Below are 115,343 nucleotides of genomic sequence, written 5' to 3'. Positions count from 1 at the left end.
CAATCCGAGCAGCGCCCAGCCGCCAGCCGATCGAAGATGTACGCCAAGACCGACAAGCTGGTGCAGCGTTTTGCCAAGGCTGAAGACGCGGTGAAATCCCTCAGAGAAGACATGACCGGGGTGAGGCGGCCACTGCCGAGGTGACCCGGTGGAAGTTGATGGGCATCGGCGCATTGGGCTCACTGCATCGCAGCGGCGGCGCTCGCGTCGCTAGTTACGCCCTATTCGTCTATCTGGCGCGAGCTGCGTGGCGGATCACGAGTTCTATCCGTGCTGCTGAGTCAGCAGAATTCCACACCACCTCCGGATAGGCCGTCTAGATCCGGTAACCGCACATTCTTGAGCACATTGTACGATTGTTACGCAAAGCAGCGGCCGCATCGACTCTCATCATCTTGGAACTACATTGCCACAATGGCTCAGCTCTTTGAATCCGACCCAGTGAACGCTTCATATCAGCTGATCGTGGACCACTATGAGACAGCGGTTTCACTCCAGGAGCGCATTGTCACTCGCGTTCGACAATGCGGTTTGTCAACGAAAAGTGATGACGAATTCCTGGAGCATCTGAACGCCGTCTTAGCGCGGGCGCGCCAAAGGTTGGCTCGGGCCGATCAATGCAATTAAGAATGGGACATCCGCGGTCCGCAGGCATAGAGTGTGCCATCGACGGCAACTCCAAGGGCGTCCGTCGGCTGTGAGCGATCAACATGCTTCCGCCCCCAATAGGGAGAGGGAGCTATGACAGCCTCCAGTTCACAAACTCACACTGCCGCGCAACGCGACACCGGCCAAAATTCGATCTATCGCAATTCGCTGCTGCTTCGAATGTGCTCGGCAGACTTGGCATTGCTGCAACCTCATTTCGAAAGCGTCTCCCTTGGGCTGAAGACGCATCTCGAAGTGGCGGGGTCACCAATCAGCACCGTGTACTTCTTCGAGAGCGGTCTCGGGTCAGTGGTGGGCGAGCTGCGGCCTGGTATCGAAGCTGAGATCGGAATCATTGGTTGTGAGGGCATGACCGGCTCAGCGCTCGTCATGGGCGATGACCGATCAACGCACGATTGTTACGTGCAATTAGAAGCCCGAGCCTTTGGTATAGACGCGGGCCTCTTCAGCAAGGCGCTTTTGACAAGCCCAACCCTGCGAAGTTTTCTGCTCCGCTACGTTCACTACTTTCACCTCCAGGCAAGCTTCACCGCGCTCAGCAATGCCCGGATGAACATCGTCGACAGGCTCTCAAGATGGCTGGTGATGTGCGATGATCGCGTCGACGGGAACAGCTTTGCGATTACGCACGAGTTCTTGTCAGTTATGCTCGGTGTCAGGCGGCCCGGCGTCACCATAGCGCTGCAAACCTTGGAGGGCCAAGGTCTGATACGCTCAATGCGAGGAGAGGTAGTCATTCTTGATCGCGCGCGTCTAATTGCGCTGGCTGATGGGTCATATGGCAGGGCTGAAGCCGAATACGCTCGGCTAGTCGGCAAACTGCATTGACGGCAGACGCCGCGCCCGTGCACAGTGCCTGCAACAGAGCCCGCCGGCTGAGCCACGGGTGTTTTTGCGTCAGGCGGGAACATTCCCGCTCTGAGGCTGTTTGGCCACAATCGGCTCGTTCTTCAGCGGTCCGTGCCGGTGACCAAGATGCGTCCCTCACTCGTCATGGTCGGCCCGCGCAGCCTCGGAAGCAGGCGCGGGCCATCCCATCAAGCCCTAGCCCCACGGCAGGGGCTTTTTGCTGTGCGGATCTGATGCGTTCCTGGCGGGAGTAAACGCTGTCGCTCCGTACCGAGGTGAGTTCCTCCCGGAAATGATGCATGAGCGCTCGCTCTTCCGCCAGACATGATCGGAGCGACCGTGCCATTTCGATACAAAGTGATGATTCTATTGGGTAATCTTTGCTCATCGTCGCATTCAAACTCGCGCTGAGTCTGTTTGTTCCATGGGCAAGAGCGCCTAGCTATTGAAAACCGAGCGACTTCTTTCGTTTGCCGCTTTAGGTATTGCGCAAGAGCAACACCTAAACGTGAGTTATCGCGACCTCGGCGCCTCTGGTTGACAATCGTGGCGGCCTCACTGCATTTTCGCGTTGAGGGACAAACGTGGGGATCCTGCCTGAAGAAGCCTTATCAGAAGCCTGAATTGAAGAAGCGCGAGAAGCTCTCGGCCGTAACGGCTGTGTGCACGCTATCAACCTGCACCGATGAGTGAGAACCTTTAGGCCCAAGGCGTTTTGCCGAATTCACACTAGAGAGGGACTGCAGTGAAGAAAGAATACAGGAAGCCGGTACTGACCAAACGTGGGCGTCTCAGCGCGGTGACGGCGGGAGGGTTACCTAGTGTTATTGTCTTGCCGCCTGAGCCCCTATGACCCAACGAGTGCCCTGCAACACAAGCCCGCTGGCCTCGTCGGCGGGCTTTTCATTTGCTTTAGGAACAACGCGTAAATGGATAAGTTGGTCCACCGCAGCGCTCGGTGAGGATGCCTTACCACTGCCGACCGGCGGCAAAGGGTCCGGCCCGCGCTTTCCTTCCTAGTGTGACGTGGCCCTGAAGGCTGCCAAGTTCTTCCTGCCTCACTGATCCAGTTCAAGCGGATCGTGATCTGGTTGCTCGTGCCACATCACCTGGCGGAAATCGCGTTTCGACCTGCTGACCGCAGATCGGGCATGCGTGAGATCGATCGTCCCCGTCCTGCGGTTGGTGTGGCTTGCCGGGGATAGGCGGTCCAAGGTCGGCTATTCTAGTCATGCTCGACCGAACACGATGCTGCGCAAAGTTCCGTCAGTCTGCTCAGTTGGTGAAAGAAATCGCACCAAAAGCGGTAGTCATCTGGTCGACCGTCGAAATGAGCCTCCAAAGCGCAGTGCGCTACGGCGTTCGCCGCTTCCATCCATAGAGTTCGATCTCAGATTGATCTCGGTCGACGAGATCGGCAATCTTCAAAGCGGCAAAATCAGCGCTCCGCATCGCGAGCCTCCGTGGACCAAATATTCCCAACCCCTAAGGGGTGACTATATGATCTCCTCATGACAACTCTGCGGTACGATATAAGGCGAGAACCGGATCGGACGTGGACGGTGTTCGACGTGTTCACCGGGCTCCCGGCTATTGTAGCGGGCCACGCATCTGTCGACCTTCCCGACATGGAGTATGCCGAAGAGCTGGCCGCCATCCTGAATGCCGACGACCTGAAGCAGAGGCTATCTCACGGTAGGTTCCCCGGAGGGTTCGCCTGACTGAAGTGGCATTAGCCCCGTCGTATTGCCCATCCAGGATGGTTCGTCCGGTCCGAACAAGCAACTGTTATTGATCTACCGACTATGACGGTCTTAAGTCGACTTACCATTGCTTTTCGTAGGGTGGACGTGACGGGCAACGTGGTGCCAATGTGCAAGGACGCGCCTTGCCTAGAAGTGGTCGGAGCCAGTGGCGAATGGGTGGTCCGCATCATTGAAACTGACCAGGAAATTACACGATCATTCGGCCTGGAATCGTTCGCGCTGTCCTTCGCGGAAGGCCAGCGGATACGCCTGCATCTCGACAAGGTTGTGCGGCTTTAGGACCCTCCTGCGGCTGGGTAACCTCAGAGCCGCGACGGTGATGGCCGATGGATGTGCTTGAACAAGAAATTGCCGATCTCCTGCATTGCCGACATATGCTGGTAATCCGCTAAAACCAAAGAAGGAGGCGATCTAACCCGATCGCGCCAACCAAGGCCAACACATAGGCGATAGCAATTCCTACAATCGCTGGGAGAACGAAAATGGCCGACGCCATGGTTGGGGAACCCGGGTGGGTAGGCGCCGGCCACAAGCGGAACAGGCCCGCCGCGCCACACACATCGCTGATTTGTCATGAGGTGGTTATGGTGTGATCGCGTAAGAGCTTAGATGACCGGAACCTAATAAACGCAGCGCGCTTATCTGCTCATGAGCACGCGCGGCGCAAACTTTCTGCAGAAGTGGATTTCGAACAAGGTCCCCAATACCGTCGGTTCCGGTATAATCTCCGTTGCCGAGCTGACCCAAGAGCTTTTCGCCGATGCTAAAGCGCTCGGCATCAAAACCACAGAGATCGAGGAAGATAGCGGCAGCGCCTACGAAGCGGTCCTCAATGCGATCGTCCGTCGCAACGACCACCTGGCAAACTGACCATGTCACGCTGCTAAGGGCGAGATACAGCGATAGAACAGGTCTTCCTTTGTTTGGCAGCCCTGTATTCAGCTTCCCACGGCAACGCGTGGAAGTCGGGCTTGTGCCCCGCCTCACGGTAGTCAGCCTGAGTGAGGTAACTTGCTTTGTCCCGCTCCACAACGCAAACAAACGGCGGATTCCCCGGGCACCTATAAACGCCTACAGCTTTTTCCATGCGACAGGTGTGCTACGGGTGCTCGAAGATGTCGTCCTTCATTGCGATGACAGAACAACACAGAAGATCGGGTGGCCCGTATTGTCGGCCCGGAACCCTGTAGGCGGACTGTAGGTGGGGGGCGGACGCAAAGGCACTCCGTTGGTCTGCGCTAATCTCGCTGCGGACCGAAACGGTAGGGGGCGCGTGGTGAATCGGTAAACTGGCGGAAGATTGCGGCATCGCGAACTGCTGAAGCGCCTTCGTCAACGTTATCGCGACGACATGGCGGAAGGGTGGAGAGGATGCCGGCCCAATTCCTGTTGGCGTTTCGGCTTTTCAGGCCGACGTAAACACCCGGCAGAGTGTCCCCAAATCCGTGGCCGAGAGCGATATCGGGCCGTCGTCGTTCTCTTTCCCGTTTGTAGAGATCGGCCATTCTTAAGGGTGAGCGGTTTCTTCGCATCGTAGCAAGAAACGGTCAAGGATGAACCAGCCAAAGGCGGACCGGCTCGCCTGTCAGCCGCCGCGTCTACACAGCTGAGCTCAGGAGGGCGTCGGCCCGGCTACCCAACAGTGAGAATTCTTTCGATCGGCGTGGTTCCGGGTTAAGGTTCCTCTCCGAATTAGGGGGCAGGCCCATACGGAATTTGCCAATTCTGTTTCAAACAGTAACTTCTGCTTTGTGTCGCTTTTGGGAGGCGTCTAGATGGTCATTGACATTTTACTGGTTGCCCCGACCGATCTCCATCGGGTCCGGGACCTTGCCCTGGTCATCTGGCAGGCCCACTATACACCCCTGATCGGCGCAGACCTGGCGGCGGGCATCGTAGCCGATATCTATTCCATGCCCAGTCTCTACGCGGACATGCACGAGCGACGGCAAAGCTATTGGATTATTACGACAGACGGGAAGGATGCAGGTTATGCCTCCGCGTATGTCCAAGGCGGAACCCTGTGGATCAAGAAGCTGTATCTGCTGCCTGAAACCCGAGGGCTGGGATTGGGCAAACTCCTGATCGAGACAGTTCGCAACTACTTCGGCGTAGGGTATCCGCAAGCGCTCTTTGTCGCTGAAAAGAACCAATCCGCGATCGATTTCTACCGTTCCCAGGGGTTTTCGATCGAGCGTCTGGAGCCTGTAATGATGGGTCCACACCAATTCCACGACTACTTGATGACCAGAGCGGGTTTACCGGACGCAGCAGGAAAATAATGGCGCGTCACCCGGCTGGCGGCTATCGGCTCATTAATCCAAGATATCTGTGGGCAGGCTCGTGTCCTCCCCTGCCTTGTCCCAAGCCTGCGCCGCAATCTTCCAGTTGCCCTGATCCTTCACCAAAAGCATCATTTCAACCACTCGCTCCAAGTTGATCTCGTTTTCGACATTCTCACAGGCGATAACTGCCACTGCTACATTGCCAAACACCTGTATCTTGCTGCCGAGAACCCTTTCATCAAGCGACAACAGGTCGCTTCCTGCGAGAGAACTCATTCGCTTGATGAACGCGGGGATGGATTGGGGCCGGGCCGGCCGCGATGAAGGAAACATTTGCGCATCCGGAAAAAAATCGGATCGGAATTTCTCCCAGTCGGGCTCGCCCGCCGCCTTCCAACTCATGCTTGCAAACTGGCGCGAGATCAGAGCCCGTATGGCGTTACAGTCGCTCTCAACCGTTGTGTCCATTGCAGAAACCTCCTCAGATCATACTCAGGGGTTAGCAGAGGCTTCCCGGGCCGATTGGAAGGCTGCACCCTTTGCGATAGCTGCTCCAAACCTGGTCCAATAATATGCTTTCCGCAACATCATTGGCATGCCATCCGAAACAGAACCGCTTTCTCCTGTTCTAGAACAAAGGTTGCATTACAATTGATGCCGGTGGGGACAAACGCATCCGTGATTGGATCCCCGCAGGAGGGCAGCTTCGATCTGCCGCCAGCTAACAGTGGACGTTCAGCTCTCGGCCCCAAATCAGCATCGGCAAAGCTCGATTTGCACTATCCGGGCCCAATCCGGTCAAAATCGGTTTTTGTCACTGATCTATGCTACAGACGTGCTACCTTTGATAAAAATAAGCCAACGAAATCAACCGTTAAGGCGACGGGGCGTTGCGTCTCTTCGGGCGCGCCACTTTTCGCCACAAGTCGCTTGAGGCTTGCATCCCGGTACTCGGGCTTTCTCGTGAGAGAAACCCATGACGAAAGCTCGTCGCTCAGGCTCAGGTCGACGACCCGCATCGCCGGCGTGCACGATTTGACTGCTCGCGGCCGGGTAGTTCGCTTGGTCGTGGTGTAAAACAGCGGTTTAGAATGTTGGTGTTATTGTTGGTATCAAGCGCTACGGCGAGATATTAACTACAGGAAATCGCGAAACTAAATTGCGATAATGTGGGTTTCTCCGGGCCCACCAGTCGCCTTGGTGCACAAAGCTTTGCGTCGAGGGTAGACAACCTGGTTAGACAGTCGGTTAGACAAACCGCTTCAGAAGCTTCGCCATGCCATCCACGGCGAGCCGCTCCTGCTCCGTCCTTGCTGTAAAGCTCTACGTGGTCCAGGTCGTCGTGGCCGAGAATGCCTGCCGATTGTTTCGAGGTCGCGCCCTCCTTGGCCAGGTACTTCCCCAGCGTCTTCCGAAGTCCATGCAGCGTGCAGCCGGGCCCCATGCCCGCCATCTTGGTTCAGTGCGCCATCATGCCGGTCAGCGACCTCTCCGAGAAGGAATTGCCGTAGGCGTTCAAAATCACCGTGTCGGCCGAGCCCCAATGCTTCGGTGAGCACATAGGTGATCTTAGCGGACTTCAAATGCGATCCGCTGCTCACTAATTACTTGATCCCGTAAATTACATGATCACGTACCGACTTTTTTATTGAAATCCCGAATTCGGTGGCCTTATAAGACCGATGTTGCCATTGCTCGTAGGTCGGCTGTGATGGATAACGTGGTTCCATTCCGCAAGGCCGTGCCTTGCGTCGAAGTGACAGAAACCTGCGGCGAATGTTCGTCCGCGTGGTTGAGAAAGATCAGGAAATTGCCAGGTCATTCAATCAGGAATCGTTCGCGTTGTCCTTTGCAGAAGGCCAGCGGATACGCCTAGGGCTAGCGAAGGTCGTGCGCCTGTAGGGCGCTGTGGGGCGGCATTGTAGGCATTCAAGCATGAGCGGAACCTAATTTGCAGCCGCAAATTAATGTCCAATGAATGAACTCCCAAACCGGAAAAAACTCGTGCCTGACCCTCAACCTCGGCGGGGCTCCAACAAAGGTGTGTTGCTAGCGGCTGCAGCGCTGCTGTTTGCCTTTCTCGCTCTTATTCTGTTTGGTTTTTTTCAGTAAGTGCGCGCGGCGCCGGCTTCCCAGAGAGGGCAGAGCACCTGCCGACGTGATCTTCGATCCGCTCGCGTCCTTGCGGCGGGGCGACTATCCAAGCCGGCTCGGTTCGTCGCTCCTGACGGGTTCGGCGGTCCCACCACAGCAGGATGATCATTCGGCAATTCTTGGCAGCGCCGGTATTCAACTCACGCCCAAAGCGATTGAATTGAAGCTGGCCGTCGATGTCGTGACTGACGCAGCATGAGCCGAACAGGCGAGGCAAGCGCAAGCCTTGGGGCCCAACCTCAGACAGACGAAGCACGCTCGTGCAGTCTGGAGACAGCGCAACGAGTTATTCATTCGGGCGCCTTCGCATCACCAGCGGAACGAAAGAGTTAACTGGCGATTTACTAGGGAAGGATTGCAGGACGGAAAACATTGAGGATTGCTGCCATGACAATGTTGTTCGAACCACTCGACTCTGAAGGTTACAAGCGCAGTGTGGTCTACCATGCCGCACGCTTGTCCATGCTCCACAACCGAATGCTGAAGCGTTTCGAGAAGGTCGATAAAGCGGCTGAAAAGGTTGAAGCCGAGGTGGAGCTATTTGATGAAGCTGTTCGCACTCTTTACGAATGAGTGGCATGTTGACCGCCGGCGTTCCTGCTAGCGCGTATACGGGCGCGGGTCACCGTTGCCCACCAGGCGATGTCGCGCCGCGTATTTGGGCTTGATAAGCATGATCTAATGTATACGATTCACCCAGCCGGCCTGGCTCCCCCGCCATCGGGCCGGTCAGGCCCGACGGTTCAACGCACCACCCCAAACGACTGTCGGGCCGCCAGGACGCTCACTGCGCAGCCGGGTTCATGCTTTGCCTTTTTTTCTCGAAAAGCGCGAGCTTGGTCATATAACCAATTCTGATTTTTGCATGGCATTGGGTGCAGTTGAAGTTGGATATCACCTTCAACCACGATCCCTTTTTTATGATGACATGAGAACAGTTTGGACATTCCAGTTCCAGGTACTCGTCCCCCATATCGTTTGAAATCGGCACTACGACACTCCCCAACAGTTGCCCGTGAAACTTGCGCTTCGAGATCGGCCGGCACCTCCGTGCTCAAACCCCGAACGTGGGTCCTTGGCAGATGTTCCGCAATCCGACCTCTGGCGACCGGGATCGGACCTAAGTCCAAATCGCCGCCAACAGGCCGAGAAGTGGAACCCCGGCGGATGCTTTTTGAACGCTGAATTTCCGTCCTCGCCGGTCGTAGTCCGCCGTCCTCATGGCCAAAGCGCCAATGTTGCCCTTTGTGAGACTGACCTCGTCCGGCCTACCAGGTCGCCAGGGCGCAACTCCGGTAATAATGCGGCGGAGCGAATGTCAGCGCGAAGCTGTGCGCAGGGACGCCAACTCGCTGACAGCAGCAAGGATGACAGCATCGGTTGCCGGCTTCGGCAGGAATCTGCAGTCGCGGAAAGCCGCGGGAACGTCGGCGGGGCCAAATCCCGACAAGAAGGCAAAGGGGATGCCTCGCGCCTGCAATATCCTCGCCACCGGTAGACCCGTTTCACCGTTCAGCTGGATGTCTAGCAACGCCACGTCAATCTTGTCCGATTCGACAAGACGCAGAGCGGCGGATACCGACGGCACAGGTCCGACCACCTGATAACCGGCGCGACGCAGCCGCGCGGCAGTGTCCTGCGCGACTAGCCATTGATCCTCAACAATCAGAACACTCACGCTTTCGCTCACGGCCCCTCTCTGCGATTGACCGGAAATGAGATGTCGATCCGAGACCTTCGGACAGTTGTTTCGACATGTCCGCAAACCTATAGGTAACCTCTCCATGCAGCAAGGTGAGGCTGATGCTGGAGCGGAGGCGCTTCCACCGACCACTTGCTGAATTACCGGAGCCGAAGATTAGCGCGTCAATGGAACTGCGGTCCGCGCCTCCGCTCCATCAGAGTTGGATAGGCGTTTACCCCTCTCCACGATCCACAAAATCTAAAAGCCGCCGTACCGCGCCATTGGCTCTTCAAAGCATGAGCAGCACCTCTCTCTCCATCTTGGGCGACCTGAGATTGCAATCGGTCAATGAGCGTCAGAAGTGCGATGCACCGAGTTTGTGCCTGCAGTTTTTCGAAGGAAAGGCTTGAGAATTCATGATTTCGGAGCAGGTTTGGCTGGCGCATGAGCGCCGCAGATCTATACTGGGGAGATCAAGCGATGGGGTCGGCCATGAGCAAAGAGTTCAGTGTAGCTGATGCCTATGGCGCCGGCCGCGCCATGTTCATGGGACTTGAACTGCTGGTTTCGCCCGGTGCGCTCGTCCCCAGACCTGAGACCGAGTTGCTCGGCAAGACCGCGCTTGGTGTGTTGCATCAGATGAACCTGCCGGCTCCGCGCATAGTTGATATGTGCTGCGGCACTGGGAATCTGGCGTGCGCGATCGCCTACCATGTGCCCAGCGCCCTTGTCTGGGCAAGCGATCTCACCGATGAATGCGTCGAAACGGCACGCCGCAACACCTCACATCACGGCATGGCTGAGCGTCTTTCGGTGCTTCAGGGCGACTTGTTCGACTCTCTCATCGGCCTTGGGCTAGACGGAACTATCGACGTAATCGTCTGCAATCCGCCTTACATTTCTGAAAAGCGGCTCGAGGGCGACCGCGCCCATCTGATCGAGCTTGAGCCGCGCGAGGCGTTCGCAGCCGGCCCTTACGGCCTGAGCATTCATATGCGCGTACTGAAAGACGCACCGCGATACCTGCGGCGTGGCGGCATCCTGCTCTTCGAGGTCGGGCTTGGCCAAGACCGACAGGTAGCGGGTCTGCTGGAACGCAGCAAGGCATTCGAGAACATCCGTTCGGTCTCGAACGAAGCGGGCGAGGGCCGGGTGGTTCTGGGGCAAGTCAAGTCGCAGGCATGAATCCTGCGACAGTCAGACCAAATACGGGCTGCTCTGGGCGTAACGCTTACCCATCAGTTCATTTTGCGGATGATGTATTGCTCGATCCCCTGGATGGAATCGAGGTTTTCAGGCAGAAGTTCGCTATCCTCGACGGTAATGCCAAAGGTCTCCTCGATGAAGCCGATAATCTCAAGCACACCCGTCGAGTCGACAATGCCTTGATCGAGCAAGGATGCGTCATCCAGCAATGCCTTGACGTCGCTGACGTAGAAATTTGAAACCAAGAAACTACGAATCTGCTCGCTGTAGATTCCGGTGCGTTCCTTGATGGTCAACATGAATTCGTCCTCCCTAACGACAGCATTAACGCGACTTGGTTCTGGCCCCGCATCATGACAGCGCCGTTTTCTTGAGTTTTCCCGTGTCCGTCATCGGCAGGTTCGCCACAACGACGATGGATTTCGGAACCATGAAGTTTTCCAGACGCTTCTGGCACTCCTTCTGCAGTTCCCTTTCGCCAATGGCTCTTCCATGCTCCATCACCACAAAGGCTTTCACCGCTTGCCCGAGGAGCTCGTCGGGAACACCGATGACGGCCGCTTCCCGGACTCCTGGAATGTCCATGAGTACGTTTTCCACTTCCCTTGGCGCCACCTTCTCGCCTCGCGACTTTATGATCTCATCCCCACGGCCAACGAAGTAGAGGTAACCCTCCGTATCCATCCGGCAGTAGTCGCCGGTGTATAGGACTTGCTCGCCTGGCAGCGGGCCGGGTTTGAGTCTCCTGGCCGTTGCCTCGGGCTTGCCCCAATACCCGTTCATCACCGTTGCGCCGCGAATGACGAGTTGGCCGACAACGCCGGGGCCTATCCGCCTGTCATGCTCGTCAACGATCCACATCTCCGTATTCGGGATTGCGATCCCTACGCTCAATGGCTTTCGCTCGAGGTCCTCTGGCGGCAAATAGGTGCAACGTTTGCATTCGGTGAGACCGTACATCGAATAGATGCGTGCACCCGAAAACAGCTCGCGAAGCATGAAAATATGCTTGAGGGGTAGGGCTGCCGCAGTGTTTGTGACGTAGCGGATGCTCGAGAAATCCTGGTCTTTGAGGGACCTGAGTTCGGAGAGTGCGGCAAAGATTGTGGGCACGCCGGGAAAGCCCGTAACCCCCTCCTGCCTGATCAACCCGAGGATCTGTGCCGGGAAAGCGAACGAGCGTTCGAGCACCAGCCGGGCGCCGGTACGAAAAGCCATGATCATCTGGTACAGTCCATAGTCGAAGGCGAGGGGTAGGACATTGAGGATCACCTCGTCCTCGGCAATCGCCAGGTAGGAAGCGATAGACGCGCACGCGGTCATCATGTTTCTGTGCGTCAGCATCACGCCCTTGGGTTCGCCCGTCGACCCGGACGTGTAGATGATGGCTGCCAGATCAACATCGATGCACTGCCGTGCCGGCGGCGTATCCGCGCCATTGGCGAGGGCGGCGTCCCAGCGCACGGCAAACGGCAGCTGGGCGAGTTCGACATCGTCGATCGGTCCCGATACGATCACCCGCAGAAGTGACGGGCAGCCGCGCGCCGGTTCGCGGAAGATCGCGTGCAGATGGCCGTCCGTGATGAGCGCCGTCGGCCGGCAGTCGTTGAGCAGATAATGGAGCTTGTCGCTCTTGGTGAGCGGGTTGACGATGCACACCACCGCATTCGCCTTTAGCACCGCCCAGAAGCTAACCACCGTCTCGACGGTGTTGTCGGCGAAGATCATCACGCGATCACCGCGAACGACTCCGCATGCGGCCAGGTCCCGGGCGATCGCGTTGGCTCGCGTTTCGAGTTCGAGGTAAGTGACACGCTGCTTGTTGCACACCAGCGCCACCTTACTTCCGTGTCGGACGGCGGAATGGGCGAGGTAGTCATGCAGCAGTGGTACGGCATCATGCAACATACAGGCGCTCTTCCCGATGTTCGCAGTCGACGTCGACGCTGAGCGTGCATTCGAGCGTTGCACTGGGACAACCCGCGACGAACTGCTGATGAAGAAGTTGGGTCGACAACACGCCGACCAGCGCCATGTTGTCGGCATTGGACAGGTCGCCATCGCCAGTTCTGGCCTGGCATTTGGCAAGCAGGTGCGTGACCGCCTTTGGATCGAAGACATTCGCCTCGCGCAGGGCCGCCTGCGAAACCGCCTCGCGAGCGTAATCCGGAGCGTCTGCGCCGACGAAGCAAAGCGCGTTGGGCGCGCGGAAGGGCTGCTTCTTGCGGGCTACGATCTCGGAGGGCAGGATGGGTGCCGCCATGCGCTTCAGCACGTGCTTCTCATCGAGGCCGCGGAGTTTGAAGGAGGGCGGCAGCGAATTCGCGAGCCTCACAAGTTCATCGTCCAGGAACGGGAAGCGGCCCTCGACGGAGTGAGCCATCAGCATCCTGTCGCCTTGCGAGGAGAGCAGATAGCCCGACATCAGTGTTTGGACCTCGAGATACTGGTCCTGCGCAAGAGGGCCCCAACGGGCAAACTGCGCGGGCAGACGGGCGAGCAACTCGGACACGGCGTCGCGGCCCTGCGTTTGAGCGCGCATGTCGGTCGTAAACAAGCGCTTGATGGCCCTGGTGGTTTGCCAGCGCGTTTCATGAGCAAAGCCCGGCGCGTCGTAAGCCTGAATATTTCGCCCGAAGAACTGACGCGCCATCGCCTGCTGTTGCACCGGCGAGCGGGTGAGATAGGGGTAAAGGCGTTCCAGGAGCCGAGAGCGGCGTGTCGATGTCGGGTGGCGCCCCCAGAAGCGGCGGACCTTGCCTTCGCGGAACAGGTCGTAGCCGGCGAACATTTCGTCAGCGCCTTCGCCGGTCAGCACGACCTTGATGCCACGCTCGCGCACCAGGCGCGAGAGCAGGAAGAGCGGCGCCGGGGCAGTCCTCAGTATCGGGCGTTCGGTGTGTTGGATTACCTCCGGAAAGATTCCGGCGATATCTCTGCGCGAAACGACCACTTCATGGTGCTCACTGCCGATCGTCTCGGCAACCATTCGCTGGAAGCGGGTCTCGTCATATTCGGCGTCGGCAAAACGCAAGGAGAAGGTTTGGAAGCGATCGCCCGCGAAGCGCCTCGCGAGCGCGGCCACAAGCGAACTGTCCAGCCCTCCGGAGAGGTAGCACCCGACAGGCACGTCGGCCCGCACCATTCTGAGCGCCGTCGCGGCCTCAAGAGCGCTAGACACGCCGTCCACCGCGTCGTTGGAGGACCCGGGGAACTCGCCCTGCCGCGATCCGAAATTGTCGGGATAGGAAGGCTGCCAAAAAATCCGCTCACGAAAGGTGCCATCCTGATAGATGCGGACACGACCCGGCTCGAGTTCGTTGATTCCGTGGAAAACTCCTTGCGGCGGAACGACCGTCCAGAGCGTGAACGTCTGATCGATGCCGGCGGGATCAAAGGCGCGAGGGATGGTTCGATCGGCCGCGAAAATGGCTTTCACTTCGCTGGCGAAATAAAGCCGGTGCGCATGCTCGCTGAAATACAGCGGGCAAATGCCGAAGCGGTCGCGCGACAATACGAGACGATTGGCCACTGAATCCCAGATTGCAATTGCCCATTGGCCGTTCATCCGCTCGAAGGCCGTTTCTCCCCACTCACGATAGGCGTGCAGCGCGACCTCCGTGTCGCTGCGGGTTCGGAAGCGGTGGCCGAGCGCCGTGAGTTTTTCACGCAATTCGACGTAGTTGAATATCTCGCCGTTGAACACGATCCACGTCGTATCGCCTGTATCCGCCATCGGCTGCTGGCCACCGGAAAGATCGATGATGGACAGGCGCACATGCGCCAGCCCCGCGCGTCTGTCCCGGTAGAGACCGCGCCCGTCGGGCCCGCGATGCGCCAGCGCGCCCATCATCTGCATCAGCGCCTGCCGCGAAGGAGAAGCCGCTGTGGCATTCAGCGCCACGATTCCACCGATGCCGCACATGCTCGGTCAATCTCCGCCTTCCGCGGACAGCAAAGGCCGCGCGTGAAGATAGTGGGCCGCCCTTCGTTTCGCTTCGATGTCCTTGAACACTTTCTGAAGCTGGGGCTCGGTGAGGCCAGCAACCGCCGCGAGCTCATTGCTGGCGACCCCGTGGTTCAGGCCGTAGAGGCATAGATCCATCAGGTGATAGGGCAGCGCGAAATAGAATTCTTCCTGGCTTTGGGTCATGGAAAAGGTGTCGGTGGTCGGTGGCCGCTGCCGGATTTCATCATCCACCTCGAGATATTCCGCGAGTTGATAAACCTGGGTTTTGTAAAGGTGAACGATCGGCATCACGTCGGCGGCTCCGTCGCCCTGCTTGACGAAAAAGCCCTGGTCGTACTCGAGGCGATTTGGAGTGCCGACAACCGCGTATTTGAGGCGGTCGGCGTGATAGTATTCCGTCATCTTGCGCAGGCGCTGCTTGTAGTTTGTCGCAGCAACGATCTGCAGATAGGCAGCTGGCGGCAGACGCACGGTATCTACTTTACCCTGCGGATCCTGGACCGTGAGGCGGGTTATATTGAGCCCGCTGCTCTCCAGAACCGACGCGATCACCAGCTTGCATTTCCACCCTTCCCCATAGTCGGGAACGACGGTCTGGATCGCATCGATCTGCCGGCGGTAGGCCCCAATGGCCTCCAGTGCCGGTGCTATGTCCTCAAGGACGCTTTCAATGCCAAGCTGTGCCGCGACGCGGCGGCCAAGTCTCAGGGAGTCGCCGGAAGAATCCCGCTCCGGCATGAACAGTCCCAGGACCTTGTCTTTCCCGAACGCGCGCATGCACAAGGTCGCGACGACGGAGCTGTCGATACCGCCGGAAAGACCGACAACCACGCCGCGACGATGCAGGGTGCCGAGAACCTGAGTGCGCAAGGTGTCAACGATGCGATCGACCTCCGCGCGGGCATCGAGCGTCAGCATGTCCTTGCTGAATTCCGGAATTATGTCGATGACAAGTCCTCCCTTTTGCGAGATTCGGCGGGGGAATAGGTCTGCACGATGGCCGTCTCGATAAGCGGACGGTTGGTGGCAAGGTTTGGTTCGACGACAAGGTCGATGTGGCTGCCCGTGATCGAAATGACGTCCAGGTGTGCCAAGACGCTGTCCCAGCCCAAGGCCCGCGGCATTCCCTCCCTGCGACATCGGAACAAGGTACCGGAGAGGGGCAGAGCCGGTTTCGGTGCCTCAAGCCACTGGAAGAATGACTTCGCCCTTAAAACCTCCTGCAGTTCCAGTTTGGTCCTGAAGATCGTCGGGTTGAACTCTCCATTGGCAAATCTGTCCAGAATCCTGGCCAGACGCGCTTCGCCGCCCACGGCGACGGTGATCTTCGCAAGGGCTCTGCAAGCCATCCGGTGCGCGGATATGCGGTTGGTGCGAATACGATAGAACGTACGGGTAAGAGTCTCCCAATGGTTGCTCGGCTCGTCCAGAAGGCTCGTGTCGAGGATGCCCAGGAACCGCACCGTTCGCCCGGCCTTCATGAGCCGTGCGGCAACCTCGAATGCAACCGCGCCACCCAGAGAATGGCCGAGAAGTCGCACGGGGCCCGCAGGTTGGATGCGGCTTATCTGCTCGAGTGCGGCGCCAGCCATGGCGCTGAGGGTGTTGTGTCCGTCCAGTATCGCCGCAAGGCTCGGATATCGGATCGGGTTTACACGGGCGACTTTCCCCATGGCGGCTGCGAACGCAGCGAGGCTCGGACCATAGCCAACGGACCCTGGAAACAGGAAAAGAACCGGGGGGTGGTGCTTCTTTTCGCGCCCTTCGCCCGACCGTGCAGAGACGACCGCCTCAACCATCTCGTCCAAGCTCATGCCGACGGTGAATGCTTCGAGGCCCAGCTCTTGCCCGATGGCGTTTTCGATCGCCATGACGCAGTGCAGCAGCTGCAGCGAATCTCCTCCAGCATCATCCCAGTTTCCCGTGGCAGTGCCTGTGTTGAGAACCTGCGTCCACGCGTGCTGCACTATTTGACGCGTGTCCTTTGCTCCTCCGGCGGGCGGAGCATCGAGAGTGGACGACCGGGCGGCTCGCGCCCTCCTTCCGTGCGAACGATCTATCTCGGCCAGTGTTGCCAAATCGACCTTACCTCCCGACAGGCGTGGGATTGCGTCAACGGTGTGCAATCGCAAGGGACGCAATGGTGCCGGCAAGGTCATTCTGAGGAGCTGGCGAAGGTCGTCTGCAAAAGCGCCGCCTGCGAAGCGCTGGGGAACCGCGAAGGCGATGAGTTCCTGCGCGGCCGTTACCATCACCACGGCATCCGCCACCGAAGGCGCGCAACGCAAGACCCGTTCGAGTTCGGCGGGCTCGATGCGTCGACCATTGATCTTGATCTGGCGCCCTTTGCGGCCGACGATCCTCAAGATGCCATCATCGTCGAGCCGAACGAGGTCCCCGGTCGAAAAAAGCCGAGCCTCGGGATCGTCGGGGTCCGGCTGCGCGGGAACGACCACACCGTTCTCCCAATGACCAAGCAGGACATAGCGGCTTTTGATCAGAAGCTCTCCACTTTCGCCTGGCCCTACATTGCGCTCCGCTTCGTCGACGATAGCGAATGTCATACCAGGGAGCAGCCTGCCGACGGGAACCGACGCGTCTTGCTCGGGCCAGTCAGGCGGCAAGAACCATTGCGAACCGATGGTTTCAGTCGATGAGTAGCCGATCTGGATCAGGCACTGGTCCGAAACGGCTTTGCGCAGCAAAGCGATGTCCGTCCATGACACTTTCTCCCCACCGATCCGGGCCACTCTGAGCGGCCAGGAAGCGTCGGCGGGCGCCTCAGCCAGGAGGGCTCGAAGCAGTGCCGGCACAAGATAGGCGATCGTCACACCTTCGGACTGCAATCGAGCGCGCGTAGCGCGCAGGCCAACAGCCTCCACCTCGAGAAGATGCAATGTGGCGCCCGTCAGCAGCGCCGCAAAGATTTCCCGGCAACCGGCGATCGTGGCTGGCCCGGTCAGCGGCAGGAAAACGTCATCCGCACTGATATGGCACGCATCGACATATTGCCGGACCCGCCATAGCAGGCTGCGTTGGCTGTTGACGATTCCCTTGGGGCGCCCGGTGCTACCTGAAGTGTAAAGCACCAATGCAGGCGCATCGACCGAAACGATAGGGGGCTTATGCTGCTGTTCTGGGTGTTGATCGTTGGGCGCCACGGCGGCGGCAATATCGATCCAGACGATCTCCTGGGCCAATTCGACCGGGCGAACATTTTCGGCGCCTATAATCGCGCCGAGCCCCGCGGCACTGACTATATCGAAAATGCGAGAGGCGGGATCTCTTGTGTTGAGCGGAACCGAAGGCCGTCCCGCCGCCATGGTCGCCAACATCGCCACAGGATACCAAGCGGAGTTTGCTTGCAGGATGCCGATGGCCTGCCCTTCGGGGACGACGGCAGCGATATGAGTTGCCAGCGTCTCGACCGCCCGGAAAAGCTCAGAAAAAGTCAGGCGGTTCGCGCCGTCGCTGATTGCGAGCTTGTCAGGATACCGCCTGACGACATCTCCAAGGTGGTCGAAGATTGGAGTGTCCGCAAATTTGGCACCCATCTGTCGGTAACGGCGCCAGACTGGCCCCCCTTGGTCAAGATCATATTCGGGAACGACTGACCACTTTCGGGTGGGTCGCAGATCCACCTGTAGGTTTTGATTTGCCACTTCCGAATGCAAACACACTGAGGACATTCAGGGCCCCGCCAAGCTGACGGTCGAACATCGCTCGCCGCGGAGATCTTTTCATCAATCATTCGGATGATGCCTCGATCTTGCCTAGCCAGCGCTTCCCGAGCGTCCTTCAGAAGTTTTGCCATCTGTGTCCAGCACCGGTCGTTTTTCCTTGCAAGCTCCGTCGAGCGCAAGACGGCTTGCCCAGGCAAACGGAGCGATCGGCATCTCCGCTAGAATCCGGGCTCGGTGCCCAGATTCACTGACTGGAACAATCATTCAAATGAACGTTGGTGTGATCGGAAATCCGGCTAAGCTTGATCCGTAGGGGAATGACTGCTCGTTTCGGAGACGCTTGAGCATATGATCATCGAGTTGTTTGGGCCGCCTGGCGCGGGTAAAACCACGCTGCTTCGCGGCCTCTGCCAAGGGCTGGCGAGACACGGCATCAATGTGAAGACAGTAAATGGGTATCGCCTGATTGAACATGGATCGGCTCAGGATGACGCTCCGGAAATCCGCCACGGCATAGGGCGAATTGGCAAGAAGATTGCCACATCCGGTCCTATCTTGCTGTCGACCTTGCCAAAGGACAGTGTCGCGGCCCGGCTTCTGGCATCGATCCCTCTTCGAAGCCGCGTGTGGTCATGGCGCATGAAGGTCGACATCGCCCAACTGTGCCAGTCCTGGCTCCAAGCGCGGGAGTCGCCCGGATGCTTCATCTTCGAAGAGGGCATGATTCAGGCTTTGTGTGCGCTGGGTGTGCTGGCTAGAACCCCAAGCCTCGACGCGGTCCGCAAGTGCCTGGCGTTCCTGCCGCGGCCGGATCTCGTTGTGCAACTTGACGCGCCGCAGGAAACGTTACGCCGCCGTCTTGTGGATAGGCATGCGCAGCAACCGCTGCTCGAGGTTATGCTGTTCGAACTTGGCGTGGACAAAGGATTAAGGCAGGCCGAAATCTCAAGAGAGGTCGGCGAGTGCCTGCGCCAGGACCGATGGCCGTTGATACAAGTCAATGGTGCTGAACCTCACGACTTGGACGGGGTCGTCGCGCGCGTTCTGGGAGAGCATGTTGGTCATGCTACCCCCAGGCTGGCCCATGACCTATGATCCATGACACATTTATGCATTTGGCGCCAAGCCGGCAGCATCTGCCGCCAAGCGCGCAATCATGTCGAATCGTGCTGATCGAGCACTTCGAGCATGGTCGTCAACATGCTTCCGACTTCCTCAGAGATTTCCTCGGGGCGGATTCCCGCTCTGATGGCATCCGCCGTTGCTTGGTCCGCAAGTTTCGCCGCAAGAGCCGGATCGGCCTTGGTGTAGAGTGGGATCTTATCCTCTACCCATTTCTGCAGGAATTCGATGCCGCGCGCGCTCATACCAAGTACAAGCTCGGCGGGGCTTCTTGGTTCCGTCAGCCATATTCAAGAACGTCAGACCATCTTGCTCAGGCTGACGTTCCCACGGTCACGTCACGATGAACGAGGACGCCGTCAGAGCCAGATGTGGCGATAGAGTGGCAAATTGGATCTGATGTGCGCCGCCCGAGCCGTCGCTGTCAAAGGAAAGCGCGCCGGTCGTGCTGTTATAGACGATGTGATCGCCGCTGTCGTGCGCGGCCCTGCCGGCGTAGAACGCCGAAGAGGGAAGGGCGCCGGTATGCAGGCCGGCAAACACAGTGTGGTCGAGTTGGATCTTGTCGTGGCCCACTTTGAAATCGGTGACCTTGTCGATATTGCCGACCTTGAGAGCCGAATCGAAGACAAAGACGTCGTTGCCGCCATGTCCCGTCAGAACGTCTCTCCCGCCACCGCCGTTGATAGTGTTGCTCCCGGAATTGCCATCAATGGTTTGGGCGAATTCGTTTCCCGTGAGCTTGATGGCGGCAGTTCCCAATTTGCTGGTGGTCGCAAGATGCTCGACCTGCGAGCCGGCCGACAGCGCGTAGCTGACCGATGCCAGCACGCTATCGTTGCCGCTGTGCCGCAGTTCCACCACCTTGTCGCCGGCGTTGTTGACATAGTAGGTGTCGTTGTAGCCGCGGCCCATCATCGTGTCCGCGCCAGCGGTGCCGCGAAGCACATCCGCGCTACCCGTGCCGTAGAAAATGTGATCGCCGGTGCTGGTCGGAGGGATACTTGTGGGCGGAGGCGCTGTGCTGGTAGGCGGCGGGGTCGGTTCGCTGGCCGAAGGACCGCTTGCGGTGCCCTGGTTGTGTTGAAGGAACAGAGCCTGCAGCGTCGGCGAGCTCTCAAGCGCCGTGTCGCCCTGTTGAGAACCCCAAGCATAGGCATAGTCGAAGGCCGGCGAAGGCGCTACCTTGGCCCAGTGGTCCAACATGGTCTTTTCCTGAGCAACGCTGGGCAGGACATAGCGACCGCCCGTGTCGGTCGTCCAGTCGCCGCCGCCGAAGGTCTGATACACGGGAACGACCTGACTGAGCGGGATGCCCGAGGCGACGGCCGCCGCCACAGTCCTGTCGATCATGTTGTAGTCAATCGTGCTTGTTCCGGTCCGTACCGGGTAGGGATCCAAGCCGTAATAGTCGATATGCGTGTTGGCAGGATTGAAGGTGTTTGAAAAGTCGGGGTTAGCGGAAGACCCCATGTTCATCATTGTTATGAAGGTCTTGGCGCCGGGCAGGTGGCTGTGGATCCAGTCTGACTCCGCCTTCAGATCAGCGGCGGTGGCATAAGTTCCCCATTTGCCGGTCGGGTCCGGCTCATCGACGAGGAAGAAGCCAAACACTTTCGGATTGCCGATGAAGGGCGTGACCTTCTGGATAAAGGAGGAGGTTGCACCATCTGCTTCATTGAGCCACACTAGGCCTTTCTGGCCGGCCGGCAAGGCGTTGAGCTGGTCCAAGGAAGATACATCAACAAGATTGAATCCGGCTTTCGCGACCTCGGAGGCCGACCCGCCCGAGGCGTAATGGAGTGTTGTCATTGACATACCCTTCGTCCGATTCGGTAGGCGCCCCACACCTGCCTAGGGAAAGGATCCATTAGCGACAAATCAAATACCGGCGTCCTTTGATAGAATCTTTGATCATGGTCCGGAAAACACAACAGCCTCGATGCTACGCTTGCGTCAGAGGTTTGTAGATGATCCAAGTATGTCGGGCGCTCAAGCCTGCAACGAAAGCATTGCAGCGAAGTCTGCCGGAGCGCTTGCGCATTTGCAGTGGCGGCAATCGGCCAATGCGCGCTTCGGTTGCGCGAGCCACCGCCCAAATGCGCGCTTCCGCAGGATTTATTCGAGCTCAGACCGCAAAGGAACCGCGTCCTCGCGAAGCCTCCCATTGCAGCCGCTCGATGCTCCTCAACGCGGTCGCCTAGCCGCGGGAAGATGCGGCTGGTGGGTCCGACCATATCCAGAGACCGGGTGAAAGCCTGTTTCCAGACGAAGCGGTCGGGAGAACTGCCGGTGCGAGTTATCACACCATCTGGGCGCGATGTTGATCCGGCGTGAGAAGGCGGGCGGAGATTGCTTTGAACGCGAGCGCGCGGACCTTCGAACACAGCCCTCTTTTTCTAAATATCCGGCCCGCCGTGTCGTACGCGAACGTGTCGTCGTTGCACGGTCAGACCGGATGATCCAACGCACTGACCGAGGCGACAGCGATTGTGGCTGCATTGCCGCATCGTTGATCAGCTTGCTTCATGCAAACAGACGAGGACAGCACGAAAGCCTCCTCCTAGCGTGGGACTGGCTGTTGTGTGTTCAGGGGCGATGAAACCGGCCATGGAAACCGCGGATAGGATCAGCTGTTTTACGCGATTGGTATCGCATCCAGGAGCGACAGGATGAGTCCGCATCTGGTTTGCGTTGGAGGCGAGGATCATAGACTAAGAATCCCGTTTCTTTTGGCGCTTCGCGAAAGGGGTTTTCAAGTCACTGCCGTTTCGAGTGATCTCGGAGCCGCCTTCTCACCCCATGGCATTGCCCATCGCCGATTTGGGTTCGACCGCTTTGGCAGCGGCGGTGCAGAATGGGGTGCTGTAAGCGCGATCCGTGAACTGATGTCCGAACTGCGTCCGGACATCATTCAAAGTTTCGACACCAAGCCCAATATCCTAACTCCACTGGCGGTGCGCGGGCACGTTCCCGTCGTTCGCACCATCAACGGGCTTGGTTGGACATTCTCGTCGCGGGAGCCGCGGGCCCTGGCATTGCGTCCTTTCTTTTGCGGCCTTCAGGGGGTGGCGTCTCGTTGGACAGCCATGACCGTCTTCCAGAATAGTGATGATCAGGCCTTCTTCGAGCGCTATCGGCTGGTGGCTCGCGGCAAAGGGCGACTGATCCGGAGTTCTGGCATCGACCCCGATGCATTCTCGATGGCAAGGTATCGTGGTCCTTCGGCTGCCACGATGCGCGAGGAACTTGGCCTACAATCGGCCCAGGTCATAATATTTGTCGGTCGGCTCACGCGGCAGAAGGGGATTCCAACCCTCATCGAGGCGGTTCCTCGCGTTATCCGCGAGAGGCCCAACGCGCGTTTCGTACTTGTCGGCCCGCAAGACTCCGAAGGTCCGTTTGCCGTCAGCAGAGCCGATATCGAGCGCCATGTTCCCCACGTTGTCGCATTGGGGCCAAGGCGCGACATTCCAGCCCTCCTTGGCATGGCGGATATCTTTGCGTTTCCGACGCAATATCGCGAGGGAATTCCGCGTGTCCTGCTGGAGGCGGGATTGTCCGGATTGCCGATCGTCGCCTCGAATATGCCGGGCTGCAACGATGTGGTTGAGGATGGCTGGAACGGCTATCTCGTGGCGCCGCGCGATGCGGATGGCTTGGCCTCCCGGATAGTCGATCTTCTTTCCGACCCCGCCCGTGGCAAGACGATGGGCAGCCGTTCCGTCGGATTCGTGCGGGAGCGGTTCTCGCTGTCGTGGGTGATCGACCAGTATTGCGACCTGTACAAGACAATCCTGGGTGGCAGATATCGCAGCAGGCTTGTTCAAGCTGCGCAGGCGAATCCGAGGGAAGAGGCGGTGCCAAGCCCCCATCGACTGGGTGAGGCGCGGCAATGATGCGTGATGCGCTTCTGGCCTTCGGCGTCGCGATGTCCTACGCGGCGCAACTCAGCATCCCAGGGCTGCCCTTCGGCTACAGCGAACTGTGCCTCACGCTCTGGATAATGCTGTCGATGACGCGAATCCTTGCTGGCGGCCAACTGGAGGTTACGCCGGCCCTGGCCAAGCTTGGGCTTTTCTGGCTGATCCTGGCGCTTGCCATGGGCGTGGGTTACATCATCGGTTTTCTGACAACCACGTTGTTCCTGGATCCGTTGTTGCACGACACGCTGGCCTATGTGCTGTTGGCGTGCGTCACCTGTCTGGCCGCTGCGGAGCCCAACGCGTCTTTCCGTTTGCGTCGTATCGCCTGGTGGATGGTTGCTATCGCGAATGCGGGCTTCATCATTCAGGTAGGGCTTGGCTTCGGCTGGCTCCATCAGGCTGGGGTCGAGCCCTGGTACTGGGACCGCTTCTGCGGATGGTCCGACAATCCGAACCAGCTTGCGCTCTACTGCGCCCTGCTCGGTCCACTGGCCTTGCATCTTGCCACAACCACCAGCAATAAATGGGGAAGATGCCTTGCCCTATGCAGCCTCATATTCACCGTTTACGTCGGAAGGCTGACAAAAAGCGATACCTACCTTTATACCACGGTCCTGGCTTGTCTGATCCTTCTCGGGCTGCGGGTCCGGGCCTGGCTGACGAGCGACGGCAATAAGGCGAGCCTTTCAAGGCAGCTTGCCGTCTTGATGGCCGTTGGCTTCCTGCCGCTGGCCCTGTCTATAGCGCCCTATGCCCTCAGCGAGGCCTCCAGCGCCGAAGACTTCGCCAAGAGCCTGACCAAAGACAAGGGCGGGGAAGCGACTGCCCAAACCGCGGCGCTTCGCCTCTACCTCTGGAATGCAGCCTTGGAGAAGGGGGCACGATCGGGATCGCTTGGACTGGGTCCGGGCCCGCACCTAGATAGTCCGCCCGTGGTCAATCAACAGTTTTTGCCGCGGCCCTTCGAGGCGCACAGCACCATCCTGGATCTCTACACTCAGGGCGGCCTGATTTCAGTTCTAGCCCTGATGTGGATCTTCGGCTCGGCTGCGTTGTCCGCCTGGCGGGCGAAGCTGGACGCTCTGGTGGCGCTCGTGGCATCGATCGCCGTTTTCAGTGCTCCGCATTTGGTCATCCGCCATCCGATCGTGTGGTTCTGTCTGACCCTCTGCCTTGCCGCTGGGACGCCGGAAGCGATCCCTGCGATTGTTCGCCAGAGGAGATGCTAGAATGTGTGGGATCGCCGGAATTTTGTTGGCGCCCGATGCAGCCAACGCAAGTGCGCTCAGGGCCATCGGACCGATGGCGACGGCGCTTCGTCATCGCGGACCTGACGGTGAGGCCTTCTGGGTGAGCCGTGAAGGGGGGGTAGCCTTCGGCCACCGGCGACTGGCGATCGTCGACCTGTCCGAAGCGGGTCGCCAGCCAATGCTCTCCGCGAGCGGTCGGTATGTCATCACCTTCAATGGCGAGATATACAATTTTCGCGATCTGCGCCGTGAACTGGAAGGGGCGGGCCATCATTTCCGCGGCGCCAGTGACACGGAGGTCATGCTGTGCGCGATCGAAAGCTGGGGCCTTGATGCAGCCCTCGCGCGCTTCGCTGGCATGTTTGCTTTTGGGCTGTGGGACCTGAAGAACCGAACGCTTCAGCTTGCCCGCGACCGAATGGGGAAGAAGCCACTTTATGTCGCCCTGACACGTGATGCGCTCGTCTTCGCCTCGGAGTTGAAGGCGATCACTCGCTTCCCAGGCTTCACCCCGGAACTCGATGTCGATGCGGCGACGACAATGGTTTCCAAAGGCTGGGTGCCGGATGACCGTTGCATTTGGCAAGGCGTGTTCAAGCTGCCACCTGGATCAGTCCTGTCGGTCACTGCGGCGCAATTCGCCAACGCCCGAGGCACCGGTTCGCTTGCGCATCGCATTCACCCTTGGTGGTCGCTGGCCGATGTCGCCTGCAAGGGACAGCGCGATCCGATAGCTGCCAGCGACGAGGACCTCGCAACCGAGCTCGACAGCCTGCTCCGCCTGGCCGTCAAGGAACGAATGATTGCAGATGTGCCGCTGGGCGCCTTTCTGTCGGGCGGGATCGACAGCTCGACTGTCGTCGCCCTGATGCAGGCACAGTCCCGAAACCCCGTTCGGACGTTCACCATAGCGTTCGGGGAAGGTGGGTTTGATGAAGCTCCCCATGCGGCCGCGGTTGCTCGGCATCTGGGCACCGATCATACGGAACTTCATCTCTCGCCGGCTGCCGCGCTTGAGGTCATTCCGGAGCTGCCCCGGATTTGGGACGAGCCGTTTGCCGATGAATCGCAGATACCGACGCTGCTGGTGTCGCGCCTCGCGCGGCAACACGTAACCGTGGCGCTTTCAGGCGATGGCGGCGACGAGTGCTTCGCAGGCTATTCTCGACACTTCCTGGCAACCCGCCTCACAAAGCAGCATGAGCTGCCATTGTCATTTCGCCGGCTGTTGGCATCGGGGGCTGGGTTGCTGGCCCAAGCCTCTCAGAAAGATATCTTCGGCAATCTGCCGCTTTCGGCGAATATGCGGCATGGCTTGCGCGGTGACCGCCTGGCTCGCCTTGCCCGCCTGCTCGCGGCGCGAGATGAGGACGAACTCCTTCTGCAACTGACAAAATCTTCAGCCAACGACCTTGTTCATCGCAAGCCGTCGACAGCAGCTACCGACACGACAAAGCTCGACGGCCTGCTCTCGCGTCTCCTATTCGCCGACATGACAGGCTATCTACCGGGCGACATTTTGGTGAAGCTCGATCGAGCCACCATGGCCAACAGCCTCGAGGGGCGATGCCCGATCCTGGACCATCGCGTCGTTGAATTCGCCTGGCGCTTGCCAGCCCGTGCCAAAGTCCGAAACGGGAAGGGCAAATGGTTGCTTCGCCGACTGCTTGATCGTTATGTACCACGCCGACTGGTCGACCGGCCCAAGCAAGGTTTCGACGTTCCGGTCGGGACTTGGTTGAAAGGGCCCTTGCGCGGCTGGGCAACCGATATCATTGCCACGATCGGCCGCTCCGGGGACGGGATCATCGACCGTGAGAAGGTCGACGCATGCTGGCGCAATCATCTGCATGGAAGCCAAGATAATTTCCGCGACCTGTGGCCGGTGCTCATGTTTCAGGCGTGGCGCAACGAAGCCATGCGGCCATCGACGGTCGCCACGCACCCTTCTTACCATATCGAACTGACAGGGGATTGAGATGGAAGGTTCCATAGCCAACCGCGCCCGGCGTCCGCGCGCCAAGCAGATGGAAGTTGGGACACTTGAAACCAATCTGCGCTTGATGCGGCCGCCACGCGAGCCAACGCAATCGTCACCCTTACACCAGCTCGTCATCATCCTGACGACGCGAAAATGGTTCTTGCTTGCCATGGCCCTTCTGGGCGGCATCCTGGCCGGACTGGCAGGCTTCACCCGCCCGGTGCTGTTCGAGGCAACGACCCAGGTCATTATCGATGCCCCGAGCAGCAGTGCTTCGGGCGGCGTGGCATCCGCCCAGGACTCGCTGGAATCGAACATCGATGATCATCTGACGATGCTCTCCTCGCAAGGCCACCTGCGTCGGGTCCTGGCAGCACTGCGCAAAGCCCAACCAGTCGACGGTACCGGAAAGAGCGTCGTCAATGCCGTCCCGCCCGCGGCTGGCTCGTTCCTCATCGACCTCCTGAACAGGGCCTGGAGACAGGATAAAACAGTGGCGGAAAATCCGGACGCAGCGGACGCGCCCGAGTTGAAGGCGCTACGCAACGGAATGAGGGTCGGACAAGAGCTGCGATCGCGCGTCATCACCATCGGCTTCACCGATCCAACTCCGGCGCGTGCGGCACTTGTCGCGAACACGTTTGCCCAGGTCTACATTCAAGATCTGGTACAAAAAAGCCGGGCATCGGATCAGGTTCATCTGGATTCGATAGTCGCCAGCCTTCCGCAAGTACAAAGGGATCTTGTCGAAGCGACAGATCGGCTGGAGACATACCGGCTCACGCATGGCGCCGTCGATCAGACTGCGGCCAACAACGCAGCCAGTGAGACAGCGGAACTCGGCCGGCAGATATTCCTATCGAAAGCCAGTCTTTCCGCGTCGGAAGCGCGCCTTCGCCGTATTGAGGACCTGCGCAAGGCGGGCGCCCCGGTCACGGCCATCGCTGAAGAAATCGGGTCGCCCGTGTTGACGGACCTGGTGACACGCCAGTCGGGTGCCGACGGCGATCTGCGCAACGCGATCGCCCGCGAAATGGAGCAAAGCGTTGCCCGAATCGCTGCCGAGGCAAATGTCTACCGGTCCCAGGCTACGGCTCTTGAAAGTCGCAAAGCGATGCTCGACGCGGCCGTGGCCGACACGGCGAGCCAACTTTCGGGGCTGCGTTCCCTTGAGCCTCGGGTAGCCATCGTGACGCAGCATTACAACGAACTCCTGAGCCGGCAGCAGGACTTGACACGTCGCATCGCCGCTCCTTCCCCAGGCGTAGCGGTCCTTTCGACCGCCTGGCCGCCGTCGACCCCCATGACATTGTCGCCAATTTTCCTGATTCCCCCCGGCATGGTCGTCTTTGGTCTCATGGGGGCGGTCATTGTCCTGGTCCGCAACGGTTTCAACCAAACCTTGCGCAGTGAAGCCGAAGCCGAGGCCGAGCTTGGGGTCCCGTGCGTAGGACTGCTTCCCAGGGTTGCGGGACTTAACGCCAGAAAGCTACGGCATCTGGTTCTGAGCCAGCAGAACTTGCCGTTCAGCCGCGCCGTGACTTCGCTGCTCGTCACTGCGGCGCCAACTCAGGGGAAGGGGCAGCCGCCGCATATCATTCTCGTGACGTCCAGCATCCAGGACGATGCCAAGACCGAGTTGGCATGGAGCCTGGCGCTGGCGGCAACGCGGCTGGGAGGAAGAGTGCTTTTCCTCGATCTCGATCGCAAGGATGTACGGCTCACGAACGGGTTTCGTGGTGAATTCAGCACCGACAAGGCCCGGAACTCCTTCGGCGACTATGTGAATGAACGTTGCGTGCTGAAGGATGCAATCACGAGGATGCCGGAAATCGGTATCGACCTCATGGCCGCTCCAGCACCTTCCGATGATCTCCTGACGCTTCTGTCCACCGTCGACAAATGCCAGTTCACCGAGGAGCTGCGTTCGGCCTACGACGTGGTCATCATGAACGGTCCCCTGGGCCTCGGGGGGCCTGAAACCAGGCTGCTTAAGCGCTGGGCCGATTCGGTGCTTTTTGCCGTTCGCTGGGCAAGGACGAGGCGCAGCATTGCCCGTGGTGCTCTGGATGCAATAGGGGCCGGCGGATCCGCCACCGTTCCAGTAGGGAGTGTGCTCACCCGGGTGAACCTGAAGAGGCTAGCCGGCTCCAGGCTCGGAGACAACGCCGATCTTCTGTTGGAGAGGGTTTGAAGATGCGTCTGCGATCTTCAACAGAATCTCCAGGGAGCGATCGCGCCCCTAAATCGAGCCAGCTACACGATGATCATTGAATTTTTCGGACCTCCAGGATCCGGCAAAACAACCTTCGCACATGCGCTTGCGCAGCAGCTGCGCGGGAAAGGCTATCACGCCAAGGTCGCCCTCAGCTACAAGCCAAGCACCAGGGCCGCCAAATATGATCTCGGAGTCTTTCTGTTCATATCACGGATCGTATCGGCGATATTTTCAACAGCCAGAATATTGCTTTTTTCGGCAGGGCGAGCCGATGATATTTCCAATTCCTTTGCAATGGTGAGGATGATACCGCCAAAAAACCGAATATGGCGCGCGCGAATCTGGCGATACATCCTGCACCTTTCGCGTTGCTGGAAGTCTGCGGAGCAATCGCCCGAAATTACGATTTTCGATCAAGGATATGTTCAAGCGATTGGTTCGCTTGCGATGTTCAATGGGAGCACCAACCCCAGAACGCTGGAAAAGGCGCTCAGCCTCGCACCGGCGGCCGATCTCACCGTCAGGCTCTTGGTGCCAGCTGCGGTCGTGGAAAGTCGCCTTCGTCGGCGGATGGAGCTTGAGCCGCCGGCGGAACGGATTTTCGAGGCCGACTTGAACGTGAACATGCGCTCGTTCGCCGTTTTTGAAGCGATGCATGACCTCCTGACAACATCTGGCCGGGAAATCATCTCCGTCGAAAACACCGATGGTCCATCGACCTTTAAAAGTATTTGTCGGATTGAGAGACAAATACTTTCTGCATTGTCGCGCTTCGATAGGGCGGTCGGCGAAAAGCAAATTGAGTTGCCGGCTCATCGCGCAGATGTAACTGGTTCAGCAACCGCACCGCCGCGCAACAAGGACATGGGCTCGCGGCTCGCTTGGGCAAGCATATTCGCCTTGCTGATCTATATTGGTGGCGCTGGTTTGACCAGTCTTGCCCAGTTGGCAATTGCACGCCTTATCGGACCTCACAACTACGGCATCTATTCCTACGTTCAGGCTTGGACGTCAGTGCTCGCCTATCTGGCAACGCTTGGTTTTAATGTATCATTGTTGCGTTTCCTCCCGGCCTATAGGGCCAGTGGCAGGCTTGATCTGGCCCGCGGGGTGATAAGATTTGCGCTGCAGAGATCGCTGATAGCGGCAACCTTGTTCGGGATGATCGGCGCTGCGTCCGTCCTGTTCCTTTCAGATCCAACGGAAAGAGGGCTTGAGACAAGCATCGTGCTCGGCATGATGGCTGTGCCCTTGGTTACGGCCTATGCTCTCGGAGCCACGCTTGTGCGTGCTTTCGGCGGCGTTGTCTCGGCGTTGTTGCCGGAGCGCATCATGCGAGACGGGCTCCTGCTCGTGTTGGTAGCGCTCCTGGCATTGTCGGGATTTCGAACAGTGGATGCGCCCTCGGTGACGCTGGCGGTGCTTGTGAGTTCCGCTTTCACAGCGGCGCTGGTGTTCATCATCGCTAGGAGGTTTGAACCACCCGGCCTGGGACACGCCAAGCCAAGTTATGCCTCGAGGGAATGGTGGCTTGCCGTCCCCCCGCTCATGCTCATCACTGGGCTCGATGTTTTCGTCAGTCGGGCAGGAGTCCTGGTTTTGGGCTGGACAAGCCATATTGCTGAAGCGGGTATTTTCGCGCTGGCCTTGAATGTCGCGATGCTCGTGGGCCTGTCCCGTATCGCCGTGGCAACCATGTTTTCGCCAACAGCAGCCGATCTCTACGTCAGAGGCGATCGCAGAGGCCTACAACAGCTGTTCGCGCGCGCAACCCTGCTTTCTGCTGGCGGTGCCATCCTGGTGGCCGTCCCAATGATGGTGATAGTCGAGCCGTTCTTGAGCTATTTCGGTGAGGGTTATAGCGCGGGAGCGCCGATCGCACGGGTTCTGATTTTGGGATATGTCTTTGTCGCGCTGTGCGGGCCCCAACAGAATCTCCTGACCATGACTGGAAATGAATGGGCTGCGGCAACGACGATGGTAGCGGGTGCTGTGGCCAATATAATTGCCTGTGCAGCCGGAGTTGCGGTGTACGGCCTGCTTGGCGCTGCGGTGGGTGTGGCACTTGCACTGAGCATCTGGAGCATTGCCATGGCCGTTTATATCCGCAAGCGACTGAAAATCATGCCAGGCTTGGTTTTTGCCTTGCTGTCGATGAGGCCGAGCGCGGTCGATGCCCGTCAATGGCATTGGTTCTTGAGGGCGAGCAAATGAGACCACTGTTTTCGCTACGGTGATCGCCGTCGTTCGGGCAGGAAGTCACGAAGCCCGGATCGCACAAAGGCCATAGGGCTGCGCAGACGCTTCGGCGTATACCTGTTCCGGACACCCGCTCCCCGCGGGCAGCTGATACTTTGCGGGCGGTGTCCGTCATTTGAAGGATGCATCAGTTTCGGAGGTGCACCACGGTGTGCTCACAATCTGCGGAGCATCCATGGAACAAGCCCGAATGGCGAGCGCCTCGGCGCCTGCAGTGCGCCGTCGCTCGGAGAGATCGACGCCTGTCGAGCGCAGCCAACGCGAAACCCTCACCCAGGTCCAGGTCCTGCGCGCCCTCGCGGCTAGTTCGGTCGCGCTGCGACACGCCCAGCATGATGCGGCCACCCTGGAATTACAGGCCGGCCGCACCTTTCAGAGCTGGAATCCGATACCATGGAGCGCTGGAGTCGATATTTTCTTCGTGATTTCCGGCCTTATCATGGTGCATACGTCGCGACAGCTGTTCGCAAAGCCCGGGGGCGCGCGTCTCTTCATTTCCCGCCGGATCGCGCGAATTGTCCCGCTATATTGGGCGCTCACCTCGCTCTACATTGCGGTAGCGGTGGCCGCCCCAAATCTTCTCAACCAGAGCTACGTCGATTTCAGGTTTGTAGTCGAATCCTACTTATTCGTTCCGGCCAGTCGCCCTGACGGCGTCGTTCAGCCGGTCTACGAGTTGGGTTGGACGCTCAATTATGAGATGCTGTTTTACGTGCTGTTCACGGCGACGATCGTGCTGCCCATGCGGTGGGCAGTTACGGTCCTGCTCACGATCCTGGTTGGGATGGTGCTCTTGGGCGCTCTTGCGGCTCCTTTGCCAGAGCCTTGGGGTTTCTGGACCAATCCGATCATCCTCGAATTCGCTTTCGGCGCGATGATCGGGGTCATGTGCGCCTCGGGCCTGCGGCCTTCCGGCCCAATCAGGGCCTGTGTCGCCGCAACGGGACTGGGTGCCCTGATGCTTGCGGCGGCGTTTCCCGATATCTCGGCCGGCCTTGGTCGCCCTGTCGTGTATGGCATTCCGGCGTCTCTAATTGTTTGGAGTGCTGCCCTGGCAGAGCCGGGTAAACTGAGGCATGACAGCCTGGCGGCGAGGTGGGCCGCTGGCGTTGGCGATGCGTCATACGCTCTTTACCTCATGCATCCATTCGTGATCCGCGCCATGCGCATAATTTTCTGGCGTACAGGCTTGATCTTTGTGCTCGGCCCGTGGGCTTTCATCGGTTCGGCCTTGGCGATAACCCTGGGCGTGGCATTTATCACCCACCGTCTGTTCGAGAAGCCGCTCACCCGCTATGCGCGGCGCCTTTTGGGGGTCGGGCACAGCACAGGGCGGCAGCTTGGGTCCCTTCCATTGCCGGCGTATCCCAAGACAGATTGAAGGCGAGCCGCGACCCTGCCACACCAAGGAAATGCCGCTGTTGTGCTCACTATGCCGTTGCCGTAAGGCCGGCTGGTCGCACCTGTCCGACGGGGCATGCATGGAATTCCCGATACCATTCCACGAAACGTTGCACGCCGTCCTCCAGTGTTGTCGCCGGTGCGAAGCCAACGGCGCGGCGGAGGTCCCTGACATCGGCGCGGGTTTCCAGGACGTCACCTGGTGGTAAAGGTACGTTGACGCGAAGGGCGCGGCGGCCAAGGGCCGTCTCGATGAGCGCGATCAGATGGTTGATTTCTTCAGGCCGATCATTGCCGATATTGTAGAGCCGATACGGCGCCGAGCTGGTGGCAGGATCGGCAGCGCGACCGTCCCAATCGGGATCCTGACACGGTGGTTTGGCGAGCACGCGAACAACCCCCTCTACGATGTCGTCGATATAGGTGAAATCCCGCCATACGCGCCCGGCATTGGCGATTTCGATCGTTCGGCCCTCGGCGATGGCATGGGTGAAAGTATAGACAGCCATGTCGGGCCTGCCCCAGGGACCATAGACGGTGAAGAAGCGCAGTCCGGTTGCGGGCAAGCCGAACAGATGGCTGTAGGAATGCGCCATGCACTCGTTGGCGGCCTTGGTGGCGGCGTAGAAGCTCACCGGATGATTGGCACCATGATGCTCGGAAAAGGGTATGCGTCGATTGGCACCATATACGGAGCTCGACGAGGCATAAACGAGATGGCTGACGCCGGCGTGTCGGCAGCCCTCCAGAACGTTGAGAAACGCGACTATGTTTGACTCCACATAGGCATGCGGGTCCACGAGCGAATGACGTACCCCGGCCTGGGCGGCCAGATGCACGAAGTGCGATGGCTGGAATTCGCAGAACAGCGCTTTCACCAGCGACCGGTCCGCCAGGTCGAAGCGCATCGGCGTGAACCTCGGCTCGGCGCAGAGCCGTGTAAATCGCGCCTCCTTCAGCTTCAGGTCGTAGTAAGGCGTGAAGTTGTCGACGCCGATGACCTCGGCGCCGAGCCGCAAAAGGCGTAACGCAACATGAAATCCGATGAACCCAGCGGCGCCCGTGACGATGATCGGCCCCGTGTGCGTAAGGGTCGACGCAGCACCATCCTGCAGCCCGTGAACGATATCCGCCAGCTTGTTGACCTTCGAATCTGCTTCGGCCATGGCAAGTCACTCCCGTTTCCAGGTTCCGCGTTCCGCGCTATCTCGGCAGCGCTTGAACGATCGGAAATGGCGCCGCCGGCCTTGTGATCTACGCGACAGCGCGCTCAATGCGGGCCGCCGCTGTCTGAATCAAAGCGGATGCAGACAGCAGTCGATTTCTCATGGCAAAACCGAAATGCGCCCCAAAAGAGCCACTAGTTCCGCCTGACGCCTCGTGTCGGTCTTGGCGAACAGCGAGGCGAGCTGAGAGCGAATAGTCGTGCGACTGAGATGCCAGCTACGGGCGATCTCCAAGGGCGCGTCGCCATGGGCCAGGCGTAGCGCCAACTGCGTTTCCGCGCTGGTCAAACCGAACATCCTTTGCAACGTGCGAGGGTTGGCCGCCGATTTGTTATCCCGGTCCAGCAATGCGACGACGGTTGTCCCGTCCGGTGTAACGACGCCCGTCTCGTTCATGGTCACCGGCCTGTCGCCTCTGCTGTGGATCACTACCCATGAGAGTGAGCCCGGCTGGAGGTGGACCGGAACATTCGCGACCAGCCGCCTCAACCCGGCAGCAAGCTCGACGGCTGTATCAGTTGCTTCGCCCTGGCGTGCGAGGGTGTCCCGAGCGGCAGCGTTCCATTCTATTACTTTCTTGTCTCGGTCCAGGACGAGATAGCCGCAACCCATACGATCAAGCATGCCGGTGATGGATTCCAGGCTGCGTCGTCGAGATCCGCCGACCCTTGCGTCCGGCCGGTCCACAAGGCTTATCGGCCTTTCGTGGCGGGTATCGTTCAATACAATGTATTGCCTGCCTGCAAGCGCATCGTTTCGCGTTTCAATCAGTGTCATCGCTTCCACCCAACCCATTGCTACTGACGCAAATCAAATCTGATGAAGTTGCTGCTTCAACTTGAATTTCCACATACTGCGAGAAATCTGCGAATGGTTTTTCCGCAGCGTCTCTTGGATATATCTTTCTGAAGAGCGCTCCTGACACCATGATTTTATTGATTTTATTCGCCGGCAAAGTCATGGCAATCGGGCATTGGGATTAGGTGCCACCCCTTCGGCCTAGTCTCGACGGACTAGACCGAAAGTTGTAGTCTTTGCGCATGGGTTCGGACCTGCGCTGGCTCAAATCGAATGTGTCGAGCACTACGTGGGCTCATCTAGCTTCGCTTTTGGTGTTTGCAGCATCGATAGCATTCGAGGCGATAAGTACGGTATATGGCGGCCAGCCGTTGCCGCTTGTTGCGTTTATCCCCATAACCGTTGTCATCGTGTATCTTGAGGGCCGTTTTGTTGCCATCGCAGCAACGCTTCTGATGGCGGTCGCCGGCTTGTGGATGCGACACCTGTTGGACGGTCACCTCACTAGTGGAGACTGGACCGGGGCCGTCTTCCTTCTGGGTTCGGGTAGCCTGATCGCAGCTGTGTTCCACCGCCTGCGACAAGATCTGCATGGTGCGCTCAGGGTGGCAGAAGCGAGGCTCGGTGCCATCGACGCTGCCGCCTTGGGCTTTGCTAATACCAATCGCCATGGCGAACTGCTGCAGTCGAATAGACGGCTTTTGGAGATGACCGGCTACGCGCACAAGGAACTTGCCCAACTCAAGCTGGAGGAACTCATTGTCCCCGACGATCGAGGTACTGTGCGGAAACTTTTGGAAGATTTGGGCAATGGGACCGCGTCTGCTACGGATATCCGCGTTTTGCGCAAGGATGGCACGGCATTCTGGGCTCACCTGGCCCTGTCTTCGTCGCGGCCGGAAGAGGCGCCAAATGAGAGCGTATTCGCGGTGATTGACGATATTTCCGAGCGACAAGCGGCACGCGAGGCCCTTCGGGCTCAGAAGGAATGGCTCGATCTCGCCGTATCTGCCGGGCGCCTGGGCACATGGCAAATAGACATTGAGGATGGGACAGTCGCCGGCTCCGGCAAGTTCTGGGACATCCTTGGTCTGCCTCCGGCCCCAGTCCGCCGCTTGGAAGAACTCTCGGCCGTAATCCATCCCGTCGACTGGCCGAAGTTGTCCGCCTCGGCAAAGCCTTCATCGGCATTGAACTTTGACGTCGAGATTCGCGTCCGGCAAGTGGATGGTCACACACGCTGGATTGCATTGCGTGGACGGCAGGAAGAGCACGGCGACCGCAAAATGCGCATCGGGGTGGCGGCGGATCTGACCGAACGTCGACAAACAACTTTGCTTCGCGCCGCCGTAAAGAGACGCGAGCGCATAATGCGCGAAGAGCGCCATCGGTTCAGCAATGTGTTTCCAGTGATTAGAGCTCTGGTCAACATGATCGATATTCCTGACAATGATGTTGCCAAATACAAGGAGATGTTGATCGATTGGATTCGAACACTGGAGGCGACCCATCGCATCCTTTCTCGTCATGCCAACCTGTCAGGGATGCTCCATGAACTCGTGGACCGGGAATTGCAGCCCTTCAAGGAGACACGCGACATTACGATCAGTGGACCTTCCCTCACTGTGCCAAGCGGCGCCGCCGAGGGCTTGGCGATGATCCTTCACGAGTTGACGACAAACTCGGTGAAACATGGTGCGCTGGGTGACCCGAATGGCAAGGTCGAAGTTAAGTGGCGATTTGCATCCGAGGACGAAGGTGACGACCTCGTGTTCGATTGGGTGGAATCGGGCCGACGGAAGAGTTCAAAAGTCGTACGCCGCGGGTTCGGGTCACTGATAATCGGTGTGGACAGCACGCCGCTTGTCGGGCATTCCCCGAATATGGAAATAACCGAAGATGGCCTTCGATATTCGCTGCGTGTATCGCGCAAAGAAATTGAGGAATTTGGATTGCAATAGAGCCCCTCCAAGTCGAAGCCGAATTGGCCAATTAACCGATGGTATGGGCCCTTTGCTGCGATTTCCTGCAAGCAAACTCGGGCCGGTTCGAGGGGCATACGTCAACTCGCCTGTCTCGTCAGCCAGCTTTGGAGCAACACAGCTGCTTCGGTACGGTTTCTAACCCCAAGCTCACGCAGCACGGCTGCGGCATGGATTTTCGTTGTCGCCTCGGCAATGTCCAGATTACGGGCAATCTCCTTATTCGAGTACCCCTCTGCCATCAGCTTGAGGACGTCCTTCTGTCTAGACGTCAGCCTAGCGACGTCGCCCGAGCCCTCGTGCCGGCGGCTGGGATTTTGAACCGGAGGTGGGGGGGCATGCGATCTCTGGTCGGCAGACGTTCGAGATAGCAGAGATGGCACATAGATCCGGCCAGCGAGGATTTCGTTTACAGCCAGCACGACTTCTTCGTCGCTCTGCGATTTGACGATATACCCGTGAAGTCCGATCGAAAGCGCGGTCAGTATCTCCGAGCGGGAATCATCCCCGGAAACGATCGCAAAGCGAGTGTCAGGATAGGCAGCCATAAAGTCGCTGAGCACTTCCTGATGGAACAGCCCAGGCATGTTCAGATCGAGGATCGCAAGATCGATGGACGCCTGCTCCTCTAAAAGATTGACCGCGGCATCGAAACACGAAGCTTCGAATATTTCGGCGCTTGGAATTCCAGCCATGAGTGCCAGCCGGAGACCACGCCGATATAAGCCGTGATCGTCGGCAATGACGATCCGAGCCATGCAACTACCCCAACGCGTTACTCGGTTCCCGACGAGAAAACCCGCTGGAACCTCCCATTCGCCTATGATCGACAATCCGTGGTGGTCCTAAAATGGCGGCCATCCACTGGTCAACGCATCACAGTGATGTCCGCAGCGTCCCATCCACGCACATCCAGAACGTCTAATATAATACTAAATTGCGAAGCTCATCCATAGATTTTTAACCCTGGCGTGCGGTGCCTGTCCGCAAAACGATGCCGGTTTCCCATCTCTGGGTCCAAGCCAGCTGTTCAGGACCATCGTAATCATGTGGCGTCTGTTATGTCGCCACCCGCTGTCGCCGGACCTGTAGGCCGGTCCGGCCCTGGCGGATCGCAGCTTTCTTGAAAGCAACTGCTTTCGTTTTTATCGGCGTCATGATCAGTGCCCAATCGCGCTTCTATCGGCTGTTGATCTCGTGGCCATCTAATACCTTGAACGTTTTGAATCCCTACCATTCGAATGCACGACGACAGCCGCCCCGGCTGTCACATACCTTTTCGCATATGATGTTCGGATTGCCGCCGAGGTTTGGCCGGATTTGAGGGTGTGCCCTGGCCGGACAATGGAACACCGATCCCGAACAAAGCCAACTGCAGATCAGGAGGATCGAATGAAAGCGGTGATTCAATGTGGTGGGATGGGTACGCGCCTTCGACCGTTTACATCGGTCCTGCCGAAACCATTAATGCCGATAGGGGCCCGGCCTGTTCTTGAGTTGCTTTTGAAGTGGCTGCGGCGCAACGGCATTGAAGAGGTATATATTACGACAGGGTATCTAGGACATTTGATCCGTAGCGTCTGCGGCGACGGATCGCAATGGAACTTGAAGATCAAATATACCCAGGAAATGGAGCCACTCGGCACCGTCGGACCTCTCTCTCTGATTAGGGATGAACTGAACGAAACATTTGTCGTTCTGAACGGCGATGTCCTCACAGATCTAAGCCTGAGCCGGTTTGTAGCCGCGCACCGCTTGCATAGGGATCCCGTTACGATCGCCACGGCGTGCCGTCATATCAAGATGGACTTCGGGGTCATCGACGAGATCGACAATACCGTCCAGCTCTTCCGGGAAAAGCCGACGCTTTCCCATCTCGTCAGCATGGGGATTTACTGCATGAACCCAGATGTCCTGCGGTTCATTCCGTCCGGGATCCCATTTGGGTTCGATGACCTGATGCTGCAGATGATGCAGGGCGGCACGACCGTGCATGTTTACAAGCATGACGGTCTTTGGCTCGACATCGGTCGTGTCGATGACTTCCAGAATGCACAGGCAATTGCCTGGGAAGATCAGTCGTCCTCAATCGAGGTCGCGGCTGCCGCTGCAGCCGCATGAAAGTCTGATGCAGAGGTCTAGCCACTAACAAGGCTTTCAGGAGGTCAAGATGCTCTTGGTGAGCGCCCCGATCCTAGGCGTGCCAGAGAAGGCAGCCCTGTCGCAGGTGATTGATAGCGGCTGGCTTACGATGGGGGACAGGGTACGAGAGTTCGAACAGGCCTTTGCCAGCATGCATGGCGCGCGAGATTGCGTTGCGGTTGGTTCCTGCACCGCAGCGCTCCATCTTCTCCTCCATGCTTTGGGCATCGGCCCTGGCGACGAAGTACTGGTTCCTTCGCTGACGTTCGTGGCGACGGCGAATGCGGTGCTGTATGTAGGGGCGACGCCGGTCTTCGTCGATATCGAGTCCGTCGACGTGCCGTTGATCTCGGTTGCGGAAGCCGAAGCGCGGTGCACGACGCGCACGAAAGCGGTCATTCTCGTTCACTTCGCCGGGTATCTCCCCGATCGGGAACAATGGCAGCGGTTCGCCCGGCTTCGCGGGCTGCATATCATCGAGGACGCTGCGCACGCGCCCGGGCTTAGGGAAGTCGGGACCTTCGGCGCCGCGGCCGCGTTCAGCTTCTATGGCAACAAGAACATGACAACGGCCGAAGGGGGCGCCGTGATTGCACGTGACCCCGATCTGCTCGACAGGGTTCGCCTGGCCCGCGGGCACGGAATGACCACGGGGACGCATCAGCGGCTGAACAGTCGTACGCCGCAATATGATGTCACGATGCTCGGGTTCAACTACCGAATGGACGAGATGCGAGCGGCAATAGGGCTGGTTCAGTTGCAGAACCTGCAAGAGTGGAACGAAATCAGGCGTATCATAGCTGTCTTGTACCGACGCCTGATCGCGGACCGTTGCCCAGCCATTGTCATTCCATTTAGCGAACCCCGGACGTCGGCTTACCACATCATGCCGATCGTCCTGCCGCGCTACGCGAGCCGGCAGGATGTCATCGACGAGCTGCGGACACAGGGCATACAGACCACCATCCACTACCCGCCGGTGCACCAAATGACGTTCTACCGCGAGCGCCTTCCCGGCGTGAGTTTGCCCCGAACAGAGGATTTCGCTGAGCGAGAGCTCACAATTCCGCTGCACCCCCAGATCACTTCCGCCGCCGCCGAATCAGTCGTGGCTGCCCTGGCAGCCGCGCTCAAAACAGGCGCGCTCAAAGCAGGCGCCCAAAGAGGAACTGCTGCATGAATGCGTTAGACCCTGCCTTTCACCGGATGTTCGTTCCAAATCCTGATCACGGCTTTGCGAGACGCGCAATCGATCTTGCGGTGGCGGGCATCGCTACCGTCGCATTGGCGCCATTGATGCTGCTGATCGCCGGAGCGCTTCTGCTCGAGGGCGGTGGCTCGATCTTGTTCGCTCAGACCCGCATCGGGGCCGGCGGCCGAACCTTCCGCATGTACAAATTTCGCAAATTCGGTGTGAACTGCGGCTCTCAAGGCCTTGCGCTGACGGTCGTGGGCGATACACGCATGACCACCGTTGGCCGCTTTCTCGCAGCGACGAAGCTGGACGAATTACCGCAGCTGTGGAATGTCCTCAAAGGCGAAATGGCGATCGTCGGCCCACGGCCCGAGAGCCTGGCTTTCGCCGATTGTTTCCGGGGCGAGCTTAGGGCCGTGCTGCAATACAAGCCAGGCCTGCTGGGACCAGCCCAGGTCGTTTTTCGGCACGAAGCGCATTACTTCCCCCAATCCGTAGATCCGATCGTGTTCTACCGGGAGGTCATGTTCCCCGCCAAGGCAACACTGGACCTCTCATATTATCCGCGACGCACCATCGTCTCCGACCTCGCGTGGATGGTGCGGGGAGTGCTGGCAGTGGTCGGTTGGGTTCCGGTACCGCCGATCGACGTTTGAATATCCAAGGGAAGCGTTCCAAACAGCCAAGGGAATGCGCAGTGATGAGCTACAATGGAAAGAAAGTCCTGGTGACCGGCGCGGACGGATTCATCGGTTCGCATGTCACGGAGGCGCTTGTTCGCAACGGGGCAGATGTCACAGCCCTTGCCCTTTACAATTCCTTCGACAGCCATGGATGGCTAGACGATCTGCCGGACACCATCCGCAGCCAGTTGAGGCTCGTCCGTGGTGACGTCCGCGACAGTGCGTTCCTTAACCGGATCATGCGCGGCCAAGCCGCGGTTTTTCATCTGGCGGCGCTTATTGCGATTCCATACTCCTACGCCGCTGCCCAGTCCTATGTGGAAACCAACATCTTAGGCACGGTGAATGTCCTCGAAGCGGCGCGCCTGTGGGAGACGGAGCGGGTGATCCATACCTCGACGAGCGAGGTCTATGGAACTGCCCAAACCATGCCGATCGGCGAAACACACCCCCTGCAGGGACAGTCACCTTATTCGGCATCCAAAATCGGCGCTGACATGATGGCGGAGTCCTACGCCAGGTCGTTCGATGTCCCTGTGGTCATCATGCGACCCTTCAACACGTATGGCCCGCGCCAGAGTGAACGCGCCATCGTGCCGACCATTATCCGGCAGGTCCTCGACCCGAAATGTCCTGCAATCATGGTCGGCGATACCAGTCCGATCCGCGACCTGACCTATGTCGAAGATACCGCGACAGCGTTCCTGACCGCAGGTCTCGCCCAACTCGAGTTCGGCCACGCCTACAACGCTGGCAGCCAACGCGCCGCGACCGTCTCGGACGTATTGGCCATTGTTCTTGAGTTGACCGATTGCAAAAAGCCGGTCCGTCGTGATGAAAGGCGCCTGAGGCCGCAAAATTCCGAAGTTCGCGCCTTGCTCGCCGATTCCTCGCGCTTTGAACGTGAGACTGGATGGCGGACACAGACCAGCCTGCGCGATGGGCTGGAGCGAACAATCACGTGGTGGCGCGAGCGCCTTAGTGAAGGCCGGGTACGGCGCGAAGTGGGTTACATGACATGACCCTGGGCGGCCGTCATGCGTTGGCGCTGTTGCTGGCTGCCGGTGCCATATCTCCCAACATCTACGTTGCCGGCGGCCGTCAAAGCAAGGCAGCGGAGGTGGCGGCCACAGCGGTCGTGAACAACCTGCCGGGCTATGTGCGCCAAACAAGGGATCCTTGGTCTGGCATGGTTTTCGCACGGATCACCAGACCGGGCGTTCTCGGCCGGGCGGGTGTATGCGGGAAGAAGTACTGCACCCACCGTTACTCAAGCGCACAGGCTTGGAATGCCGACCAGAGCCTGCTCCTGATCGCCAATGGCTGCGGTGGCCTGTGCTTTCTCGACGGACAAACCTACTTGCCTTTGTTCCACCGCAACCGCGCGACCGAATGCGAATGGCATCCCACTGATCCCGAGTTGATGATCTGCGTCGGGGGCCGGCAGATTGCGACATGGGCCCCACGTACCGATCATGAGGACGTCGTGTTCGCCTCCGGAGCGTACTCCAACCTCAAATTTGGACCCAACAAAGGCAATCCGAGCCGCGACGGCAGCCGGATTGCGGTGCGTGCAACGAACAATGACGGCCGAGCGGTGGTTTTTGGCTACGATCTCAAGCAACGGCGGAAATTCCCGGATATCGATCTTGCCGAATTCCCGGGAACGACCGGCTCCTGCTCGATCTCACCACTCGGAATCAACATAGTGTGTTCCCAGCAATTACCGGACGGAATCGAAGCGAGTTTCGTCTTCTCCATCGACGGCATATTGCGCCAGAAGTGGATGGAGCACCATCGACCGGGCCATGGCGACATGACGGTCGATTCCGACGGAAGCGAAATCTATGTCGGGATCAGCAAATCGGATCCTGACAAATATCAGGTGATCAAGCGCCGCTTGGCTGATGGCAAGGCTACCTCGCTGATGAAATATGGCGAGGCCATGCATGCGTCACTCAGGTCGCTCGGCAGGCCCGGCTGGGTGTTTCTGAGTTATGGCGGCACGCCAGCCGAACTATCGCAGCACCCGGATTGGGCGCCTTACGCTCAGCAAGTCATTGCTCTGCGTCTAGACGGCAGTGGAGAGGTCCGCCGTGTCGCAGACACGCACAACGCGCCCTTCGACTACTGGAGCGAGACGCATGCCTCTCCCTCTCCGGACGGCTCCCAGGTGGTCTGGTCCAGCAACTGGGGCGTGCCCGGTGGCCCGGTATACGATTTCGTTAGTCGTGTTGAATGGCCTTTGAAGCCGGTGTTTGACCGGAAGGAGATTGTCGCAAATGACCTTCAGTAGACGATACGTTCTTGGCGCAGTCGTGATGATGTCGCTAACCTCGATGGCTTGCGCAGGCGAGGTCGAGCCCTATCAACTCTCACCTGGCGATACGGTCGAGATAGGAATAGCGCCGATCCCTGATCGGACGCAGCGCGCCGTAGTCCAGATGGATGGCAATATCGCCCTTCCGGAGGCTGGAATGATCATGGTCGCAGGCCTGACGGCGTCCCAACTGCAAAGGCGCATGCAAGAGGTCTTGCCAAGCAAGATTTTTCACGTGCGTCTGACTGATGGGCGGGAGCAGACAGTTACTGTCGAGCCCGACGATGTCACAGCGATCATAGCGGACTATCGCCCGATCTATGTAACGGGCGATGTGCTCACCCCGGGACAACAGGCCTACCGTCCGCTCATGACTGTACGGCAGGCGCTGGCCGTCTCCGGCGGCTTCAGTCTTTTGCGATCACGGGCAGGCCAGGCCGGGCCTGATCCGGTTGATCTCAAGCGCGACTACGAAATGCTCTGGGGAGATTACACGAAAGAATACCTTCACGCCGCCCGCATTCGCGCCGAGCTTCAGGGCCAGGCGGATTTCGACAAGAAGACACCACAGGGATCACCTCTTTCGCCGAGCGTTGTAGCCGCGATGGCACAGGCTGAAGCAGAGGCGCTGAAGGTTGCGCTGAGTGATTTCCGGCAAGAGCAGGATTTTCTGGAGAAGGGCCGGACGGACGCTGCCGAGCAAATTGGCGTTTTGCAGAAACGCGAACGAGTCGAGGGCGAGAGCGTGAAGGCGGATGAGCAAGATTTGGCGCGAGTGACGAAGGCATTCGATGCAGGCAATCTGACCAACACCCGGCTCGCGGATGTCAGGCGCGCGTTGCTTTTATCTTCAAGCGGCGCGCTTCAAACCTCGGTCGAACTGATGAGGGCGCGGCGCCAGCAGGAGGACTTTGTCAGACAGCACGAACGCAACGACAATCAAAGGAGGATTGGCCTGCTGACGGATCTGAAGGACACCAACGCCCGGCTGGCGGATGTCACCGCCAGGCTCCATGCCGCCAGCGAGAAGCTGCAGCCGACCGGAGCATCCACACAGCCATTGCCGATTGCCGGCGAAACGGTACGGGCCCAGGTGACCATCGTACGCAAGATCGGCAATGAATGGCGCAAGCTGTTGGTTGACGAAGATGCGATTGTGCTGCCGGGGGATACTGTCGAAGCCAGATTCAGCAGTGAACTGCAAAGTGTGGCGGTCCAATAGGGCGTCAGCCGCAGTCCGTGCGGAGCTTACTGTTCTATCGGGGGGCGAACCCAACTGAACGGAGATCCAAGGTGAGGCGCATTTTCAACCAGGGAGCGACCCTGACACCCTCAACGAACGCGGATCAGGTGACGCAGTCGTCAAGTTATGCTTTCCATATGCCGTCAGCGCGAATTGTGCGGTCCAGGTCGCGCGCCGGTGAGTCCGGAAATTGGCAGGAATTTACGTCTAGCAAGGAGAGCAATGCGCAGGGCGGCTTCGTGTCGGACGGCTACAGGACCAGCCATTGCGCGCCCGGCTACGGCCAACACTACAACAAAACACACAGGTCCGGCTATTATGGCGCGCTTTGGGAGAACATCGAAAAGCCGCTGATCCTCGACGTTCTTCGCCCCTTGAGCGGAGCTAGCCGAAACTGCCTCGATTTCGCATGCGGAACAGGCCGCATCGCCGAGGTAGCCGCCGGCCTCTTCAGCGAGGTGGTTGGCGCCGACGTTTCCAGAACTATGCTCGACAGCGCTCAAGTACCGCCCAATGTGAGTTTGCGTCACGTCGACCTGACAAGGGAGAATTTGGGTATGACGTTCGATGTGGTAACCGCATTTCGTTTTTTCCTGAACGCAGAGGATGAACTGAAATGGCATGCACTGAAAGCGATCAATGAGCACCTGAAAGATGGCGGGCGGCTTGTGTGCAACGTTCACATGAATGCGACGTCGCCCGTCGGCCTGGCGTGCCGGCTGCTCAATCGAGTGTCTGGACGCACAATTCGCCACACGCTGAGCGCGGCGAGGTTCAAGGCCCTCCTGACTGCCTCGGGATTCACCGTCGAGCAGACGATACCGTACGGTTACCTGCCTCGGCCGGGAAACCTGTTGCCAGGGTTCTGTGAAATGATGATGCAGCCTGTCGAGAAGGCCTGCAGAAGGCTTTGCGTTCCTGGCCAGCTGGCGCAACACTTCCTGGTTGTTGCGAGGAAGCGCTAAAGCGCGAAAATGTCCCGAAAAAGGGCAGGGGGTGGTTTTCTTGGGCCGCTCCGCCCGGCATGAAGCCCCGCCCAAATACCATGGAACGGCAGTTTTCCCCCGATTTGACATGTGGGTTCCGGGTTTCTGAGGGCAGCGCCACGATTTTGCTACATTTTGACTAAAGTCCAAGCATGTTAGTGGGGCGTAATATTAGAAGGCTAAGGGGATACGCTCCTGAACAGCAAGAGATTGTCGGTGCCCAGTGGGGCCAGTGAGCTTGCGCAACGATCACTCACGGGAGGTCGAAGCCTATGAACCCTGGTGGAAGGAGTTCGTCGGATCTGCGAGGCGCAATGCTTGGGACCGTGCCTGGCCTGGTAGGCGTCGGCATCTTCTCGGCAGTCATAAACCTTCTCGCCCTGACCGGCTCGGTCTATATGCTGCAAATTTACGATCGCGTTTTACCTTCGCAGAGCGTTCCGACGCTTGTCGGGTTCACCATCGGAATGCTGGGTCTTTACGCTGTCTACGGGCTGCTGGATTTCGTGCGGCTGCGCCTGCTGGTTCGAGTGGGCAATCGTGTCCATAGGAATTTGAAGCAGAGGGTGTTCGGCCTCTCGCTGTCCTTGCCGCTCATTGGCGGGCAGGATGCGAACCGGATACAGCCCCTCCGTGATCTCGATCAGTTACGCGGCTTCCTTTCCGGAATGGGGCCGACTGTTATATTCGACGCTCCGTGGATTCCATTTTACCTGCTGATCATCTATTTCCTGCATCCTGCGCTCGGTCTGTTGTCCACAAGCGGTGCGATCATTGTCGTGCTGCTCACGGTCATGGCGGAAGTTCTTGGCCGCACATCGGTGACACGCGCGTCCGAGACGCTGGTGTCGCAACGCAATCTCGCCGAATCCGGACGCCGCAACGCGGAAGTCGTACGCGCGATGGGCCTTTCCGCACGGCTTGCCCACCGCTGGGGCGAGATCAATAACGCATATCTGCGGCACCAAGAGAGGCTTTCCGACGTCGTCGGCGCCACCGGGGCACTCTCTAGGGCACTGCGTTTGGCCTTGCAGTCCTGCGTTCTTGGACTGGGTGCCTACCTGGTGATAGGAGGCGAAGCCTCGCCAGGTGTGATCATCGCATCCTCCATCTTGCTGGGTCGCTCATTGGCTCCTGTTGACGCCGCTATCGCGAACTGGCGAGGCTTCGCCGCGTTCCGGCAAAGCTATTCGCAACTGGCAACGGCGCTGGCCGCTTTTCCTGACCGGGACGAACATATGGAACTTCCGCGCCCCCAAGCGGAGCTTGCGGTCGAGGACCTGACCATAGCGCCACCGGGCCAGCAAAAACCGACGGTAGCCAATGTCAACTTCCGCCTGGCTGCAGGGACGGGAATGGCCGTTGTCGGCCCGAGCGGCTCTGGCAAAAGCACGCTTGTGCGCGCGCTGGTGGGCGTCTGGCAGCCACTTCGCGGCACGGTGAGGCTGGACGACGCCTCGCTTGACCAATGGGACCAAGAACACCTTGGAGCACATATTGGCTACCTGCCCCAGGACGTCGAACTGTTTGATGGAACGGTTGCCGATAACATTTCGCGATTTGGCGGGAAGGGCGACGCCAAGGGCGTGCTGGCAGCTGCCAAGGCAGCGGGCGTCGACAAAATGATAATGCGATTGCCGAACGGTTTTCAAACTCGCATGGGCGAGGGAGGAACAGCGTTGTCGGCTGGACAGCGGCAACTCGTAGGGCTTGCCAGGGCACTTTACGGCGATCCGTTTCTCGTCGTTCTGGACGAGCCGAATTCAAATCTGGACGTCGATGGCGATACCGCCTTGGCCGGCGCGATCCTGGCAGTGCGCAGACGTGGAGGCATCGTCATCGTAGTTGCGCACCGTCCTTCTGCCCTTACCAACATCGACAGGGTACTCGTAATGTCCAATGGGATGCTTCACGCCTTCGGCTCACGCGAGGAGGTCCTGGCCAACGTCATCCGCCCCTTTGCTGCGCCGGTTGAACGCCCGGCAGCGGCCGTCGCGATGCACAAAGGGGTGAGCGGTCACGCATGAGGGATATTTTTTTGTCTGAGGCGACGATGGCTCCATCGGCCCCGATCGGCAATGGGAGCCGGCGCAACGCGATTTCGGGCACGCGCGATGGAATCGGGGCCAACCTGATCCTGGGTGCGGCGGTCACGGTTATGTTGCTTGCCGGCGGCGGGCTCTGGCTCGGTCTGACCAAGATTGCTGGCGCGGTAATTGCGCCGGCGACCGTGGTGGTCGAGAGCAACATAAAGAAGGTGCAGCATCTGACGGGCGGCACGATAGGTGGCATCTTCGCGCAAGACGGGGATCATGTACGGGCCGGCGATGTGATGGCACGGTTGGACGACACACTGACACGGGCCAATCTGCTGATAATTAGCAAGGATCTTGATCGGGCAACGGTTCGGCTTGTGCGGCTGGAGGCAGAGCGGCAAGGCCTGTCGGAGATGCAGCTTCCGTTCAGCCTTCAAGCGCGAATGGGCGAGCCGGAGCTGGCTGCGCTGGTGAACGGCGAGCGCACGCTGTTCGACAGCCGCGCTACGGCCCTCAACGGGCAGAAGGCACAATTGCAAAGCCGCTCAAAGCAACTCGAACGCCAAGTTGAGGGCCTCAAGGCGCAACAGACCGCGGAAGAACAATCCGTGGTCCTGCTGGATGGCGATCTTGTCGATGTACAGGCGCTTTTTACAAAGAAACTGGTGTCCAAAGAGCGACTTAGCAACATCAGACTGGATGCCACCCGGGCGCACGGAGAATCAGGGCGCCTCGCGGCGGCAGTTGCCGAGGCGCAGGCCCGGATCAGCGAGACCGAATTGCAGATTCTTCAGCTCGATGAACAAAGGCGTAGTGACGTAACGAGCGAACTTCGTGAAACGGAAGCCAAGCAAACCGAACTCAGCGAGCGCAAGGTTGTGGCACAGGACGAACTGGCCAAAACCACCATCCGCGCTCCGCAATCGGGAACGGTACAGGAATCTTCCATTCACACGATCGGCGGCGTGATTGCCGCGGGCGAAGTTCTGATGATGATCGTCCCTGACACCGGCAACCTTGTGGTCGACGCGCTGATTGCGCCGTCGCGCATAGATGACGTTCGTCCAGGTCAGCGGGTCTCGATCCGGTTTCCGGCTTTCGACGCCGGCACCACGCCTGCCTGCCAAGGGTCTGTCAAGCGCATCTCGGCGGACCTGATAAAAGATCAACAGCGCCAGCTTTCTTATTTCTCGGCGCGCATCAATGTCGAAGACAAGTCCACCTGTCTGACCGATGCCAAAGTGCTCAAACCCGGTATGCCAGCGGAGGTTCACATAAGTACGGACGAACACAGCGTCTGGTCTTATCTGCTGAAGCCGCTTACCGACCAGATGTCGAGGGCTTTCCGGCAGTGACATGGCGGCTGTCAGCGGTCGATCGCAGGCACACTGCAGGCGTGCATGCTGACATATTGGGGTAGGCGACGTGAGGCCGACAGGGGTGACGCCGGCGGCCGACGCGCGAGGCTCGTCTGGGACATTGTCATCGACAGGAGTGACTGCCTCGGGAGGAGAGGTTCTTTGCTCCTACAACGCAGCGAGGGCCCTGCGGCGGCCACGGCGCGCGGCATGCACCGTTCGGTCTGCAGTCACCGCTACATTTGCCACGTCAGATGTATGCGGCAAGGCGTTCGCGCTTCCATGCGACCTCTTGTAGGGCAGCAATTCCCTGACCCGAGCATTGACCGAGGCAATTTCGACCCGCAAGTCCTCGCATTCCTGCCGTCTCACATCGAGTTCAATCTGATCGGACGCCTGCTGCATGGACAGCTGTGCAAAATCTGCGGCGATCTTGGAAAGGTTCACCTTGTTGGTTTCGGCCTCCTCGGTGAGTGCGGCCAACCTTTCGTCGGTCACCTGTTTTTCCGCCAGGGCGTCGCTCCATTGTAGCTGGAGCCTGGCGATCTCGGCCGCGGCCTCGTTGTTTGCGATTGAGGCGAGTTCGAAGCGCGATTGGAGACTTTGAATTTCTGAGCGCAATCCTCGGTTCTCAGCCTGGCAGCGTTTAAGCTCGCCATCCATGTCCGCCTGCATAATCCTGGCTGCTTCGGTCACCTCCCATAGCTTCGCCTGCGCAACCTCGAGTGAGGTGTGCAACTTGATTGCCTCTTTTTCGCTCTTGCCGAGCGCACTCAGCATTTCGGAATTTCGCGCAGCTTCGTTGGCATGGATCGTGGAGAAGGCATCCAGCCTATGCCGTGCCTCTTCCTCCCGCTTCATGGCCTTTTCCAGGTCAATAGACAGGCTCACATTCTTTTCACGCAGCTGTTTGTTCTCTCGGGAGCGCCTGTCGGCCTCGACATTTGCGGCGGCAAGCATGTTCGTGAGGTCGCCAAATTCCGCTTCGTTCTTTGTGGTGGTGTTCGCCGCTTCGACCAGCTCCAGCCTTGCCGCGGCCAATGCGCCACGGAGCACTTCGCACTCCTGAACAAGGCTTGCCTGGCGCTGCTGCAATGTCTCGACCGTGCCCTGACGCTCACAGTACCGTCTGTTCAGGTCATTGAGTGTTTCCGACAAGCTCCTTTGATCTGCGATCAGATTTTGATTCGCCAACTCCAGCTCGTTGGCACGGAGAATGTCCGCGTGAAGGATGTGAAAAAACTCGAACGTCAGTTGACATGTGCTTGTAATTTCGGAGATTTTTGCGTTGATCTCCTCGAAATGGAGCTTGGCATCGTGGAACAAGCCGTTAAACGAGCTCACGGCAGCAATTCGGCTCTGCGTGTGTGAGGTCAGCCGATGTGCTGGTATCGGCGAGCTATCATCGTCGTCGCCGGCACCGCCCTCACTCCGTACGCTGTCATCCTGTTCGTTGTTGTCGCCTGCCATGTTTGGCACGTCGGCGACATCCTCCAAATCGAGGCACTGGTCGACAGCGTTAGCCAAGTCAGCTTCGAGATCGTCGAACGACCTCTCCACATTGTCCTCGGCGCGTCTGATCAAATCCCTGAACTTCATGACTTCATCCCCTGCAGCCGCATGCCCGGAACCATTGAGGCACGAGGACTGAGATGCTTTTGTATCGAGAGCTCAACTCAGCGTCTTCGTTCAATCAAACGATGCCAGGGCGCCGGCGCCGCGAGGAGCCGAGAGCTGCGATTGGAAGGCCCTACATCGGTCTAGGTGCCTGCTGACTTATTCTTGAGGACTGCGCGGCTCCCCTTCTTGCCATCGTCTTGGCGTCAATGGTGTGTTGCCTGGGCACATTAACGCTCAGGTGCAGAAGCCCCGACGAACGGCCCGGCACAGCCTCTTGTGGGGCGCATCAGGCGGCCGGGCCTAACCGGCGGTTGAGTGTTTTGGTTTGCCGGCTGACTCACCATGCGACATTGGCGAGGCAAGCGCATCATTCGAACGAATTGGGGACCGGCCGCCTGGCCGCTCAATCACACTAAGCTTCCGTTGCCGGAGCTGGCGACGAGGTGCTTTGCCTCGAGCCTTGGTATCTCCATACGAAGCGGCAATACGCGCCGATGGAGCAGTGGTCCGACCCGTCAAACTATCGCTGCAAAATGCGCGGCGGAAGGCATCCGAGGATATTCTCCGTTCAGCGGTAGGAGATCGAACGCGGGCGATCTTGCTGAATTCCCCAAACAATCCCGGCGGATATGTATTCGGCAAGGAGGATCATTGCCACATTTGCCGAGCGGCACAATCTATGGATCATCAGCGATGAGGTTTACCGCAGCACAGTGTTCGACGGCGAGTTCCTCTCAATAGCATTCCCGGAATGAGAGAGCGGACGATAATTGTGAACAGCCTGTCGAAGTCTCATGCAATGACCGGCTGGAGGCTAGGGTGGACGCTTGGGCCGGTCTCGGCATCAGTTCATCTGGAAAATCTTGCGCAATGCATGCTCTTCGGATCGCCGACCTGTATTCAGGATGCCGCAGCGGTGACTCTCGATGAGGCGGTGACGAAGAGATGCGGTTTTCTCAAGCGAACTGAAGCGCAGACGTGATCTGATGTGCGCGATCGCACACGAAAGTTCTGCTTCTTCTCTTTTTTCGTTCCGACGACAGGAGCCGCCGGCAGCCTTCGGGCGCCCTTCTGCCGCTGATTTGACCATTGCTGTGCGGATGTTCGCCGGGATATCCGTGAACCTTATCGTCCGCTGCGGCGCTCAATTTGCTTGGGGTTCTTGGAACCGTTCCGAACTTTCTCCTTGCGCCTCCGATCGAGTTGCGCGTGCTCATGCGGGGCGCTGAGGTGTCTCGATCCGCAGTGGCGCGGCCATTATGCGACGAAGCCTATTAGCTTAGTTGAAATTTGTCCCCAGCGGACGGGAACGACGCTTGGCCGTGTTAGTTGATTTGAATGGAGCAGCTAAGAAAAGATCTGGCATTGCTTACGCGACCCGGCTTCTGGATAGCTTTCGGCATTTTGTTGCTGCTTTACGGGATTCAGGTCTTTTTTCTAATTCGGGCATGCCAATGCCTTTAGCCTGGAACATCGATCCCCCTAGCTGGAACGCGGTCTGTCCATCTCCCGGCGGCTGCGCCGATAGCGTTGATCAACGATATATTCATTTATAAGCCTGCTATTCCCGGGGATGCCGAGGTTGGCAGCGCCTGCATCGTTGAATACGCACGTGGCGCTCCCCCAAGGTAGGTGGTTACCATTCTCGCGCAGCCGGTGAGCATTGGAGCCCGCACTGTGTTGGACGTGCGCTCATGCGTCGGGAAATTTCTTATAGACAGGGGAGGGTCTGTCAGGCTGGAAAATCACAAGCTGCCCCGCGAATGAGGAAGCAAAAAAGGTGCAAGACCAGATCGATTTCTTCCGGGCAACTCGGTCCTCGCATCATCGCCGATCAGCGGCCGTACCGTCGAGAACAAAAATGCGCACGATCTCAGCCGGTCGGCCTCGCCAAAACATCCGGACTTCCGGACGGGACAGTCGGTGCCGCGTCTCGTCCTGTGGCCCGCGCTATGCTGACGCTCCTACGGTATCCCGTTCACCGCCCGCGGCAGGAGGGCGAATTTCCTCCGTCCTGCGCGCGACAACCGTCCACTGTTGCGGCCGCACGCAGGACTGCGGCTTATACGCCGTTCTTCCTTTGAGCGGCGTCCAGTTCGCAGGGCTAAATCACCATTGGTATGCAGACGAGCCTCTCGGCGTCTGGACAGAGATCAATTGCGCTTTGCACCAGGGTTCCTGGATCGTAAGCTCCAAACACGCTGCAGTCGCCTGATATGGTCCACTACGTTGGCCGGCTCATACGGCTTCGCAAGGTGCGGGCCTTGCTGACAAAGGTCGCCCGCCGCGATCGCAGTTCGTTCTACTGCGGCAGAAAGCACTATTTTGACCTCGGGCTTGTTCTCGCGAACCCACTTCGACAGTTGGAACCCGTTCATGTTGCCCGGCAGGTCAACGTCACACAAGACGGTGTCCACACCGAACTCCGCATAGTTCAACGCTTGCTGCGCCTCACGTGCGAAATGGGCCTCAATCACCCTGTAGCCACAGTGGCGGAGATAGTCCGCGATGACGCATCGGGCGATGACGTCGCCGTCAACCACGAGGATCGTTTGGCTCTGTTGGTTCGGGGCTTCCATTGACGGAGAACGGTCAGCAACCGGCAGGGTTCCAAGCATCATGACCTGCGCGGGATGCCGACCGAAGATCGCGGCGAGATTCTGCACGAAATGATCCCTGCCGGCGGGCGCATTCAATTCAGCGGAGCGATGCCGCACTGGTGACGCCGTTTGCCACCTGGTCAACGAGACGGGCTAGAAGGCATGGTCTCGAAGCTCAAGGGCAGTCCATATCGCAGCGGCAAACGAGCGCTTGGCGCAAGATCAAGTGCTTTGAGGAAAAGGAAATGCAAATCACGGTGCACAGCGCGAGCGCGGCAAAGCTACCCAGGTGATCATGGCTGAAAAGGGCCTCTACAAAGGCGGCGCACTCGTCAACTTCAATGCCGATGAGCGGCAAGCGCTTTGGGATCGTGTCCAGGGCAAGGTTGGCGGCCCGGTCCCGAAGGGACATAAAAAGGAAAAGGCCGAGTGGCTGAAGCCCGGACTGGTTGGCTGGGTCGAGACCCTCAAAGGCGAAGAGAAGCTGCGGCACGCAAGGCTGCTGGATTTCCGGGAGGATGATGCAAATGGCCATGCCTAAGAAAGATCAGGAACGCGCCACCTACGCCTGGATGTACGGCGCCCAAGCGCGCAAGGATGGCAAGGAGCGTGAGGTGCCAGCTTACTGGCAGGAACATGCCAACGCGTGGCTGCAGGGCTTTGACGGTGTGGCGATGGACCGTTTTGGCAAGACCAAGACCGTCAACGACGAGATGGAGGCCGAGGTCGACGAAGCTGCCGTCGAGCGCCCCGACGAATAGCCATTTTGCCGTATGCCGTATGGTCGTTTTTAATTGGAGAAGGGTTTCGTTGGGCCTATAAAGATTGCGTTTACCATTGCCTTTTTAGGGAGAATGCGATGGTTGCAACGCCCATAGAAATCGCTCAAGCCGCTACTGCGACTACGGCCACCTTGCTGAAGTGGCAGAAGTCCATGGAGGAACGCGCCACGTTTCGCCAGAACATGGATCAATCGCGCAGGGCGATTCAAGCCACACGCGATCTGCTGAAGCGCCTTCGCCAACGTCATCGCGACGACATGGCGGAAAGTTCGGAAAATGCCAACCCGTCTACTGTGCCGATATCGCAACGCGCCGGCAGCTAGCGGGAGGCGACCAGAGCCGATGTGAAGGAGAAAGTTTCAGTGGGCTGTTCCTGGGGTCGGCAACGAAGTTTAAGCCTTGTCAACCAGCGACTTTTTTCGCCCGCGTGGAAGTGCCACATGTCTTTCGACAAGGCGCACGTGCTCGGCCTCGACAGTCACCAATGGCCGGAGGCTGACGGTTACCTTGTCCCCGTCGATGCGTGTGACAGGGCCGATCAATTCCATATGCTGGCCAATCACAGTCTTCCAAGTCGAATCGACAACAGAATGCGGGAAGTCGTAGGAGGGGATCGTCACGCTCATGCGATCGGGCGTCACCCGGCCGCGCACAATCGCCGTGACTGCGACCTCGTCGCCAACTTTGATACTTCCCCGAGCGATGCCCAAGACTTTGGAGCAGCCGGCGCCGGCGTCAAGATGAGGGGGAGCTAATAAAACCCCTCCGCGCCGCGATTGTGACGCGGGGCGATCCGATCGCCGCCAGCGACTTAGCAGCCAATTGACGACAGCGGCCGAGAAGCCTGGCATCCCTGCCGACCAAATCAACGGCGAAATCGAAAGCGCCTTCGAACTGTGAGAGAGGGCCGGGGCTGTGGCCGGCTGGCTTGCGGTTAATATCGACCACAAGCTGAATGGGCGAGGCGACGAGGTCATCAGCCTTGCTGGTTCCGACGTCGACGCGCTTGTGATCCCCACCGATGAAGAGAGAGCCGTGGGGGTCCAGCATCTGTGTGCCTCAAGCTTTGTCGCTCGTACCCTGAGCGCCGAACCTGATGCTACTCGCGCGGCGGGTGTCTCGACCTGTCAGGAGTTCGGCGGCAGCAGCATGGTCCGATAGCCGGCCATCAAGGCGATCAAGGTTGCTGCAACCAGCGGCAACCAGAACTTGGTCGGTCCGGCAAATACTGCCAGCGATGCGCGGCGATGCCGTCAGCACCGTCAGGAACCAGACCTCCCACGGGTTGAAACCGCCCATGGGTCAATCGTCCGGTTTGGCAACAAGGGCCAAGATGATCGCTGCCGCAGCCGTGCGGCAAGACATTTGCGGCGGTGTTCCTCCGGCAACGACTTGTTTCAGCTAGTTGTGGAGGTGCGACAATTGAAATCCGGGCTGGCGTTCGACGCCGGATAACAGCGATTCCGCCGATCGGAACATGTCCTCGAATTCCAACTCGTTTTCAAACACCACGCCGCCGACGCTGATGGTCAGCGTGTCCGCGGTTCCTTTTGGCGCGAAATAGGCTTGGGCCACGCGCGCCCGGATACGGTCGCCGATCTCCCTGGCGTCGTCTTCTGTCGCACCGGGCAGAAAGACCCCGAACATGGAGGTTCCGATCCGGCCCACCAGATCTTCCTTGCGTACCGATGACTGGATGGTCGAGGCTATGAGCCGCAAGGCTTCGTCACCCCAGCCAAGGCCGAAGCGCAGATTGATGGACCTGATGTGTTCGGGATGAATGACCAGGAAGGCGCCAGATCTTGGACCAGACGATTCCGGCCTGGTTGCTCTCCTTTCGACCATCGACGTGAAGACTGTCCGGTTGAGGCAGCCTGTCAGGCTGTCAAAGGTCGCCGACTTGTTGAGTTCTCTTCGATAACGGACGAGCTCGGTCCGCTGCAGTCCAATGAACAGGAAAAGTGGGCCACCGACGATGACCGGCAAGAGGATCGCTGTGACCATGCTGCGGCCGAAGGGCGTCAAGGCTTCCGAGAACAGAAGCAGATAATTTAGGCCAACCGAGAGGAGCAGAATTCCCGCCGATCCCAGGGCAGTCAGCCATGCGATATCTTTCCATTGCCGGGGCGAGCTATTCGCCATTGGTGTCATCATTAGCCAATCTCCCGCCTGATCGGCTGTCATAAGGCCAAGGTGCTGCACTTTCAGTTTCGAGGAAACATACAATTTTAGTAATGGCGCAATCACCTACCATCGGCCCGAAATCAGCCCTTCAAAAGCAAGGCTACGGCGGCAAAAGCAACGACACCGAATTATCGGCTATTGCGGCGGGCCGAATATCCCCATCTGCGCGTCTCTGGCCACTGCCTCCGCCTTGCCATAGATGCCACTCGCCAAGGCCGTCGCCCAGCCATTGGAAACAAGCCACGCGCCGACATCCTGCTTGCCCAAGCTGCACGGTGCCGCAATGGCAAAACGATCGATTTCCGGCGGCACGACGCATTTCAGCGCCCGGCCGCGCAGCCAGGAATTGAACGTCGCGCGCGCACGCTGGCCGCAAGGCCAGGCGATGCCACGAAAGGAACAGGTCTCATCCAGGTCAATGCCTTGGATCCCGCTGATGACTACCTTGCGCCCCATGGATTCGAAGGTTGCCGACGAGGTGGCAACCGGTTGGTAAAGCAAGACCCCTGGCCAATCCTTTGGCATCCGCATCCCTGCAGGCGCGGCCAGACCAAGGTCGCTGAGCGGCGGGCGCGGCTCGACCCGTTCGATTTGCGCCGAATCAAGCTGTGGCGGCGCGATAAGGTCCTGAGCAATCTTGCGTGCCCGTCCTCGCCATGGCGTATTGGCGACGGTCGCAACTGGTCGCATTGGCTGGCTATCGTCGATGGATTGACGCGGCGCTGGTATCGGCCGATCGATGGGAAGCAGATCGGCGGCCCGGATTATCAACAAGACCCCGGACAGGAGCAGCAGGCTTCCGAGCAATATCAAGCGATTGTGCCTCAGCCAGCCCATCAACTCAAGCAAGGTTCCTTGCCCCTCAATACCCCGATGTCGATTTGGCGACCAGCTTGAGTGCACCTTTTCGAACCTGGTAGAAGGGCATGGATCGCTCACTGGAGCCATCCGCCCGAAACCGGAACAGGCCGGTCGATCCGCGAAATCCGCTCCGATTTTCGAGCACCTGCTTGCTGAAGCCGTCAGGCCCGGCCGAACTTGCAATTCCTGCTGTCAGGGCGACCATATCATAGGCGTAGGCGACATTGGCGTCGGCTGGATAATTGTAGGTCGTCTTGAAGCGGTCGGCGATCGGGCCGGTTTCGGTTGGGTCGAGCGTGGCGATGTAGGAGCTCTCAAACAGCGGCTCCATCGGATGTTCCAGCCAGCGGTTGGTTCCAATGACGGCGACTGCTTTTCCAGGAATGCCTTTCGTTTTGAGCGCCGCAAGGATCTGCGCCGGATTGTCGTCGCCGCTGGCGATGATGATGGCATCGGGAGCCTCGACCAGCGAGCCCATATCATTGACCACTTTGGTGCCGCCATCGCCGGCCGGATACGGAATGGTGACGGCGAGCGTCGCGCCATAGATGCTGAGGCTGTTGGCGACCCGCGTTTCAACCGCGCCGGCATTCGCTCCTGCCGCGACGAGCAACACGAACTTCTTGCTGCCTTTGGCCGCCAGGCCGGCTGCGCCCGCGGCCGCGCTGTCGGCCTCGTTGAGGCGCACCGCATAGACGCCCGGGCCGCCGGCGAAATTGTCGGCCAGCGCCAGCACCGGCGGTCGCTTCGATCCCGAGAGCTTGGCTATGTGCTGCGCGGCCGCGAGTTCGACCGGGCCGATGACGATCTTGGTTCCAGTGGTGATCGCCTTCACAGCCAATTCGCTGGCGTGCGCGCTGTCGCCCTTGGTGTCCTCGACCGTGACCGTGAGCAGGACATTTCCAAGGTCGGCCATCGCCAGCTTGGTCGCATCGAGCATCTTCCGGCCGTTTTCGCCGGCGACTCCCGGGGCCGACAAAGGCAGCAGCATCGTGACCTTCGTCGACCCGGTGCCGAGCGATCGCGTGGCTTGGGCCGGGCTGGCAGCGGTGCCGGCGGCCGGCGCTCCGGGTGCGGCGATCGCCGCCTGGTCGAGCGCGTCCGAGACGCTGCCTTTCGACTGGCAGCCCGACACTATGCCCGCTAACGCAAAGACGATCGCCCACGTCCACGAACCGTGTCGCTGCCGGCCAGAATCCATGATGCCTCCCTCATATCCCGCCGGGTATTTGTCCCGGTCTCATCCGTTCATCTTACGGCAGACTTGCCTCGCCGTCTTTGCAATTGCTGGATTATGGCTCAGCCGTCGAAAAGTCTTGCCCGGAGCGCCTTGATCATTCTGGCTTGCCCGGCGCTTCGATAGTCCGTGCATTTCATGTATCGCGGGCCCGGCACGAACAGCCGGCGCACACAAATCCGCCTCGCCGGGGCAGGGGCACCATCGTCTCCTGCTGTCGGGAATGCGGAGAATCCGAACGTCGCCACCGGCAATGGCCCGGCCACCGCAAAACCTTCTCTCGCCAGGATTGCGCGCGCATGCCGGCAGTAGCGGACCGAAAGTTCGGAGAACCGGGTTTCACCGTGCCCGGCGCGATATTTCATGACGGTCGTGCAAAGATCGCCTTCGGCAAGGCTGTTTGCCTGCGCCAGATATCTGACGCCGAGCGCGATGTTGGTCGCAGGGACCGCGAGTTCGTCGAGCGAACCGCGAAAGCCAAGCATTCGCGCCGTCGCCGGCATCACTTGCATCAACCCGACTTCACCATCGGCGCCGTGCACATCGGGATCGAATCCGCTTTCGATCTCCATCACCGCGTGCGCCAGCACCGGCTCCAGGCCGTAGAGCGATGCCTGGCACGTCGCGAACGCCTTGAATGTCTCGCGCGTCCATTCCGGAGCGAAATCGCAGCGAACCGGCCGCGTCAAGCCGGACGGAGCTTGCTGCTCGAGGGCAGGTCGTTCCAGCCAGTTGGCACGGGCTTCAGGGGCAAAAACGGCCAGTGCGATCGCTCCGGCAATCGCTCTCGACAATCTTCCACGGGCGATCATCGTCAGCCTGTCGGCGCGACTTGATCCCTTTCGGTCAGTTCATGTACTCGACCATGCGGTCGTGGAAGCACTCGCACTTGTTGAGCGTGTCCTCGTCCTTGTAGTTCGTCTTGAGGTAGCCATAGGCCATGCCGCAGGCGACCTTGGCTTCCGACGCCCAGACGAAGGCGGGGCGGGACGAATTGATCCATTCCGAGCTGTTGGCGACGGCCACCGACTCGTCCATCAGCTTGACCACCTGGACCTTGAGATCGACGATGTTGTCGTTCAACACCAGGTTCGATGTGCCGACGGTCCGGCAATGGTCGGCCACCGGCCCGTCGATGATGTCGGCGGCATAGCCCGTCGATCCGACTGCCAGAAACAGCGTCGCAGCGGAAACCAACAGTCTTACGGAACGTTTCATGATGAGATCCCCTCTGTATTCCTAATCTCTAATACATAGCATAGTCGCGTGGCCCCGCACCATGCTCCTAGACCACGTTTGCCGTTGTCGTATGCTGCGTCACTCCGTCATCGTAGAGCAGGGTGATCGTGTTGGCGACGGGTGCGTTCGTCAAGGTGGCCACGTCCACGAAATTGGCGCCGTTGGCCAAACCGTCGGCGTCGACGCTGAGAGTGTTCGTTCCCGCATTGTAGTTCACGAAGTCGCCGACATTGGCCCCTCCGGCGGCTGTATCGAACAGTGAGGTAAGGTCGATGATGTCGCCATGGCCGCCGACACCGCTGTAGTCAGCGATAAGATCTTTGATGTCGAGGTGCTCGAGCTTGAACGTATCGACGCCTATACCACCGGTGAGCGTGTCCTGACCGGAACCGCCGATCAGCAGGTCGTTGCCGTCGCCGCCGAACAATATGTCCGCTCCCGAGCCGCCGTAAAGCGTGTCGTTACCGGAGTTGCCCGACAAGGTATCATCGCCGCGTCCGCCGGAGAGGATATCAGCCTGGAGATTGAGTCCATTGAGGGTGTCGTTACCGTCCTCGCCGAGCAGCGTGGTTTCTGTCGCGGTCGTGGTGTGAGTGTCCACGCCCGAAGTTCCTTGCCAGGTGCTGAGATCGGGCGAAAGGTGTGCCGTCACTGACCCGGCAATTGGGTCGCCGTCACCGTCGGTCGCCGTGACCGGGATCGAGATGTCGAACGGTGTGACGGCGTTGGCGGTCGTGTAGGTGACCGGGCCCAGCTTGAAGTCATTCGAGCCTACATTGGCCGAAATTTCGATTGCGCTGAACGGGTCCGAATTTGCAACCACGGTAAAGGTGTCGCCTTGCGCGAGACCGGTGATCGTCCACGTTCCGTCCCCATTGTTCGTTGCGGTCGGAGTAGCTCCGCCGGAGCCGTTGACGACAGTGACCAAGGCGCCGAGGGCCGTGCTTTCGCCGGTAACATCACCTATGTAGGTGTTATCATAGTCGGCGTTGACCGGGCGGATCGTTATAGAAACCAGGCCAGGTCCCGAGACATTGCCAATCCCCTGTGTATAGCTAGCCACCTCGTAGTGATCCGTATAGTGGGTTCCCGCCCCGATGCCCGCGGGGGTTCCGGCGATGGTGCCGTCGGTGGTTGCATTGCTGACGAAATCGAAGCGGATCTTCTCACCAGGGCTGATGCTGTTTCCGCCATCGACGCCCCAACTGCCCGTGCTGGTGTTCACGGAATTGGGGCTGTTGGCGGTTGCGAGCAGGTCGCTGGTTGAGCCGATGGAGTCCAGGACAATCGCTTGGTTGTTGCCACCGCTTGGCGAGAAGTTCGCCGTATTGAACTGGTTGCCGGCAAACATCGTCGCGGCCTGGGTGTATGTCCAAGTATCTGTCGCCGGGTTCAGGGTCGCCGTGAAAGCGAGGTCGCTGCCGTTCGCGGCCGAGGTCCGTCCCTCCACAGTATGCGTATCGACGACGTGGAAGAAGACCTGCTCGCCATTCAGGAATATGTTTGTGCTGCCTGATGTGACGGCCGCGCCTTCGGTCACGTTGAACACGACATTGCCAACGCCGTCAGCACCGGCGCTCGCGGCAAAATTGATGCTCTCCGTCAGCACCGTATGCGTGGTGTTTTCCACGAAGATGCCATCCGGCTTGAATGGCAGCGGAACGTCGTCCAGGACCGTCAGATTGACCGATCCGGAAACATGATCACCGCTGGTGTCGGTTGCCACCACCTGAAGCCCGTTGATGGTGACGTTGCCCGAGCCGGCAAGATGCTGGAGCTGGTCGGTCAGTGTCGCGGTAACGACGGGTGTCAACGAACTGTTGGCGCCGGCGCTTGTGTTTGACAGCGCCAGATAGACGAATGCGCCGAGGTTCACGCTGCCGGCCGTTTGTATCAGACTGCCGACGAGTTGGTTGCCGACGAGCGCCCAGCTGATTGTGTATCCAGAGGCTAGGCCAGAAACAGTCGGCGCCACCCAGTTTGGATCGCCGGTCGGGTTGGCGAATGCAACATTAATGGCTTCGCCGGTCGTGGTGAAGGTGATGCCGCTGATTGCTTGCGCCGTCTCGCCGCGGCTGCCTGGGTTGGTGCCGGTCACGGCCCCGGCTTGGAGATCCGCAGGCGCCGAAGCATCGAGCGTGGTGTCGAGCGCGGCTTCGTTCAATGTCAACGATGCAGTCCCGCCACCCGATGGAACGGTGTTGGTCTGCACATTCAGGGTCACCGTGGCCGTCGAAGTGTCGCCGTCACCGTCCTTGATCGTGTAGGTGAAAGAGTCCGAGCCGACATAGATGCCCGTCGGCGTGTAGGTGAACGTTCCATCGTTGTTGTAGGTGACGGTGCCGTGAGCACCGTTGGTGGCGGTCACCTGGCCGCTGACCGGATTGTTGTCGGTGTCGACGCCGTCGGCGCCGAATTTGTCGTTGGTCAGGAGGCCGGTGAGGACCGTCGCACCGGTGATCGTTGGCCCCCAGGTGTCATTCGTCGCGGTCGGCACGTCGTCGACGATGGTGATGACGAGATTGCCGGCTGGAGCGCTGTCGCCGTCGGCGTCGGTGACGACGACCGCGAAGCTGGTGCTCGACGGATCGGTCAGCGTGTTGTCGATCAGCGTATAGGCGTAGCTGATGGTGCCGATGCCGGTGGTTGCATTGTAGACATAGCTGGCCGTCAGCGATCCTGTGGTGCCGTCGGCAAAAGTCTGGGCCGAGCCGGTCAGCACATGGCCACCCAGCGAGACGGTGGTCAGGCCGTCGGGCGAGGTGAAGCCGATGGTGCCCGAAGTGGTCTCGGTGGTTGCAGGCTCGTTGGAGCCGGCCGGTTCGCCGGCGCGTGCCGGCAGGCTGGCCTCATAGACGGTGGTGGTGGCGCCGCCGGCAGCCGGAATGGCGTCGGTCGGGGTTGAATCGCCGATGGCGATGGTCAGCGTGGTGTGCGAGGTGTCGCCGTCGCCGTCCTTGATGGTGTAGGTGAAGACATCGCTGACGCCGCCCTGCGTGCCGGCATCGCGAACATAGGAGTAGGAGCCGTCGGCGTTGAGCGTCAGCTTGCCGTAGCTGCCCTGGACCTGGGTGCCGAGCGTTGCGGCATTGTCGACATCGAGATTGGTGTTGCCGGCGGCAACGCCGACCACGGCAGCGCCATCGGCGCCCTTGACGTCGATGCCGGTGACCGGCGAGGTGGTGCCAACCGCGCTCAGCACATTGCCGGTCTCGGCGGTGAACTGGTTGGACGCAACACTGTCGGTATCGGCGTGTGCGGTCGGCACGTCGTCGACGATGGTGATGACGAGATTGCCGGCTGGAGCGCTGTCGCCGTCGGCGTCGGTGACGACGACCGCGAAGCTGGTGCTCGACGGATCGGTCAGCGTGTTGTCGATCAGCGTATAGGCGTAGCTGATGGTGCCGATGCCGGTGGTTGCATTGTAGACATAGCTGGCCGTCAGCGATCCTGTGGTGCCGTCGGCAAAAGTCTGGGCCGAGCCGGTCAGCACATGGCCACCCAGCGAGACGGTGGTCAGGCCGTCGGGCGAGGTGAAGCCGATGGTGCCCGAAGTGGTCTCGGTGGTTGCAGGCTCGTTGGAGCCGGCCGGTTCGCCGGCGCGTGCCGGCAGGCTGGCTTCATAGACGGTGGTGGTGGCGCCGCCGGCAGCCGGAATGGCGTCGGTCGGGGTTGAATCGCCGATGGCGATGGTCAGCGTGGTGTGCGAGGTGTCGCCGTCGCCGTCCTTGATGGTGTAGGTGAAGACATCGCTGACGCCGCCCTGCGTGCCGGCATCGCGAACATAGGAGTAGGAGCCGTCGGCGTTGAGCGTCAGCTTGCCGTAGCTGCCCTGGACCTGGGTGCCGAGCGTTGCGGCATTGTCGACATCGAGATTGGTGTTGCCGGCGGCAACGCCGACCACGGCAGCGCCATCGGCGCCCTTGACGTCGATGCCGGTGACCGGCGAGGTGGTGCCAACCGCGCTCAGCACATTGCCGGTCTCGGCGGTGAACTGGTTGGACGCAACACTGTCGGTATCGGCGTGTGCGGTCGGCACGTCGTCGACGATGGTGATGACGAGATTGCCGGCTGGAGCGCTGTCGCCGTCGGCGTCGGTGACGACGACCGCGAAGCTGGTGCTCGACGGATCGGTCAGCGTGTTGTCGATCAGCGTATAGGCGTAGCTGATGGTGCCGATGCCGGTGGTTGCATTGTAGACATAGCTGGCCGTCAGCGATCCTGTGGTGCCGTCGGCAAAAGTCTGGGCCGAGCCGGTCAGCACATGGCCACCCAGCGAGACGGTGGTCAGGCCGTCGGGCGAGGTGAAGCCGATGGTGCCCGAAGTGGTCTCGGTGGTTGCAGGCTCGTTGGAGCCGGCCGGTTCGCCGGCGCGTGCCGGCAGGCTGGCCTCATAGACGGTGGTGGTGGCGCCGCCGGCAGCCGGAATGGCGTCGGTCGGGGTTGAATCGCCGATGGCGATGGTCAGCGTGGTGTGCGAGGTGTCGCCGTCGCCGTCCTTGATGGTGTAGGTGAAGACATCGCTGACGCCGCCCTGCGTGCCGGCATCGCGAACATAGGAGTAGGAGCCGTCGGCGTTGAGCGTCAGCTTGCCGTAGCTGCCCTGGACCTGGGTGCCGAGCGTTGCGGCATTGTCGACATCGAGATTGGTGTTGCCGGCGGCAACGCCGACCACGGCAGCGCCATCGGCGCCCTTGACGTCGATGCCGGTGACCGGCGAGGTGGTGCCAACCGCGCTCAGCACATTGCCGGTCTCGGCGGTGAACTGGTTGGACGCAACACTGTCGGTATCGGCGTGTGCGGTCGGCACGTCGTCGACGATGGTGATGACGAGATTGCCGGCTGGAGCGCTGTCGCCGTCGGCGTCGGTGACGACGACCGCGAAGCTGGTGCTCGACGGATCGGTCAGCGTGTTGTCGATCAGCGTATAGGCGTAGCTGATGGTGCCGATGCCGGTGGTTGCATTGTAGACATAGCTGGCCGTCAGCGATCCTGTGGTGCCGTCGGCAAAAGTCTGGGCCGAGCCGGTCAGCACATGGCCACCCAGCGAGACGGTGGTCAGGCCGTCGGGCGAGGTGAAGCCGATGGTGCCCGAAGTGGTCTCGGTGGTTGCAGGCTCGTTGGAGCCGGCCGGTTCGCCGGCGCGTGCCGGCAGGCTGGCCTCATAGACGGTGGTGGTGGCGCCGCCGGCAGCCGGAATGGCGTCGGTCGGGGTTGAATCGCCGATGGCGATGGTCAGCGTGGTGTGCGAGGTGTCGCCGTCGCCGTCCTTGATGGTGTAGGTGAAGACATCGCTGACGCCGCCCTGCGTGCCGGCATCGCGAACATAGGAGTAGGAGCCGTCGGCGTTGAGCGTCAGCTTGCCGTAGCTGCCCTGGACCTGGGTGCCGAGCGTTGCGGCATTGTCGACATCGAGATTGGTGTTGCCGGCGGCAACGCCGACCACGGCAGCGCCATCGGCGCCCTTGACGTCGATGCCGGTGACCGGCGAGGTGGTGCCAACCGCGCTCAGCACATTGCCGGTCTCGGCGGTGAACTGGTTGGACGCAACACTGTCGGTATCGGCGTGTGCGGTCGGCACGTCGTCGACGATGGTGATGACGAGATTGCCGGCTGGAGCGCTGTCGCCGTCGGCGTCGGTGACGACGACCGCGAAGCTGGTGCTCGACGGATCGGTCAGCGTGTTGTCGATCAGCGTATAGGCGTAGCTGATGGTGCCGATGCCGGTGGTTGCATTGTAGACATAGCTGGCCGTCAGCGATCCTGTGGTGCCGTCGGCAAAAGTCTGGGCCGAGCCGGTCAGCACATGGCCACCCAGCGAGACGGTGGTCAGGCCGTCGGGCGAGGTGAAGCCGATGGTGCCCGAAGTGGTCTCGGTGGTTGCAGGCTCGTTGGAGCCGGCCGGTTCGCCGGCGCGTGCCGGCAGGCTGGCCTCATAGACGGTGGTGGTGGCGCCGCCGGCAGCCGGAATGGCGTCGGTCGGGGTTGAATCGCCGATGGCGATGGTCAGCGTGGTGTGCGAGGTGTCGCCGTCGCCGTCCTTGATGGTGTAGGTGAAGACATCGCTGACGCCGCCCTGCGTGCCGGCATCGCGAACATAGGAGTAGGAGCCGTCGGCGTTGAGCGTCAGCTTGCCGTAGCTGCCCTGGACCTGGGTGCCGAGCGTTGCGGCATTGTCGACATCGAGATTGGTGTTGCCGGCGGCAACGCCGACCACGGCAGCGCCATCGGCGCCCTTGACGTCGATGCCGGTGACCGGCGAGGTGGTGCCAACCGCGCTCAGCACATTGCCGGTCTCGGCGGTGAACTGGTTGGACGCAACACTGTCGGTATCGGCGTGTGCGGTCGGCACGTCGTCGACGATGGTGATGACGAGATTGCCGGCTGGAGCGCTGTCGCCGTCGGCGTCGGTGACGACGACCGCGAAGCTGGTGCTCGACGGATCGGTCAGCGTGTTGTCGATCAGCGTATAGGCGTAGCTGATGGTGCCGATGCCGGTGGTTGCATTGTAGACATAGCTGGCCGTCAGCGATCCTGTGGTGCCGTCGGCAAAAGTCTGGGCCGAGCCGGTCAGCACATGGCCACCCAGCGAGACGGTGGTCAGGCCGTCGGGCGAGGTGAAGCCGATGGTGCCCGAAGTGGTCTCGGTGGTTGCAGGCTCGTTGGAGCCGGCCGGTTCGCCGGCGCGTGCCGGCAGGCTGGCTTCATAGACGGTGGTGGTGGCGCCGCCGGCAGCCGGAATGGCGTCGGTCGGGGTTGAATCGCCGATGGCGATGGTCAGCGTGGTGTGCGAGGTGTCGCCGTCGCCGTCCTTGATGGTGTAGGTGAAGACATCGCTGACGCCGCCCTGCGTGCCGGCATCGCGAACATAGGAGTAGGAGCCGTCGGCGTTGAGCGTCAGCTTGCCGTAGCTGCCCTGGACCTGGGTGCCGAGCGTTGCGGCATTGTCGACATCGAGATTGGTGTTGCCGGCGGCAACGCCGACCACGGCAGCGCCATCGGCGCCCTTGACGTCGATGCCGGTGACCGGCGAGGTGGTGCCAACCGCGCTCAGCACATTGCCGGTCTCGGCGGTGAACTGGTTGGACGCAACACTGTCGGTATCGGCGTGTGCGGTCGGCACGTCGTCGACGATGGTGATGACGAGATTGCCGGCTGGAGCGCTGTCGCCGTCGGCGTCGGTGACGACGACCGCGAAGCTGGTGCTCGACGGATCGGTCAGCGTGTTGTCGATCAGCGTATAGGCGTAGCTGATGGTGCCGATGCCGGTGGTTGCATTGTAGACATAGCTGGCCGTCAGCGATCCTGTGGTGCCGTCGGCAAAAGTCTGGGCCGAGCCGGTCAGCACATGGCCACCCAGCGAGACGGTGGTCAGGCCGTCGGGCGAGGTGAAGCCGATGGTGCCCGAAGTGGTCTCGGTGGTTGCAGGCTCGTTGGAGCCGGCCGGTTCGCCGGCGCGTGCCGGCAGGCTGGCCTCATAGACGGTGGTGGTGGCGCCGCCGGCAGCCGGAATGGCGTCGGTCGGGGTTGAATCGCCGATGGCGATGGTCAGCGTGGTGTGCGAGGTGTCGCCGTCGCCGTCCTTGATGGTGTAGGTGAAGACATCGCTGACGCCGCCCTGCGTGCCGGCATCGCGAACATAGGAGTAGGAGCCGTCGGCGTTGAGCGTCAGCTTGCCGTAGCTGCCCTGGACCTGGGTGCCGAGCGTTGCGGCATTGTCGACATCGAGATTGGTGTTGCCGGCGGCAACGCCGACCACGGCAGCGCCATCGGCGCCCTTGACGTCGATGCCGGTGACCGGCGAGGTGGTGCCAACCGCGCTCAGCACATTGCCGGTCTCGGCGGTGAACTGGTTGGACGCAACACTGTCGGTATCGGCGTGTGCGGTCGGCACGTCGTCGACGATGGTGATGACGAGATTGCCGGCTGGAGCGCTGTCGCCGTCGGCGTCGGTGACGACGACCGCGAAGCTGGTGCTCGACGGATCGGTCAGCGTGTTGTCGATCAGCGTATAGGCGTAGCTGATGGTGCCGATGCCGGTGGTTGCATTGTAGACATAGCTGGCCGTCAGCGATCCTGTGGTGCCGTCGGCAAAAGTCTGGGCCGAGCCGGTCAGCACATGGCCACCCAGCGAGACGGTGGTCAGGCCGTCGGGCGAGGTGAAGCCGATGGTGCCCGAAGTGGTCTCGGTGGTTGCAGGCTCGTTGGAGCCGGCCGGTTCGCCGGCGCGTGCCGGCAGGCTGGCCTCATAGACGGTGGTGGTGGCGCCGCCGGCAGCCGGAATGGCGTCGGTCGGGGTTGAATCGCCGATGGCGATGGTCAGCGTGGTGTGCGAGGTGTCGCCGTCGCCGTCCTTGATGGTGTAGGTGAAGACATCGCTGACGCCGCCCTGCGTGCCGGCATCGCGAACATAGGAGTAGGAGCCGTCGGCGTTGAGCGTCAGCTTGCCGTAGCTGCCCTGGACCTGGGTGCCGAGCGTTGCGGCATTGTCGACATCGAGATTGGTGTTGCCGGCGGCAACGCCGACCACGGCAGCGCCATCGGCGCCCTTGACGTCGATGCCGGTGACCGGCGAGGTGGTGCCAACCGCGCTCAGCACATTGCCGGTCTCGGCGGTGAACTGGTTGGACGCAACACTGTCGGTATCGGCGTGTGCGGTCGGCACGTCGTCGACGATGGTGATGACGAGATTGCCGGCTGGAGCGCTGTCGCCGTCGGCGTCGGTGACGACGACCGCGAAGCTGGTGCTCGACGGATCGGTCAGCGTGTTGTCGATCAGCGTATAGGCGTAGCTGATGGTGCCGATGCCGGTGGTTGCATTGTAGACATAGCTGGCCGTCAGCGATCCTGTGGTGCCGTCGGCAAAAGTCTGGGCCGAGCCGGTCAGCACATGGCCACCCAGCGAGACGGTGGTCAGGCCGTCGGGCGAGGTGAAGCCGATGGTGCCCGAAGTGGTCTCGGTGGTTGCAGGCTCGTTGGAGCCGGCCGGTTCGCCGGCGCGTGCCGGCAGGCTGGCCTCATAGACGGTGGTGGTGGCGCCGCCGGCAGCCGGAATGGCGTCGGTCGGGGTTGAATCGCCGATGGCGATGGTCAGCGTGGTGTGCGAGGTGTCGCCGTCGCCGTCCTTGATGGTGTAGGTGAAGACATCGCTGACGCCGCCCTGCGTGCCGGCATCGCGAACATAGGAGTAGGAGCCGTCGGCGTTGAGCGTCAGCTTGCCGTAGCTGCCCTGGACCTGGGTGCCGAGCGTTGCGGCATTGTCGACATCGAGATTGGTGTTGCCGGCGGCAACGCCGACCACGGCAGCGCCATCGGCGCCCTTGACGTCGATGCCGGTGACCGGCGAGGTGGTGCCAACCGCGCTCAGCACATTGCCGGTCTCGGCGGTGAACTGGTTGGACGCAACACTGTCGGTATCGGCGTGTGCGGTCGGCACGTCGTCGACGATGGTGATGACGAGATTGCCGGCTGGAGCGCTGTCGCCGTCGGCGTCGGTGACGACGACCGCGAAGCTGGTGCTCGACGGATCGGTCAGCGTGTTGTCGATCAGCGTATAGGCGTAGCTGATGGTGCCGATGCCGGTGGTTGCATTGTAGACATAGCTGGCCGTCAGCGATCCTGTGGTGCCGTCGGCAAAAGTCTGGGCCGAGCCGGTCAGCACATGGCCACCCAGCGAGACGGTGGTCAGGCCGTCGGGCGAGGTGAAGCCGATGGTGCCCGAAGTGGTCTCGGTGGTTGCAGGCTCGTTGGAGCCGGCCGGTTCGCCGGCGCGTGCCGGCAGGCTGGCCTCATAGACGGTGGTGGTGGCGCCGCCGGCAGCCGGAATGGCGTCGGTCGGGGTTGAATCGCCGATGGCGATGGTCAGCGTGGTGTGCGAGGTGTCGCCGTCGCCGTCCTTGATGGTGTAGGTGAAGACATCGCTGACGCCGCCCTGCGTGCCGGCATCGCGAACATAGGAGTAGGAGCCGTCGGCGTTGAGCGTCAGCTTGCCGTAGCTGCCCTGGACCTGGGTGCCGAGCGTTGCGGCATTGTCGACATCGAGATTGGTGTTGCCGGCGGCAACGCCGACCACGGCAGCGCCATCGGCGCCCTTGACGTCGATGCCGGTGACCGGCGAGGTGGTGCCAACCGCGCTCAGCACATTGCCGGTCTCGGCGGTGAACTGGTTGGACGCAACACTGTCGGTATCGGCGTGTGCGGTCGGCACGTCGTCGACGATGGTGATGACGAGATTGCCGGCTGGAGCGCTGTCGCCGTCGGCGTCGGTGACGACGACCGCGAAGCTGGTGCTCGACGGATCGGTCAGCGTGTTGTCGATCAGCGTATAGGCGTAGCTGATGGTGCCGATGCCGGTGGTTGCATTGTAGACATAGCTGGCCGTCAGCGATCCTGTGGTGCCGTCGGCAAAAGTCTGGGCCGAGCCGGTCAGCACATGGCCACCCAGCGAGACGGTGGTCAGGCCGTCGGGCGAGGTGAAGCCGATGGTGCCCGAAGTGGTCTCGGTGGTTGCAGGCTCGTTGGAGCCGGCCGGTTCGCCGGCGCGTGCCGGCAGGCTGGCCTCATAGACGGTGGTGGTGGCGCCGCCGGCAGCCGGAATGGCGTCGGTCGGGGTTGAATCGCCGATGGCGATGGTCAGCGTGGTGTGCGAGGTGTCGCCGTCGCCGTCCTTGATGGTGTAGGTGAAGACATCGCTGACGCCGCCCTGCGTGCCGGCATCGCGAACATAGGAGTAGGAGCCGTCGGCGTTGAGCGTCAGCTTGCCGTAGCTGCCCTGGACCTGGGTGCCGAGCGTTGCGGCATTGTCGACATCGAGATTGGTGTTGCCGGCGGCAACGCCGACCACGGCAGCGCCATCGGCGCCCTTGACGTCGATGCCGGTGACCGGCGAGGTGGTGCCAACCGCGCTCAGCACATTGCCGGTCTCGGCGGTGAACTGGTTGGACGCAACACTGTCGGTATCGGCGTGTGCGGTCGGCACGTCGTCGACGATGGTGATGACGAGATTGCCGGCTGGAGCGCTGTCGCCGTCGGCGTCGGTGACGACGACCGCGAAGCTGGTGCTCGACGGATCGGTCAGCGTGTTGTCGATCAGCGTATAGGCGTAGCTGATGGTGCCGATGCCGGTGGTTGCATTGTAGACATAGCTGGCCGTCAGCGATCCTGTGGTGCCGTCGGCAAAAGTCTGGGCCGAGCCGGTCAGCACATGGCCACCCAGCGAGACGGTGGTCAGGCCGTCGGGCGAGGTGAAGCCGATGGTGCCCGAAGTGGTCTCGGTGGTTGCAGGCTCGTTGGAGCCGGCCGGTTCGCCGGCGCGTGCCGGCAGGCTGGCCTCATAGACGGTGGTGGTGGCGCCGCCGGCAGCCGGAATGGCGTCGGTCGGGGTTGAATCGCCGATGGCGATGGTCAGCGTGGTGTGCGAGGTGTCGCCGTCGCCGTCCTTGATGGTGTAGGTGAAGACATCGCTGACGCCGCCCTGCGTGCCGGCATCGCGAACATAGGAGTAGGAGCCGTCGGCGTTGAGCGTCAGCTTGCCGTAGCTGCCCTGGACCTGGGTGCCGAGCGTTGCGGCATTGTCGACATCGAGATTGGTGTTGCCGGCGGCAACGCCGACCACGGCAGCGCCATCGGCGCCCTTGACGTCGATGCCGGTGACCGGCGAGGTGGTGCCAACCGCGCTCAGCACATTGCCGGTCTCGGCGGTGAACTGGTTGGACGCAACACTGTCGGTATCGGCGTGTGCGGTCGGCACGTCGTCGACGATGTCGATGACGATTGCCGCCGGAGCTGACGACGAGGTTCCGTCCGAGACGGTGAGCGAGAAGGTGTCGCTCTCGATGCCGGGACCATCCGTGGTCGGGCTGGTCAGCGTGTACTGGTAGGTCGCTACGCCGGTTACCGCGTTGTAGCCGGTGATCAGCAGCGTGCCGTGGTCGCCCGGGAAGGTCGAACCGTTGAGGCTGCCGATGGCAACCGTGGTGCTGCCGATGGTGACGCTCTGGACGTCGTCGAGGCCGTCGGGGTCCGATACCGTGAAGGTGCCGGTCGCCACCGTGCTGCCGTTGCCGGCCGCCGAGCCCGCCGCAAGGCCGGCTTCATAGACCAGGTCGTGCGCGCCGGCCGGGTTGCCCTGGTCGACGACGATCTGCGGCACGTCGTTGGTGCCGTTGATGGTGATGGTCAGGGACGCCAGAGCGGTATCGCCGTCGCCATCCGCCACAGCATAGTCGAAGCTCTCGGCCACGGTCTGGCCGGCATCCAGCGCCTGTACCGCGGCATACCCGGCCGGGTTCTGGGCCTGGGTGTAGAGCACGTATGTGTAGCTGCCGTCGGCGCCCACCGTCAGCTCGCCGTAGGTTCCTGCTACATGATTGGCAACGGCACCGTCCCAGGTGATCGAGCCCAGGCCGTCAGTGCCGAGGTGATCCGCGTGGCCGTCGGTTGCGTTGGCGTCGGCGCCGCCGACCCCCGTGATCACATTGCCATCTGCAGTCAGCGGCCCATCTTCGGTGACCGAGTCCTGATCGTTGACCGCAACCGGACCGTCATCCTGGAATTCGATGCTCAAGGAGACATGGGATACGGCGGTGCTCGTGTCGCCATCGAAATCGGTGATCGTGGCCTTGACGTGCAGGTCGGTGGCGACGGTCGCGATGTCGTCAAAGGCTGCCGCGCTTGACCCGTCGACATTGTGGGCGATCGGTTGATATTGCCCGATCCACACCGCTCCGGTCGGGTCGACATAGACCTTGAACACGTCGACGCCGTTGGCAGAACCAACCAGAACGCCGTCCGAATTCGTCGAGAGCATGATCGCCGAGCCGTCGAGTGTCTTCAGGCCCGAATCGACATTTGCCAGCGGGTTGCCGTTCGCATCGGTAACCGCAAACGAGAATGTCGCATCGTCATCGGCGCCAACCGAGGCATTGAACAGGCCGAGCGCACTGGCTGATGACTTTGCGTAGCCGAGCGCGTCTGGCTCCGTTACCAGCGCGGGCGGGGGGAGCGCGGTGTCATCCGCGGAATTGGGGTCGGCGGCGTTGTTGACGCCGGCTGACTCGTCGTGGCTGACCCGGAAGACTTCGGTTTGCGTGGTGACCGTCGTGACCTTGGCTTCGATGCCGAAGATCTTGAACGGGTTGCCGCCGGTCAAGGTGGTATCCGTTGTCCCGTTATTGTCGGAATCGAATTTGAAACTGTCGTAGTTGCCCACATTGAGCTGGTCGAACGGGGTGCTGCCGATGACCTCGACAGTCGCACCATCGGGCACGCCGGCGAAGGCATAGCCCACCTGCACGCCGCCTTCGAAGACAGCCGTGCCGGCGGTCAGCACACCGTTAATGTTCACGGTGAACGGTTCGAATGTGCCACCGTCCTTGGCGCCGATGAACATCACGGCGGCTTCGACACCCTGGGCTTCCGCAACATCGATCGTGAACTTGACCGAGGCGACATCGTACGAGCCGCTGTCGCTGACGCTTGGCGGATTCGGACCGTTGGGTGTGATCACAAGATCATTGACGAAGTCCATCGTCACGATTTCGGGGCCGGTCAAATGCGGATGGGTTTCGTATCCGTCGATGATCTGGCCGTCGCCGACGCCGATCTTGGTGCCGGTGGTGTTGACGGAATTGTCGCCTTCGTTGATGTCGATGCCGCTGAGCTTGATGTCGTGATTGCCGGCGCCATCCATGCCGCGAACATCGGTGTTGCCGGCCTGCAGCGTGTAGACGATCGTTTCGGTCGTGGTTGTGGTCGTCGTGCCGGCATCCCGCGCGACGATCTGCGGAACGTCGTCGAGCACCTGGACCTTGAATGTACCAGCCGCCAGTCCGATGGTATCGCCGTCACCGTCCATGGCGATGACGAAGGCCGAAAGATCGATACCGCCATTGGCAAGCGTATTTTCGGTGTTGTCGCCCGGGAGCGTATCCAGAGTCGGATGATCGATCTGATCGATCAGGGTGAAGACATAGGAGCCGTCCGCACCGACGGTCAGGGTGAAAACAGGACGATCCGTGCCCGCCTGATAGCCGGCGCCGGCGCCTACATCGACATAGCCGGTCAGGGTCGTGCCGTCGGAGACGATGAGGACGTTGCCGCCTTTCGAATCAAATCCCGAATCCGATGGGGTGGTTTGGGTGACAAGGCCGAAGGCCGAGCTCGCATTCGGGCCGTCAGAGCCGAAGTCGACGATTGCATTCAATGCGCCGGCAGCACCGATGGCAACAGCGGAGTTTGTTCCGGTCACTTCGCCAGGCTGAAGATTGTCGGCATTTCCGGTGGACTGGCTGTTGTGCAGACCGTCTTCGTCGACATTCGCGGTGACCTGGGCGGTGCCAGTAACCTTCGGCCCGTCATCGTCGAAGGAGAATGCGGAGCCTTGGCCGTTGATCAGGTCGACGGTCGCCTTCTCTGTGATGGTGTCGCCGTCGCCATCCTGGCGCGTTACCTCATATTGCAGCTGAACCTGGCCGCCATTGGTCAGCGACAGATTGAGTTCGGAATCGAACTTGTTGCCGTCGGCGCCATGGTTAAGTGCCTCATAGAGCGTGGTCTGCAGCTGCTCGGCGCCAGGCGCCCCGGTGATCGCGATGGTCAGAACCTGATCGCCATGCGTGTCGCGGCCGACGATCACTCCTCCTTCGAGGAAGAGCGTGACGGCGCCGCCGTCGGTGGCGGTGAGATTCGTGGCAAGGCCACCGGCCGGAATGCCGGTAAAGCTCAGATTCCCGGTAACGGTACCAGGACCGTCCGAACCATAGCTGCCGCCGACAGTGAACAGATTGGTCAGTCCGCCTGCTACCGCGGTGTTGACCTGCGCCAAGCCCGGACCGGCATCATCCGTGTTGGCGTTGCCGCCGGCATCTTCGGTCTCGCCGATAGCGCCATTGTAGCGATCCGCGCCAACCGTCTCGTCGAGTTCGACGGAAAGCAGGCCAGCGGCTCCATCGTGGGCGCCAACCGTAAGGCTTGGCCCGTCATCGTCGAAGGAGAATGCGGAGCCTTGGCCGTTGATCAGGTCGACGGTCGCCTTCTCGGTAATGGTGTCGCCGTCGCCGTCCTGGCGCGTTACCTCATATTGCAGCTGAACCTGGCCGCCATTGGTCAGCGACAGATTGAGTTCGGAATCGAACTTGTTGCCGTCGGCGCCATGGTTGAGCGCTTCGTAGAGCGTGGTCTGCAACTGCTCTGCGCCGGGCGCGCCGGTGATCGCAATGGTCAGGACCTGATCACCCTGCGTGTCGCGGCCGACAATCACTCCTCCTTCGAGGAAGAGCGTAACGGCGCCGCCTTCGGTGGCAGTGAGATTCGTGGCAAGGCCACCGACTGGAATGCCGGTGAATGCCAACTGCCCGGTCGTGCTGCCCGGTCCGTCTGCACCGTAGACGCCGCCAACGGCGAATAGCGAAGAAAGGCCACCCGCCAGGCCGGTCGTCACCTGGGCCAGGCCAACCCCGTCATCGGTGTTGGCGTTGCCGCCGGCATCTTCAGTCTCGCCGCTATTGTAGCGGTCGCCGCCGACCGTCTCGTCGAGTTCGACTGAAAGCAACTGTGCCGCTTGCGCGGTTGCCTGGACCGAAAGCGTTGGGCCGTCATCCAGCACACCGATATTGAGGGTCGCGGTGGCAGGATCATTATCTGTGTCTGTAACCACGACGGCAAAGCTGTCGGAAACCCCCTCGGTCGTTCCAGTCGATGGGTTGTCGTGATGATCAAGAGTGTTGTCGGCAAGGGTATAAACCCAGCTATAGCCGTTCGTCGGATTGCCGGTGACCACGAGCGTGCCGTATTGCCCGGCAACGCTGCCGCCGTTGGTCACGTCCACACCGTCAATGACAAGCGTCCCGATGCCATCACCCGAGACGATGTTGAAGGTCCCTGAAACCTGCTCGGCGGTGCTGGCCGGATCCGTCCCGTCGGAAAGCGCGGCCTCGTTGACGACAAATCCGGAGCCAATGTCGATTGTCGGCGTCGTATCTTCTTCCCTGACCCCGATCGTCAGCTCACGCGGCTCCAGCCGTCCAAATTGCAGGTCCGTCGGCGGCAACAATGCGGAAAGATCGAAGCCGTCGCCGATACCGCCTGGGGGAATGGTGAAGTCGCCGCCGGCACTGCCTGGGGCGCCGCCCGGGCCGGCCGATATCGAGCCATCGGCACCGAAGGCCACATCGACATGGCTTGCTTCAAGCGCCGCCAGCAAGGCAACGCGCGGCACCTCGACGTCACCGATGATGAAGGTCGGCACGTTGAGCGCGCCATCCTTGATCACGATCACCGAGCCATCAGCCTGTTCGAGCACGAGGTTGTGGCCGTCGACCTTGATGTTGTCGATCGAGACGTTGGCCGGAAGCTTTACGACGTTGCTGGCGTCGGCCACGTATTCGTGGGGCGCAGCTGTCGCCGGGGCCTTCGCCTCCGCGGGTGCTGCCGGCTGAGCGGGTGCGCCACTGCCGACATCGACCGGCACCGGCTCGGCAGGCGCCGCCTGAGCGGCCTGCGCTACCTGGATGCCTGCCTGCGATGGCGAGCCGCCATGTTCATGTGAAGAGTGCTCGTCCCAAGAATTCGAGACGGTGTCCAATTCGTTACTGTTCGCCATAACCAAACCCCTCCGGTATTTCCCGGAAAGAGACAGTGACGGCCTCTGCTTTGCAACTATCCGGCAACCGCTTTCATATATTCTGATATGCCAGTCTCGGCATTTTTTACGCGTGGTAAACGCGGAAGATATAATCTGATATGCATTGGCCGCGCCGCGCCTCGTTTGATATCCGCCGGCTGAGCTGGATTGGTAAACAGAAGTATAAATTTGAATAAAATTTTACACAAAATGGGTATTCCCGATTGAAGGAAACTTATCCACCTTCCTTTCCAGTAATTTGAGACAAGATTGGTACCGTCCACAGTCAAGAGGTGGGCGTTATGAAAAAAGAAAAATCTGCCCCGGGGATAACCGGGCTCAAGCTGCTCCTGCTGGCAATGGGCATTGCAAGCCTGCCGCAGCCATCCTCCGCAAGCGCCGTTGCCGAGGATAACCGCGCTGTCGCAGCAATGCTGGCGAGGGTCGAAACCCCGCCAAGTCTCGGCGGCGTTTCGCTGGCTCGACCGCAACCCTGGCAGCCCGTTTCGGCCTACAGGATCGGTATGATTTTCGGCAGCTATGGTCCTGTTGCCGTTTATGAAAAGCGCGGCCCTTCGATCGCGCCGCCCGCCGCCGGGATCGACCCGATCCAGACGGCGGCGATCATTCCCGGCGTGTTCGGCTCGGTTGCCCTGTCGATGCGCAATTTCCCGGTGTCGGCGCGCTGGGCGCCTGTCTACAAGGCAATTGTCGACTGCACCGCGGGCAGTGCATGCGAGCGCAAGAACAGCACCTTTGCCGGGATCGTCGAGGCGGCCCGGGACAAGCGCTTCATCGACAAGCTGTCCTTCGTCAACTCAAGTATAAATCGCGCCATCGCCTACAAGAAGGACAGCGTGGTTTACGGCAAGCTCGACTACTGGGCCAAGCCCTCGGAAATCCTCGAGCGGCGGGCCGGCGATTGCGAGGATTTCGCCATCCTCAAGATGGCCGCGCTGCTGCATGCAGGCATCCCGGCTCAGAGCATGTCGCTGGTTGTCTTGCAGGACCGCAAGCGCGGTTTCTTTCACGCCGTGCTGTCGGTCAGCACCGGCAGCGGCGTCTTCATTCTCGACAGTTTGAGCAATGTAGTTTCCCGCGACACAGACCTGCCGACCTACGTGCCGCTGTATTCGTTCAGCACCGATCGCGCGTGGATCCATGGCGCGAAGACCGGTTCTGCTCAAATAGCCGATATCAAGGGCGGCCTTTCGACGGTCGCGCCTGGTGAAGGTGTGCAGCCGTAAGCTCCCATCAGAGAGTCTTGAGCGCTCTATCTCTTGTTTGACGCAATTTTCCACGAAAACCGCTCACACTTTCCCGGAATTGCTCTAGCCGCCGAAGACGAACGCCATCAGCAGTTCCGGCTCGACCACCGGCGCCCGCACCGCGCTCAGTTGACCGCGGTAGCGGCGGTCGCCGGCGCCTATGACGAAACCGGTCGCGACCGGCGTCTCGCCATTGGCGTCGAGCCTGGCGAATATGTCGGCGACATTGAGGTCCAGCGCCAGCTTGAGATCCTGGCGCGCGTCCTCGTTCGGCGCCACCGGCAATTGCCGCCGCACCAGTTGCTGGAACGGCGCATTGAAGGTCAGGATCTTCTTCGACGATGCCAGGGCAAAGGCCGGCGAGGGACAGGCCACGAGAATGGCGCTGATGGTCTTGATCGACGCGAGCCTCTGCAAGGTGAGGTTTTGGTCGGCCAATCCACGCATGCAGGCTACGCGAATTGCCGATGTCAGGTTTCCGGCGTTGGCGTGGCTCTCTGCAATTTCCTCGATCAGTGTGCCGATCGTGCATTTGCGGCTTTCCGCCATCTGCTTCAGCGATGTCCAGAACGCCCGTTCCAGACGAATGCCGCGGCGCATGCCGCCACGCGCCACAACCCGGAACTCCAGTCCGAAATCCTCTGCCGCCAGCGGTGGCAGCAGCCGGTCGCGATCGGCAGGAAGGGAGACCGCGCTATCGCTCACTCATTGCCTCCTCTCGCGCCTTGTTGATCGGCTTCATAAGGTAGGTGAGAATCGTTTTGCGTCCGGTCTTGATGTCGACCGAACAGATCATGCCGGGGATGATCGAATAGGTCTTGCCGTCGCGTGTCAGCGTCGATTTGTCGGTGGCGACACGGACCTGATAATAGGGTTCGCCGGTCTTCTGGTCGACCAGGCTGTCGGCAGTGATGTTCGACACCTTGCCTTCGATGCCGCCGAAAATCGAGAAGTCATAGGCGGTCACCTTGATCAGGGCATCCTGGCCCGGCCGGATGAAGGCGACGTCCCGCGGTGAGACCCGGGCTTCGACCAGCAGGGTCTCGGACGTCGGCACGATACCCGCGACGACCGCGCCGGGCTGGACGAAGGCGCCGACCGTGTTGATGTCAAGCGTGTTGACGATACCATCGACAGGCGAACGGATATCGGTACGCGCCACCTTGTCGGTGGCACCGCGTATCGTCTCGTCCACCACCGAGAGATCGGCCAGCGCCTGCGTCAGATCGCTGAGCGCTTCCTGTTGCAGCTGGAGGCCAAGTTCGTCGACCTGAAGCTTGGCTTCCGTGATGGCAGACCTGGCTTTCTTGATGGTCTCTCCGGCAAGCGTCAGCTGACCATTGAGCTCGGTCTGCTCGCGCTCGACGCGGAGCTGCTCGGTTCGCGCCATCAGGCCTTTCTTGACCATCGCTTCGACCAGCTTCGCCTCCTGGTCGCTGACGGCCAGGTTCTTGGTGAGGCGATCGGCATTGGCGTTGGCTTCGTCGAGTTCCTTCTCACGCTGATCGAGCCGCGACTTTAGAACCGACAGTTTGACTTCGAAGTTATCGCGCCGCGCGATTAGCAGCTTCTGCTCGTTGTCACAGATTTCCGGCGCCACCTTCTGGATCTCTGACGGACAGGGAAACGCGCCCTCGAGGCTGCCGGTCTGTTCGAATTGGAGCCGTGCAATGCGCGTCTGCAGCGCCCGCGCCTTGGCCTGCTGCTCGCCAAGGCTGGAAGTGTTGAAGGTGTTGTCGAGACGAATGATGAGGTCATTCTTCTTGACGACCTGACCGATCGTCACGGCGATTTCCTGAACCACGCCCGGCTCGCTGGCCTGGATGATCTGGGTCTTCGACGCCGGTATGATCTTGCCGTCGCCGCGTGCGATTTCATCGACCTCGGCGAAGGATGCCCAGGCTACCGAACTCGCAAAAAGCGCCCCGATAATGAATATCGAAGCCGACGCAAAAAGCGGCGGACGGTCTTCCCTGGCTAGCATTTACCACGTCCCAACGTGCTGTGTTCACGCATAATTCTGTTCGTCAGGCGCTTGTTTTCTGCAGCGCTTGTATCACTTGGTCTTTCGGTCCATCGGCAACGATCTTGCCCTGCTCGATGACGATCAGGCGGTCGGCCAGCTCGAGCATGCTGAAGCGGTGCGTCGATACGATCAGGGTCGTGTTGCGATCGAAAGCCACTTTGAGCTGCTTGATCAGCTGGCGCTCGGAAGCCAGATCCATCGAGCCGGACGGCTCGTCCAGGAACACGATTTTCGGTTTGGTCAGCAACAGGCGGGCAATTGCCATTGTCTGCCTCTGACCGCCCGAGAGATTGGTGCCGCGCTCGCCGACATTCATGTCGTAGCCTCGCGGATGGCGGGAGACGAAGTCGTCGACGCCGGCAGCCTTGGCCGCCTCGACGATCTGCTCATCGGTCGCCTCCGGGCACGCCATCAGGAGATTTTCCTTGATGGTGCCGGAAAATAGATCGTTGGCTTGCGCGACGATCCCGACCGCGGCGCGAACCTCAGATGGGTGGTATTGGCGGATGTCGATCCCGTCCAGCAGCAGCTCGCCGGAGGTCGGCAGGAAAAGCCTGCCGATCAGCCTCCCCATGGTCGTCTTTCCCGAGCCTATGCGGCCGATGATGCCAATCCGCTCACCGGGCTTCACCGAGAAATTCAGGCCGGTCAGCACTTCGTTTTCGGAACCCGGGTAGACAAAGCCGACATTCCTGAATGCCATTGCACCGTTGCGAATGGGGCGGTTGACGAAACCAACCGTGTCCGGCCGATCCTCAGGCTGCGCCATGATCGAATTCACCATTCGCAGGGACAGCATCGCCTGGCGAAGTCTGGACAAGGTGATCGCAATCTGCCCAAGCGGGGCCACCGCCCGGCCTGCCAGCATGACGGTGCCGATGATGGCGCCGGTCGAGACATGCCCTTCCGAAAAGGCATAGGCGCCGGCCACGATCAAAGCGACGGTGACCATCTGCTGGATGGCTTGGGTTATGTTGCCGGCGGCAGCCGAAAGCTGTTTGATCTTCTCGGACGTGTTGGATGCGTTCTTGGAATGCTCCGCCCATTTTCGCAGAAGGTAAGCCTCTGCGCGCAGCGATTTGATCGTTTCCAGCGTGGAGATGGATTCCACCAGCAGGGCCTGGCGCTGCGAAGCCTCGTTCATGGAAGCGGCAACGCGTTTGCCGATGCGCCGTTGCGTGATCAGCCCGACGATCACCGAGGCCACAAAGGCAATGGCCGGTATGACGACCAGCCAACCGCCTATCGCATAGATGACAAGAAGAAAGACGAAGACGAAGGCTGTGTCGATGAAGACGCTGATGGTGTTCGACGTGAAAAACTCACGCACGAACTCGTACTGGGTCACCCGATTTGCATATTCGCCGGTTGAGCCGGGCCTTGCGGACAAGGACGAATTCAGCACCTTCTCGAAAAGCATATAGGAGATGCGAAGATCGGCCTTGCGCCCGGCATAGTCGATCAGTGACGCTCTGGCGGTCTTCAAGAGCAGGTCGAACAGAATGACTGCGCCGATTCCGATCGACAGGACCCAGAGCGTCGATATCGCCTTGTTCGGCAAGATCCTGTCGTAGACGTTCATGGTGAAGATCGGTGAGGCAAGAGCCAGCAAATTGATGAATACTGCCGACAGGATGACCTTGGAATAGGTGCGCCAGAACGGCCCCATTGTGCCGGTCAGCCAATGTCGCCGCTCGATCTTGGCCGCCGAACCGACGCTCATCGCCTCGACCGCGTTGGCATAGGTTATCGAGAACGAAACGCCGCCACTGATATAACTTCCGGAAAACTCGGATTTGCTGATTGTCGTGCGGCCGTCTTCCTGGGGAGCGGTCGTAAATCCACCGTCCTCGGTCTGGGCAAGCAGCGCTACAGGCAACTGGCTGACGCGAAACAGAATGGCGGGAAGGTCGATGCGTCCGCGAAGAAAGTCGCGATGGCTGAATTCCGTGATTTCAAGACCGATGCGTTCGGCAAGATGCCGGATGGCGTCGATATCGATGCGGGTGTCTGACAGCGGCACGCCGGCAAACAGCACGGTCTCGGAACTCGGCCTGCCGAGGTAGCCGGCAACAGCGGAGAAGCAGGCCTTGAACGCCTCTTTTGGGGAGAGGATTTTGGGTTGTGGGTTCACGATTGGCCCGCAGGACTATCGTTCGTCCTTGACCTTCCTACTTCTTTCTTACCGGTGCGAGGATGTCGAAAGGCAGATCGTTCGTCTGCTCCGACGGCGTGCGCGCATAGGTTTCGGTGTCGGCCGTTTCAGGCGCATTGAACTCGGCCTTGGCATAGGCGGTGGCCTGTTTTGCCGGCTGAAGATTCATGGTCTTCAGCAACTGCCCGGTTGCCGCCAGCAGCCGGTACTGCGCGAAAAGCGACGCGTAGGATGCGGTGTCGGCAAGCGTAGCTGTGTTGAACCGCGTGTTCTGCGCGTCGAGCACGTCGAGCAGCGAGCGCTGTCCGACCTTGAACTGCTCGCGATAGGACGCCACCAGCCTTTCGTTGGCGGCAGCCTGAAGCTTCAATGTCTTTGCCAGATCGGCCTGCCGGAAGCGGCGATCCCATGACGTACGGACGGCTTCCTCGATCTCGCGCAGAACCTGGTGCAGCACAAGGCGCTGCTCGCTGGTGCGGCGGACCTGCTCTTGCTCGTTGGCTTTGTCGATGCCGCCGCGATAGAGGTTCCAGCGCAGCACCAGCCGCGCCTGCAGGTCGCTAGCGTCGCCATCGTCGCCGTCGATGTCATAGCCGCCGCGGGCGCGGCCTTCGGCGATGACGGAGGGCCCGAATTTCGCCCGCGCCGCATCCACCAGGGAGGCGGCGGCGTCGATATCGCTGTTGGCCATGTGGACGCGCGGATTGTTCTGTCGCGCCAGCCCTAGCGCGTCGTCGAGCGACCTTGGCAGCGCGCTCGAGACATCGCCTGGCCTTGACGCGTTGGTCAGCGGCTTACCGACCGTCTTGAAGAACCGTATCTTGGAAGCCTCCAGTTCTTCGGTCGCCTCCTGCATACGTGCCTTGGCAGCGAACAGCCGCTCCTCGGCCTGCTGGCGATCAGCCTCGTTCAACGCGCCGCCTGCAATACCTTGCCGGATGTCGCCGAGGATTGCCTGGTGAAAGCCCAGATTCTTCTTCGCTTCCGAAACGATCGAAGCCTGCAGCATGTATTCGAGATAGTCCTGGACGACAGACAGTCCAATGAATTCAGACCGTTCCAGCACCCGGAACGATGCGCCGTCGACCCGCGACGCCTGACGGTTCAGTTCCGCCCGCCTTGCGCCGCTGTCATAAAGCGTCTGCGTGACAACGACGTCGGCTTCCGCCGGATAGAGCGCGTCATCCTCTATGGACAGCGAACGCCGGGAGGAATTGTCGAGACGACGAACCCCCGCCGACGCCTCGACATCGACGCTGGGAAGATAAAGTCCCTTCGCTTGGCGTAGCTCGAATTCGATTGCTTCGCGGTTTTCGATCGCCTGGCCAATTTCGGGGTTGGACTCCACCGCAACCGCCATCGCCTCCTGGAGAGTGAGCGCGTGAGCATTCCCACAACTCAATATGGCGACCGTCGTCAGCAGGCCGAGGCGCTTGCCTATCGCCGACATAGATGTCGTATTCATTTCACCCCACCCCAACGTTCCCCTGCGCCATTATTGCCAGGCGTTACAACTCAACCGTGATTGTTCACAAATTTGCAAAATATGGGAGCATTTATTGATTTAGTGACCGCTAAAACGCTAAATTCAAGCAAAATTCCATAGAATGTCGCAAAAATGGCACATAAAATACCCACTGCGGTTTTTGGGTAACAGCCTTCCGAGTTTGAACAGGCAAGCGAAACCGCTCCGGGAAGGAGGACCGCAAGGCCCCCTTATGACCTATTTTCTCCTGATGGCTTGACTATTTCTGGGTGTACTTTTTCAGCGAGGTGACCGACAACATCTTGGTTGGCGGCTACAATCGGCAGGATAATCTTAGCCCGTTTGCCAAGAGCCTGGAACGGACACCCCGGCCTTTCTTCGACCTGAAGCGTGGGCATAAATCCCTGAGCCGGCGAATAAACGCCGACGACTGCTTCACTGGCCAGCGTGCCAGAATAGGGGCTCGTATGACGGCCGATCAACGACTGGGTCAACCAAGAGGTGACGGTACTTTTTGAGGCGGTTCGGTAGGCCATCGAATGCCGCAAGGTCCAAAAATCCCTCGATTGATCCCGATAGCTGGTGAAACCTCAAAATAGTTCTTGCGGCGATTTTCCGTTAAAATCAAAAGCGCAATTTTTTTGACGGTTAGTGTCCGCCTTTTCGCAGCTCAGAAAAAAATCTGACTGGAATTGAGTCATACGCTGTTTAAACAATGCGGAACGAAGTGGTCGGTTGCGCCACCACTTTGCGGGACGACATACGAGAGTTGCAGGACGAGCGCGGTCAAACATCGAGGGCCGCCGGCTCGTTAGATACCACTACTCGTTCCTCCGCGCCATTCCAACAGGCTGAACTTCGAGGCAAGTGAGCCGGTCCTGGTCCGGCGCCTCGACTCGTAAATCCATTCCACCGATCACAACTGCCTGCAAGCTGCCGCTTGTTTGTTACTTCCCAAGTCTCATCGGCCATATCGAGGCGCTAGACCGTCAGCTGGTCGCGCGCTGTTGCCACAGCTGCCGATCTGCAACCGTCCCCATTTCCGCCGTTCTGGACCCTGTCTCCCAACGTTTGCAAAACGAGGTCAGCTATGGTCGGCAGTTTGGGGTCGCGGGAGCATACGGGATGATACGGGACCTTTCAGATTTTGGCCCACCAAAATCCAGCAAAATCAACAATTTCCGTTTGCCCTCCGGGCCCACCAATAACTCACGGCTTACGCCGAACTCTTTGTTTTGTGATCGCATCCGCGAAAAAGCACTCTACCGTCAAAGCTTTTCCCCACCTCTCGATAATTTCGCAAGCTGCCGCTGGCTATCGGCGGATCGTTGATGCGCAACTGTGACGGCGGTCGTTACCGTGGCTCGAGTGTCAGCAGATGTGGTAAGGCTGATTGTCGACGAGTAGCAGAGGGGTCCAGCAACAATGACTTTGAGACGAACCAGAGCTTACGGCGGATCCGGCTTGGTTCTGGCGGTTTGCACTGTATTGGCTTGGCAAAACGCCACCGCCGCTCAAGATTGCTACGCAGCCGCGACGCCTGGCGTCAATTGGCAGGAGTGTGACAAAAAGCTTCTCATCCTGGAAGGACAGGACCTGAGCGGGGCAAACCTGTTCGGTGTTGATTTCACTTCGACCGACCTCAGGAACAGCAATCTCCTTGCGGCAAATTTTGAGAAGGCAACGCTTGTGCGCGCTTCCCTGGCCGGCTCGACCGCCAAAGGCGCCCGGTTCGACAAAATCGAGGCGTACAGGACCGACTTCAGCCAGATGGACGCGCAGGGCGCTGTGTTTACGGGCGCGGAAGTGCAGCGCTCGAATTTCCAGAACGCCAATCTGGTCAATGTTGATTTCACAAAGGCGGAATTGGGGCGTGCACAGTTCCATGACGCCGATATCAGCGGCAGCCACTTTTCGTTTGCCAATCTCGCGCGGGCGGATTTCCGAGGAGCGAAGTTCACCGCACCGATAGACTTTGACGGCGCTTTTTTCTTTCTGACCCGTATCGAGGGCCTCGATCTATCCAATTCGGCGGGTCTGTCCCAGTGGCAGCTCAACATGGCTTGTGGAGACGCCCGGACCGAGTTGCCTTCTGGCATGACGAGGCCAGAAGATTGGCCCTGTCAATTCCAGCAGGAATAGCCCGCCCGTCCGCTTCCCGCCCAAAGGCTGCCGGGCGGCAAAGCGCCTCAATTCAGTCCTCGGCCGCGGGTCAAAGCACGACACTGCGGGACATTTCCGGCAATCTCATTTACCGGCGAACGACAACGACCAAATGGAGGACGGATGCCCAAGGTCAAAGGTGATACCGCTCTGGACAAGGAGCGCGCCAAAACAGAGAAGCTCCTCAAAAAGGTTGGATACACAGCCTTGTAGGAGGCCGGTGTGGTATCCAAGCGACCCGACCTCCCAAATCTAAAGATTGAAAAGCGAGGGAAGTAGCGCGGACACTCCCATGCTGACCTGACCGAAGGCACGCCCAAAATGTAGACGTCTGCTTTGCCTTCTCAAGCTAGGAGTGTGCAGGCGGCGCTTGCGACAACCACAAAGCGGACTGCTGGGGCCGGAAGAAGCTGTCGTATTTCCGCCCCGGTGCGATCCGATACTTCACAACTTTTTCACTTTCCAATTGGGGGGCCATAGCAAATGAACGAAGAGACCGGCGTTCAGAAGTTGGTGCGCACGCTGCGTGCTCGAGCACCTGATGACGCAGCTGAATTGCTCGCTAGAGAGTCTCCCGAGTTCATCCGCGACACACTAAAGCTGTTGCCGGACGGGCACGCCCGTAAGGTGGCCGAGCATTTGCCACTGCATATGCGGCCCATCAGCTCTCATGACGGTGAGATGGGTTTCGCGATCCCCGAGTCGCTCGTCGACGTGATGGACCCGATCCCCGCCAGCGTTCCTGTCGGGACGACGGTTGCTGCCGCGGTGGAAGCTGTCAGAGGCGCCCAGGTGCCGACCGAGCTCACTTATCTCTACGTCACGGACGAGGGCAATAGACTGGTTGGCCTAGCGGTCCTGCGCGATCTGATGCTGAGCGAACCCGACGCGATTGTCGATCACATCATGCTGCCCAGGCCGTTCGCTCTTGATGTCGGTCTCTCTTTGAGTAACGCATGCAAGGCGGCGGTACGGCGTCACTATCCTGTCTATCCGGTGGTGGATGCGGAGAACCGGCTGCTCGGGCAGGTTCGCGGCTGGCGATTGTTCGAGCAGCAAATCATCGAGATTTCCGCCCAGTCTGGCCAGATGGTAGGCCTCCAGAAGGAGGAGCGCTCTTTTACGCCGCTGTTTTCAGCCTTCCTGAAGCGTCATCCGTGGCTGCAGTTGAATCTCCTGACGGCCTTCATGGCCGCATTCGTGGTCAGTTCGTTCACAGGCACGATCGAGAAGATCGTTGCTCTGGCGGCGTTTCTCCCGGTCTTGGCCGGGCAGAGCGGAAACACCGGCTGCCAGGCACTGGCTATGACCCTGCGTGGCCTTGCCCTGGGGGATGTGGACAAACGACCGAAGCTGCACTTGGTGATGAGAGAGGGCGCGCTCGCGGCCGCCAACGGCGTGCTCGTCGGCGTTGTTGCGGCTGCGGCGATGTGGTTCTATGCCTCGAGGCAACCGGCGTCGGCGGCGCAGGCGCCGATGCTGGCACTTGTGATCCTGCTTGCCATGTCCGGATCGTGCCTCATGTCCGGCATCTCCGGCGTGCTGATCCCGTTGGGCCTGCGCCGGGTAGGCGCCGATCCGGCGGTCGCCTCGGCGATCTTCCTCACCACCGTGACCGATATTGTAGGCATGGGCCTGATGCTGGGGCTGGCCACCATGCTCGTGCTGTAGCAAGCTGCGTGCGGTGACGCGTCCCTGGGCGTTGAGGCAATGAGCTGACCTCGCGTTCAAAGAAATTGCAAGACCCGGGCCGAATCGCACACGCCTCGTGAGAAGCACCTCCGGCAGCTCTCCGTCCCTTGCGAAACGCGACGGAAGGCCTTTGGAGAAGCCGTGGGTGACCTTGAAGCCTGGTGACCAGATACGCAGGATCGCCCACCCAATATTAATCTTGTCGGCTGTGCGATCCACTACTGATGAGATTTGATTTTGTTAAGCCTTGGGCCAAATACTTCAATCACGTGCAGCAATGTTGAGAAGAGTTTTTGACAATCAGCGCAGCCGAAATAGGAATAAACCCGATATCTTGTTGCGCAGCTGCAACAGCTGCTGAGGACTCGCATAAGTCCGGCGACCGTTCAGTCGCCTTTTTCTTGCAGTCGTGCTAAATCCCTCGCACTAGTCGGGTTTGGGGTGGGTTCTCGGCATGCAATCTTCGTTTCGAACGATCTTCGGCTTCGCCGCAGCGCTGCTTTGTGCCGGCGTGTTGCCGGCCGGCGCACAAGGTCTTTTTGGGGCCTATGACGATGCGTTTGCGGCCCGCATCGCCAGTCCGGCCGACAATGGAACGCTCGCCCAATTCGTCACGGTTGCGGTCAACGCTGGGCAATACGATCAGGCGATCTCCTCGATCGAGCAGTATCTGATCCAGTACCCCCGCGATGCGCGCGCCCGGCTTGCGGCCAGCCGGTTGTATTACCATGTCGGGTCCTATGAATTGGCCCGGCGGCAGGTGCAGTACGGCATCGAAGTCGGGGGTCTGACCGCAAGTGAGCAACAGGAAGCTGTTCGCCTGCTCGCCCGCATCGAGCGCGCGTTGCGTGGCGTCACCTGGGAACTCGCCCTGACCGGCGGCGTATTCAGCGCATTCACCGATTTTGAGCCAGGCGGGGCGCAGGACGACGACAGCTTCGTCTCGCCTTACGGGCAGGCGGAAGGTTTTGTGCGGTGGGACCTCGGCACGCCAAGTGCCGACGCGCTCGTTCTTTCGGGGTCGTTGACCGCGACTGAGCGCCTTTTCACGGAAGACCTGTCGGTTCCGGGTGGCGAGAAGACTTTTATCCACGGCAACGCAGCGATAACCTGGGACAAGGGACTGCCCAACAGCGGGATCGATTCGCTGCGCCTGCTGCTTTCCGCGTTCACCGTTACGGATCGTTTCGACAGCGACATTTACGAAACCGGTATCGGCCTCAGTGGACGTTTCGTCGTTCGCCCGACGGTCGAGACGACGCTCTTCGCCGGTGGCGGCTACATCGATCTAAGCGCCTCGCAAGGCATTTTCGCGGATAGCAGGGTCTTCTATGAGGCAGGCGGCAGCTACCGCTTCCGCAATGGCCAGGCGCTCGGCTTGCGCTTTGTCGGCTCGAATGACTTCGCTTCCGGATCGGGCGAAATCAGCCGCAGCTATACGGGCGAGGTCCGCTATGGTGGCCTGTTGATGAACGTACCGGATTTTTTCGCATGGTCGCACCAGATCGCCTTATCGGCCGGCCACAGCGACACTCCCGATCTGTCCGTCGGCATCGGCACAAATATCAAGAGCGACTTCTGGCGCATTGCCTCGGAAAGCGATTTTCAGCTGACGGAAGCGCAGAAGATCAGCGTCGATCTCGCCTACCGCAAAACCAACTTCGCCCTCGCCAACCGCGACCGAAAATCGTTCGAAATGCTCATGAGCTATACGTTGACGCTCAATTGAAAGAGGCCGCGATGAGGTATCATCAGATCGTCATTTTTATCGCCTGCCTCGCCTTCGCGGCACCATCCGCTGCTGAGACGGTCGGGTCGATGACGGCCTACCAGACCATCATCGTCCGCAATAACGGCGGGACGATGAACGTTGGCGCCGGCGTCGAACTCGGCGACCAGTTGCGCAGCAATCCCACCGGTCTCGGAATGCTGGTGTTCCGGGATGAATCGAGCGCCAAAATTGGTCCAAACACCAGCCTGACGATCGATGAGTTCGTCTACAATCCGGGCTCCGGGTCGGGAAAGATCGACATCGGGATGAACAGCGGCCTGGCCCGTTTTTATGGCGGCCAGGTTTCGAAAGGGGGCGTCATGCAGGTTGCGACGCCGCACATGGTGCTCGGAGCGAGAGGCGGCATCATCGAAGTGCTGGTGGCAGCCGGCCAGACCGTCGGCATATTGCGCGCCGGCCGCATGACCTGCACGATCAATGGCAAACGGCTGGTCATCACGAACCCGGGCTACGCCTGCACGTCGGACGATGGCAAGCTTCTGGCCGGCTACGGCGGCATCGACGCCTTCCCGATCTTGGACAGTATCGACCGGATAGCGGGAACCGGCCTGCCGGGCGCACCGGGTCCTGGGTTGGACGTAAGCGCAATTTGTGCGTCGGCTCTAGGCTCCTCGCTCAAAGTCTGCGGGTCCAGGGACGGCGCACTGCCAGGAGTGGTCATGGAATTCCCTGACAGCCCAACGCCACCTGCGGGCAGCGGGGGGCGGCGGGGCGAGTGTGAGGGTGAGGGTTGCTGCTACTACTACAACTGCGATTAGGCCTGACTGCACGAGATGAGCCACTCGGTCGGTAGGCGCTGGGCTGATTGGCGGCAAGCCGGCAGACGCAAAATATCCGGCCTTGTGGTCGTGCTCCTGCTGCTCGCTTGCCATTTGGCTTTTGACGGGCCGTTGTCGCGCCTGCGTGAGCGGACGTACGACTTCTATCAGTTTCTCGCCCCACGTCAGGCGACGAGCAATCCTGTCGTGATCGTCTCGATAGACGACGCCAGCCTCAAGGCACATGGGCGATGGCCCTGGAACCGTGGCCTCTTGGCCGATCTGGTCAATGGCATCACGCAGTCCGGTGCGGCGGTGGTCGGGCTTGCGCTGGTACTCCCCGAGGCTGACACCTCGCCTGAGGGCATGGCCGGAGACAAGCGCCTGGCAGCGGCGCTGTCCAAAAATCGAACGGCGCTTGCCGTCAGCCTGGGCAATGAAGCGACGGTTTCAGAAGCAGAACCCAAAGCCGGCTGGTCGATCGTCGGGCAAGTACCCGATACACTTCCCGGCTTCACCGGTCTTACCGGGTCGCTTGCCGAATTCTCGAACGCCGCCGCAGGCCTCGGCGTGATTCGCACCTTGCCCGATCCCGACGGCGTACTGCGCCATGTGCCGCTGCTCTGGCTTCGCAATACCCCTCAACGCGCGCAGCTGTGGCCGTCTTTCGCACTCGAGCTCCTGCGCCTTTACGCTGGACAGGACGGTTACACAGCCCGGATGAATGCAGCCGGGTTCGACGCACTCAGGATGGCAGGCGCCATTGTGCCGCTCGAGCCGGAGGGGAGCATCCGCCTCTGGGAAACCGCCACGGACACGCCTCGCCTGTCTGCCAGCACTATCCTTTCGGGCCATGGCGATCCGCGGCTGCGGGACGCCATCGCCATTGTCGACCTGTCGGCTGTGGGCCTGACGCAGTACCTGCCCACGCCGACGAGTCCAGCGCGACCAGGAGCGGAGATCCACGCCGATGCGATCGGCCAGATGCTTGCCGGGCGCTTCCTGGCAGAGCCAGCGCACGCGCGTATGCTCGAGCGGCTCTGGTTTCTCCTCAGTGCCCTCGTTTTCATCGGGGTTTCCGGAGTGCTCGCCGGGCGTGTCGTGCTTGGCGCCATCTCCCTGGCGCTGCTGGCCGTCACGCCGTTCGTGTTCGGCGCTCTCGAGTACAGCCTGCAGGGTGCACTCTATGACCCGCTGCAGCCGGCGCTTGCAACCATCATGGTTGCGGGCTTCGAAGGCTATGTCCTCTACAGGCGCAGCGAGCAGCGCCGGTCCACCCTGACGCGACAGTTCTCCCAATATCTGTCGCCCTCCGTGGTGCAGCGCCTCGCAAGCTCGGACACCGAGGCAATCCTGTCCGGCGAGAAGCGCGAGATCACAATTTTGATCAGCGACATACGTGGCTTCACGACCATGAGCGAACAGCTCGACACCCAAGAGATCGCCAAGGTGGTCAACCATTTCCTCGGCATTGCGACCGATGAGATCCTCAAGCGCGACGGCACCATCGACAAGTTCATGGGCGATGCGGTGCTGGCCTTCTGGAACGCACCGCTAGATCAACCCGATCATCGTGAGCGTGCGCTCGACGCGGGCCTGGCCCTTATCGAGCGGGTGAGGCGCGAAGACGCCGCCTTCACCGCGGATGGCCATCGCTCCATCGAAATCGGCGTCGCCATCGAGACCGGCATCTGCTCGGTAGGCAATTTCGGCTCCGAACGGCGCTTCGATTACACCGCGATCGGCTCCCCCGTGAACCGCGCGGCACGGCTCGAATCGACGACCAAGAAGCTGGGCATCCCCCTGGTGCTTGGACCCGGCTTTGCGGCAGCAGCATCGATGCCGGTCGTCCAGGCGGGCGCCTTTGAGCTCCAGGGTTTCAAGGGCGAGGTGCCGGTTTTCACCGTTCCGGAGATGCAAGCTGCTCAACAAGGTATGAGCCGCGAAGTAGAGAGCCAACGTGGTGAGCAATCTGGCGCCCCCGCCATGGTGGTTGGTTCGCCGCCATCCGTGCAAATGGCGCCGCTTGACCTGACACCCCGAACCCGGAGCATCCGCTGATCGGATCCAGCGGATCGCAAGATGCAATTGTCACGGGCACAGACGGACATCTTGTTTCGGCGACCATCGAGGGATGCGACGGCTTGCGTCACTCGTCCTTGAAAGTCACCTTCATATGTTTGTGCACCATTGAGGCGAGGTCCTCGGCATCCCAGTTCGTTAGCCTGATGCAGCCGTGAGAGAAGGTCTTCCCGATCTTGCCGGGTTCGGGCGTGCCGTGAATGCCGTAGCTTTCGATGGAGAGGTCGATCCAGATTGATCCCACGGGATTGTTAGGGCCGGCAGCAATGGTGAAGGGCCGCTTGGTTTTGACTCCCTTGAATGCAAAATCGGGATCGTAGTGATAGGTCGGGTTGTGCACCACCCTTTGGATCTCTGCCTGCCCACTTGGTGCCGGCTTCTCGTCGCTCCCGATCGAGGCAGGGTAGACGGCAAACGCTTTATTGGAGGGGTCGAGCACGCGCACCTGATGAGCGCCTTTGTCGACTTCGACGCCGGCAATGGTGGCGGGAGGTTCACCCCGGCCAACATCTGGTACCAGCAGCGTGGTTCCAGCTTTCCTGAATCCGGTGCCTGGGTTTAGCCTCCTGAGCAATGGTTCGCTCACATGGAAGCGCTCCGCCAGCTTCTCGATCGAGTCGTGATAGCCAAGCCTTCTCAGGCGAGCCATCCTCTCCATGCGCCCCGGAATGCGTTTGGTGAAGGGGCCGCGTACATCTTTGCGGGTCAGTTCATAGGTGATCAGAGCTGGGCTGGTGGAGGTTGCCATCAGCTTGTCCCAAGTCGCCTGGGTGAGCTTGCCATCTGGGGCCAGTCCGTTCGACGCCTGGAAGGCCTTGACCGCCTTGGCGAAGTTCTCTCCAAGGCGGCCGTCGATGAGCCCCGGTGAGAAGCGCGCACGATCCAAAAAAATTTGCGCCTTCAGCACGGCAGGATCGAGCCCTTTCGGATCGCCGGCGGAGAATTGCGCCTGATTTACCGCGGCTAGGTCCAGCTTGGCCGCCTCCGTCCCGCCGCATGCGAAGGCGAGTGCAATGGCGAGGAGGAGAAGGAGCCTGATCATCGATGTCACTCCTTACGTTAAATCGCACCTGATCTGCTTCTATGACGCGCTGTGGCAGATCTGGTTCCATTCGCCGGTAGGAGGATCCTAGGCAACCTGCCTTACGCTGCCGACCGGTCCGAGACGTTCGATGCCCGTGACTTGCCCCTCACGAGAGGCGTTGCTGGCCGCGCAGATCGGCAGTGTAAAAATGGTCTGGCCATGTTGACGTGAGCTTCTACCTTCAAACTGCCCACTACCTGGACCGGCAGTCAAATGGTCTCAGGGCAGCAAGTGAGGAGATGCGCTGGGAACCGGCTTGTCGGGCGGGTATTCTATTGATCTTCGGTATCGATAGATCCATGTTCCGTCGTCACTGTGATCGCGTTGTCGCCCGCGATTGCTCTAGCGTATTCGAAGCGCTCCAACTTCTGTTCTGCCGATAGGCCTTTGAACATCGCGGTGGCCGAGTTCGTGATTTTGAAGTCGCCGCAACTCGGACAGCGAAACTCCCGGATATCACCAACTGTCTCCGAATTAACGAGCGCCTGCTCATCTGTAATCGGGCAAATTGCGGCCATCCAAGCCATCGTGGTCCTCCGTCCTAAGGCCGTCCTCGATTACCCAAAAGGCATCGTCGAGTGCAAAATCCATTTCTGCCGACGCTCACCCCACCTGGAGTACTCCACCGAGTCGATTGCGCTCTCCACTCTCCAACCCGGAATGTGGATTAAAGCCAGTTCTTCGGCGAGCGATTTGCTGGTGGGCGGTAGGCGCTCTCGCTCTGGAGCCTCTCCCAAACGATCGGAGATGTTCATGTAGCGTCGGGCAGGACCGAAGGGCCGGAACGTGGCGTTTTCATCTCTTCGGCAATCACCAGTAGCGCCTCCAGAGCGACGGCGATCCCCGACATCACCGTACTTATGTCTGCGCTGCCGCCGAGCGTCGAAAGTTCGGCCGCTCGCGTTTGCATGCTTTGGCTCAGCTCTTGTAACTTCAGGCGCAGCTCGTCATCCATGTATGTTCTCCAAGCTTGACGCTGGAGGAACGCGCTTGCTTACAACCCGTTCCGCCGGTGGCCGCAGAGAACCAGAGACACCGCAGATGCTACAACTTGCGCTTTGGCGGCGCTTAGGATGGGCGGTGGATTGAGCCTCAGCGACTGACCGTCGGCAAATAGCGGATGCTTCAGTCTCGAAAAGGTGCTGGACGGCTCGATATGCACCGCCCCTTGGCCCTGGGTGCTGGTCCCATGCACAGTAAGGCCGTGCAAGTGCGCGCGGCCTCTGGGCTCAACATTCCAGTCGTCATGGTCCAAAGTTGTCCCAAGGTGGGTTCTCACCAAAGTGGGCGGCGAGAAGCGTTACGAAGCTTTGAACTTTGGCGGAAAGATGCCTGCTTGACGGGTACATCGCGTAGATCGACCGGCTTACCGGCTTGAACTGGGGCATCACTGTCTCCAGTTGGCCCGAACGAATGGCTTCTCCAACAAGGAAAGTGGGGCAAAGTACTATGCCTGCTCCACCCAGCGCCGCATCGCGCAGGAGCTGCCCGTTCGTTGCCGTCATCCGTGCAGTGATTTTTACCGCCACTTCCCCCTTTGGTCCGTCGAACCGCCATTTTCCGCGGCTGGCGCGCAACGCGTAGTCCAGACAATCATGGTCGTGGAGATCCGACGGCTTTGTGGGACGCCCGCGTCTGTCCAGATAATCGCGCGAAGCGCAGACCACCTCGCGTGAAGGCGCGATTCGGCGAGCAACCAGATTGGAAACCGTGAGTGGAGCGATGCGTACCGCGACATCCAGGCCCTCTTCCACGATGTCAACCACACGGTCGTCCAACACCAACTCAACCGACACCTCCGGGTAGACCGCGAGATATTCTGCAACGACTCTCCCAAGGTGCATCGCGCCGAAGGAGATCGGCGCGCTGACACGCAGTGAGCCGGTGGGACGTGTCTTGCTCTCGGCCGCGCTCGTACGAACTTCCTCGACATCCTCGATTATGCGCAGACTGCGCTCGTAGACGGAGGCGCCGAGCTCTGTCAGGCTTATGCGCCGGGTCGTCCGGTTGAGAAGGCGTGCGCCAAGCCACTCTTCCAGCATCTGGACATGTTTGCTCACGGCCGCTGGCGATAGTCGCATCCGCTTGGCCCCTCCAGCGAAGCTGCCTTCACTGACGACGTTGGCAAACACGGTCATGCTGGTCAGCCGGTCCAACTGCAATCACCTGTTTCATTCACGTTTCGTGAATTCACCATCCATATTTTCCCCGATTATCAATCCGCAGTGGACAGATTATCTGAAGCCAGGCGGGGATCAATTGCCCGATCCGTCTCTCTAACGTTTGCCCGAAACGTCGGCGTCGAGTGCCTTCTCGCGGGCTGGAGGTGATCATGTCTCTGACCAAAGCAGCCCTTCAGGAGAAACAGGGAGCCACTGTTCGCATGTGGCTCTCCGTGCTCACCGTATCGCTGGGTATTTTTTCGATGATCACTGCGGAGCAACTCCCTGTGGGGCTGATTCCGGCAATTTCTTCCGAGTTGAATGTCTCTATTGGGAGTGGCGGTCTCACGGTGACGATACCCGGCGTAATTGCGGCGTTCGCTTCTATCGGTTTGCCGTTGGCAGTGGGGAGGCTCGACCGGCGTATTCTGATGGCGGGCCTGCTCGCGGCAATGGCTGCGGCGAGCGTGATTTCAGCGCTCGCAACGAACTTTCCCGTTCTGCTCGCGTCCAGGCTGCTCGTCGGGATCACCATCGGTGGCTTTTGGGCGATAGCCGGGAGCATCGCAGTACGCCTTGTTCCTGGACCGTCCGTGCCGCGCGCCATGACTATTGTCTTCGGCGGTGTAAGTGCCGCTGCGGTGCTGGGCGTGCCGGCCGGCACGATCATCGGTGATCTAGTCGGCTGGCGCGGCGCGTTCTGGTCTCTCGCCGGCCTGAGCTTTGCCATATTGCTCGCCGCCCTGCTTGTGCTTCCGAAGCTGGAGGCGGCGGAGCCTGTGGAGGTGAAAGCCCTGCGTGCGCAATTGCGCAATCCCGCCCTTCTGGCGGGCGTGGTTGCGACGGCACTGCTGGTGGCTGCTCACTACGGTGCCTACACCTTCGTGAGCCCGGTGTTGCTGGAGGTCTCGGGCGTCACTGCAGGGAGCATAGGCTGGCTACTGTTGGGGTATGGCATTCTCGGAATGATTGGCAACGCCGTCGCAGGCGTCTGGGCCGCCAAATCCGTCGGTCGCACATTGGCCTGCGTCGTCATTGGGCTCGGCGCCACGCTGGCTCTCTTCCCGTTACTCGGGGTCACGCCGCTCACAGGAACCATCCTGCTGCTGGTGTGGGGCTTCGCGTATGGCGCGGCGCCCATCACGCTGCAGACGTGGGTGCTGAGTGCAGCACCAGAAAGCGCGGAGACCGCGACGGCCATCTACTGCTTCACTTTCAATTTTGCCATCTCCGTGGGTACCCTAGCGACCAGTCAGATCGTCGACACGATGGGCGTGAACAGGGTCCTCTGGGTCGACTCCGCCATCATCCTGCTGGTGCTGCTGCCGGTGTGCCGCGCACCCATGCTTAACCGGAACATCGGAAACTCGTAGACAGCAAGCCATCCTGTGCCGCCCATCTGATGTGATAGGTTGAAGTAGATCTTCGTTTCCTCTGTCTTGAAAGTCACGCGCGTCACATCAAACGCGGGTTCCGCCGCACCGTACGGGTGCCGATGCTTTGCGCCCCCGGAGGACAACTGGCTACTTGAAAAAGGACTTGATCCCCTCGTCGATATGTGTGCTGATATGAGATCGATCTCATGCCGCGCTCTGAATTGCTGTTCTCTACGGGAGCGCGCTCTGGGAAGCATATGTCTGAATGACGATGAAGAGGGAGGTTCAAGTGAGGAAATTGATCGCGTGGCTGGCCTTGGCCACTACCACGCTCGCGTTCGCGTCTGCGGCGTCGGCGGGTGAAACCATCGACCGGGTTACCTCGAAGAAGGCAATGGTGGTCGCCACAAACAGCGGTTGGCCGCCGCAGAGTTTCCTCGACGACAGCAATCAGTTGGTCGGCTTCGATATCGACGTCTCGAAGGAGATCGCACGGCGCCTCGGTGTGGAGGTCAGTTTCGACACGCCGGACTGGGCGACGATGACGGGCGGCCATTGGCAGGGACGCTACGATCTGGGTGTCGGCTCGGTGACGCCGACCAAAGCGCGGGCCAAGGTGATCGATTTCGAAGGCATCTATTATTATAGCCCCTACGTTTACGTGGTTCACAAGGACAGCCCGGCCAAATCGGTCGCCGACCTGAACGGCAAGATCATCGGCGTCGAGACCGCCACCACGTCGGAGGATTTCATCCGTAGACAACTCGAGATCGATGCTCCCGGCCTGCCGCCCATCGAATACAAGCTGGAGCCCGGTGAGATCAGGACTTTCGCCGACTCAATGCTGCCGTTCGACGATTTGAGGCTCGGCGACGGCGTGCGCCTCAACGCGGTCATCGCACCAGAACAGACGGCTCAGAACGCGATAAAGAACGGCTACCCGTTGCGTGTCCTGGAAGGCGGCTATGCCTTCCGTGAGCCACTGGTGGTGATCGCGGAAAAAGGTGATGCCGAGTGGAATGCCAAGATCGGCGGCATTCTCGACGAGATGAAGAAGGACGGTACCCTCGCGAAACTGACCACCAAGTGGTACGGCAAGGATTACAGCGCCGACTGAGGAGCGTCGTGGATAAAGCTTGAGCGGGATGCATTCAATTGAACATCCCGCTCCATCTGTTTTGTTTCAGCCGCATTTCCACGACACCGGGCGCTCCGCCTGCCTGCAAAATGCTCTAGTGCCGCCACCTCATCATATTGATCATGACATGTCCTGACACCTATTACCGACGCACGCTTGCCGACAACACCATCAGACCGCCGCTGAGCGGCGTTTCCGAGTGCGAGACAGTCGTTGTCGGCGGCGGACTGGCCGGCCTGACGACGGCGTTGCAGCTGGCTCGCGCCGGCCAGCAGGTCGTCGTGCTTGAGGCGCAGCGGATAGGCTTCGGCGCCTCCGGTCGCAATGGCGGCTTCGTCAATCCCGGTTTCGCCACCGGCACCGACAACATCGCCGCGATGGCCGGCGTCGACGCGGCACAAAAACTGCACCGCCTGTCCATCGAAGGCGTCGACTTCGTGCGGCAGACGATCCGCGATCTCGACATCAAGGCGGCAGAGCCGCGCTCCGGTATATTGAGCGTGCTTCGCCACGATGGCGGCACCGCGCTCAAGGCATATGCCGAGCAACTGGCGCGGGATTTCGACTACCGGCTCGACTATCTCGATCGCGACCAGGTGCGAGCAGTGCTGCATTCCGATCGCTACCACCAAGGCCTGCGCGATCCCAGCGCCTTCCACATGCATCCGCTTAACTATCTGCGCGCCGTTGCGAGCGAGATCGAGCGGCTGGGCGGCAGGATATACGAGAGAACGGCTGCCGTTGAAGCCAACCTTGACGGCGCCGAAAAGGTCTTGCGCACCGACAGCGGCGAAGTGCGCGCCCGCCAGGCCGTAGTTGCCACCGGCGGATATACGGGCCCACTGGTCGGCCGGCTGCAGCGGGCATTCCTGCCTATCGCCACTTACGTTATGGTGAGCGAGGAGGCGCCTGACCTCATCGCCAAGGCGATTACGACGACCGACGCCGTCGGCGATAACCGTCGCGCAGGCGATTATTACCGTGTTGTCGAAGGCGGCAGGCGGCTGCTCTGGGGAGGGCGCATCACCACCCGGGCAGCCTCATCGGGCGTGTTGGCGAGGCAATTGCGCCGTGAGATGGTCACTACTTATCCGCAGCTCGAACACCTCAAGACCGAACTCGCCTGGTCCGGGCTCATGTCTTATGCCCGGCACATGATGCCCCAGATAGGCCCGTTGCAGCCGGGCGTCTGGTACCTCACGGCTTTTGGTGGCCATGGCATCAACACCACGGCGATCGCCGGCAAGTTGATCGCCGAAGCCATGCTGGGACAATCGGACCGCTACCGGCTGTTCACACCCTTCGGCCTTGCCTGGGCGGGCGGCCCGGCTGGACTTGCGGTTGCGCAACTCACCTACTGGAAGCTGCAGGCGCAGGATTGGTGGCGCGAGCGGGCCCGCTGACCGCAGGGAGATCGAAGACGTGATCGGCCGACTATTGCTCAACCACCCGGACGCGGCGCGCCGCGTTGGCGTGTTCTTCGTGCTCGCCGCCATCGCCGCCGGCCTGTATGGGCTCGGCATCAAAGCCAGTTGGCTCGGCAAGCTCGTTCCGTGGTCCGTCGAGTGGCTCGCCGCCAACCCGGACGTCGGGCGGGCGGTCTCGGCGGTGCTGATCGCATTGATCTTGGTGGCGAACTGGAACGCGCTGCGGTATCTCAGCCGCAAACAGCAGATTGTGGCAGTCTGGATAGAGCTGTTCGTGTTGCTAATGTTGTTTTTCTATTCCTTCGACCTGTCCTTCGCGTTCATCGCCAAGAAGATCGGCTTCCTTGTCTCGAAGGGTGTGGTGACGACCCTCTACATTTCGGCCATTTCGATCGCCATCGCCACCCTCATCGCCTTCGTTGGCGCCATCGCCAAACTTTCCCGCAACGGCGTGGTCTATGGCTTGGCGACCTTCTATACCTCTCTGTTTCGTGGCTTGCCGTTGTTGATGCAGATCTACATCATCTATCTCGGCCTGCCGCAGATTGGCTACGTGATCGGCGCCGTGCCGGCCGGCATCATGGCGCTGTCGCTCTGCTACGGCGCGTACATGACCGAGATCTTCCGCGCCGGCATCGAAAGCATCTCGCGCGGCCAGACCGAGGGTGCTACGGCACTCGGCCTTAGCGCTAACCAGACGATGTTCCTGGTGATCCTGCCGCAGGCGATGCGGGTCATCGTGCCGCCAACCGGCAACCAGTTCATTGCGATGCTGAAGGATTCTTCGCTGGTCTCGGTGGTCGGGGTCTGGGAGATCATGTATCTCGCACGCACGCAGGGCCAGACCGAGTTCCGCCACATCGAGATGCTCATCACCGCCTCGATGATCTATTGGCTGCTCTCGTCGAGTTCCTGCAGTCGCGGATCGAGGACCGGTTTGGGCGCTCACTCAAGCGCTGATCGTCATCCGTGATCTTCGCCAAAGCGAGTTGCACAGCACCGCAACAGCCAGCTTCGGAGAGCAACTGCAGATTGTACGCGAAAGCACGCCGTTCGGCGACGTCGTCAAGGGTGAATCAGCCCGGTGTTTCAGTGGCTTAGCCCGATCGGAGGGCAGAATAGAGCAAGTGCTGGACGAGCATGTTCGTTGGCCGGCCTCCCGGCAACTACGACCGATTGCTGGACGCTATGTATCAATGGTAGCCGAGTTCGCCACGTGGTTCGCTAGGCAGTGGTTTGCGCGTTACCAGCCGCGCGACTCGGTCCATACCCTGCACAGCCAAACGCACCGGCGAGGCTTCCCGGGAATGAAGCTCGGCATGGTGTTTCGTTCCTTTGAAGTGGGCGTGTTTGGGGGAAGACCGTAGTCGGCGTGTTCGCGCCCGGTGGAATTTTCGAAGAGTTGTTTCCAACGGCGGGAACGAACCAAACTTCCATGCATTTAGCTCTGGCTTCGTTCATTCACTCTTTCTTCTGGGAGCTGGACCATTGTCATCCGGAGGCTATCTCTTGGCCGACCAACAAACCAATGACGTTTCCATCGTTGATCTGATACCTGCCCTGCGGGCTTTCGCGCGCACCTTCTGCCGCGTTCCAGACGATGCCGACGATCTGGTGCAGGAAACGTTGACCAAAGGGCTCGCCAACATCGACAAGTTCGAACCCGGTACACGCATGAAGTCGTGGCTCTTCACCATCATGCGCAACACCTATTACACCCGGATCAAGATCGCTGCACGGGAAGCGCCAGGCCTTCTCGACTGCGCGTCTTCGAGACCGATTTCGGAAGCTACCCAGGAATGGACCGTTCAGAGCAAGGAAGTTCACGGCGCCATCCAAAAGCTGCCCGAACATCAGCGCGAGGTGCTGATGCTGATTGGCGTTTTAGGAGTGGGCTACGAGGAAACCGCCGAAATCTGCGGCTGCGCGGTAGGGACGGTCAAGAGCCGGCTGAACCGTGCCCGCGCCAACATCCTTGAGCTACTCGGGGAGAGCTCGTTGCAGACATTGATAGAAAGGCGAAATCAGCTGTCGGATGGTCAGCTCGATATAGAGGTCGACAGCCGCAGATAATCAGCTCTTCACGTCTCGCCGACGCTTCTCGACGAGAGCGTTTTGCAATTCGATCGCCAGCTTGGACAGGCGGTCCGGTATCTTTTCCTGCTCTATGGCGGCCAGCAGGGAAGCAATCTCCCGATCCACTGCCATCTCGACAAGCAGATCCGTGGTATCGTCGCTCGAATGAGACATCACGTTCTCTTGATAGCATCCCTAGATCCAAGTCTGATGATGAGCGCTCGGCACTACAAGGCGTTGTCGACCGCCGAGAGGCTCACCGGCGGCCCTTGCACAGTTTTTCCTCCGTGCCGCGGCAAGACGCGGCGCGGTGGCGTCAGTCCTTCAGCAACCGGTTTGCGGCGTGATCCTGAAATTGATCGGACTTGATTCGATTGCCGTCCAGCCCGCGCTCTCGGCTATGTTGCTTCCTGTCGCGGTTGGACAAAACCGCGTTTTCTTCGATCTTGTCCTTGTCCAAGGTGGTCATTGCGCCGGCGCCGGCACCTTTGCCTTGGCTGCCTTGGCCGAAATGCTTTTTGCCGCCGGATGCCATGATCTCCTCCTTCGAATCCAGGACACCGATCGGTGCCGACGCCCGAACCGGCATCGCGCTGTAATGTTCCGTCTCACCCAGCAAGCAGGAAGGCGTCGCCATCCCATGACCGAAACGGCTTCTCGCCGTCGATGACGACCCGCAATTGGTGAGCTTGCGCAAGACGGCCGATGTCGGCCCGGTCCAAAGAAAGCGATCCGCGATAAGAATAGTTCAGCAATGCGAGCCGGCCCGGCCGTTTGAGAACGCGCGCAATTTCATCGAAAAGCCGCTCAGCCATGCCGGCCAGGACCAGGTAGGGAAAGCTGTCGACCGCCAACACGCAATCGAAACTGTCGTCGTCGAAGTCGGCCAGATCGAGACCGGAGGTTTGGCGCAGTTCGACATTGCCGAGCGCTGCGCATTGCTCGGAGGCGATAGAGATCATCCGCGAAGATATGTCGATGCCGACCATCCGCTTGAAGGAATTGAACAGCGCGCGCTCGAAACGTCCGATGCCGCAACCGATGTCGAGAATGTCTCGTTGAATTCCGGTGAATTCTCGCGCCTCGAGCCATTCAACGATTTCGTCGGTCATGGCTGTCAGCCGCTCGTCATCGCCAAGGGATCCTAACTGGACACTTGCCGCGGTCGAAATTGCTGCCGCGGCATCAAAACTCGAGGCCAGCCTCCTGACCACGGCGATATCCGTCTCGCCGTTACCGCGTTCATGCCGAACGGCGCCGCCTGTCGCTCGCAAAGTGGCAAGGACGCCCGGTTTGTGGCGCAGCAGTCCAGCGACCTTTCGCAGTCTTTCAGCATCGCCGGTATTCGCCGGACGGACTTTCAGCACGACCTCCGCCAATTCCGCCGCTTCAATTGTGGGCGGCAGGTGAAGCGCCAGCCTGACGAGAACAGCTTCGGCGCAGGCACCATCGGCCACACAACCTTCGACCGCCCGTCTGACCGATGTCCGGCGCTGCGCGTGCACACTCATGACATCAACTCCGCGTCCAGATCCTCCGCATCGTCCACCTGTCGACGGCGCCCCAGCCATATTTGTAGGCTTCCTGGCCGCGCAGGAAGTCGAACTCGCGCGCATCCTCGCGGATCGACTCCGCGATCGCGTGGCCGATCAGGATCGCACCTGGGCTCTCCTCGGCATAAGCAGGATCGAGGCCGCCGAGATAGGCATAGGCGCGGCCGCGGTGGTGAAATCCGTAATAGGCGGCGACAGTCGTGCCATCGATCGCGAGCAACCAGCATCGGACCAGACCGTGAGCATCGAGCAAGGGAAGTGAAAGCCCATGGAAGTGCTGCACGGCGGGGTCGGCCAATACACCACCTCCATGTCCAACCCAGCGTGCATGGTGCAGGCGGATCAATTGGTTCAGGAAGTTCTGATCGCCCCGGGCTGACGCCAACGCGAGCCGGCCGCGTCTGGACGCCGCTTGACGCGCCCGGCGCAACTGGCGCCTGCGCCGAGCGGGAACGCAGCCGGCCAACGTTTCGTCGCCGGCAACAGCAAGCACGGGGCAGGCTGCATGAATTGCCGGCCTCTCGACCGTTAAACCGGGATGCGCGATCGTAAGACCGGCACTGTTTTGCGGCAGATCAGACAAGATCCATTGTGACCACCCGACCGAGCAGATCGTTTCGGCAATGGTGGCGACAACCGCCGCCTCGATATCCTGGACAGCCAGGATGTCCAGATAATCACTGAGCGAAATGCCGACCGGAAGCAGCTTCGAACCGGCCGTTCCATGCTCGAGATAGAGTGGCGCCAGCCCGACCAGATCGCCGCCACGCCAGACCGCGACTGTCGCCAGTTCACCGGGTGCGAATGCGCGCCACCATGGCACCAGCCAGGCGGGGGATTGGAACGGCGTCGCAGAGGAACTCTGCTCCCACAGTTTCCACCAGTGCGGTGTCAAGGCATCGAATTTTACGGGGTCATCGATGATTTCGCTGCGCAACACTGCTTTTCTCACGGTGCCGCAGCGAAGCGCCTGCGATCGGTGCCAAGTTGTGCCAGGGCCTGATAGGCAGCCATATACGACGAGATCATCCGTTCCAGCGAAAACCGCCGCCGCGCTTCAACCCGGCACGCCTCGGCGTCCAGGCTGGGCGCCGCAAGAATGGCTTGGGCCATCTCGTCGACTGTGTTGACGAGAAAGCCCGTCCTGCCGTGCTCGATGACATCCGCAAGCGCACCATTCGGGAATGCGACCACCGGGGTACCGCAGGCGAGGGCCTCCATGGCGACAAGCGAGCTTGTCTCGGCGGCGAGGCTTGGAATGACCAGACAGCGGGCTGCGTTGAGAAAGCGCCTCTTGGCGTTAAAACCGAGCGGGCCCAGGAAGCGGCGGCGAGCATCAAGACGGGATTGGACCTCGTCGCGAAAGTAGCGCGTATGTGTTTCGTAGGGATAGACCTTGCCGCCGATGACCAGGGGCACGCCCGCCTGTTTGGCCGCGTCCAGGGCCAGGTGAATGCCCTTTTCCGGGCAGACCCGGCTGAGAACCAGGGCAAAGTCTCGCTTCGGCTGCACCAGGTTCAATGATTCGATGTCAACGCCGTTGGGAATCGGCGCCACCAGTCTGGCCCCTGGTGGCGCCGTTTGCTGCTGGGTGGACGAGACCGCATGGAGCCACAGGTCGTCGCGCGTCGGTCGCAGAGCCTCGGCCGGATACCAGTCCAAGGGCAGGTGGAGGCTCACCAGGGTCGGGCCATCGTCGGGCAGATAGGCATCGAAATCGATGCCGTGCAGATGGACCACATCGACCGGCCATCGGGCGCGGGCAGCGGCGATCGCTTTGCGATGAGCCTGCTGCGCGCGGCTCTTCGCCGCCTCGTCGAGCACGCCGTCTTCAGCCGGTATTTCCACAAGGGTACCGCTCGCGCTGGAGCCGTGGCAGCCAATGACGATAGAGCGGTGGCCGGCGCGAACCAGTGCCCGATCGAGCATCGACAGAACCTGTTCGGCACCGCCGACAGCATCGGGTCCGACGGGCGCGAGAGGGTAGGCGACATTGAGGACAGTGAGCGCCGCGGCTGGTTGCGCCTCGGTCCCGTATGCCGCACCACCTGTCGGTGATGCCGCTAATTCGTCCAATGTGTCAGGCGTCTGATGCATGGCAGCATGACACTTTCACGCTGCCGAGGCCCGCCGCGTCGGGAGCGAAGCGGACGTCATGCCGGGCGCATAGCGGCGGATCATGGTTGCGCAGAATTCCGCGAACTCCTCCGGCGCCAGTGGCGGGCTGGTGTGGTGGGGCATCATTCCCCGATGCTGCGGTGTAAAGCAAAAGGTGACCGTCACGTCGAAATCGGCGAGTGCCTCCATCTGCCGGTCGAACCAGTCCAGCGCGTTCGGCCGGAAGCTGTCTGCCCAGGAAAGCCCCGTTCGCATATTGGTGACGCCCAGCCGCTTCATCCAGGCGACGGCATCGTCCAGCCGGGGGTCCTCGAAATGAAACCACTGCACCAGCCCCATTGCGGGCGTGTAGCGCAGGAACTCCTCCAGCGCAGGTTTTGGCGTACCGTCCTGGCGCAGCAGCCCCATGTGGAAATGTCGATAGTAAGAAGAGCCCTCCGCCTCGCGATGCCGCGTCGTTGCTTCCCATTCGCGCGGAAGATCGTAGAGGCTGTACCACTGGATGCGTGGTGCGTTGCCGATCAGCAACTCGGCGGTGCGCTTGAGCCCCCAGACCTGGATTTCTTCCGCGCCGAAGGTCGATACGCCGACTTCGCTGACCCAGATGGGAAGGTTGGTGACGGTCGCGATCTCGCCGATCTTCTGTGGCCATTCGTGGATCTGCCACAGGTTCCAGTCGAGCGGAAAGCCGTGCACGGCGACGGCATCGACATGGTCCAGCACGCCGAATTCCTTCATGCGGGTGATAAAGCCCGGATCTATCGGCGAGATGCCACCGAGTACTTTCGTCAAAGACGGGTTCTCCGACGCGATTGCGTCAGCCGACAAGATCGCCATCCTGGCAAAGCGGCTCCAATCGGGATCGAGCTCTGGGTCCCAATGCGATTTGTTGTTGGGCTCGTTCCAGATCATGGCGGCTTCAATCATGGAGCTGTCCTTTCGAGGGGTAGATGGCGCCGCCGCCGGCCGGGTCCCCGGCTGCGCGGCAGAAATAGACCTCCTGCTCGGGGTGCAGAACGATCTCGAAACCGGCGCTGCGCAGCATCGCTTCGGTGCAGGCGCGGTTTGGAATCCACCAGTTGGTGGGATCGTCGGCATAGCGGTGCTCGATGAAATGCAGCTTGGGAAACTGCGGCTGGTCGAACAGGTCATGCGTCCAGAAATGATAGTTTTCTTCCAACTCGGGCAGATCCGCGCTGCCGCGCTGCATGGACTGGAAGATCATCAGGTCACGGGCGACATGTTCGCGGATCAGGTCGAGCGCGAGCAAGGGGTGGCGCAAATGGTAAAGCACCCCCATGAACAGCACGACATCGAACGTCTCGCGCAGCGAGCCGACGTCGTAGACCGAAAGCTTCTGGAATTCGATCTCGCAATCGGCAACCTCGGCGGCAAAGCGAGCTTGGGCCAGATAGGCGTCATCGAAATCGATGCCGAGGACACGGTCAGCACCTCGCCGTTTCATCTCGATGGAGTAAAATCCTGCATTGCAGCCGATATCGAGTACCGCCTTGCCCGTCAGATCAGCGGGAATGGCATTGGCAAATTTGCGCCATTTGATCAGCGGGTAGTTGCCCAGAAAATGGTTGGGAGCGGTTTGGACGCCGGCAAGTTCCATGTTGTGGAACCATGGGCCGAGCGCATCGATGCGGCGGCGGATTTCGGCATGGGAATGCAGCATGGCTCAGGCTCCTTCGCCAGGAACGACGGGTACATGCGACTGCGCGCCGGGCATGATCATGGTGGGCCGGCGCTGCGCGGATGAGGCGTCGTCTTCAAGCAACCGCAGAGCTGTTCGATAGCCGTTGAAAGTGCCGACATCGACATAGTCCGACCCAGCCCTGACACCAAAAGCTGTACCGCCGGCCGCAATATAGGCGTTGACCAAAGTGCCGATATATTCGTCACTGCGCTCCCGCTCACGCCAGAGTCCCGCAAGCTGATGCAGGATATGGCCCGGCATCTTGAACGCACCCCAAACCCAGTTCGTGGCGGCATCCTGCCGCTTGACCTGGATTTCGATCACGCGCTCGTGGACGTCGATGACGACGGCGTCGAAGAATTCCGGCTGATCCACCGGGAAAAGCAGAAATGAGAGCTGATCGTCGGGCAAATGGCGGAAACCGTCCTCGGGAAACCAGATCGTATCGGGAAGGCCGACCAGGACGACCTCGTCGGGCGCGACGAGGGGCGCCGCCCGGAAGATCGCATCGCACAGACCGACGGGGTTCGGCTGCACCACGAAGAGAGCCGCCGCGTCACCGTAGCCGGCGGCGTAGTATTCAAGGATGTCGGATTTGCCCGATCCGATGATGAAGCAAATCTTGTCGACGCCGGCCTGCACCATGCGCCGTACCAGATACTCGCTCACGGCGCAGGGACGCTCGGTCTGTCCATCGATCCGGCTACCGACCGGCAGCAGCTCTTTCGAGAAGCCGAGCGGCTGAATGCGGCTGCCGCGCCCGGCAGCGGGTACGATGCCCAACATCAGACCGCTTCCCTCATCGGTTCGCCGGGAGATCTTTGAAAGGCATCGTTCAGGATGCGATCCAGTTCCGCCGCGCGCCGTGCGGAAGTGTGTTCGCCCAAGACCCGGTCGCGGGCACGCCTTCGAATGCCGTCGAGCTCGCACTCCGGCAATTGCAATGCGGCGACCACATCATCGGTGTCATGCGCCAACAATATTTCGCGGCCGGGTTCGAAAAATTCGGCTAGGCCCGGCCATGCATCGGTGACGATGGCAGCCCCACACGCGGCCGCTTCGAAGAGCCGTCCCGACGGGCACCAGCCCTTTTGCGCCATCGCCTCCCGGGTGACGTTCAGTGTCAGGCGAGATGATGAGAAGAAAGCCGGATGGTCGGCTGGCGGAAGATGCCTGACAAAGAAGATGTTGTCGCTCCATGGGAATTCCTGCGGATATTGCGCGCCGCCAATGATGAAGCGGTGGTCAGGCAGGCGCGCGGCCGGGCGGACCAGCAGCTTTTCGACGCCGGCCTGGCGATCCGCCGCGTAAGTTCCGAGATAGGACAGATCACCGGCGAATTCGGCCCGCTTCTCTGCCGGCCGGTGTTGGTCGGGATCGACATGCCCATAGAGAGGTACCACGTGACGCGCGCCTAAAACCGACTTAAGCGCCTCGATCGCCGAGCCGCCGGTGTAACTCAAAACGAGGTCGAAATCGGCAAGACCCTCAGGTCCGAAATAGGGCGGACGCTCGCCTTGCTCGATGCGGGCAAGCGTGACCGGAGTGTCGAGATCGTAGAAGACACGCAATCCGCGACCTGTCTGCTGCGCCAACCGCGAGGCCTCCACGGCGTCGGCACAGTAGGAAGTGACGACGACGACATCCGCTTGCTTCATTGCCCGCTCCGCAACGCGACGGATGTCTTCCCAGTCCGGATAAATGACGACGTTGCCGCCATCGAGCCGATCGAGATCACGCGTCCCGGCATAGTAGGGGGTATCGCGTTCGAAGAAGGTGATGGACCATCCCAGCCGACCCAGGGCGCGGATCAGTCCCCGCCAGAGCGTGGCATGGCCGTTGCCCCATGATGATGTAACGGTGAGACCGAAAATGACCATCTGCATCCGGAAAGTCCTCGTCAGGCAGCTTCGTTCATTCGCAGGAGCTTGGAGCCCCAGTCACCCGACACGATCGTCGTGATCGAGGCTGGATCGATGTCGAAGCGGAAGCAGTCGCCGACCGGCAAGCCAAGCACCTTGCAGACGGCGGCCTTGATGACGTCGGCGTGGCTGACCAGGGCGACACACTGATTCGGATGCCGCTCGCGCACTGCGTTCATCAGTGCGACGATCCGCTCCTGGACATCCAGCATGGTCTCGCCGCTCGGTGTCCTGGCCTCCTGCCGCTGGTCGTTCCACGCCCGCCAACCGGCATCGCCATTCAACTCGTCGAAAGTCTTTCCCGACCAATCGCCGAAATCGATCTCGTCGAGTTCGGCGCAGATCGCGATTTCGCCGACGCCGCAGGCAAGCGCGATCGGCACGGCCGTCTCTTGCGTACGCTCACGCGGGCTGCACAAGATGGCTTCAATCGGCTCCCGGGCCATGCGGCCACCAAGATGCGCGGCCTGCGCCTTCCCAGCCTCGCCAAGGCAAACGCCGTCCATCCGTCCTGCAAGATAGGAGCCGACATTGTCGTGCGCTGCATGACGGATCAAAAAGAACGTTGTCGTCATTCCGCGGCATCCAGCAAAGGCTCGTCCTTGCCGGCGATGAAAGCGAGCGTGCGCTGCCGCGCTTCGGCGTCGGTGAACTGTTCGGGAGGCGACTTCATGAAATAGCTGCAGGGGCCGGTCAGTGCTCCCGCTATGCCACGATCGAGCGCAAGCTTGGCGCAGCGTATCGCATCGATCACCACGCCGGCTGAATTTGGAGAATCCCAGACTTCCAGCTTGAGTTCGGCGTTGAGCGGCACGCCGCCGAAGGTCGTCCCTTCCACCCGGATATAGGCCCATTTGCGATCGGTCAGCCACGGTACGTGGTCGCTGGGTCCGACATGAATATTGCCCGGCTCCAGGGGAACATCGAACTGGCTGGCCACGGACTGGGTCTTGGAAATCTTCTTTGATTCCAGCCGCTCGCGTTCCAGCATGTTGAGGAAGTCGGTGTTGCCGCCGAAATTCAGCTGATAAGTGCGATCGATGCGCACGCCGCGCTCGCGGAAGAGATTGGCCAGCAGGCGGTGAACGATGGTCGCCCCGACCTGGCTCTTGATATCATCGCCGACCAGCGGCAGCCCTCGCTGCTCGAAGCGCCGGCGCCATTCCGGACGTGAGGCGATGAAAACGGGTATGCAGTTGACGAAGGCGCAGCCGGCCTCGAGCGCGCATTCGGCGTAGAAGCGCGTCGCCTCCTCGGAGCCCACCGGCAGGTAAGAGACCAGCACGTCGGCGCCGCTGTTGCGCAGGATTTCGCTGACGTCGGCAACCGGCTCCGGCGCCTCCTCGATTTCGTCGCGCAAGTATTTTCCGATGCCGTCAAGTGTCGGTCCGCGCTCGACGCGAACGCCGTTTGCCGCCGCATCGGCAAAGCGGAACGTGTTGTTGGGGGCGGCGTAGATTGCTTCAGCGACGTCGAGGCCAACCTTGCTCCTGGCGACGTCGAACGCGCAGACAATCTCGACGTCGTCGACATGGTAGCCGCCGAGGTCGGCATGCATCAGCCCTGGGATTGGTTCGTTGCTTTTTGCGTGACGATAATAGGAGAGGCCCTGCACCAGGGAGGATGCGCAATTGCCGACCCCGACGATACCGACACGAACCTTTTTCGATCCCACGAAACTGCCGCCCTATGCTGTTCAAAGGTAAGTTCCTGCCGCCGAACCACCAGCGTGCCGGAATGTTCCTTGGCCTGCCGAAAAATTGCGCAAGACAGCATGGATCGAAGCAGCGCTCGCTGCGTTGCCGCAAGGCAAAGCATTGGAAAACCGATCGATGATCGTTTACGGCGACCAGAAGCGGAGGCAGAGCGCAGAACGGCTTCGCGAAGCTGCCAGCGAGATTGCTCAAAGTCTGGACCGCATGGCTCGTGGCCTCCGACGCCATGCCGCGTTGGTCGGACTATTCATCAGCGTATCGGAACTGGTTCGGGCGCTTGCCGATGTCGATTTCGAGACCAGCGGCATCGACATCTTTTCGCCGCGGCAACAGCAAGGCGCGAGATTGCTGGTTGGTCTTGCGGCCGAGGTGGCGAAGTCGTGGCGAAGCGGTTTCGCCGTGGGCGGTGGCATCGACCCAGGACTTCTCCAACTGCTGGACGGGTTGGATTGCGAGGCTGAGGTTCTGACCGGTTCTGCCGAGGGTTACGCGCATTACGCGCTTTATCCCGAAAGCTATTTGGGAGCGGCGCAGGAGTCAGGTCTCGATGCGAACACATGCGTGATCGGCATCCGCAGCATCGGCCTGGGGCTTGCCGCCATAGTGGCTGCCGCGATTGGCGCGCCGGCGCCGTTCAGCGTTCGTCCGGTCGGCCATCCTTTCCGCAGGCACATCAATGCCGATCCGCGCTCGATCGCTTCCTGGAAGAACAATCCATCGGCACGCTTCGCCGTTGTAGACGAAGGTCCCGGTCTGTCCGGCAGTTCGATGCACGCCGTCGTCGCGTGGCTGCGGGAACTGGGTATTGGTATGGACCGCATTCACCTGTTTCCCAGCCATCCTGGCAACCCGGGCATCGAAGCGTCACGGGAGGCCAGGGAGACATGGTCGCGCTGTCCGAAACATGTGGCGACGGCGCTCGAATGCACCTTCCCCGAAAGCTCGAACATTCCCACGCTTAGCGAATGGGTGGCCGAGGCGGTCGGCAGCCCCGAATTACGCCTGACCGAACTGTCTGGTGGCGAATGGAGGAGCGTCCACTACGTCGACGAAAAGCATTGGCCGCCGAGCCCGCGCGGCATCGAGCGGCGTAAATTCCTGGCGTCCGCGGGGTGTGGTCGCTGGCTCGTCAAATTCGCCGGCCTCGGCGAAACCGGACGGCGTAAGAGACGAGCCGCGGAAATGTTGGGGAAAGCCGGGTTCGGATCGCAAGTGGTCGGGCTTTGCCACGGCTTTCTGGTCGAACGGTGGATTGACGGCACCACGATGGACCAGGCGCCGCTGCCAAGAGGAAGGCTGGTCGCGGAGTTGGCGCGCTATCTAACCTGGCGGGCGCTCAATCTCCGAACCTGCGAACCGGGTGCATCATTGCTCGCACTCGCGGAAATGGCTGTTTCCAATACATCTGAAGCCCTGGGCGAGAACCGAGCGGCGACGTTGCGCCGTTGGCTCTCGAAAAAAACCCCTGCGCATGTTCTGCAGCGGGTGGAAATCGACGGAAAGCTTCACGCGTGGGAGTTTCTCGTTTGTGCCGACGGCACGGTGCTCAAGACAGATGCCGTCGACCATTGCCGGGCACACGATTTGATTGGCTGCCAGCCGATAGAGTGGGACATTGCCGGCGCCCGTGTCGAATATGGACTATCCGACAGCGATGTGACGACATTGGTCGAGGGGATGGGGCTCGATATTGACAATGGCCACATCGATTTTTTCGAACCCTGCTATTTGGCGTTCCAAATCGGGCTCTGGAGCACGGCTGCGCAATCCGAAAATGGCCAGGAAAAAGCAAGGCTGGCCGCGACCGGAGACCGATACAGGGCGGGGCTGATACGGTTCCTGGACGAATCTCAGGTGTAGCGTTTCGATCAATCCAGCCTTCGTAGCATGTCTGCTTCCTGCTCGAGAATAGCGGCCACTTCCTCGCGCTGCAGATGCGTCATCATCAGGCTGACGCAGCACTCGAGATAGGTGATCGAGGAGCGCCGGAGATAGGCAGCCGCCTCGCGTTCGGCAATCTTGTCGACATCCTTCGCGGGTCGCTTGGGTTGCATGAGGATGATCCTCCGTATCGGGTCCCTCCCGCCAAACTACAAGGTTGGATGGATGTTCCGCACGATCTCCGGGCAGGTCCGGCCGCGGCCCGCGTCATGCAGGAAGGTTCTGCAGCCCGCCTGCGGGTCTCCTTTTGGCAAGGCCTGTCATCTGATCGCCGATGCCGGTGCCTTCGAGCGCCGCGAAATAATCGATCGTCAGCTTGAGCCCTTCGTTGAGCGGCACTCTCGGCGACCAGCCGAGCAGCGTTTTCGCACGCGAAATATCAGGCTGCCTGCGCCGAGGATCGTCTTGCGGCAGGGGCAGAAATTTCAGATCCGACTTGGTGCCGGTCATCGCCTTCACCAATGCCGCCAGTCGCACGATGGTGAATTCTCCGGGATTGCCCAGATTGACCGGCTTGCCCGGATTGGGGTCGATGTTCATCAGGCGCATCAATCCATCAATCAAGTCGGAGACATAGCAGAAGGATCGCGTCTGCTGGCCGTCGCCGAATATCGTCAGCGGACGCTTCTCGAGCGCCTGCATGATCAAATTCGAGACGATGCGACCGTCGGCCGGATCCATTCTCGGACCGTAGGTGTTGAAGATGCGCGCGACGCGGACGTCGGCCTTGCCGGCCCTTAGATAGTCGAAGCAAAGCGTTTCGGCGGTGCGCTTTCCCTCGTCGTAGCAGGCGCGTGGGCCGGTGCAGTTCACATGACCTACGTAATCCTCCCTTTGCGGGTGTTGTTCCGGATCGCCATACACTTCGCTCGTCGAGGCCTGCAGCAGTCGCGCGTCATTGCGGACAGCGAGTTCGAGCAGGTTGAGGGTTCCGATCACGCAGGTACGCGTGGTGTGTATCGGGTCCGCCTGATAACGCGGCGGTGAGGCGGCGCAGGCCAGGTTGAAGATGTGATCCACGGGCTCGCCGAGATCCAGTGGCCGGCAGATGTCCTGCTCGATCAACCGGAAACCCGGCCGGTCCATGATCGAGATGATGTTTTCCATGCGCCCGGTCAGAAAATTGTCGACGCAGATCACGCGCCAGCCGTTGCGGAGCAATACTTCGCAAAGATGCGAACCGAGGAAACCCGCGCCGCCGGCAACAAGCACCGTCTTTGCCCTGTGCGCCTTTCTTGTCTGTCGCATCGCTGTTTTCTCCTGTCTGCCGTTCATGCTGCACTTCCAATGTCGAGATCGAGGGCCGTCGCCCTTGGTTGGGTCAGCGCCGCCACGAATTCGCGAGCCCTGGCCGCGCCGGTGTGGGAAGCGAGGACGAGTTTGCGAGCCCGGCCGGCCATGGCCAGGCGTGCGCGCTCGGACTCGCCAACGAGGATATCGATGACATCGTCCGTCTCCGCGGCGGTGTGGATCGCCGACGCGGGAAAGAAGCTGTCGAGCCCTGGCCAGCGGTCGCTGACGATGGGCGTGCCGCAAGCCGCCGCTTCGAACAGGCGCACGCTGGGCGACCATCCTGCGGTGATCATGGAACTGCGTGTGACATTCAGCGTGTAGCGCTGACGGCTATAGAACGCGGCGTGATCGGCTGGCGGCAAATGTTCGATGCGTTCGACATTGTCCGGCCAGATGATGTCGGATGGATATTGGGAGCCGGCCACGACGAAACGGAGGTTCGGCATATGCCGTGCGGGCTCGAGCAGCAGAGCGTTCAGCATTGTCTGCCGGTCCATGCTGTAGGTGCCGAGATAGCCGAGATCCCAGCGGATCGGATCTCCTGTCGGGTGATGCCGTTCCGGATCGACCGAACAATAGAGAGGTTCGGCATGGCGCGCGCCGAAGTCTTGCGCCAGATGGTTGAGCGTTGGGCCGCCAGTGAAGGAGAAATAGACATCGAAATACGGAATTTGCCGCGAACTCAGATAATCGCAATCGTCGGCTGAAAGCTTGGCCAGGGTCACCGGGGTGTCGATGTCGTAAAAGCAGAGCTGCCCCTTGCAAAGCGAGGCGACGATGTCGATGACCTGGCGTCCTTCTGGAACAAAGGATCCGATGACGATGATGTCGGCCTGCTCCAGGCACTGTGCGTAGTCGCGTTGCAGCTCCGCAGTGGTTTCGTAGTAGCGCAAGGCGCAGAACTCCGGATCGCGCAGATCGCGGTGATTGGCGTACCACGGCACGTTGCGCTCCAGAAAAGTCACCCGGTGACCGAGTCCGTGCAAGCCTTTCAAAAGACCCCGGAAAGTCGTGGCGTGACCGTTTCCCCACGATGAGGACAGCGACAGGCCGAGAAAGACGATGTCCAGTTTCTTGGTCATTCCGCTGCCTCCACGGCCCCGTGCTCGAAATGACGTTTGAAGACGGCATCCGCCACATCCGCCCGAAGCGCGTAGGTATGGTCCGCCAGCACGCGGTGAAGTGCGGCTTGGCCGATTGCCTTGGCCCGACCGGGGGTCAGCGAGCGCATTATTTCGGCGACATCGCCGCCGTCACGCGCGACCAGGATCTCCTCGCCTGGTTTCAGGAACAGTTCCACGCCCAGCCATGCATCCGTGATGAGACAGGCGCCGGCGCCAGCCGCCTCGAACACTCGCGTGGCCGGTGAAAAACCGTTGGCGGCCATGCTATCGCGGCTGATGTTCAACACGGCTTTTGGGGTGACATTGAAGGCGTTGTGATCGCGGGTGCCGACATGGCCGAGCCAGCCTACATTGGTGGGGAGCGGCTTGTCGCCCCAACCCGAGCCTCCGAGCAGGAAACGCTGTTTCGGCAGCTGGCTGGCGGGATCGAGGAAAAACGATTCGACACGCGCTTCACGGTCCGGCAGCCGGTTTCCGAGGAACGCCAGGTCGCAGGCAAAACGCGCTTTGCTGGCGACCGGATGGTGCGTTTCGGGATCGAGCGCATTGTAGATGGGCACGCACTCCTTGGCGCCCATGGCACGATAGGCCCAGACAACGGGATCGCCGCCACCATAGGTCAGCACGAGGTCGATCTCCTGCAGTGCACGATGGAGCGGGTGGTCCGGCTCGTCGCGCAACTGGGCAAGCGTGGCTGGCGCATCCACGTCCCAGAATACGACAAGCGCGTCGCTGCGGGCGTGGTCGAGAACGGCGCGAAGCAGCGCCTCGTCTTCGAAACCGACGCCACTCGCCTTGACGACGATGTCGGCGCCGGCGGCACGTGCCGCGACCTGCATCAGCGCATGCTGGGTCGCCTCATAAACGACGACAGTGCACCAGTCGGGAGCTTCGATGTCGCGGTTCTTCTGCCGGTCGTAGACATCGGGTTCGTAGAACGTGATCTCGTAACCCAATTGCGAAAGTGCCTTGAGCAAACCGCGATAGTACGTCGCGGCACCGTTCCAGTAGGACGACAAAAGGCTCGATCCATAGAATGCGATCTTCATGCGACGGCTTCCTTTGCGGCTGTCGGGACGGCGGTGTGTCGGTTCGCGCATTGCGTGAGCACGCCGAGCAACTCGTCGACGCGGTGGCGGCAGGTGTGCCGCGAGCGGATGGTCTCGAGACCCGAGGTCACCAGGGAGGCCGCAAAGTCCTCGTCGGACAACACCGTCCGAAGCTGTTGCCGCATTTGCGAGCCATTCTCGGCAAACAGGAAGTCGACACCGGGCCTGAAAAGCTGCTCGACATCGGACCAGGGCGCTGAAATCAGCGGAATGCCGCAGGCGAGTGCCTCGAACATGCGGATCGTCGGGATTCCGGGCAACCTCTCGCGATAGGGGCGCCGTGGGATGTGAACGGTGACACGATGCGCGGCGAAGGCCTTCGGCACGTCGGCATTGGCGATCCACCCCTCATAGCGCAGTCCTGCGGTGGCCAGATCCGCAAGTGCGGTCTTGGGGTAGCGTACGCCGTGAACAGCGGCATCAAGGCCGAGATCGTGCACCGGCTCGATCAGAAACTCCTTGAGTTCGGCGGTCCGCTCATCATCGCCCCAGTTGCCGATCCAGACCAGATCGGATGTGGGGTGGATCTCCGGGTGCGGCTTGAACAGGCGATCGTCCGCCGCTTCATGCCAAGTGAAGACGCGCTTGCCCCAGCCGGCGCGCAGATAGCTCTCGCGCAAGGTTTCGCCAAAGGCGAGAACGCCG

General features: G+C 60.4%; 90 protein-coding genes and 1 pseudogene (1 of these 91 running past the window's edge). 41 read left to right on the top strand and 50 right to left on the bottom strand.

Going from position 1 to position 115,343, the window contains the following annotated elements; genetic code table 11:
- Positions 1–741 precede the first annotated feature (741 nt).
- Positions 742–1,497: a Crp/Fnr family transcriptional regulator gene (locus tag NLY36_RS06985; RefSeq protein WP_023737297.1), complete on the top strand. Its 756-nt coding sequence runs from the start codon at positions 742–744 to the stop codon at positions 1,495–1,497.
- 1,246 nt (positions 1,498–2,743) lie between these two features.
- Here NLY36_RS06985 and NLY36_RS31720 read toward each other — a convergent pair.
- Positions 2,744–2,893, bottom strand: coding sequence for a Y4oE-related protein (locus NLY36_RS31720; RefSeq protein WP_488376723.1), 150 nt, complete (start codon positions 2,891–2,893; stop codon positions 2,744–2,746).
- A gap of 136 nt (positions 2,894–3,029) precedes the next feature.
- Here NLY36_RS31720 and NLY36_RS06980 point away from each other — a divergent pair, with 136 nt between their 5' ends.
- From NLY36_RS06980 to NLY36_RS06965, 4 genes are all read left to right on the top strand, one after another.
- Complete coding sequence (locus NLY36_RS06980; RefSeq protein WP_023824714.1) at positions 3,030–3,239, top strand: hypothetical protein; 210 nt, start codon at positions 3,030–3,032, stop codon at positions 3,237–3,239.
- A 129-nt stretch (positions 3,240–3,368) separates the two neighbouring features.
- Entirely contained in the window at positions 3,369–3,563 is a 195-nt protein-coding gene (locus NLY36_RS06975; protein ID WP_156933297.1) for a hypothetical protein, read from the top strand.
- 369 nt (positions 3,564–3,932) lie between these two features.
- Positions 3,933–4,154: a DUF768 domain-containing protein gene (locus tag NLY36_RS06970; protein ID WP_023737055.1), complete on the top strand. Its 222-nt coding sequence runs from the start codon at positions 3,933–3,935 to the stop codon at positions 4,152–4,154.
- 905 nt (positions 4,155–5,059) lie between these two features.
- Positions 5,060–5,566 carry a GNAT family N-acetyltransferase gene (locus tag NLY36_RS06965; protein WP_023737054.1) on the top strand — a complete coding sequence of 169 codons (507 nt, stop codon included), beginning with the start codon at positions 5,060–5,062 and terminating at the stop codon, positions 5,564–5,566.
- A 33-nt stretch (positions 5,567–5,599) separates the two neighbouring features.
- On the opposite strand, the gene NLY36_RS06960 is transcribed toward NLY36_RS06965, so the two are convergent.
- On the bottom strand, positions 5,600–6,037 hold the full coding sequence (locus NLY36_RS06960) for a nuclear transport factor 2 family protein (protein ID WP_023737053.1): 438 nt from the start codon (positions 6,035–6,037) through the stop codon (positions 5,600–5,602).
- A 1,690-nt stretch (positions 6,038–7,727) separates the two neighbouring features.
- Between NLY36_RS06960 and NLY36_RS06955 the strand changes: the two genes are divergently transcribed.
- Positions 7,728–7,922, top strand: coding sequence for a hypothetical protein (locus NLY36_RS06955; protein WP_023697124.1), 195 nt, complete (start codon positions 7,728–7,730; stop codon positions 7,920–7,922).
- 188 nt (positions 7,923–8,110) lie between these two features.
- Positions 8,111–8,296: a hypothetical protein gene (locus tag NLY36_RS06950; RefSeq protein WP_023697125.1), complete on the top strand. Its 186-nt coding sequence runs from the start codon at positions 8,111–8,113 to the stop codon at positions 8,294–8,296.
- 170 nt (positions 8,297–8,466) lie between these two features.
- Here NLY36_RS06950 and NLY36_RS06945 read toward each other — a convergent pair whose 3' ends face one another.
- Positions 8,467–8,670 carry a hypothetical protein gene (locus NLY36_RS06945; RefSeq protein WP_155921622.1) on the bottom strand — a complete coding sequence of 68 codons (204 nt, stop codon included), beginning with the start codon at positions 8,668–8,670 and terminating at the stop codon, positions 8,467–8,469.
- A gap of 371 nt (positions 8,671–9,041) precedes the next feature.
- The gene (locus NLY36_RS06940; protein ID WP_023670881.1) at positions 9,042–9,413 is read right to left on the bottom strand and encodes a response regulator; all 372 of its coding nucleotides are present in this window, start codon (positions 9,411–9,413) and stop codon (positions 9,042–9,044) included.
- A 486-nt stretch (positions 9,414–9,899) separates the two neighbouring features.
- Between NLY36_RS06940 and NLY36_RS06935 the strand changes: the two genes are divergently transcribed.
- The gene (locus NLY36_RS06935; RefSeq protein ID WP_023697126.1) at positions 9,900–10,592 is read left to right on the top strand and encodes a N5-glutamine methyltransferase family protein; all 693 of its coding nucleotides are present in this window, start codon (positions 9,900–9,902) and stop codon (positions 10,590–10,592) included.
- 53 nt (positions 10,593–10,645) lie between these two features.
- On the opposite strand, the gene NLY36_RS06930 is transcribed toward NLY36_RS06935, so the two are convergent.
- The 5 genes from NLY36_RS06930 to NLY36_RS06910 are packed head-to-tail and all read right to left on the bottom strand — an operon-like array spanning position 10,646 to position 18,272.
- Positions 10,646–10,912, bottom strand: coding sequence for an acyl carrier protein (locus tag NLY36_RS06930; protein WP_023670883.1), 267 nt, complete (start codon positions 10,910–10,912; stop codon positions 10,646–10,648).
- A 52-nt stretch (positions 10,913–10,964) separates the two neighbouring features.
- The gene (locus NLY36_RS06925) at positions 10,965–12,521 is read right to left on the bottom strand and encodes a class I adenylate-forming enzyme family protein (RefSeq protein WP_023737051.1); all 1,557 of its coding nucleotides are present in this window, start codon (positions 12,519–12,521) and stop codon (positions 10,965–10,967) included.
- On the bottom strand, positions 12,511–14,538 hold the full coding sequence (gene asnB, locus NLY36_RS06920) for an asparagine synthase (glutamine-hydrolyzing) (protein WP_023711216.1): 2,028 nt from the start codon (positions 14,536–14,538) through the stop codon (positions 12,511–12,513). The genes NLY36_RS06925 and asnB (NLY36_RS06920) overlap by 11 nt, the downstream gene beginning before the upstream one ends.
- Positions 14,539–14,544: 6 nt before the next feature.
- Positions 14,545–15,501: an NAD(+) synthase gene (gene nadE, locus NLY36_RS06915; protein ID WP_023670886.1), complete on the bottom strand. Its 957-nt coding sequence runs from the start codon at positions 15,499–15,501 to the stop codon at positions 14,545–14,547.
- Between the two features lie 20 nt (positions 15,502–15,521).
- Complete coding sequence (locus NLY36_RS06910) at positions 15,522–18,272, bottom strand: non-ribosomal peptide synthetase (protein ID WP_031249440.1); 2,751 nt, start codon at positions 18,270–18,272, stop codon at positions 15,522–15,524.
- A gap of 342 nt (positions 18,273–18,614) precedes the next feature.
- Between NLY36_RS06910 and NLY36_RS06905 the strand changes: the two genes are divergently transcribed.
- Entirely contained in the window at positions 18,615–19,361 is a 747-nt protein-coding gene (locus tag NLY36_RS06905) for an AAA family ATPase (protein WP_023737049.1), read from the top strand.
- 59 nt (positions 19,362–19,420) lie between these two features.
- Here the strand turns inward: NLY36_RS06905 and NLY36_RS06900 are convergent, their stop codons facing one another.
- Positions 19,421–19,633 carry a DUF768 domain-containing protein gene (locus tag NLY36_RS06900; RefSeq protein ID WP_023670889.1) on the bottom strand — a complete coding sequence of 71 codons (213 nt, stop codon included), beginning with the start codon at positions 19,631–19,633 and terminating at the stop codon, positions 19,421–19,423.
- Between the two features lie 88 nt (positions 19,634–19,721).
- Positions 19,722–21,200 carry a M10 family metallopeptidase C-terminal domain-containing protein gene (locus NLY36_RS06895; protein WP_023737048.1) on the bottom strand — a complete coding sequence of 493 codons (1,479 nt, stop codon included), beginning with the start codon at positions 21,198–21,200 and terminating at the stop codon, positions 19,722–19,724.
- A gap of 860 nt (positions 21,201–22,060) precedes the next feature.
- Between NLY36_RS06895 and NLY36_RS06890 the strand changes: the two genes are divergently transcribed.
- From NLY36_RS06890 to NLY36_RS06865, 6 genes are all read left to right on the top strand, one after another.
- Entirely contained in the window at positions 22,061–23,287 is a 1,227-nt protein-coding gene (locus NLY36_RS06890; protein ID WP_023834090.1) for a glycosyltransferase family 4 protein, read from the top strand.
- Positions 23,284–24,543 carry an O-antigen ligase family protein gene (locus NLY36_RS06885; protein WP_023681031.1) on the top strand — a complete coding sequence of 420 codons (1,260 nt, stop codon included), beginning with the start codon at positions 23,284–23,286 and terminating at the stop codon, positions 24,541–24,543. Before NLY36_RS06890 ends, NLY36_RS06885 begins: the two co-directional genes overlap by 4 nt.
- 1 nt (position 24,544) lies before the next feature.
- Positions 24,545–26,542: an asparagine synthase (glutamine-hydrolyzing) gene (gene asnB / locus NLY36_RS06880; RefSeq protein ID WP_023737046.1), complete on the top strand. Its 1,998-nt coding sequence runs from the start codon at positions 24,545–24,547 to the stop codon at positions 26,540–26,542.
- Between the two features lies 1 nt (position 26,543).
- On the top strand, positions 26,544–28,739 hold the full coding sequence (locus NLY36_RS06875) for a GumC family protein (RefSeq protein WP_031249438.1): 2,196 nt from the start codon (positions 26,544–26,546) through the stop codon (positions 28,737–28,739).
- 69 nt (positions 28,740–28,808) lie between these two features.
- A complete protein-coding gene (locus NLY36_RS06870) occupies positions 28,809–30,977 on the top strand; it encodes a polysaccharide biosynthesis C-terminal domain-containing protein (protein WP_023737044.1) in 2,169 nt (722 codons plus the stop codon).
- 220 nt (positions 30,978–31,197) lie between these two features.
- The gene (locus NLY36_RS06865) at positions 31,198–32,403 is read left to right on the top strand and encodes an acyltransferase family protein (protein WP_050589855.1); all 1,206 of its coding nucleotides are present in this window, start codon (positions 31,198–31,200) and stop codon (positions 32,401–32,403) included.
- A gap of 49 nt (positions 32,404–32,452) precedes the next feature.
- Here the strand turns inward: NLY36_RS06865 and NLY36_RS06860 are convergent, their stop codons facing one another.
- A complete protein-coding gene (locus NLY36_RS06860; RefSeq protein ID WP_023737042.1) occupies positions 32,453–33,589 on the bottom strand; it encodes an NAD-dependent epimerase/dehydratase family protein in 1,137 nt (378 codons plus the stop codon).
- A gap of 159 nt (positions 33,590–33,748) precedes the next feature.
- A complete protein-coding gene (locus NLY36_RS06855; protein ID WP_023689781.1) occupies positions 33,749–34,426 on the bottom strand; it encodes a helix-turn-helix transcriptional regulator in 678 nt (225 codons plus the stop codon).
- A 263-nt stretch (positions 34,427–34,689) separates the two neighbouring features.
- On the opposite strand from NLY36_RS06855, the gene NLY36_RS06850 reads away from it, so the two are divergent.
- The gene (locus NLY36_RS06850; RefSeq protein ID WP_023697135.1) at positions 34,690–36,408 is read left to right on the top strand and encodes a PAS domain S-box protein; all 1,719 of its coding nucleotides are present in this window, start codon (positions 34,690–34,692) and stop codon (positions 36,406–36,408) included.
- A 101-nt stretch (positions 36,409–36,509) separates the two neighbouring features.
- On the opposite strand, the gene NLY36_RS06845 is transcribed toward NLY36_RS06850, so the two are convergent.
- Positions 36,510–37,187: a LuxR C-terminal-related transcriptional regulator gene (locus NLY36_RS06845; protein ID WP_023670902.1), complete on the bottom strand. Its 678-nt coding sequence runs from the start codon at positions 37,185–37,187 to the stop codon at positions 36,510–36,512.
- Positions 37,188–37,821: 634 nt separating this feature from the next.
- Between NLY36_RS06845 and NLY36_RS06840 the strand changes: the two genes are divergently transcribed.
- The 9 genes from NLY36_RS06840 (at position 37,822) to NLY36_RS06800 (ending at position 48,389) form a co-directional block, all read left to right on the top strand.
- Positions 37,822–38,550 (top strand): nucleotidyltransferase family protein, encoded by a 729-nt coding sequence (locus NLY36_RS06840; protein WP_023681041.1) that lies wholly within the window; start codon positions 37,822–37,824, stop codon positions 38,548–38,550.
- A gap of 49 nt (positions 38,551–38,599) precedes the next feature.
- The gene (locus NLY36_RS06835) at positions 38,600–39,751 is read left to right on the top strand and encodes a DegT/DnrJ/EryC1/StrS family aminotransferase (protein ID WP_023737039.1); all 1,152 of its coding nucleotides are present in this window, start codon (positions 38,600–38,602) and stop codon (positions 39,749–39,751) included.
- The gene (locus NLY36_RS06830) at positions 39,748–40,422 is read left to right on the top strand and encodes a sugar transferase (protein ID WP_023681043.1); all 675 of its coding nucleotides are present in this window, start codon (positions 39,748–39,750) and stop codon (positions 40,420–40,422) included. Before NLY36_RS06835 ends, NLY36_RS06830 begins: the two co-directional genes overlap by 4 nt.
- 44 nt (positions 40,423–40,466) lie before the next feature.
- Positions 40,467–41,471 (top strand): SDR family NAD(P)-dependent oxidoreductase, encoded by a 1,005-nt coding sequence (locus NLY36_RS06825; protein ID WP_023691489.1) that lies wholly within the window; start codon positions 40,467–40,469, stop codon positions 41,469–41,471.
- Positions 41,468–42,745, top strand: a complete 1,278-nt coding sequence (locus NLY36_RS06820; protein WP_023706594.1) for a hypothetical protein — start codon at positions 41,468–41,470, stop codon at positions 42,743–42,745. The genes NLY36_RS06825 and NLY36_RS06820 overlap by 4 nt, the downstream gene beginning before the upstream one ends.
- Positions 42,732–43,991, top strand: a complete 1,260-nt coding sequence (locus NLY36_RS06815; RefSeq protein ID WP_023706595.1) for a polysaccharide biosynthesis/export family protein — start codon at positions 42,732–42,734, stop codon at positions 43,989–43,991. Before NLY36_RS06820 ends, NLY36_RS06815 begins: the two co-directional genes overlap by 14 nt.
- Positions 43,992–44,062: 71 nt before the next feature.
- Positions 44,063–44,977 carry a class I SAM-dependent methyltransferase gene (locus NLY36_RS06810; RefSeq protein ID WP_023737038.1) on the top strand — a complete coding sequence of 305 codons (915 nt, stop codon included), beginning with the start codon at positions 44,063–44,065 and terminating at the stop codon, positions 44,975–44,977.
- Positions 44,978–45,312: 335 nt separating this feature from the next.
- Positions 45,313–47,025, top strand: coding sequence for a type I secretion system permease/ATPase (locus NLY36_RS06805; RefSeq protein ID WP_023737037.1), 1,713 nt, complete (start codon positions 45,313–45,315; stop codon positions 47,023–47,025).
- 26 nt (positions 47,026–47,051) lie between these two features.
- Complete coding sequence (locus NLY36_RS06800) at positions 47,052–48,389, top strand: HlyD family type I secretion periplasmic adaptor subunit (RefSeq protein ID WP_023737036.1); 1,338 nt, start codon at positions 47,052–47,054, stop codon at positions 48,387–48,389.
- A gap of 171 nt (positions 48,390–48,560) precedes the next feature.
- Here NLY36_RS06800 and NLY36_RS06795 read toward each other — a convergent pair whose 3' ends face one another.
- The gene (locus tag NLY36_RS06795; protein WP_023737035.1) at positions 48,561–49,991 is read right to left on the bottom strand and encodes a coiled-coil domain-containing protein; all 1,431 of its coding nucleotides are present in this window, start codon (positions 49,989–49,991) and stop codon (positions 48,561–48,563) included.
- 772 nt (positions 49,992–50,763) lie between these two features.
- On the opposite strand from NLY36_RS06795, the gene NLY36_RS31510 reads away from it, so the two are divergent.
- Entirely contained in the window at positions 50,764–50,994 is a 231-nt protein-coding gene (locus tag NLY36_RS31510) for an aminotransferase class I/II-fold pyridoxal phosphate-dependent enzyme (protein WP_084026284.1), read from the top strand.
- Positions 50,995–52,165: 1,171 nt separating this feature from the next.
- Here NLY36_RS31510 and NLY36_RS06790 read toward each other — a convergent pair.
- Positions 52,166–52,678, bottom strand: coding sequence for a response regulator (locus NLY36_RS06790; RefSeq protein ID WP_023713845.1), 513 nt, complete (start codon positions 52,676–52,678; stop codon positions 52,166–52,168).
- Positions 52,679–52,907: 229 nt separating this feature from the next.
- Between NLY36_RS06790 and NLY36_RS06785 the strand changes: the two genes are divergently transcribed.
- From NLY36_RS06785 to NLY36_RS06775, 3 genes are all read left to right on the top strand, one after another.
- The gene (locus NLY36_RS06785; RefSeq protein ID WP_023729558.1) at positions 52,908–53,153 is read left to right on the top strand and encodes a hypothetical protein; all 246 of its coding nucleotides are present in this window, start codon (positions 52,908–52,910) and stop codon (positions 53,151–53,153) included.
- Positions 53,140–53,373 carry a hypothetical protein gene (locus tag NLY36_RS06780; RefSeq protein WP_023737034.1) on the top strand — a complete coding sequence of 78 codons (234 nt, stop codon included), beginning with the start codon at positions 53,140–53,142 and terminating at the stop codon, positions 53,371–53,373. Before NLY36_RS06785 ends, NLY36_RS06780 begins: the two co-directional genes overlap by 14 nt.
- 98 nt (positions 53,374–53,471) lie before the next feature.
- Positions 53,472–53,717: a hypothetical protein gene (locus tag NLY36_RS06775; protein ID WP_286461765.1), complete on the top strand. Its 246-nt coding sequence runs from the start codon at positions 53,472–53,474 to the stop codon at positions 53,715–53,717.
- A 69-nt stretch (positions 53,718–53,786) separates the two neighbouring features.
- On the opposite strand, the gene NLY36_RS06770 is transcribed toward NLY36_RS06775, so the two are convergent.
- From NLY36_RS06770 to NLY36_RS06730, 9 genes are all read right to left on the bottom strand, one after another.
- Positions 53,787–54,020: a hypothetical protein gene (locus NLY36_RS06770; protein WP_348524906.1), complete on the bottom strand. Its 234-nt coding sequence runs from the start codon at positions 54,018–54,020 to the stop codon at positions 53,787–53,789.
- A gap of 109 nt (positions 54,021–54,129) precedes the next feature.
- Entirely contained in the window at positions 54,130–54,444 is a 315-nt protein-coding gene (locus tag NLY36_RS06765) for a hypothetical protein (protein WP_023696399.1), read from the bottom strand.
- A gap of 9 nt (positions 54,445–54,453) precedes the next feature.
- On the bottom strand, positions 54,454–54,693 hold the full coding sequence (locus NLY36_RS06760) for a hypothetical protein (RefSeq protein ID WP_023696398.1): 240 nt from the start codon (positions 54,691–54,693) through the stop codon (positions 54,454–54,456).
- 102 nt (positions 54,694–54,795) lie between these two features.
- Positions 54,796–55,548 carry a GGDEF domain-containing protein gene (locus NLY36_RS06755; RefSeq protein ID WP_023687765.1) on the bottom strand — a complete coding sequence of 251 codons (753 nt, stop codon included), beginning with the start codon at positions 55,546–55,548 and terminating at the stop codon, positions 54,796–54,798.
- Between the two features lie 165 nt (positions 55,549–55,713).
- Positions 55,714–56,427, bottom strand: a complete 714-nt coding sequence (locus NLY36_RS06750) for a thermonuclease family protein (RefSeq protein ID WP_245260260.1) — start codon at positions 56,425–56,427, stop codon at positions 55,714–55,716.
- Between the two features lie 13 nt (positions 56,428–56,440).
- Positions 56,441–57,640 carry an ABC transporter substrate-binding protein gene (locus tag NLY36_RS06745; protein ID WP_023736104.1) on the bottom strand — a complete coding sequence of 400 codons (1,200 nt, stop codon included), beginning with the start codon at positions 57,638–57,640 and terminating at the stop codon, positions 56,441–56,443.
- A gap of 98 nt (positions 57,641–57,738) precedes the next feature.
- Entirely contained in the window at positions 57,739–58,248 is a 510-nt protein-coding gene (locus NLY36_RS06740; protein ID WP_502882034.1) for a transglycosylase SLT domain-containing protein, read from the bottom strand.
- Positions 58,249–58,522: 274 nt separating this feature from the next.
- Positions 58,523–58,894, bottom strand: a complete 372-nt coding sequence (locus NLY36_RS06735) for a hypothetical protein (RefSeq protein ID WP_023736102.1) — start codon at positions 58,892–58,894, stop codon at positions 58,523–58,525.
- A 67-nt stretch (positions 58,895–58,961) separates the two neighbouring features.
- On the bottom strand, positions 58,962–75,515 hold the full coding sequence (locus NLY36_RS06730; protein WP_286461764.1) for a cadherin-like domain-containing protein: 16,554 nt from the start codon (positions 75,513–75,515) through the stop codon (positions 58,962–58,964).
- Between the two features lie 323 nt (positions 75,516–75,838).
- On the opposite strand from NLY36_RS06730, the gene NLY36_RS06725 reads away from it, so the two are divergent.
- Positions 75,839–76,783: a transglutaminase-like cysteine peptidase gene (locus NLY36_RS06725; protein WP_023736096.1), complete on the top strand. Its 945-nt coding sequence runs from the start codon at positions 75,839–75,841 to the stop codon at positions 76,781–76,783.
- Between the two features lie 84 nt (positions 76,784–76,867).
- On the opposite strand, the gene NLY36_RS06720 is transcribed toward NLY36_RS06725, so the two are convergent.
- From NLY36_RS06720 to NLY36_RS06700, 5 genes are all read right to left on the bottom strand, one after another.
- Positions 76,868–77,509, bottom strand: coding sequence for a ribbon-helix-helix domain-containing protein (locus tag NLY36_RS06720; protein WP_023681069.1), 642 nt, complete (start codon positions 77,507–77,509; stop codon positions 76,868–76,870).
- Positions 77,499–78,788, bottom strand: coding sequence for an HlyD family type I secretion periplasmic adaptor subunit (locus tag NLY36_RS06715; protein WP_023681070.1), 1,290 nt, complete (start codon positions 78,786–78,788; stop codon positions 77,499–77,501). Before NLY36_RS06715 ends, NLY36_RS06720 begins: the two co-directional genes overlap by 11 nt.
- Before the next feature lie 43 nt (positions 78,789–78,831).
- A complete protein-coding gene (locus NLY36_RS06710; RefSeq protein ID WP_023691465.1) occupies positions 78,832–80,964 on the bottom strand; it encodes a type I secretion system permease/ATPase in 2,133 nt (710 codons plus the stop codon).
- Positions 80,965–81,001: 37 nt separating this feature from the next.
- Positions 81,002–82,450, bottom strand: a complete 1,449-nt coding sequence (locus NLY36_RS06705; protein WP_023681072.1) for a TolC family protein — start codon at positions 82,448–82,450, stop codon at positions 81,002–81,004.
- 251 nt (positions 82,451–82,701) lie between these two features.
- Positions 82,702–83,007 (bottom strand): hypothetical protein, encoded by a 306-nt coding sequence (locus NLY36_RS06700; RefSeq protein WP_156933216.1) that lies wholly within the window; start codon positions 83,005–83,007, stop codon positions 82,702–82,704.
- Between the two features lie 889 nt (positions 83,008–83,896).
- Here NLY36_RS06700 and NLY36_RS06695 point away from each other — a divergent pair.
- From NLY36_RS06695 to NLY36_RS06675, 5 genes are all read left to right on the top strand, one after another.
- The gene (locus NLY36_RS06695; protein WP_023687777.1) at positions 83,897–84,613 is read left to right on the top strand and encodes a pentapeptide repeat-containing protein; all 717 of its coding nucleotides are present in this window, start codon (positions 83,897–83,899) and stop codon (positions 84,611–84,613) included.
- Positions 84,614–85,117: 504 nt separating this feature from the next.
- Entirely contained in the window at positions 85,118–86,305 is a 1,188-nt protein-coding gene (locus NLY36_RS06690) for a magnesium transporter (protein WP_023736095.1), read from the top strand.
- Positions 86,306–86,780: 475 nt separating this feature from the next.
- Positions 86,781–88,055 (top strand): tetratricopeptide repeat protein, encoded by a 1,275-nt coding sequence (locus tag NLY36_RS06685; protein ID WP_023667957.1) that lies wholly within the window; start codon positions 86,781–86,783, stop codon positions 88,053–88,055.
- Positions 88,052–88,876: a FecR family protein gene (locus NLY36_RS06680; RefSeq protein WP_023687780.1), complete on the top strand. Its 825-nt coding sequence runs from the start codon at positions 88,052–88,054 to the stop codon at positions 88,874–88,876. Before NLY36_RS06685 ends, NLY36_RS06680 begins: the two co-directional genes overlap by 4 nt.
- 90 nt (positions 88,877–88,966) lie before the next feature.
- Positions 88,967–90,937 (top strand): CHASE2 domain-containing protein, encoded by a 1,971-nt coding sequence (locus NLY36_RS06675; RefSeq protein WP_198020844.1) that lies wholly within the window; start codon positions 88,967–88,969, stop codon positions 90,935–90,937.
- Positions 90,938–91,025: 88 nt separating this feature from the next.
- Here the strand turns inward: NLY36_RS06675 and NLY36_RS06670 are convergent, their stop codons facing one another.
- From NLY36_RS06670 to NLY36_RS06655, 4 genes are all read right to left on the bottom strand, one after another.
- Positions 91,026–92,000: a L,D-transpeptidase family protein gene (locus tag NLY36_RS06670; protein WP_023736093.1), complete on the bottom strand. Its 975-nt coding sequence runs from the start codon at positions 91,998–92,000 to the stop codon at positions 91,026–91,028.
- A 314-nt stretch (positions 92,001–92,314) separates the two neighbouring features.
- Positions 92,315–92,569, bottom strand: coding sequence for a hypothetical protein (locus NLY36_RS06665; RefSeq protein WP_023699977.1), 255 nt, complete (start codon positions 92,567–92,569; stop codon positions 92,315–92,317).
- A 224-nt stretch (positions 92,570–92,793) separates the two neighbouring features.
- The gene (locus tag NLY36_RS06660; RefSeq protein ID WP_023667962.1) at positions 92,794–92,997 is read right to left on the bottom strand and encodes a hypothetical protein; all 204 of its coding nucleotides are present in this window, start codon (positions 92,995–92,997) and stop codon (positions 92,794–92,796) included.
- A 289-nt stretch (positions 92,998–93,286) separates the two neighbouring features.
- Complete coding sequence (locus NLY36_RS06655) at positions 93,287–94,198, bottom strand: LysR family transcriptional regulator (RefSeq protein WP_023736092.1); 912 nt, start codon at positions 94,196–94,198, stop codon at positions 93,287–93,289.
- A 176-nt stretch (positions 94,199–94,374) separates the two neighbouring features.
- Here NLY36_RS06655 and NLY36_RS06650 point away from each other — a divergent pair, with 176 nt between their 5' ends.
- The 5 genes and pseudogenes from NLY36_RS06650 (at position 94,375) to NLY36_RS06630 (ending at position 100,218) form a co-directional block, all read left to right on the top strand.
- Positions 94,375–95,577, top strand: a complete 1,203-nt coding sequence (locus NLY36_RS06650; RefSeq protein ID WP_023736091.1) for an MFS transporter — start codon at positions 94,375–94,377, stop codon at positions 95,575–95,577.
- A 292-nt stretch (positions 95,578–95,869) separates the two neighbouring features.
- Positions 95,870–96,697, top strand: a complete 828-nt coding sequence (locus NLY36_RS06645; RefSeq protein WP_023736090.1) for a transporter substrate-binding domain-containing protein — start codon at positions 95,870–95,872, stop codon at positions 96,695–96,697.
- Positions 96,698–96,840: 143 nt separating this feature from the next.
- Complete coding sequence (locus NLY36_RS06640; protein ID WP_023736089.1) at positions 96,841–98,121, top strand: NAD(P)/FAD-dependent oxidoreductase; 1,281 nt, start codon at positions 96,841–96,843, stop codon at positions 98,119–98,121.
- Positions 98,122–98,140: 19 nt separating this feature from the next.
- Positions 98,141–99,105 (top strand): annotated as a pseudogene (locus NLY36_RS06635) (amino acid ABC transporter permease).
- 549 nt (positions 99,106–99,654) lie between these two features.
- Positions 99,655–100,218 carry a sigma-70 family RNA polymerase sigma factor gene (locus NLY36_RS06630; protein ID WP_023667968.1) on the top strand — a complete coding sequence of 188 codons (564 nt, stop codon included), beginning with the start codon at positions 99,655–99,657 and terminating at the stop codon, positions 100,216–100,218.
- Here NLY36_RS06630 and NLY36_RS06625 read toward each other — a convergent pair whose 3' ends face one another.
- From NLY36_RS06625 to NLY36_RS06575, 11 genes are all read right to left on the bottom strand, one after another.
- Positions 100,219–100,395, bottom strand: a complete 177-nt coding sequence (locus NLY36_RS06625; RefSeq protein ID WP_023704587.1) for a hypothetical protein — start codon at positions 100,393–100,395, stop codon at positions 100,219–100,221.
- Positions 100,396–100,537: 142 nt separating this feature from the next.
- Complete coding sequence (locus NLY36_RS06620; protein WP_023691451.1) at positions 100,538–100,756, bottom strand: hypothetical protein; 219 nt, start codon at positions 100,754–100,756, stop codon at positions 100,538–100,540.
- A gap of 73 nt (positions 100,757–100,829) precedes the next feature.
- Positions 100,830–101,837 (bottom strand): class I SAM-dependent methyltransferase, encoded by a 1,008-nt coding sequence (locus NLY36_RS06615; RefSeq protein ID WP_286461762.1) that lies wholly within the window; start codon positions 101,835–101,837, stop codon positions 100,830–100,832.
- Positions 101,737–102,714 carry a GNAT family N-acetyltransferase gene (locus NLY36_RS06610; RefSeq protein WP_245260259.1) on the bottom strand — a complete coding sequence of 326 codons (978 nt, stop codon included), beginning with the start codon at positions 102,712–102,714 and terminating at the stop codon, positions 101,737–101,739. The genes NLY36_RS06615 and NLY36_RS06610 overlap by 101 nt, the downstream gene beginning before the upstream one ends.
- An 8-nt stretch (positions 102,715–102,722) precedes the next feature.
- A complete protein-coding gene (locus NLY36_RS06605; RefSeq protein WP_245260258.1) occupies positions 102,723–103,850 on the bottom strand; it encodes a glycosyltransferase family 4 protein in 1,128 nt (375 codons plus the stop codon).
- A gap of 36 nt (positions 103,851–103,886) precedes the next feature.
- A complete protein-coding gene (locus tag NLY36_RS06600; protein WP_023699985.1) occupies positions 103,887–104,819 on the bottom strand; it encodes a glycoside hydrolase 5 family protein in 933 nt (310 codons plus the stop codon).
- Positions 104,812–105,573 (bottom strand): TIGR04290 family methyltransferase, encoded by a 762-nt coding sequence (locus NLY36_RS06595; protein ID WP_023681093.1) that lies wholly within the window; start codon positions 105,571–105,573, stop codon positions 104,812–104,814. The genes NLY36_RS06600 and NLY36_RS06595 overlap by 8 nt, the downstream gene beginning before the upstream one ends.
- Positions 105,574–105,576: 3 nt before the next feature.
- Positions 105,577–106,380 carry a sugar phosphate nucleotidyltransferase gene (locus NLY36_RS06590; RefSeq protein ID WP_023736085.1) on the bottom strand — a complete coding sequence of 268 codons (804 nt, stop codon included), beginning with the start codon at positions 106,378–106,380 and terminating at the stop codon, positions 105,577–105,579.
- Positions 106,380–107,480 (bottom strand): CgeB family protein, encoded by a 1,101-nt coding sequence (locus tag NLY36_RS06585; protein ID WP_023687793.1) that lies wholly within the window; start codon positions 107,478–107,480, stop codon positions 106,380–106,382. Before NLY36_RS06585 ends, NLY36_RS06590 begins: the two co-directional genes overlap by 1 nt.
- Before the next feature lie 14 nt (positions 107,481–107,494).
- Positions 107,495–108,091, bottom strand: coding sequence for a histidine phosphatase family protein (locus NLY36_RS06580; RefSeq protein ID WP_023667978.1), 597 nt, complete (start codon positions 108,089–108,091; stop codon positions 107,495–107,497).
- Complete coding sequence (locus tag NLY36_RS06575; protein WP_023736084.1) at positions 108,088–109,191, bottom strand: inositol-3-phosphate synthase; 1,104 nt, start codon at positions 109,189–109,191, stop codon at positions 108,088–108,090. Before NLY36_RS06575 ends, NLY36_RS06580 begins: the two co-directional genes overlap by 4 nt.
- Positions 109,192–109,276: 85 nt before the next feature.
- On the opposite strand from NLY36_RS06575, the gene NLY36_RS06570 reads away from it, so the two are divergent.
- Positions 109,277–111,091, top strand: a complete 1,815-nt coding sequence (locus NLY36_RS06570; protein WP_023696371.1) for a hypothetical protein — start codon at positions 109,277–109,279, stop codon at positions 111,089–111,091.
- Between the two features lie 8 nt (positions 111,092–111,099).
- Here the strand turns inward: NLY36_RS06570 and NLY36_RS06565 are convergent, their stop codons facing one another.
- The 5 genes from NLY36_RS06565 to NLY36_RS06545 all read right to left on the bottom strand — a co-directional run.
- Entirely contained in the window at positions 111,100–111,285 is a 186-nt protein-coding gene (locus NLY36_RS06565; protein ID WP_023667982.1) for a hypothetical protein, read from the bottom strand.
- 94 nt (positions 111,286–111,379) lie between these two features.
- Positions 111,380–112,420, bottom strand: coding sequence for a UDP-glucuronic acid decarboxylase family protein (locus tag NLY36_RS06560; protein ID WP_023681096.1), 1,041 nt, complete (start codon positions 112,418–112,420; stop codon positions 111,380–111,382).
- 23 nt (positions 112,421–112,443) lie between these two features.
- Positions 112,444–113,547, bottom strand: coding sequence for a CgeB family protein (locus NLY36_RS06555; protein ID WP_023696370.1), 1,104 nt, complete (start codon positions 113,545–113,547; stop codon positions 112,444–112,446).
- Positions 113,544–114,638, bottom strand: coding sequence for a CgeB family protein (locus tag NLY36_RS06550; protein WP_023667985.1), 1,095 nt, complete (start codon positions 114,636–114,638; stop codon positions 113,544–113,546). Before NLY36_RS06550 ends, NLY36_RS06555 begins: the two co-directional genes overlap by 4 nt.
- Positions 114,635–115,343: the 3' portion of a CgeB family protein gene (locus NLY36_RS06545; protein WP_023696369.1), read on the bottom strand. Its footprint extends 422 nt past the window's final position; only the last 709 of its 1,131 coding nucleotides appear in the window; its start codon lies beyond the right edge, outside the window — the gene reads right to left on this strand; its stop codon occupies positions 114,635–114,637. The genes NLY36_RS06550 and NLY36_RS06545 overlap by 4 nt, the downstream gene beginning before the upstream one ends.

Source organism: Mesorhizobium sp. C399B (assembly GCF_030323185.1).
GTDB lineage: Bacteria > Pseudomonadota > Alphaproteobacteria > Rhizobiales > Rhizobiaceae > Mesorhizobium.
The sequence above is the reverse complement of the archived record's forward strand: the minus strand, read 5'-3'. Positions and strand labels throughout refer to the sequence as shown.

Excerpts from the sequence above, each read along its gene's own strand:
- NLY36_RS06985 (WP_023737297.1), top strand. The coding sequence starts at position 742 with ATGACAGCCTCCAGTTCACAAACTCACACTGCCGCGCAACGCGACACC.
- NLY36_RS31720 (WP_488376723.1), bottom strand. The coding sequence starts at position 2,893 with ATGGAAGCGGCGAACGCCGTAGCGCACTGCGCTTTGGAGGCTCATTTC.
- NLY36_RS06980 (WP_023824714.1), top strand. The coding sequence starts at position 3,030 with ATGACAACTCTGCGGTACGATATAAGGCGAGAACCGGATCGGACGTGG.
- NLY36_RS06970 (WP_023737055.1), top strand. The coding sequence starts at position 3,933 with ATGAGCACGCGCGGCGCAAACTTTCTGCAGAAGTGGATTTCGAACAAG.
- NLY36_RS06965 (WP_023737054.1), top strand. The coding sequence starts at position 5,060 with ATGGTCATTGACATTTTACTGGTTGCCCCGACCGATCTCCATCGGGTC.
- NLY36_RS06960 (WP_023737053.1), bottom strand. The coding sequence starts at position 6,037 with ATGGACACAACGGTTGAGAGCGACTGTAACGCCATACGGGCTCTGATC.
- NLY36_RS06950 (WP_023697125.1), top strand. The coding sequence starts at position 8,111 with ATGACAATGTTGTTCGAACCACTCGACTCTGAAGGTTACAAGCGCAGT.
- NLY36_RS06945 (WP_155921622.1), bottom strand. The coding sequence starts at position 8,670 with ATGTCCAAACTGTTCTCATGTCATCATAAAAAAGGGATCGTGGTTGAA.
- NLY36_RS06935 (WP_023697126.1), top strand. The coding sequence starts at position 9,900 with ATGAGCAAAGAGTTCAGTGTAGCTGATGCCTATGGCGCCGGCCGCGCC.
- NLY36_RS06930 (WP_023670883.1), bottom strand. The coding sequence starts at position 10,912 with ATGTTGACCATCAAGGAACGCACCGGAATCTACAGCGAGCAGATTCGT.
- NLY36_RS06925 (WP_023737051.1), bottom strand. The coding sequence starts at position 12,521 with ATGTTGCATGATGCCGTACCACTGCTGCATGACTACCTCGCCCATTCC.
- asnB (WP_023711216.1), bottom strand. The coding sequence starts at position 14,538 with ATGTGCGGCATCGGTGGAATCGTGGCGCTGAATGCCACAGCGGCTTCT.
- nadE (WP_023670886.1), bottom strand. The coding sequence starts at position 15,501 with ATGCTGACGCTCGATGCCCGCGCGGAGGTCGATCGCATCGTTGACACC.
- NLY36_RS06910 (WP_031249440.1), bottom strand. The coding sequence starts at position 18,272 with ATGTCCTCAGTGTGTTTGCATTCGGAAGTGGCAAATCAAAACCTACAG.
- NLY36_RS06905 (WP_023737049.1), top strand. The coding sequence starts at position 18,615 with ATGATCATCGAGTTGTTTGGGCCGCCTGGCGCGGGTAAAACCACGCTG.
- NLY36_RS06900 (WP_023670889.1), bottom strand. The coding sequence starts at position 19,633 with ATGAGCGCGCGCGGCATCGAATTCCTGCAGAAATGGGTAGAGGATAAG.
- NLY36_RS06895 (WP_023737048.1), bottom strand. The coding sequence starts at position 21,200 with ATGACAACACTCCATTACGCCTCGGGCGGGTCGGCCTCCGAGGTCGCG.
- NLY36_RS06890 (WP_023834090.1), top strand. The coding sequence starts at position 22,061 with ATGAGTCCGCATCTGGTTTGCGTTGGAGGCGAGGATCATAGACTAAGA.
- NLY36_RS06885 (WP_023681031.1), top strand. The coding sequence starts at position 23,284 with ATGATGCGTGATGCGCTTCTGGCCTTCGGCGTCGCGATGTCCTACGCG.
- asnB (WP_023737046.1), top strand. The coding sequence starts at position 24,545 with ATGTGTGGGATCGCCGGAATTTTGTTGGCGCCCGATGCAGCCAACGCA.
- NLY36_RS06875 (WP_031249438.1), top strand. The coding sequence starts at position 26,544 with ATGGAAGGTTCCATAGCCAACCGCGCCCGGCGTCCGCGCGCCAAGCAG.
- NLY36_RS06870 (WP_023737044.1), top strand. The coding sequence starts at position 28,809 with ATGATCATTGAATTTTTCGGACCTCCAGGATCCGGCAAAACAACCTTC.
- NLY36_RS06865 (WP_050589855.1), top strand. The coding sequence starts at position 31,198 with ATGGAACAAGCCCGAATGGCGAGCGCCTCGGCGCCTGCAGTGCGCCGT.
- NLY36_RS06860 (WP_023737042.1), bottom strand. The coding sequence starts at position 33,589 with ATGGCCGAAGCAGATTCGAAGGTCAACAAGCTGGCGGATATCGTTCAC.
- NLY36_RS06855 (WP_023689781.1), bottom strand. The coding sequence starts at position 34,426 with ATGACACTGATTGAAACGCGAAACGATGCGCTTGCAGGCAGGCAATAC.
- NLY36_RS06850 (WP_023697135.1), top strand. The coding sequence starts at position 34,690 with ATGGGTTCGGACCTGCGCTGGCTCAAATCGAATGTGTCGAGCACTACG.
- NLY36_RS06845 (WP_023670902.1), bottom strand. The coding sequence starts at position 37,187 with ATGGCTCGGATCGTCATTGCCGACGATCACGGCTTATATCGGCGTGGT.
- NLY36_RS06840 (WP_023681041.1), top strand. The coding sequence starts at position 37,822 with ATGAAAGCGGTGATTCAATGTGGTGGGATGGGTACGCGCCTTCGACCG.
- NLY36_RS06835 (WP_023737039.1), top strand. The coding sequence starts at position 38,600 with ATGCTCTTGGTGAGCGCCCCGATCCTAGGCGTGCCAGAGAAGGCAGCC.
- NLY36_RS06830 (WP_023681043.1), top strand. The coding sequence starts at position 39,748 with ATGAATGCGTTAGACCCTGCCTTTCACCGGATGTTCGTTCCAAATCCT.
- NLY36_RS06825 (WP_023691489.1), top strand. The coding sequence starts at position 40,467 with ATGAGCTACAATGGAAAGAAAGTCCTGGTGACCGGCGCGGACGGATTC.
- NLY36_RS06820 (WP_023706594.1), top strand. The coding sequence starts at position 41,468 with ATGACCCTGGGCGGCCGTCATGCGTTGGCGCTGTTGCTGGCTGCCGGT.
- NLY36_RS06815 (WP_023706595.1), top strand. The coding sequence starts at position 42,732 with ATGACCTTCAGTAGACGATACGTTCTTGGCGCAGTCGTGATGATGTCG.
- NLY36_RS06805 (WP_023737037.1), top strand. The coding sequence starts at position 45,313 with ATGCTTGGGACCGTGCCTGGCCTGGTAGGCGTCGGCATCTTCTCGGCA.
- NLY36_RS06800 (WP_023737036.1), top strand. The coding sequence starts at position 47,052 with ATGGCTCCATCGGCCCCGATCGGCAATGGGAGCCGGCGCAACGCGATT.
- NLY36_RS06795 (WP_023737035.1), bottom strand. The coding sequence starts at position 49,991 with ATGAAGTTCAGGGATTTGATCAGACGCGCCGAGGACAATGTGGAGAGG.
- NLY36_RS31510 (WP_084026284.1), top strand. The coding sequence starts at position 50,764 with ATGAGAGAGCGGACGATAATTGTGAACAGCCTGTCGAAGTCTCATGCA.
- NLY36_RS06785 (WP_023729558.1), top strand. The coding sequence starts at position 52,908 with ATGGCTGAAAAGGGCCTCTACAAAGGCGGCGCACTCGTCAACTTCAAT.
- NLY36_RS06780 (WP_023737034.1), top strand. The coding sequence starts at position 53,140 with ATGGCCATGCCTAAGAAAGATCAGGAACGCGCCACCTACGCCTGGATG.
- NLY36_RS06775 (WP_286461765.1), top strand. The coding sequence starts at position 53,472 with ATGGTTGCAACGCCCATAGAAATCGCTCAAGCCGCTACTGCGACTACG.
- NLY36_RS06770 (WP_348524906.1), bottom strand. The coding sequence starts at position 54,020 with ATGAGCGTGACGATCCCCTCCTACGACTTCCCGCATTCTGTTGTCGAT.
- NLY36_RS06765 (WP_023696399.1), bottom strand. The coding sequence starts at position 54,444 with ATGCTGGACCCCCACGGCTCTCTCTTCATCGGTGGGGATCACAAGCGC.
- NLY36_RS06760 (WP_023696398.1), bottom strand. The coding sequence starts at position 54,693 with ATGGGCGGTTTCAACCCGTGGGAGGTCTGGTTCCTGACGGTGCTGACG.
- NLY36_RS06755 (WP_023687765.1), bottom strand. The coding sequence starts at position 55,548 with ATGATGACACCAATGGCGAATAGCTCGCCCCGGCAATGGAAAGATATC.
- NLY36_RS06745 (WP_023736104.1), bottom strand. The coding sequence starts at position 57,640 with ATGGATTCTGGCCGGCAGCGACACGGTTCGTGGACGTGGGCGATCGTC.
- NLY36_RS06740 (WP_502882034.1), bottom strand. The coding sequence starts at position 58,248 with ATGGAGATCGAAAGCGGATTCGATCCCGATGTGCACGGCGCCGATGGT.
- NLY36_RS06735 (WP_023736102.1), bottom strand. The coding sequence starts at position 58,894 with ATGAAACGTTCCGTAAGACTGTTGGTTTCCGCTGCGACGCTGTTTCTG.
- NLY36_RS06730 (WP_286461764.1), bottom strand. The coding sequence starts at position 75,515 with ATGGCGAACAGTAACGAATTGGACACCGTCTCGAATTCTTGGGACGAG.
- NLY36_RS06725 (WP_023736096.1), top strand. The coding sequence starts at position 75,839 with ATGAAAAAAGAAAAATCTGCCCCGGGGATAACCGGGCTCAAGCTGCTC.
- NLY36_RS06715 (WP_023681070.1), bottom strand. The coding sequence starts at position 78,788 with ATGCTAGCCAGGGAAGACCGTCCGCCGCTTTTTGCGTCGGCTTCGATA.
- NLY36_RS06705 (WP_023681072.1), bottom strand. The coding sequence starts at position 82,450 with ATGAATACGACATCTATGTCGGCGATAGGCAAGCGCCTCGGCCTGCTG.
- NLY36_RS06700 (WP_156933216.1), bottom strand. The coding sequence starts at position 83,007 with ATGGCCTACCGAACCGCCTCAAAAAGTACCGTCACCTCTTGGTTGACC.
- NLY36_RS06695 (WP_023687777.1), top strand. The coding sequence starts at position 83,897 with ATGACTTTGAGACGAACCAGAGCTTACGGCGGATCCGGCTTGGTTCTG.
- NLY36_RS06690 (WP_023736095.1), top strand. The coding sequence starts at position 85,118 with ATGAACGAAGAGACCGGCGTTCAGAAGTTGGTGCGCACGCTGCGTGCT.
- NLY36_RS06685 (WP_023667957.1), top strand. The coding sequence starts at position 86,781 with ATGCAATCTTCGTTTCGAACGATCTTCGGCTTCGCCGCAGCGCTGCTT.
- NLY36_RS06670 (WP_023736093.1), bottom strand. The coding sequence starts at position 92,000 with ATGATCAGGCTCCTTCTCCTCCTCGCCATTGCACTCGCCTTCGCATGC.
- NLY36_RS06665 (WP_023699977.1), bottom strand. The coding sequence starts at position 92,569 with ATGGCTTGGATGGCCGCAATTTGCCCGATTACAGATGAGCAGGCGCTC.
- NLY36_RS06660 (WP_023667962.1), bottom strand. The coding sequence starts at position 92,997 with ATGGATGACGAGCTGCGCCTGAAGTTACAAGAGCTGAGCCAAAGCATG.
- NLY36_RS06650 (WP_023736091.1), top strand. The coding sequence starts at position 94,375 with ATGTCTCTGACCAAAGCAGCCCTTCAGGAGAAACAGGGAGCCACTGTT.
- NLY36_RS06640 (WP_023736089.1), top strand. The coding sequence starts at position 96,841 with ATGACATGTCCTGACACCTATTACCGACGCACGCTTGCCGACAACACC.
- NLY36_RS06625 (WP_023704587.1), bottom strand. The coding sequence starts at position 100,395 with ATGTCTCATTCGAGCGACGATACCACGGATCTGCTTGTCGAGATGGCA.
- NLY36_RS06620 (WP_023691451.1), bottom strand. The coding sequence starts at position 100,756 with ATGGCATCCGGCGGCAAAAAGCATTTCGGCCAAGGCAGCCAAGGCAAA.
- NLY36_RS06615 (WP_286461762.1), bottom strand. The coding sequence starts at position 101,837 with ATGCGCGCGAGTTCGACTTCCTGCGCGGCCAGGAAGCCTACAAATATG.
- NLY36_RS06600 (WP_023699985.1), bottom strand. The coding sequence starts at position 104,819 with ATGATTGAAGCCGCCATGATCTGGAACGAGCCCAACAACAAATCGCAT.
- NLY36_RS06595 (WP_023681093.1), bottom strand. The coding sequence starts at position 105,573 with ATGCTGCATTCCCATGCCGAAATCCGCCGCCGCATCGATGCGCTCGGC.
- NLY36_RS06590 (WP_023736085.1), bottom strand. The coding sequence starts at position 106,380 with ATGTTGGGCATCGTACCCGCTGCCGGGCGCGGCAGCCGCATTCAGCCG.
- NLY36_RS06585 (WP_023687793.1), bottom strand. The coding sequence starts at position 107,480 with ATGCAGATGGTCATTTTCGGTCTCACCGTTACATCATCATGGGGCAAC.
- NLY36_RS06580 (WP_023667978.1), bottom strand. The coding sequence starts at position 108,091 with ATGACGACAACGTTCTTTTTGATCCGTCATGCAGCGCACGACAATGTC.
- NLY36_RS06565 (WP_023667982.1), bottom strand. The coding sequence starts at position 111,285 with ATGCAACCCAAGCGACCCGCGAAGGATGTCGACAAGATTGCCGAACGC.
- NLY36_RS06560 (WP_023681096.1), bottom strand. The coding sequence starts at position 112,420 with ATGCGACAGACAAGAAAGGCGCACAGGGCAAAGACGGTGCTTGTTGCC.
- NLY36_RS06555 (WP_023696370.1), bottom strand. The coding sequence starts at position 113,547 with ATGACCAAGAAACTGGACATCGTCTTTCTCGGCCTGTCGCTGTCCTCA.
- NLY36_RS06550 (WP_023667985.1), bottom strand. The coding sequence starts at position 114,638 with ATGAAGATCGCATTCTATGGATCGAGCCTTTTGTCGTCCTACTGGAAC.